Consider the following 89,234-nt stretch of genomic DNA (forward strand, 5'->3'; position numbering starts at 1 on the left):
ATAAATAGATATTTGAATTTACAGCAATAAAACATTAGTAATAAAAAAGAGGCTGATCATGATTTATGATACAGCCTCTTTCTTTTTGAGCACTTCCCCCACGGATCACAAATGGTTTTACTTCCTGTATCCAACCATCTATCCGCCAGTGCTTATTTTAAATTCTCGTCTATTGTTTTCTTCATCCAGTAAGGTGCGCTTGGCGCGTAACCCACCCAATGCAGCGCTACTTTACCTTCTTTATCTAATATCAAATTGGTAGGATATAAAGCTATCCCGTACTCTTTGGCATAAATCCCGCCCTCATTTACTACCTGGTAATTAAAAGGGGTGGTTGCCAAAAATTTCTTGAGATCGCTTTTAAAGTCAAGCGCTACCGCGATGAAAACCACGTTGGGATTGTCCTTATATTTTGCAGATACCTCGTTAAGTTCGGGAATTTCCTGCATACAGGCTGGGCAACCAATAAACCAAAAGTTAAGTACAACCACTTTGCCACGCAGTTCTTTAAGTGATAACTTGTTTCCGTTAATATCGTGAGTAGAAAACAGTTTGATCGGCTCGCCCGTTTTAAAATACTCAGACTCAAAAGGTTTCGACCAGTTACTCATCTTCTCATAAGGATCGGCCGGTGGTGGAGGTGGCGCGGCCGGGTCGTTATCAACGGACTTATCCGTTGGCGCGTTACTTATACCGCGATTAAGGTGCCTGAATAAAGCGCCGCTACCCTGTTTTACCAGTATAAATTTATTATCCATGTGATTAAAATCTTCGGGCACCAATATATACGCTCTTGTACGGGTTAAAGCGCTCCATTGTGTAAAACTCAACACCTTCCCTGTCGAGTCTTTTACCACCGAATTTTGATCAATGGTATACCTGCGGATAGGAGCCCTTTTCACCGTATCCTGGGCGTTGGTAGTTAAGGCAATGCAAAGCAGCAGCAAAACCATAAAAATATTCTTCATCGCATTATACATAGTAGATGCAATAAATATAGCAGTTATTTGGGGATGTAGGAGTAAGGGTCAAGGATTAACGCCCCGCGGACAACTGTTTTTTGATCTTTTGTCCTTGCTCTTTGCTCCATTATCCAATCATCTATTTTTTAATCAAGCTGTAACAAACATATAGGCCTGTTAGTCAAACAGCTGCTTTTATCATACACAATACGCCCATGCCGGTAAAAACCTCGTACAGAGAAAACATTTCCATTGCATTGCAGTCCATAGCCGGTAACAGGTTGCGTACGTTTTTGACGGCGCTCATCATCGCCATCGGCATTATGGCATTAGTCAGTATTTTAACGGCGATTGAGGGCATCCGGCAGTTTACCAATGATGCCTTTGCCGATTTGGGGGCCAACTCCTTCACCATCCAAAACCGGGGCGAGGGACTTAATTTTGGCAATGGTGGGCACCGTAAAGTTTATCCATCCATTACCTATGATCAAGCTGATCGTTTTAAAAAGACCTTCAAACTGCCCGTTATTATCGCTGTTAATTTAGATGTTACCGGTATCGCGGTAGCGAAATTTGGCAGCGAAAAAACCAATCAGAATATTTCTATCTCGGGCTCCAACGAAAACTATTTGCTCACCAGCGGCAAAAAGCTCTCGTTCGGTCGTAATTTTTCAACTTCGGAATTGGAGCATGGCTCAAACGTAGTATTGATTGGCGATGAAATCAAACAAAAACTATTTAAACACTCCGACCCGATTAACCAAAACGTTTTTATAGGTGGTAATAAATATAAAATTGTGGGGGTAATTGCATCGAAAGGTTCAAGTTCATTTGGGGGCGATAAATTTTGTATCATCCCCATCCTGAAAGCCAAACAGATAGATACCAATAAAAACATATCTTATACTGTTACGGTAAAAGTAAAAGGCCCGGGAGCGCTGGATGCCACCATTGGTGAGGCAACATCCCTGTTCAGGAACATTCGCGGATTGAACATTGCCAACGAGGATAATTTTGAAATGTCAAGAAGTGATTCTATCCAGAAAGAATTGGGCGGTCAATTGGCAGGGATTACCGCGGGCGGATTTGCCATCAGTATTATTACACTTATAGGTGCGGCCATCGGCCTCATGAACATTATGCTGGTATCGGTAACCGAGCGTACCCGCGAAATTGGGGTACGTAAGGCCATTGGTGCAACGCCGGCAGTTATCCGAAAGCAGTTTTTAATAGAAGCCATTGTAATTTGCCTTATGGGCGGCGCGGCAGGTATTGTATTAGGTATGGCGGCGGGCAATGTTATCGCTGTACAAATAAGCGGCACCTTTGCTGTGCCATGGGGCTGGCTCATCTTCGCGGTGGTGTTATGTACATTCATCGGCCTGATCTCGGGCTATTACCCCGCAAAAAAAGCGGCCAAGCTTGATCCGGTTGAGGCCCTGCGTTACGAATAACCCACAGAAACACTTATCATAAATAAAATGCCGGCCCATACAGGATCGGCCTTTTTGTTTAATATAATTTCACGAAACCTAATTTCCAAAAGCTTTTTTAATTAGCCGGGCTATTTTAGTTTCATAAAACCGGTAACTCAATTCGGCAAATGCAATTACCATAACGATAATAATAAATGGCGATAGCATTGCCCAGGAACCCAGGTAGTGGCTATACTTATTGATGAGCAAAATCCCGATAACTTCATGGATGAGGTAGATGCTGTATGATATAACCCCGATACGCGTAATGAAGCTATTTTCAAGAATGGACAGGAAATTTCCTTTGTAGATCAACAGCAAAAAGAGGGCTATCATTATTGATCCGGCAAACATCTCCGCATAAAAGATACTTTGAAAATACACCCAGCTATCCCTAAGCAGGCAAAGTATCACCATTGTGGGATAAATTAAAAACCAATAGTTCTGCTTAATATTGATGCCGATGTATAATCTGTAAAAAATTACACCAGCTAAAAACCAGGCGATAAAGAAGGTGATATTAAAGACCTCGTTGCCATATCGCCAGTTGTCAAAAAAGCCAGCCAACCCATGTGCTTTTAAATATCCGGGATAATTGTTCAAAAAATAACCCGGCAGGTATTTAGTAATACTGATAGCAACACCTACCCACAACATATTTCTGAAAAACTTTGCCTTGTTTATAAAGTACAAAGCCGAGGCGATAATATAGAATTGCAGCTCCACCCATAGCGTCCAATAGCTGCCGTTTATCCAGCTGAATTTACTGCCGATAATCAGATTCCATAAAGATGGATTAATAAAGCTAAGGCCAGGGATTAGATTTTGGGCTTGTTTGGCGCCTGCGTAGTAAACAGGATCGTTAATCAACCGGGCTACAATAAAGGTTAACAGCGAGCACAACAACATTGCAGGGAACAGCCGGCTGAAACGGTTGCGGTAAAAGGTCGCAACCGTTGGCGTATGCGCCAATGTATAACTGATCACAAAGCCCGAGATCATGAAAAAGAACTGAACCCCTAAACCGCCGTATTTGAAAATGTGCAGAAAAAAGTCGTGATGCGGGTATTGGGCTATTAGTGGATTGGTGAGATGATACAACAGCACCGATATCACCGCGATGAACCTAAAGCCATCCAATACCTTTATCCGGTGTTTTTCCATGGGGTAGTATGTAACAAGGCTTGTTTACAACACTATATGCAATACTTTAAAAACGTGGAGTTGGTTGCTTTAAAGGCTAAAATAAAAGCTTGCCTTTTTTAATGTCCGAATTTTATCCAGATGAAATATCCAACCCAAAGCACAATATTGGAGTAAACACCGGCCAGTACATCATCCATCATCACACCAGTGCCGCTTGGCAGTGCTTCCATTTTGCGGATGCCAAGTGGCTTTACAATATCAAAAAAACGGAACAACACCAGGCCACCCAACAAAAAGTAAAGATTTTGCGGAAGAAACAGCACCGAGATCAACATGCCGGCAACTTCGTCAATCACCACACGCGAACTATCTTCGCCCCAATCTGGTTCAACTTTGTTGCTTACATAAACACCCCACAGGGTTATAATAACAGTAATAGCAAACAAGTACCATGGGTTTTGCAGGCTTGTATATTTCCATAACAGCCAAATGCCGCCACAGGTAACCATAGCGGCATAAGTACCTCCACCCTTTAAAAAACCAATACCAAAAATGGATGCTATTATTTTGTTGAAGTTCATTTGTTTGGTTAATATGCCTGGATCAACACTTCGGCAGGGATATTCAATATTTGAGTTAATTTCCGGATCATAGATAGGCTTAGTTTCCTTTTTCCTGATAAAATTTCCGATTTTCGGGAGCGGTTTCCCAGTATATTGCTCAACTCGCTTTCTGACAAATTCATCTGGTCCATTCTGAATTTTATAGCCTCTAATGGATTAGGGTGCCCAACCGGATAATGAACTAATTCATGTTCTTTTATAAGAATACTTAGAATTTCCAGTTCATCTGAATTGGCTGATCCCTCAATGATTTTAGTTTGCATAAGCTCATAGACCCGAGCCAGTGCATCATCATATTCCTGTTCTGTTTTAATTGGCTTTAACATAACTTATAGTTTTAGCGTCTATTTTGTCGTATTGTTTATGTGTCCCAAACCAAACAACAAAAATAATTTTTAACCGATATTCAATATCCACAATTAGTCGGTAGCTATTACCGTGAATGTTAAATACAACTCTCTTCTCATTTAAGATGGAGGCATTTCTGTATTGTGCCTTTAATTCATTAGGATTATTCCAACTGGCTAACAAGGCTTCCTCATACCAGCTTAACAATGCTTGTTCTGCCTGATAAAACTCAGAGATATAATCTTTTAAGGTTTTTACCGCAATAACCCTCATTTAATACAAAGATAAAAAATGTTACCATATTGGTAACATTGAAATGAAAAATATATTGTACGGGAACTTAGGACACTCCTATTGTTTATCCAGCACGTCCTCAGCAGCTTCAGCTACTTCCGGTTCAATGGTGTGGCGTTTGGGGAAGTTAAATAACAGGGATGTTAATACCGGGATAATGAAGATAGCAACTGTAAATACCGACGTTGCTATATCCGCGCTTTCGCCGGTCAGGGCTTTTGAAACAGATGCTTCCGGGTAAAAGTGTACATATAATGATGAAGACAATTTAATACCAAGTACACCAATTACAATAAAGGCAACGGTTTCAAGGAAAGTGAACTTTTCCATCAGCTTAACAAAAGCCTGTGCTACAAAACGCATGGCCAAAATGCCAATGAATACACCGATATAAATTAACACCACATGATCTGTAAAAGCCACGGCTGCAAATACATTATCTATAGAAAAGGCAAGGTCCATCAGCTCAACCAGGGCAACGGTAGCCCAAAATACGCCAAACACCCCAACGGTTGATTTATATAGCCAGTTTTTACTTTTATCAACCTCTTCATCGCCGGCTTCGGCATTGGCGGCCTGTATTTTTCCTTTAAAATAATCAAAGCAAAGGTAAAGCAGGTATAAACCGCCGATAGGTTTTAACCACCATATTTTCACCAGCCAGGCAGCCAGGAACAAACAAACCCCACGTAATACGTAGGCACCAATGATACCGTACCGTAATGCTTTTTTGCGTTGATCTTTTGGCAAATCGAGTACCATGGTAGCCAATACAGCCGCGTTATCAACCGAAAGCAGGCTTTCAATAACAATCAGGTTTAAAATGATCAGTAATCCGGCTTTTATATCGTCGCCTAAAATTGTGTGTAAAAAATCCATATTGGGCAGGTGATGTATTTTTATGAGGTTAAATAAACTAAATTAAATCGGTATTGAGCATACTTTTTAAAATATTGGCTTGCACATCAATATTACTGATGTTATCCAGGAAGCTGATGTCCGAAATCTTTTTATAATTATCAGTGAGCAAACTGGTAATTTCGGGCGGCATAAAGGCTTTCATGGCCGCGGCGTTGCCCTCCAGCCTGTCGTTCTTATCCTTCAGTTCGTAAACCAGTTTTTCTTTTTTGGATAGATTGGTCGACATATCTATGCCCGAGATCTTGGCCACGTCAAGGAAAACGAAAAGACTATCAGATGGCGCGTATAGAAAATGCCGGTCGTCATCTAAAAATTTGTAAACCTCAACAACCTGCGCGCCCGACTTCAATCCGCAGTAAAACTCGGTTTTAAAATCGTACTTACAAAGCACCCCCATCAGCTTACGCTGAATTTTGGCATAGTCGTTTTTGTAAATATCAGTTAGGCTATAGGCCGTAAGCTCTTCCATCAAATCGGTACTGATGGTGTAAAAGAAGTCGGCAGCAAAGCGTGAACTAAAGGCATTGATGTTTTTTGAAAGCGGGTTATCATGCGATTCGTCCGATAATACCTGGAATAGCTTGCGTAAAGAAAGATTTACCTTTAATGCTTGTCGCTGTTTTTCAATATTAAAATTGGCCAGGGTATAAGTTGGGTCGTTTAACCGTTCAATCATTTCCCGGTTAATCTGGATCTCATCAAACAGCAAACTCACATTGGTTTCGTTGTTCTTTTTGATCTTGCGGAGCAGGTCGATCAGACTTTGGGTAAACTGCAGGTGAAACAGGTCGAGTTTGTTGATATCCAGTTCGGGGTTGGCTTCAAACAATTTATGGATCACCTGGCTGCGCAGGTAAATTTTATAAATAATTTCGTCACCAAAAAACACAGAAAGCAATTGCAGCTTACTGAGCATTCTATTGGATTGATTTAAAATATTTAACCGGTTTTCGTCCATGTATTTCCTACAAATTTAAGAAAATATGGATGATAAAGGAACTTGGCCGTAGCAGTAACAAATGGCCAACTGTTGTACCTTTATGAAGATGTTAACCACCCTTATCAAATGATGACTTCTATACATTTAACTCCTGCTCGCAACTATACTCATGAAAAAAAGAATAAATAATATTATTGTACTCGGTTCAATTTTATTTTGCGCTGCATGTTCCCGTTTCCCTGTCGAAAATAACTGGAGCCGGGATAAAGAAGGTTGCCTGGGGTTAAGAAATAAAGCATTGGCCGATTCGCTCATCAATCAATACCAACTGATGGGCAAATCTGAAACTATATTTTTAAAAGTTTTTAAATCGCCAAATGATACCGAACATGTTGACGATGATGAAATACTGGTATACTACTGGGGCGGTGTTTGCGAAGGCCATAAATTGGTTACAGATGGCGATAAGTGTTATGCTAAGTTTTATTTTAAGGCGAGTGGCTTAGCGTTCGTTGATTTCACCTGCGAGTAATATAATCTGCTGCATTACCGCAAATTGTTAATAAAGTATAAAAAGCAAAAGGGCTACAATGATCAACATTATAGCCCTTTTTATTTAAACTGGGGTTATTAAACCATGGTCAAATTAAAACTCTTTATATAAACCAAAAATAGCCTGACCTTCTGTTATAGCCTGGTTTTTAACGGTACGGCCAAGTTCCAGGGTACGACCTGTATAAGTAATTTTTGGTCCGGCAGAGTTAACGTAGTTGCCTTTCAGGAATAAACCCCAGCCTGCACCTGTATTTAAGCGTATGCCAACACTGCCACCATAAGCAAACGCAAACTTGTTTGAACTCTGTTGGATGAATTCGCCAGTTTGTTCGCTAACACCTGTAATGTCAACTGCTATTTGTGGTGTTGCGAAGCTTTTGATCGCTCCGGCAGATGCCCTGAAGTCAAAAGTGAAAGCATGCCACACCAACGAGTACTGCGGGCCTAATAAAATGTTTAAACTGCGGTAACGTTTGTTGGCCGTTACTGTAGATCCATCAGCAACATAGGAATCGGTATATCCTTGTGATATTTTAACATCATCATCATAAGTAAGGTTACCCTGGTCCTGGTAAGTTACGGTGTAGCCTAATGCAGCACGTTTAAAAAAGTAATGCGCCCCATCAATTGAGTATACTAACCCCTTTTTTGCAAAACCAGATTTTGGGTTGGCGTAATCGGTTACTTTAAAAGCGCCAAATGGCCTTGACTGGCCTGCCCCTAAACTTATATAGCTTTTTGATTTTTCTGAAGCAATATCTTCATCCTGAACATCCTGCGCTTTGGCGTTAAAGACAATCAGCATAAAAAAGGCTGAAGCCAATAGAGTAAAAATTTGTTTCATGTTGTAATAGTCCTATTAAATAAAATAAGGTTTGCCCGTTACCTTGTTTATTTGGTTTAGCAAACGTGTAAAAAAATGCATTATTATCATTAACCTGCCCGATATTGCAAAATAAGCGGTTAATATATAGCACATGCATACCCAACAGCCGCAACCGGCCGGGATACCGGTTCAAGCCGGTTTTACTTACAGGGCGCTAATATAGCTTGCCCTGCTCAATTATATGGCAGCAAACGGTAAATATTAACAACTTTTAACCTTTATTGCCGCAAATAGCTTGCGGGCATGCCGTTCAAATCCATATCTTTAGTTTCCTGTAATTTAAAGTGAGATGAAAAAAACACCGTGTTTATTTGCATTAGCTGTTTTATTTTGCAGCTACACCTACGCGCAACAAATGACTATTAAAACACTGCCATACCCACAAACTAAAAAGGTTGATACCGTTGATACTTACTTTGGCACCCCGGTGCCCGATCCTTACCGCTGGCTGGAAAACGACCAGGCCCCTGATACCAAAGCATGGGTGAAAGAAGAAAATAAGGTTACGCAAGACTATCTAAAGCAAATCCCCTTCCGTGAGGAGATGCGCAAACGCCTGGAAGTACTTTGGAATTACGAAAAATACAGCGCACCATTTAAAGAGGGCAAATACACTTATTTTTATAAAAACGATGGACTGCAAAGTCAAGCGGTTTTGTACCGACAAATTGGCGATAACGGCACGCCCGAGGTGTTTTTAGATCCCAACAAATTCTCGGCCGATGGTACAACGTCATTACAGGGGATAGATTTTACCAAAAACGGCGAATTGGCGGCTTATCAGATCTCGGAAGGCGGATCTGACTGGCGCAAGGTAATTGTGATAAAAACTGATGATAAAAGTGTTGTGGGCGATACGCTGATAGATGTGAAATTCAGCGGCCTGGCCTGGAAAAGCACGGAAGGTTTTTACTACAGCAGCTATGACAAGCCTAAGGCGGGTAGTAAACTATCCGGGTTAACCCAATACCATAAATTGTACCATCATAAATTAGGTACAGCACAAAGTACAGATCAGTTGATTTTTGGAGGCGACAAAACACCCCGCCGTTACATTGGCGCTTACCTGACAGAAGATGAACGTTTCCTGGTGATCTCGGCAGCTACTTCAACTACGGGGAACGAACTATATATACAGGATTTAAGCAAGCCTGGCAGCCAGATTGTTAATGTTGTTAATAATTTTGATAACCAGCATTCGGTATTGGATAACGTGGGTAGTAAGCTATACATCATCACCAATATTTATTCGCCAAATTTTAAAATTGTTACGGTTGATGCCGTAAACCCAACCATTACCCATTGGAAAGATCTTATCCACGAAACAAAAAATGTGCTTACTGCCAGTACCGGCGGGGGCAAAATTTTTGCTGAGTACCTCAAAGATGCCACCTCGTTTGTGCAGCAATATGACATGAATGGCAAACTGGAGCGTACCATTAGTTTACCATCGGTGGGTACCGCTTCGGGCTTTGGGGCCAAAAAGGAGGAAAAGGAAACTTATTACACCTTTACCAGTTATGTATACCCACCCACTATTTTTAAGCTGAATATAGCCAGCGGCCAATCATCTGTGTATAAAAAATCGGGCGTTAAGTTTGATCCTGAACTTTACGAATCGAAACAGGTGTTTTATAATTCAAAAGATAAAACAAAGATCCCGATGATTATCACCTACAAAAAAGGCACGGTGCTCAATGGCGAAAACCCACTGATGCTTTACGCCTATGGCGGCTTTGGCGTAAGCTTAACCCCGGCTTTCAGCACATCAAATATTATATTGCTGGAGCATGGGGGCATATACGCGGTACCTAATTTGCGTGGCGGCGGCGAGTATGGCGAAACCTGGCACAAAAAGGGCATCAAAATGAAAAAGCAAAACGTGTTTGACGATTTTATAGCCGCTGCCGAATACCTCATAAAAAACAAATACACCTCGAAAGAAAAACTGGCGATATCCGGTGGCTCAAACGGGGGGCTGCTTATTGGCGCCATGCTTACCCAACGGCCAGATCTGTTTAAAGTAGCTTTCCCGGCAGTGGGCGTTATGGATATGTTGCGCTACAATAAATTTACGGCGGGCGCAGGTTGGAGCTATGATTACGGCACAGCCGAAGATTCAAAAGAAATGTTTGAATACCTGTATAAATATTCGCCCTATCACGCGTTAAAACCGCAGGCTTACCCGGCCACCATGGTTACCACTGCCGATCATGACGACCGCGTGGTACCGGCCCATTCATTCAAATTTGGATCACGTTTGCAGGAATATCAAAAAGGCCCGGCGCCGGTACTCATCCGTATTGAAACCAATGCCGGCCACGGCGCAGGGCAATCAACCGCGCAGGTGATAAGCAGCCAGGTTGATAAATGGGCCTTTATGTTTTGGAATTTGGGGGTGAAGTGGTGAGTTGATATTGATGTAATGGACCTTTAAGCAAGAAAAGACTTACGAAATTTTTGAAACCGCGTAAGTTTGGGTATACAACTTTTAATGGGGTTAGTTCAAAAGGCTTATACCAGGTCCGATTGCAGCGCTACCCTAAATCCCCCTTGTTCATCTTTGTTCATATAAAGTGTTACAAAACCAAAGTGGCATGTTGCGTGTAGTTGGTACATGGAATATATTATACTAATTATTGCTGCATTTTTATTAGTGTTGGCTTTGAGTTATAGAAAAAAGCATCAAAAACTTGTGCCAACGGGCCGCATACCCGATGCAATAGCTGCCAACCGTCGCGCGGCTTTATCTTTTGTTTTAGCCATATTTACAATAATATTATTTATCGCTATAAAGCAATATAACTAAGCCCGGTTAACAGACTAATGGTAATGGGCCAAAAGAGAACCCCTTTTTTGGCCCATTTTCAGTTTACAGGGCCTCCTATAGTTTTTTTGTCCTTGCTCTTTTGTCCTTTTATCTTTTATCGCACTTACTATCCCCAGTTGTTAAAAATCTTTTTTTGAATTGTGGGCCTATTCCCTCAACTTCGCAGTCCGAAATTTGATGTATGATATCGCATTCTAAAAAAATAGCTGCAGAGCTTTCCATTGCTGAAAAACAGGTAACCGCTACCATTGCTTTACTTGATGAAGGCGCAACCGTTCCGTTTATTTCCCGTTATCGTAAAGAGGTTACCGGCACGCTTGACGAAGTACAGGTAGCCGAAATCCGCGACCGCTCACAGCAATTACGTGATCTGGATAAACGCCGCGAGGCTATCCTCAAATCGCTAACAGATATGGGCAAACTAACACCCGAACTGGAAAAGCAGATCAACGAAGCCGAAACCATGGTTACGTTAGAGGATATTTACCTGCCATATCGCCCTAAACGCAAAACCCGTGCAACCGCGGCCCGCGAAAAGGGCCTGCAGCCCTTAGCCGACCTGCTGTTGGAGCAACGCAAAGCCGACCTGCAAACCGAAGCCGCTGTTTTTATTGATGCCGAAAAGGGTGTTAGCAGCATTGAGGAAGCGCTTGCCGGCGCAAGGGATATCATTGCCGAAACGATTAGCGAAAACGCTGAAGTACGTACCCGCATTCGTGAGCTTTTTGTAGAGAAGGGCACCTTCCAATCAAAAGTTATTGATGGTAAGGAAGTAGAAGGCATAAAATATAAAGATTACTTTGACTGGACCGAACCTGTAAAATCGGCACCATCGCACCGTATCCTGGCAATGCGCCGGGGCGAAAAAGAAGAAATCCTTTGGCTGGATATTAAACCTGCCGAAGAAGAGGCCATTGCAGCCCTGGAGGATAGCTTTGTTAAAGCCAATAACCCAAGTGCAGATCAGGTTAAGCAAGCTATTGTCGATGGCTATAAACGCTTGCTTAAGCCATCAATGGAAACTGAAGTGCGCCTGCTTACCAAAAAGAAAGCCGATGAGGAAGCCATCCGTGTATTTGCCGAGAATGCCCGCCAGCTTTTGTTGGGTGCGCCACTGGGTCAAAAACGGGTAATGGCTATCGATCCGGGTTTCCGCACAGGCTGTAAGTTAGTTTGTTTAGATGAGCAGGGTAAGCTTTTAGAGAATACGGCCATTTACCCGCACACCGGTGCTGGCCAGGCCCGTGAGGCCGAAAAAACTGTTCAGCATTTGTTTGACCGGTATAAAATTGAAGCCATTGCTATTGGCAACGGCACTGCCGGCCGCGAAACGGAATTGTTTGTGCGTAACCTTAACCTGCCCGGCGTTGCCATTGTAATGGTTAACGAAAGTGGTGCGTCTATCTATTCGGCATCGGATGTGGCGAGAGAGGAGTTCCCGGATAAAGATATTACCGTAAGGGGTGCCGTATCAATCGGTCGCCGGTTGATGGACCCTTTGGCCGAGTTGGTAAAGATTGATCCAAAATCGATAGGGGTTGGCCAGTACCAGCATGATGTAGATCAGAACAAGCTCCAGACTTCGTTGGACGATACCGTAATGAGTTGCGTGAATGCCGTTGGCGTGGAGTTAAATACGGCTTCAAAACAGATCCTGGCCTATGTATCGGGCCTTGGTCCGCAGCTGGCACAAAACATTGTTGAATACCGTGATCAGAACGGCGCGTTTAAACGCCGCGACCAACTTAAAAAAGTGCCCCGCCTTGGCGAAAAAGCTTTTGAGCAGGCAGCAGGTTTCCTAAGGATCCATCATGCCGAAAACCCGCTGGATTCAAGCGCGGTACACCCCGAGCGTTACAGCTTGCTGGAGCAGATTGCGAAGGATATGAAATGTACCGTTAAGGATTTAATGGGCGATGCTGTCATCCGCAGGAGCATCCCGCTGCAAAAATACACCTCAGAATCGGTGGGCTTACCAACCCTGAACGATATCATGGCAGAGCTTGCCAAACCCGGCCGCGACCCGCGCGAGCAGTTTGAGGCCTTTAGCTTTACCGATGGTGTAAATGCCATTGGCGATTTAAAGGTTGGTATGAAGCTGCCTGGCATTGTAACCAACATTACCAATTTTGGTGCCTTTGTTGATATCGGCGTTCACCAGGATGGGCTGGTACACCTTAGCCAGATCACCAACCGATATATTAAAGATCCTAATGAAGTGCTTAAAGTTCACCAAAAGGTAGAAGTTACCGTAACCGAAGTTGATGTTAACCGCAAACGCATCGCCTTATCCATGAAGGAGAACGATAAAAGCGCGCCGCAGGAAAGAAGGCATGACGACAGGCGATCTGCCGGCAACAAACCATCATTCAACAAAAAGCCGGTTGAAGCACCTGAGACAGACATCGCCATAAAACTGGCCGCTTTAAAAAACAAGTTTAAATAGCGGTTGCTTAACGTGTTTGAAACACCCTGTTGTTTGAATTTAGTAGTATATCAAACAACAGGGTGTTGCTTTAAAACAGATGATAGGAACGATTTTGTTTTGATTATTACCGATACACCCCACCAATAGTGTTCCACCGGAACGGGTGGAACGCATGGAACACCCCGAACATCTTTCCGTCTCAATATCAGGTAGTTAACGTTTTTAAAACGTAAACTTCGTGGAACACTTTAATCGCTCATTATCAGATATTTATACAAAAATAGCGATACAAAACTCCACATACGCCCGTTTGCTGACAAAATATTGTCACCACTGTTTAGTACTAAAAAAAGTTTACACTGGGCGCTTGGCTTGCAAATGTTCAATTGTGGCTGAGCATATACTTCATAAGATTTACCTAAATAACGTGAGTTCGATATAAGAAATAGCTGTCGTAAATCAAGGAAAGGATGTCATTTCGATTGAGCAAGGGCGGGATTGAGCGGTTGCGCGAAAGAGAAATCTTATATGACATGCTATGATGGACTGCATAACGCATAAGATTTTTCGCTTCGCTCAAGAGGTAGTTTCTCCTCACCCTCCACTCAGCCATGAGCCGTTCGTCGAAATGACATTTGGGGGTTCTTATATCAAACTCACGTTAAATATTTTTGAAAGAACTTTAAACAGTTTCTAAAAAACAATAAAGAGATGGAGTATTAATTCATCTCCCATTTTCTGATTACTTGCGTATCTTAACCTCATAATTATTTTACCGTGCCCATCAATAAACTCTTTACAAGTTTTGACAAATATCTTCCGCTGGATGCAGAAGAGCGGGAGGAACTGCGCACCAGGGTAACTGAAAGGAAAATCAAACGCCGACAATTCATTTTGCAGGAAAGCGATGTTTGTAAACATTACACCTTTGTGGCCGAGGGTTGTTTTAAAAAGTTTCAGGTTGATGATAAGGGGGTACAACACAACCTGCAGTTTGCAGCCGAAGGCGACTGGATTATGGAAATTGATAGCTTTTATTCGGATAAGCCCAGTCGTGTTTATATAGAGGCCATTGAACCATCTATCATTTTGCAGATAAAGAAGCCCGATCTGTTTTACCTGTTCACACACAACCCCAAGTTCGACCGGAATTTTAGGGTGATTATGGAAAATCGCTTTGTTGAATTGGAAAACCGCATCCTGCAAGCTATCAGTTCTACCGCCGAAGAACGGTATTTATCTTTCATCAACCAATATCCGCACCTGTTTCAACGCCTGCCCAGCACCCAGATAGCCTCTTACCTGGGCATTACACCCGAGTTTTTAAGCAAGGTGCGCAACAATATCGCTAAAAAATAGGCTTAGCCTTAAACTATATTAAGGATATTTCTTAAACTCGTTTATGGGCTGTGGCCCCGCGTAACCGTCACTTTTGTGCTGTTCATTAAAAACATAACACAAAATGGAAGATATCAAAAAACGCAGGGAAAGCTTTGAGCAATTAGGCAAAATTTATCCCAAAGACGCGTCAATAAAAATAGAGCCGGTTTCTATAAACGGCCTAAGCTGCTATTGGTTCACCCCCAATAATGCAATAGCAAACAATATCATCATTTACCTGCACGGCGGCGTATTCGCAGTAGGTTCTATTCGTTCGCATGAGGCTTTGGTAAGCCACATCACCGGGAAGCTCAAAACAAAGGTTTTATTTGTAGAATATGCATTAGCTCCCGAACATCCTTTCCCGGCAGCGCCAAAGGATGTTTTTAATGTTTACAAGGCGTTATTAACTATTTATCCCGGCCACGCCATTAGCCTCATTGGCGATAGCGCGGGCGGCGGCCTCATCGTTTCCTTAGTTGGCGATTTGCTTAAACGACAAATGAAATTGCCGCAGGCCGTTGTAATGATTTCCCCATGGATAAGTTTAAGCTGCGATAACCCATCACATGAAGAAAACAGAACTAAAGACCCTATTTTAACCAGGGAATATGTCAAAAATTCGGCAAAGGATTATATTGGCGACACTCCGCTGGCTATAGCAAGTCCTGAGAACGTGCAGCTTAACGCATTCCCGCCGGTATTGATAGTGGTGGGCACTAATGAAATCCTGTTAGATGATAGCTGCAATTTTTATGAGCAAGTAAAGCTCCTACAGCAAAAGGCTGTGTTGAGCATCTATGAAAACCAAAACCATGTTTGGCCATTGGCCAACGTTCATTCCGAAGCTTCACAAAAAGTGTTAGCAGAGATGGGTGAGTTTTTAAAAGAACTATAATAAACCTTTATGCCGCCGCTACAAAGCAATAGATTCCTGCTTTGCATCGGTGGCATAAAAAATATATCTTCACCTCAAAAAAAGAGGCAATAGATATTATGGGTTCATCTAAAGAAATACTTGAAAAAATGTTCGCCGGCGGCGGTATAACCATTAACGGTACCAATCCCTGGGATATACAAGTACATAACCCTAAATTTTACGATCGTTTTTTAAGCAAGGGGACCATCGGGTTTGGTGAATCGTACATGGAAGGCTGGTGGGATGTTGAAGCTCCCGACGAGCTTTTTTTCAGGATCCTTTACCACCGGGTTGATAAGTTGATCCCTAAAAACTTTGATACCATTAAATATATGCTGAAAGCCCGGTTTATGAACCGGCAAACCAAAAGCAGGGCAAAGGAGGTAGTGAATAAACATTACGATATCCGTGATGATGTTTTTGAAAAAACCTTAGATAAGCGAATGCTGTACTCCTGCGGTTACTGGGAAACTGCCCAAACAATGGATCAGTCGCAGGAGGATAAACTTGATCTGATTTGTCGCAAACTAAAATTAGAACCCGGTATGCGGATGCTCGATCTGGGTTGCGGCTGGGGCGGCCTATCGCAATTTGCCGCCGAAAGATATGGTGTAACCGTTGTTGGCTTAACTATTTCTGAGGAACAGGCCAAAATAGCCCGCAAGGTTACGGCGGGTTTACCTGTAGAAATAAGGGTGCAGGATTACCGCGACCTGCATGATCAGTTTGACAGGATTGCCTGTATGGCTATGATGGAGCATATTGGTTATCGCAATTACCGCACACTGATGGAAACCATAGCCGAAAATTTAACAGATGATGGCATAGCCCTGGTTCATACTATCGGCGGTAACTACAATACCAAAATTACCGACCCCTGGATAGATAAATACATTTTCCCAAATGGAATGTTACCTTCGGCCGCGCAAATTACTACAGCCGCTATGGGCTTGTTTATTTTGGAAGACTGGCAAAACTTTGGCGTTTATTATGACCGTACCTGTATGGAATGGGCAAAAAAATTTGAATCGAACTGGCCGGAGCTAAGCGCCAATTATGACGAAAGTTTTAAACGGATGTGGTTGTTTTACCTTTATGCAAGCGCTGCATCTTTCCGCGCCCGCAAAAACCACCTGTGGCAAATTGTTTACACCAAACCCAAAAAACTTGGTCTTTACAAAGGGATCAGGTAAGCGCTAATATGAAAAAGCCCGGTTGTTAAACTTTACAACCGGGCTTTTTTTGTTAATTTACATCCTTACCGCTCTGCAGTTTAGCTATCATCCTATCCATCGTATCCTGGTTAGGTTTGTCTTTGGCCATAGTACGTGTTTTTTGTGCCAGGGCAAGTGCCTTTTTATAATCGCCAATGGCCGAGTAGGCACGCACCATACCAGCGTTAGTCAAAAATTCAGTTGGGTATTTATCATAGTTGGCTTTAAAAATATCAAAAGCTTCTTTACCTTTTTTATGGGCAGCCAGGCCCCGGGCATAAAAATACAGCTCGTTCATATCGCCGTAAGGGATTGCTTTTTTAATTGCTTCGGTAGCTTCAACACCGCGACCAAGACTGTCTAAAACAGCGGCTTTGGTTGTCCAGGCCTGGAAACTGTGGCTGCCGCCAAAATCGGGGCCTACCGCGTTGTTTGCCCAGTTTAAACCTTCGTCCAAATTGGTTTTGTTTTGCGCGCAGAATAAAGCCGCCTGGTTCCAGCTTTCCCAGGTAAATCCTTTTTCGCCGCGTAGCTCTTTTCTAAACGATGCCAATTGGGTGGCCACCAGGTCTACATCAACCTTAAACGGAATAGCCAGTTTTTCCCACTCCAGGTTTATTACTGCCGAAGAAGGTGCCTGGTTGGTAAATTCATACTTTAGCCATTCTACACTTTGATCTGCTTTAACCGGTTTTACTTTTACACGCAAGGCGTCCTCGGTCTCATCATAAAAGAAGCTGCCCCACGAAGAGTTGTTCTTTGAAAAAATAAGCGTGCTGCTTTCAGGATCATAAGCTATGAACAAAGCATACTTACCGGCCGGCAACGGTTGCCCTTCAATTTTAACATCGGTAGAAAACTCAATAGTGGTGTTTTCATTGGCGCCTGCCCGCCATGGTGCGGCTTTGGAAGTGCCAAAGCCCTGATCTACATACCCAACGGGTACCAGGCCGCCCCAAATGTGGCCATCGCGGCCTTTTACACCAGGTCTGTCGTAATGAATGTTTACATCTGTAATGCCAATCTGCTCGCTGACGCTGGCACGCTTGTTACCGCCATTTGCCGGCGATGTTAACTGAGCCTGGGCGGCGGCGCCCAAAATAGTTTGAAATAACACCAGGGCAAGGCCCATACAAATTTTCTTTTTCATGCAGTAAAGTTTAAATAAAAGCGGATAAGCTTCCTGTAAATGGATTGAATGAATTGGTTTGAATAGCTTAACAGGGTGTCTGTTTGAGAGTTAGACAGCGGGGAAGCCACTTAGTTACAGGCAGGCAGCCGGATATTTTTAAATTAGGGTTTAAACGAGAAGGATTAGCATATTAAAATTTTTTGCTAAAACGATACAGGCCGTCATTGATATCAAATAACGGCCTGTATTTATCCTGTTATAGTACCCTAACTCTTTTTGAAACCCATGATCCTAAAATTGCTGACTAATGCTTTTGCACCATTCTGATATTGCATTGGCCCGCTAATGAAAAAGTTTTTCGCGGTGGTTGGTAAAAATAGCAGGGTATCGGCAATTTTGGTTTTATCTATATATACCGCCATGCGGTCGCCATCAACGTTCATTGATATGTGCATTGGCCGGTTGGCGTAAGCGGTAAGATCAAACCGGGTATTGAGGTTTTTGCTGATGAATGAACTGTAAACTTCAATATCATCATTATTATAATACTTTAGCTGCAGATAGGCACCGGTGCCGCTATTGTAATCTTTTACGCTGTTATCATTAATAAAGCCAGTAGTTATAGGATAAATATCCTTAACTACATCTACAGCGGTAAAAATATCAAACTCAATGGTAAAGTGTTTGGGGTAAAAGATCTGTTTGGTGAATTTATAAGTGGCATTATCGCCAAGAGCAAGCCATTTACCATCCTGCCCATTAATGGCAACAACCGATGCCGATCCATTGGTTTTAAATGTGTGAGTTGATGAGCCTGTTGGTATATTGGCAAAATCTTCTGCCAGCAACAGCGTATCGCCAGGTACAAAATCAAAGCCCTCGTTAATGGTGGCCCGGTTGCTCTTAGTTGTTGTTTGATTTTGGGTTTGAGCTGTGCTTGTTTTTTTATCTAAAGCATCACTGGCTTTTTGAGCAGCTTTGTCTTTGGCCTTTTGTAACAGACCGCCAAATTGGGCATGTGCAGGGTTGGCAGCAGTTATTATCGCAGCGGCAATTAAATTGAATAATAAGGTAGCTTTTTTCATGATAGGTAATAATTATTAACGCAATAAACAAAATTCGCGGTAAACTGTTTGATATTTTTTAAATAATAACATTATCGTAACGTTGGGGGCTAATTGTAACGGGCTTGCCCGCGTACCACCGGCAGGTGTAAAATGTAACTCGTTTAATACATTGTTATCCGATCATATCTAAAACCAAATCGTATTTTTACGGTAATCATTTATCTAAATACTAATTGCTCTGCCATGCTATCTACCTTCAAAAAAACATTTATAACGGGTATTATCCTGTTAACTACCGCGGCTTGCCAGGCGCAAACCGGCGGCGATAGTACCCTTGCACCAGTTGAAACCAATAGCCCTAACAGCCAGTACAAACCGGCCTTTGTTGGCCAAACCCGTATTGCAGGCGTTAAAACCAAAACGCCTTTAGCGGTAACTGTAATCAATACTGAATTGAGCCATCCCTGGGGTTTATGCGTTTTGCCCGATGGCCGTTTCCTGATCTCGGAAAAAGGTGGCACTATGCAGATTTTGAAAGCCGACGGAAAAGCTGATAAAAAGATCACGAATTTGCCGGCAGTAGTAAACCAGGGCCAGGGTGGTTTGCTGGATGTTAACATCGATCCCGCATTTAGTACCAACCGCATCATTTACTGGGATTATGCCGAGCAAACTCCTGAAGGGAACGTTCTTGCTGTAGCCAAAGGCAAACTGGCAGCCGATGAAAGCAAGGTTGACGATATCCAGGTGATCTATAGGGCTACACCGGCTTATAAAGGCGCATTGCAATACGGTTCAAGGATTTTGTTTGATAAACAGGGCAACCTGTTTGTAAGTACCGGGGAGCGTTCTGGTGCCGATATCCGCATGAAAGCCCAGGATTTGGGTGCCGCCATTGGCAAAATTATCCATATCACCAAAGAAGGCAAGCCTGTTGCAGGCGGCCCGTTTGCTAATACAGCCGGAGCCCTGCCCGAAATTTACGCCTATGGTTTCCGCAATCCTGAGGGCATGGCCTGGAACCCCGAAACAGGTGAACTTTGGGAAGATGAATTTGGCCCGCGCGGTGGTGATGAGATCAATATCATTCGCCCCGGGAATAATTACGGATGGCCGGTAGTTACCTACGGTATTGAATACAGCGGGCAGCCTGTGGGCGATGCGATACAACAAAAAGAGGGAGTAACACAACCTATTTATTATTGGGACCCGGTGATATCGCCGGCAGGCATTACTTTTTATACCGGTAACCTGATCCCCGAGTGGAGGGGCAATTTATTTGTTGGAGGATTGAGCGGATCGCACATTGCGCGGCTGGTGATTAAAAACAACAAGGTTGTAGGCGAAGAAAGACTACTTAAAGACAAACGCGAACGCTGGAGAGCATTAAACACCGGCAAAGATGGCGCGCTATACGGCGTTACCGACAACGGCAAAATGTACCGCATTGGCAAGCAATAAGCCTATATTGATATATGGAATCAAAAATATTCTCCTACAAGGTTGAGGGAATCACCCTTGAACCTTCAACCGATACACTAAAAGTAAGCGCTGTATTTGACAGAAAGGAACTTACCGAGAAGCTCAAAGAACTGTTTAAAGCAGATGGCTTTAAAGTAGATGAGCGATCAATCAACTACAAGATAATCGATGATCAGTTGTACATTCAGGGCCTGGCTGTAAAAGAAGAGGTGGCGAAGTCTATTGGCTTTATGACGGGGAAGTAAACGGCGATCAATGCCACAAAAAAAGAGCGATAAGTTAACCCTATCGCTCTTTTCTATTTTAAGTCCTTCGTCTTTTTTCCTAAAAGTCCAAAAGTCAATTAGTCCAACAAATTATATCAGTAACCTAACCGGTTCTTCTAATAATGATTTTAGTGTTTGCAGGAATGCTGCGGCCGTAGCACCATCAACCACACGGTGATCGGCACTTAAAGTAACTTTCATTACGTTACCCGGTACAACCGCGCCATTTTTAACAACCGGAACCGCCTGGATACCGCTTACAGCAAGGATACACGCGTTTGGTGTATTAATAATAGCTGTAAACTCATCAACACCAAACATACCAAGGTTTGATATGGTGAAAGTTGAGCCTTCCATTTCTGCAGGTTGTAATTTTTTAGATTTTGCTTTACCTGCAAATTCTTTTACTTCAACAGAGATGTGGCTTAATGATTTGCCATCGGCAAATTTAATAACCGGTACCAACAGGCCTTCATCAACCGCAACGGCAACACCAATATGAATATGCTCGTTAGTACGGATCTTATCGCCCAGGAATGATGAGTTGATAGCAGGGTGTTGTTTTAAGGCAACAGCACAGGCTTTCAATACAAAATCATTAAATGATATTTTAACCGGGGCAACATCATTGATACGGGTACGGGCGGCAATAGCCTGGTCCATATCGATGCTCATGGTTACATAAAAATGCGGAGCGGTGAACAAGCTTTCGCTTAAGCGGCGGCTAATGGCTTTACGCATTTGAGTAACTGCCCTTTCGGTAAATTTCTCTTCGCCGGTGTAAGTTGGCAATACAACAGGTGCTTTAGCTGCTGGTGCTGATGGAGCAGCGGCTGGCGCGGCTTCAGGAGTGGCTGCCGGTTTAGTACCTGGTTTAAATTCTTCAATATCTTTTTTAATAATGCGGCCGCCTTCTGCGCTGCCTTTAACATCATTAAGGTTGATACCTTTATCTTTTGCAATTTTACGTGCAAGCGGCGATGCTTTAACCCGGCTATCATCAGCAGACGATGAAACAGTTGGAGCAGCATCTGCTGTTTCTGTTTTTGCTTCCGGTGCAGCTTCAGTAGCAGGAGCCGGTGCATCACTATCAGCTTGTAATAAAGGAGTAATATCGGTACCCGCTTTACCCACAATGGCTATAATTCCATTAACAGCAATGGCTTCGCCTTCTTTTACACCAATGTATAATAAAGTGCCGGCTTCGTAACCCACAACTTCCATGGTAGCCTTATCGGTAGCCACATCTGCCAGTGAATCATCAGCTTTTACTGTATCGCCCACTTTAAAGTTCCATTTTTCAATGGTGCCTTCGGTCATGGTATCACTTAACAGCGGCATGCGTATAACCGCGGCAGGTATGCTTGACAGATCAACCTTGGGTGCAGCTGTAGCAGCAGGTTTTTTATCAGCAACAGGTGCCGGTTCGGCAGTTTTTTCTTCTTTCTTTTCAGCAGGCTCGCTACCACTATCGGCCAGCGCGGTTTTGTAATCTTCACCTTCTTTACCAATTACGGCAATAACCGAATCAACCGGAACGGCTGCACCTTCTTCAACACCTATAAATAATAAGGTGCCATCCTGGTACGATTCAAAATCCATGGTAGCTTTATCAGTTTCAACCTCGGCCAATACATCGCCGGATTTTACTTTATCGCCAACTTTTTTATGCCATTTAGCCAATACCCCTTCGGTCATGGTATCGCTCATCTTAGGCATTTTTACTACTTCGGCCATATACTTTTTATATGTGTTATAGAAAATTTAGTATTTATATAGGTAGTGGTAAGTTAGTAAGTGCTGAGTTTTGAGTTTAAAACCTGTTGAAATATTTCAAACTCAAAACTCATTACTTAAAACCCAAAACTAATCTCTAATGTATGGATAATCTTCCTGAACGTAAACGTCGGTATATAGTTCAGAAGCCTCAGGCCATGGCGATTCTTCGGCAAATTGAACCGCTTCATCAACTATAGCTTTAATTTTTGCATCAATCTCTTCAAACCAGGCGTCATCAGCATATTTCTTTTCAACAATGGCCTGTTTGGTCATTTCGATAGGGTCTTTTGCTTTGTAGCTTTCCAATTCTTCTTTGGTACGGTATTTCTGCGGATCAGACATGGAGTGACCTTTGAAACGGTAAGTACGCATTTCTAAAAACGTTGGGCCTTCACCTGCACGTGCACGTGAAATTGCTTCGTCCATAGCAACGTGTACCGCGGCAGGGTCCATACCATCAACGGCAGATGAAGGAATACCATAAGGTAAGCCTAATTTATAAATATCTGTTTGGATAGTGGTACGCTCAACAGAAGTACCCATGGCGTAACCATTGTTTTCGCAAATAAAAATTACAGGTAATTTCCAAAGCGCAGCCATATTAAAGGTTTCGGTAAGTGCACCCTGACGTACGGCACCATCGCCCATGTAAGTGATGTTTACAAACTCGGTACCTTTATATTTTTCGGCAAAAGCAACACCGGCACCCAATGGTACCTGGCCGCCTACTATACCATGACCGCCGTAAAAGTGTTTGCTTTTATCAAACATGTGCATAGAGCCGCCTTTGCCTTTTGAGCAACCGGTAGCTTTACCATACATTTCGGCCATAATAGCATTGGGCGTTACGCCTTTAGCCAGGGCATGAGCGTGATCGCGGTAAGCTGTGATCATGCTGTCTTCCTGTTTCATTACAGACATAGCGCCGGCTAATACAGCCTCCTGCCCAATATACAGGTGGCAAAAGCCCCTGATTTTTTGTTGTCCGTATAGTTGTCCTGTCTTTTCTTCGAACTTGCGCATCAACAGCATTTGTTCGTACCACATCAGGTAAGTGTCCTTTGTTATTTCGATTGAACTCATGTATTTAAACAGTCAATTTCTTGGAGTAAAGCGCAAATCTAATTATATCCTTTAAATTATCGAAACCGCAACCAAATTGTTATGCAGAATTATTTTTTATTTCATATTGCCCCGGTTTGGTGAGCAATAAAAGGCGTGTTCAGCTTGTTTAACCAAACTTTATAAGGCTATTTTGAAGTTTCACAAAAGCGTTTTGCGATGTTTTCTGTGTTTGAACGCACAAAACATGGTTATTGTCCTGATTTTGAGACTCTTTTTTTATATTTTTTTCGAGTCAATGGCAAAATATGGTAACCCTTTATAATGAATAAACGTAACAGGATGCACTATTGATTAATAAGATTGTTTATAGATGATGGTTTTTTATATTTTTTGAAAAAAAAGCGTCATTAATTTGCAATTTTAAAAAATATGGATAGTTTTGTATTCAACGATAGACAAAGTGTCTGATTTAATAAACAATTTGTTGGCCCTAACAACAAACTTAACGCATTAAATGAAGAAATTTGCCCTGGCTATTGCCCTTATGTTCACTGTTTTAGCTTCACAGGCTCAAACAAAAACGGCTCCAAATACAACGGATGATAAAACCGAAGAGCAAGACGGTTTAGCTAAAACATACTTATCCCAAATTATGGGTGTTGCGTTATCAGCAACCTCAAACATGAAACTTTTTCACTTTGTTTATGACTGGATTGGTACCCCATACCATTTTGGCGGCGAATCAAGAAAAGGGATCGATTGCTCGGCATTTACCAAAGAATTATACAGCGAGGTTTTTAATCTGGATATTAAACGTAGCTCACGCGACATTTTCAGCATGGTTAGCCCTGTTGGTAAAGATGATTTAAAAGAAGGCGATTTAGTTTTCTTTAAAATCCATAGCCGCCGTATATCGCATGTAGGTATTTATTTGGGTAATGGTCGCTTTGCCCATGCATCTTCAAGAGGGGTAGCTATCAGCAGCCTGGATGACAATTATTACAGCCGTTATTTTTACAAAGGAGGCCGTATGTTAGCCTCATTTAAAGAAGAACTGATTAATGCCCCGGCTTCTGCAGGTGGCGATGACGAGAACAATAACTAAAGAAATTCAATTAAATATCTAAATTAGTCCCTTCGTAAGTATATGAAGGGATTTTTTTTTGCTGCAAAATTCAGGGCCATTATTTTAACTACAGCTACAATGGCATTGTTGCTGCAAGCCTGCAATAACCCGGAAGTTCATAAGCAACCCATAGTACAGCAAAAGCAGGTGGCGGTAAAGCCTCCATCTGCACCGCCGCCCGCTATCCCGGCAAGGCATGATACTTTGTGCATAGCAGCCGTGGGCGATATCATGCTGGGTACATCATATCCTGATAGTAGCACCCTGCCGCCTGATAGTGCCGTTAATAGCTTTAACGCGGTAAAGCCCCAACTTAAAAATTCCGATGTGATATTTGGCAACCTGGAAGGTACCCTGCTTGACCAGGGCGAGCCGGCACATTATAAGCTACACCAAAAAAGCAAAGCCTTTTTGTTCAGGATGCCTACCAGGTATGCGGGCGTTTTAAAGAATGCCGGCTTCAATGTGCTGAGTCTGGCCAATAACCACATCAGCGATTTTGATGTAAAGGGCCGCAAAAGCACCATGAAAACATTAGATAGCCTGGGTATTAATTATGCGGGCTTGTTGGATAAACCATCCACAGTTTTTGAATTGAATGGCGTTAAATACGGTTTTTGCTCATTTGCGCCTAATGCCAATACGGTACCGTTGCTCGATTTAAAAGGTGCAACACGCATAATCAGCGATTTAAAACAGCGGTGTGACGTGCTCATCGTATCTTACCATGGTGGCGGCGAAGGTGTTAATTTTGAGCATGTGCCTTTCCAGATGGAGTCGTTTATCAGCGAGAAACGCGGCGATGTGCATGCATTTGCCCATAACGCTATTGATGCCGGTGCCGATTTGATTTTTGGTAATGGTCCGCATGTAAACCGCGCCATGGAAATTTATAACGGGCGACTGATAGCTTACAGCCTGGGTAACTTTTGTACCTATCGTTGTGTGAGTGTTGCCGGGGTTTGCGGCCTTGCCCCCTTGCTTAAAGTATATGTAAACAAAAAGGGCCAGTTTCTGCATGGCAGGCTCATCTCCTTCAGGCAGGACCATAATTTAGGTTTGCTGCGCGATACCCTTAACCGTGCGGCCATGAGGATCCGGACATTAACAGATACCGATTTTCCTGGTGGGAATTTGGATATTGATGACGATGGCGAAATCACAGCCACATTGCCCGACTCGCTGGGTCTGGCAAAGGGGCAGCAATAGGAATATAACGTCAGTATTGGAAACTTTTACTCCCCTCCCAACGGACTATTGTGTGTACATCTTTAAACCTACTCTCCCAATAAAAACGATTGTCATTTCGACGAACAAAGGGTGGGATTGTGCGCCGGGGGTGAGGAGAAATCTTGTAAAAGCGGACACCCCACCATGCAAGGCGTCGAAGATTTCTCTTTCGCACCGCGCTCATACCCTACCTTCGCTCTATCGAAATGACATTTTTCTTTTTTTAGAAAGATGTGTACACTCAGTGGCTTCCACGAGGAAGGAATCGCACACCCCGCGCTTTTTTGATCCTTACCCCAATATCTCCTTAATATCTTCGGCAGAAAGCGACTTGATAAAGCTTTCCTCTGTAGTGATCAAAGCCCGGCTCAGGCTTAGTTTGCGCTGCTGTAGGGCAAGGATCTTCTCTTCAACAGAGTCTTTGGTGATGAATTTATAGATGAACACATTTTTGGTTTGGCCGATGCGATGTGTACGGTCAATGGCTTGTTGCTCAACAGCCGGGTTCCACCATGGGTCAAGGATGAACACATAATCGGCTTCGGTAAGGTTGAGACCTACGCCACCCGCCTTTATCGATATCAGGAATACCCTGGTCTTTTTATCTTCCTGGAATTGTTTCACCACGTCGCCACGGTTTTGGGTGCCACCATCAAGATATACATAAGGTATACCCTCAGCATCAAAATACTCGCGGTAAATGGTAAGCTGTTTTACAAACTGCGAAAATATGAGCACCTTATGGCCGCCATCCAGCACGCTGGCAAGGGTATGCACTACGTTTTCAAATTTGCCGCTATCGCCCTCATAATCTTTATCTATCATGATGGGGTGATTAGCTATCTGCCGCAACTTAATTAAGCCCTGTAACACCTGGATCTGCGTTTTGGCAAAGGTGCCATCCTCCAGGCTTTTCAGCAATTCGTTGCGGTATTCTGATTTTACTTTTTCATAAACCGACGACTGCTCTTCGCTCATTTCGCAATACAGCAGCGTTTCGGTTTTTGGCGGCAACTCGGTTGCTACCTGTTCTTTGGTTCGACGTAGCACAAAAGGTTTGATGAGGGCCTGTAGCTTGTGAGCTTTATCCTCGTCCTTTTTCTTTTCTATCGGGCTTACAAATTCGTTTTGAAAAAATTGCTGGCTGCCTAATAAACCCGGGTTAATGAACGACATCTGGGTCCATAGATCGTTTACCGAATTCTCTACCGGCGTACCGCTCAGGATCAATTTAAAACGAGATCGCAATTGCTTAACCGACTGGAACGACTTGGATGATGGGTTTTTGATATTCTGACTTTCATCCAGGATCACGTAATCAAAAAAGTAATCCTTAAACATTTCGATATCAATCCGGCTGATGCCGTAGGTAGTAATCACCACATCGTAATTGGCAAACACCTCTGCAGATCTGTATCTTAATGTGCCGGTATGCACCATGAGTCTTAATTGCGGCGTAAACTTCTTAGCCTCGTTAAGCCAGTTATAAATAAGCGACGTTGGCATAATAACCAGCGAGGTGCTTTTGCCGCCTTCGGCTTCGGTAATTTCTTTATGTTTTTGCAGCAGGGCCAGGGTTTGAATGGTTTTACCCAAGCCCATATCATCGGCCAGGCAGCCGCCAAAATGGTATTGCTTTAAAAAGTGGAACCAATTGTAGCCCGCCTTTTGGTATGGGCGTAAATGACCGGCAAAATTCGCGGGCATTGCTACCTCTTCCAGTTCCTCAAAATTGGTAAGGCGCTGTAGTTTGCGGGTCATGGTTACATTGGCCATTTCGCCTTCGGCAAGGTCGGTTACCAGGCCTATGTGGTGCCTGCGTAATTTTAGATCGTTACCACCATCGGTAAAATGCAGCAGGTTGCCGTATTGCGAAAACCATTTTTCGGGAATCACGGCTATTTCGCCAGATGGCAGCACAAACTCCTTTTTATGGTTGAGGATGTGGTTTTTTAACTGGATAAAAGGCACCTGGTAAGGACCAAACCATACAATGGCATGAATATCAAACCAGTCGTTATTTTCTCTTACTTCCAGATCAATCTTGCTACTACCGAATACATAGCGTTTGCCGCCTTCGGGTTGTTCAATTTCAAAGCCCTGGTCTATCAGTTGATCGTGATGTTGGTTAAGCCATTCAAATATCGAAAATGAATGATCGGCATCTTCATCATGGCTGTTAACCTCCAGGTTTTGAAACAGGCTTGATGTTATCTTGAGGCCCAGTTGTTCTAACTGTGCCATCTTGCCTTTTTCCCAGGTGGTAGATCGTTTAATGCGGTGAAACAGGTAATCATCGCCATTTTTTTCCATCCGCACAGATACATGCCTGCCATCGCCATAAGGAAAAATATAGCCGGCATAGTTAAAATTAAGCTGGATCTGCGAAACGCCACCCTCTACATAAATGGGCTTTAATACCGGGCGGGCATCATACTTTTCAGTGTTGATGGTAAAGCCTTCGGCGTAAACGTTATGTTTTTCTATAAGTGGTGCTACAAACCGCTCAAAGTATGATTGTTCTGACGATTTGGGAATGGCTATATAACGTTTATTTAAAAACGGCACCAGCTTTTTGCCTTCAATTTCTTTATCAAAATAATACAGGGTATCATCCAGCATCATCCAGGCGGGGTGGTTGCAAATGATCTCGGCGTTTTTAAACATGAACTCAATGCGCATGCCCTGATATTTGATGGTCGGGAAATACCTGATCTCGTCGTCGCCCCTGCGGAAATGGAATAGCACCGAGACCGGCTCGGCAGCCATTTGCAGTTTGCGCTCACCGGGGTAGCCTTCCTTGCTCATCTGGTACACCTTTTTACCGGTTTGCGTCAGCAGATTAAGTGCCTCGGCCATGCGTTTTTCCAGTTTTGGGCGAATAACCTCAAAAAGCTGCTCGGTAAATATTTTGGAGAAAAACTCAAACGGGCGGATGGGCTTTTTATAAAACTTTTTGATCACATTGCCCTGCTCCATCTCTTCCAAAACCTTAATCAGTTTCAGGTCGATATCATCCAAACAATGAATAAATTCTTTGGCCGTATTGCTGAATAAACGCTGGTGTGTTAATGAAAATTCGCCATTGGGGTTAAGCTGAACGATATGTGGTTCAATTACATAGCCAAGGTAATCATGCCGGGCAATGGCATAAATGATCTGGCAAGGTTTTGTACTGTCTACTCGTAGCATTAACTTTTGATAAAAAATTAATAGAAGCTACATCAACAAAAAATTCAAACGTAATGAGAATTTAGGGGAATTGAAAGGATTTTTATTTTTTTAATTTTTTTGAGCTGTTGTGTTGCGCAACAAGTGAAACAGCAAAAAGTCACATCTAACTAACAATCAATTGATTAAGAATTGTCATAATTTACAAATCGCAACAAAACCGCAACAGTCAACCAAAAACGTAAAAACCAGTGTGCACAGGTCTTTTAGAATCTTATAACTAAACAAAAACGTTGTCATTTCGAACCCTTGGCGGGTGGGTTCTGCAAGGCAAGGGTGAGAAATCTTATACAACAAGCTACGTTTCCTTATTGCTCGTAGAAGATTTCTCTATCGCGCCCCGCTTGTGCCTCACCCTCGCTCCATCGAAATGACATTTTCTTTAGTTAGAGAGATATGTACACACGGTAATTTAAAGAGATTAGGGCTCCACCTAAATCTCCAAAGCCAGCTGATCACCCGGGCCGGCTTCCTTTTCATTCCGCGGCCTGGGTACCACATCGCCAAAATTAGATAAGGAGATACCCAGCAGCCTCACCTTTGCATCCTCTGTGTTGGTAGCGGCCATGAGTTGTTTTGCTACCCTGCAAATGGTTTCCAGGTCGTTAAATGCGGTAGTGAATGACTGGTTGCGGGTGATCTGCTTAAAATCGTGATATTTTACCTTTAAGGTAAGGGTTCGGCCTTTCAGCTCGTACTTAAGCAGCCGGTTGTATACTGTGATGGCTATCTTATCCAGTTCGGCTTCCATTTCGGGCAGGGTGGTAAGGTCATAAGCAAATGTATCCTCGGCGCCAAGGGATTTTGTTTCGCGGTGGGGCTGTACCTCGCGGTTATCAATACCACGTACTATCTGGTAATAAAACCGGCCCGGCTTACCAAAGTTTTTAATCATTTCAGCCTCTGTTAGCCGCTTCAGGTCGGCACCAGTATGTAAACCCATCTGTTTCATTTTTTGAGCGGTAACCTTGCCTACGCCAAAAAATTTTTCGACGGCCAGCCCCTCCATAAAGCTTTCAATACTGGATGGCCCAATGAATTTTAACCCATCGGGTTTGTTAATGTCAGACGCTATTTTGGCCACAAACTTATTGATGGATACACCTGCCGAAGCAGTAAGGTTAAGTTCGTCTTTTATAGCTTGCTTGATCTGTTTGGCAATATCAATAGCCGAGCCTATGCCCAGCTTATCGTTGGTTACATCAAGGTAAGCCTCATCCAATGAAAGCGGTTCAATAAGATCGGTATAGCGGCTAAAGATCTCCCGGATGTGCTGCGATACCTCCCTGTAGGCGTTAAACCGCGGCCGCACAAACAAGGCATCGGGGCAAAGCTGCAAAGCCCGCTTGGACGACATGGCCGACCGGATGCCAAATTTACGCGCCTCATAACTGGCCGTAGCCACTACCCCGCCCCGTCCCTGTGGCAAGCCACCAACCACTAAAGGTTTACCCCGGTACTCCGGAAAATCGCGCTGCTCAACCGACGCGTAAAATGCATCCATATCAATATGGATAATTTTACGGAATATTGTTGCAGGCTGATCTTGCATAGAGCAAATATAGGGGTTGAACGGGTGAATGACTCGCAAATCATTTTCGCCTCAGGGAAATCGCGTTTAAAGATTTGCGTAGCAAAAGGTAGCTCCTATGGAGCAAAAAAGCATAAATTACTTGTTCTACAAATAGGTAGCCGCTATGCGGCATCGAATATTTAGTAAGACGAAAGAGTGCCGCATAGCGGCTACCTGTTTGTAGAAACAAAAGAACCAGACAAGATGCCGCATAGCGGCTACCTATTATGCACGTTGAAAGATGTTACCTTATGCAAAAATGTTAAAAGCGATTTCCCTGATTTTCGCCTGCATTTTAAAGGAGCAAACCCAGTTAACAATTATCGGGTTACCTTATTGCACTTATCAGTATTAATATCAAATATAAAAGGGGCGATGGCAGAGCGGAGAACGGCAGGGGTGGTATTAGGAGGATTGGCCTTTATTGCGGTAATTTGTTTTTGGGTGTTGCCATACATCATTTTTAAATCAACACATACGCTATCTTTTAAAAATTGCAGTGTTGAGTTTAAATATTACGCTGCTGTGGATACGGCCGACGGTGGATACCGCCTTGCCAAAAGTAAACTGGCGCTATGCCTTTGTAATACTTACACTCATGAAAAAGACAGTACAACAGGTAAACAGATTATGAAACTGCATAAACAATACGGTAATTCTGTTGCGCCTGATAGTACACTGTATGACAGCTATAATAAACTCGATAGCATTGTAAAATATCGTAAAATGGCTTTTGATACGGTGCTGGCATTAGATTAAAGTATTTGCTATTCCTTTTCTTCCTTCAACTTTTCTTTGATGTTTTTAAACAACCGCGGAGCATCAACATCATTATGCTGATACTCCGCGGTGAAATAATCCGTCATCGCTTGTACAAAAAACGAGCTGGCGGCATCATCTGTAGTTAGCTCATCTAACTTTGCAAGCTCACCGGCCGTAGCTTCATTCATCAGCTTTGTGATGGTTAGTTGAATCAGTTTTTCTTGATCCATGAGGCGTTTACAGGGCTTTGGTGTTATCTCTTGGCACCCTGTCAATTAATTTATTATAGGGGTCGATGCCCACTCTTTCGGGCTTGCCTTTTACAGTGATGATAATGGTATGCTCGCCTGCTGTTAATTTATGTTTTTGAAAATAAAGCGGGTTTACCTGGTTATAACCCTCCTTATTCCGGGTATCGGCAGCAAAAATGGCAATGTCTATATAATCATTCATGGTAGCCGGTACATCATCGCCCTTACCATTGATGTAAATTTTGCCGGTGCTCACTTTCAGCGTTACTTTATATTGTCCGTTACCCATCGCAGTGGCTTTGGCATCAATTACGTGGTTATCATAAAAGGTGATCTTTTCCCAGGTATCGGTTAAATAATATTGCAGCGAATCGGGCGTGTGCTTTTTCAAATAACGATACAGATCGTTATTGCCCGGGTAAGGGGGCTCTTTTTTAAACGCGTAGGTATCTTTAAATTCACGCAGGGCGGCGTTCATGTTTTGTTCGCCGATAAGGTCCCTTAAACCATATAACACATTGGCGGCTTTACCCTGGTACTCGTGCCATTCGTTGGCCCTGAGCAAGGTATGTTCGGGTTCGCCGCCCCTGCTGTGAAAATACAGGTATCGCCACATTTCATCCTGTAACACATCGTGAATATTGTTTTTGCCATATTTTTTTTCAACCATTACAAAGGCATCGTACCTGGCCAAACCTTCGGGAATTACAAACGAGCCAATGGTACTATTGGGTGCCACCTGGTAACGCCACCATTGTTGGGCTACCTGTATCATGCCGTTGTAATAGCAAAAATCAAACAAGCCGGGTTTGCCGAAATCGGCATTCCATCCGTCGTTTTCGGTATAGGTACTTAATGTTGACAGTACAGAGGCCTGAGGACCGTAAATCCCGGTTTCGGCTATTCGCATTTCATCAAAAGGATAGTTACCGTAGCTGGCCGAAAGGTATTTAATGCCGTCTTTGATGGCATTGTGATACCTGTGAATATTGGCAGCATGCAAGGGGTTATAAAATATGCTGGCGTTAACCTGCCTGCCACTATCTAACTTAACAACATCATGCAGTAAAGCATACTTTGCACTTAAAATAGCAAATGGCGGGTACATACCCGGGTTGTTTTGTACATAATGAAAATAATTGCGGCCATCCTTTGTCCACTGTCTTTGTAAAGTACCTGTTGAAACAGCAGTTTGGCCGGGCGATGTGCTTACCGTAAGATCGAACTTTTGGATGCTTGCACCTTTACCAATCCTTAAGGTGTTTAAGCCTTCCGGATCGTTTTGTTCAAACACCTCTTCTTTTTTGGGTGGTAAACCATATTGCTTGCGCTCATAAGGGCTGCCCAGTTCATCGTCATCATCGTACCCAATGCCAGGTAGGCCACCTTTAAAAAACGTGCCATTGCGTAACAGATCGGCACTGTACAGGTCATTGCTAAAGCCCTTATAATAAACAGCCGAGCGCAGCTCTACCACAACCGAATCGCCAGGAGCCAGCGGTTTTTCAAATTTATAAAGCCTGAAATCCGAGGTATCCTGTTTAGACCTGAACCAGTTGAATTTGCCCCGCTCATAAATTAGAGGCGTGGTAAACGGGATTGGTTTGCCCTTAGTTTTTAAATCGTACTCGGGCACCCCGTCGGCATCAATCAACAGCTGGCTAATGGTTTTTGGGGTTTTATTAACCAGTGTGAAATAGCCATGTGTGGCCGATTGCTGTTTTTCGGGATATACATCTACATTTAGTTTTATCGAGGTTACGCTTGGCAGCGGAAGATTTTGATATGGCTTGAGTGTACGCTCGTACAATACTGCACGCTCATCGTTCTCTGATTTGGTGAGATAGTTGTTCAGGTAACTTACGTTGTAATAAATAAATGATGAAAGCGACAGAAAGACTATCGCCAAAACAACTGTGATTAGCCGGGTTTTGGTGTTAAACCTGCCAGCTACCAATTGCAACCTCTCTTTTAATGTTGATGATACACCCCGGTAGTAAAAAAGCGCAGCTACAATAACCAGTAACCCCGCGGTTACCAGCCAATAAATATTAAACCAGGCAACAGGAGCGGCCATGTGGCCAATGCCATCCATATCTGAAATGCGGTAACCTGGCGTGTAGGAGTATAGCAGCAGATTATAGTTAAAAATGGAAGTGGTATGCAAAAAGTAAAGGGCCACCCAAATGGTTATACCAATACCATGCGCAGCAAATTTGTTATTCACCACCACGTGAATCACGTAAGAAAAGACCACCATCTCTAAAAACCGGGGCAAAATAAGACCGAAGACAGACAGGATATAAACCGGGAAATTGAATTGCGTAAATCCTTTGGCTATTTGTACGCCCAGGCTCATCACCATTGGGACCAATGATAAACCAAGGCCCAATACCAATAAGCTTAACAGCCTCGATCCGTTTAAAACCCAGTTGGGCGCGGGCAATGAATCATTGATGAAGGCGTAGCGGGTAATACGGTCGCGGTGTACGGTTTCGCCGGTGTAAAAAATGATGATGAAGAAAATGAAGAAGGGGAAAACCTCGTTAAAAATATCCAGCAATTCTACCGTGCGCGGAAAATCGGGAATGTAATAAAAGCTGTTACCCATAGATAACACAAAACCCAGGAATACAAGTCCGCAGCTAATGATGATCCAGAAATAATTATCACGAACGATGTTGAGCAACTCGGTTTTGGTAAGGCTTAAAAGCGTTTTGCGATTATAGCTGCCGGTAAATGAAGTAGCTACTTTAGGGCGCACGGCGTTACGATTTACCAATCCCTCTTTAACCAGGTTTTTATCTCGCTTGCCGCTAAAAAAGTCTTCAAAATTAAAGCGGATATAGGTGTATACCAGTAAAATTAAACCCAGGCCGGGCCATAGGATGCGGTTAAGCAGTAACGGGCCGCCAAACTCAATCAGGTTGGTGTTTTGCATAGCCGCTGTGGCCGCTTGTTTTTGCTGCCTGATACCGTTAAAGGCAAAGGGATCGGCCAGGTTAATCACGTATTGGTTATTGGTGCGCTGTAAAAAAAAGGTAGCTATCAGGTAGCCCAAAAACAGGATGATGCCCCCGCTATAGATCACCTTAATATTGCGGGTGATAGCAACCAGGCCATAAAACAGGGATGAAGTGAAGATAAGATTAGGCACTGCTATCATTAAAAACGGTTGCCAGTAATACATGAAATTGTTGGGACCATAATTGCTGGCATCTTTCCAGTGCATGAGCGGGCCAAGCTTGGTGCCCAAAAATACGCCCGCCATTACCGCGCTGCTAATGATGAGCACAAATAGGAGCGAACTAAAATACCTGCCCCAAAAGTAGCCGGCTTTAGTAATAGGGTAAGTGAGGTAATAATCTTTGGTATTGTGCTCAATATCTTTGTATAAAGGCATCCCCATAATGCCCGATGTTACCAGCATCATAAACATGCTAATCCACCCCATGGCAAAAGCGATAAGCATAGGGCTGTTGATGTGCTCCTTTTCGCCAACCGGGAGTGAACCTGTTGCAAAAGAACCGGTTATAAAAATAAGGGTAGCGAAGAAATAAACATACACCAGGGGTCTCCTGAGGCGATTTTGCGCCTCAAAAGCAAATATTTTCCAAAACATAGCGATAGGGTTTTAAATGGTATTTACATCTACACGGGTAGCAATATTGCTAAAATATACATCTTCCAGGTTGGGCGTAGCAGGAGCGAAACCTTTGCCTGGATCAGTTTCGGCCAGGATACGGATATGGAGCTTGCCCGTTTTTAGCTGGGTAGAGATCACCGAAAAATCATCCTGGTAAAAGCTTAGTTCGGCCTTATCAATGGCCTTGCTAAAAATCCGGCCCTCCATTTCGTTTACGGCTGTATCGGGTTCGCCGGCATATAAAACCTCGCCCTGGCAAATAATGGCAAAGTTGGAGCACAGCGTACTCACATCCTCCACAATATGGGTTGATAGGATAACGATGGTGTTTTCGCCAAGCTGGCTTAACAGGTTATAAAAGCGGTTGCGCTCGGCGGGGTCAAGTCCGGCGGTGGGTTCATCAACAATAATAAGTTTGGGATTGCCAATCAGCGCCTGCGCTATGCCGAAACGCTGTTTCATACCGCCCGAATACGTGCCCAGGTTTTTCCTTTTATCCTTGCCCAGGTTTACGTTATCAAGCAGGGCGGCAACCAGTTCTTTACGTTCGGCATTGTTGCCTACACCTTTTAGCTGCGCAATATGGTCAAGCATACGCTCGGCACTTATTTTAGGATATACACCAAACTCCTGGGGGAGGTAGCCTAATAATTGCCGTACCTCGGTTTTGTTTTTGAGCACATCCAGATCATCTAAAAAGATGCTACCGGCATCGGCCTCCTGCAAGGTGGCAATGGTACGCATCAGTGATGATTTGCCCGCACCGTTAGGGCCCAATAGGCCAAACATGCCGTTATTTAAGGTAAGCGATACATCCTTAAGCGCGTGAACACCGTTGGAGTATGTTTTTGAAAGTGAATTGATCTGTAATTTCATAAGGATTGGAAGGTTAAGCTGTTTATTGTTTTATGGTTTTAATAGCGGCCCCATTCATAATAAGTAAAGCGCTATCTGCCATTTGATAATGCAGATCGGTGATTTTCGCTTCGCTTAAAATGAGCTGACCTTTGTTACGGATATCAAAATTGGTATGCTGAATGTTATTGGTTTTTAAAAGGGTTAGTTTTGATAAACTGTTATCGTTGATACTGGTTACAGCTTTTAAATAACCGAGGCTATTATTGATTAGTATTACCTCACTTCCCCATTGCTGCGTAATAGCAAGGCTATCCTGTTTAAAGCCATCTATTAACACATGGTGCCTTCCCCAGCCATCAATAGCTGTGGTATCGGTATAACTTACTTTATTTAAAGTATAAGTAGCGTTGGCGTGCATGGCTTTAAGGTTGGGGCACGATATAATGATCATATAATCATCGCCGGTATTAAAGCGGGCGTAACCCCAGTTTAAATCAACCTGCAGGGTGTTGCCGGTTTGTTTAAACACCAGGTTGTCTTTAGGCATATTGTTAACCATCACCTTAAAAGGCCCCTGTACCAGTTTTACATTAACGTTTTCTGATGGGTTGATGATCACTTCATTAAAATTGCGGTAAGGCAGGGTGGTAAAGTTAAAGTAGGGGTCTTTGTAATGGCCGGTAAGGTATTCCCTTTTCATGGCTATGGCGTACACGATGTTTGATATAACCAGTGTAAGCAAAATGGCTATCAAAAATTTATTACTGGTTTTCATGGCCTGCATCTTTTTGGAGTTGATTATCTTTTTTAAACTGTTGGTATACCTGTTGCAGGTCATCCAATTCAATATCAAGCAACTGGATGTTCCTGAAAAAATCGGGCAGCTCCTGCTGCATAAAACGTTCTTTACGGATGGCTTTTATTTTGGCGGCGCCATCGGCCGCTACAAAAAGGCCCATACCCCGCTTGTTGATGATCACTTCCTGGTTTTGCAAAAGTTCATAAGCGCGATTAACCGTATTGGGGTTAACTTCAAGCTCAATGGCCAAATCGCGGATGGAGGTGATCTTCTCGCCGGCGGGCCATTTGCCCGTTAATATATTTTCGCTTACCGCTCCGGCAATTTGCAGGTAAATGGGTTCGTTTTCTTTAAAATCCATGTGCTGTAAAATTAAGCCTGCTTTTCTTTTAACCGGTAGTAAGCCGCAATCCAAAACAAAACCGCGATAACCAAATACATCACAAATGCATAACCTTCCCTGTTATTAACCAGGTTGACGACCATGACGTGACCGTTTTCCAGAAAAGCGACGTTTGTTAAAGGCAATGACGAAAAGGTATCTTTATGAAGCAACGCATCCATCAAAAGCTTGTTGCCAAACATTAAGACCGCTACCGCGATAAAAAACAGGAACGCCGTTTTAATAAAGTGGAGCTTTTTAAAACAGATGGCACCAAAAAAAGCAATGCTGTGCAAAAGCGAATAAATGGCCAATGCCACGTATAATAAAGGATATTGCAATGCACCGGGCTTTTGGAAAATGTTGAATAACTCGGGCTTTTGCTGCGCAAAATGCTTCGCGTTTATTAAAAACAGCATTACCAGGTAAAAGCTGCCGGTAACTATTATAAACAAAATGGCAAAAGAGTATAACCAGGCCACCAGGTATTTTTCGAAGTGGCTGGCCGGTAACGATAACCAGGTTATCACTTTTTTACTGCTGCCATATTCGGCAAAAATGGTACTGGTAAATATGGTGCCGGATAGCAAAAGTATCCAGGCATACAGCAGCATCTGGAACATAGGATCGAGCGAGGTATTGATCATGTATATTAAGAAGCTTCCGCCCATCACCATTACACCTACCAACACCACTATCGACATCAGGTACCTGGTGTAATGCTCCTGGCTGTGCTTTATAAAAAGCCTGCCAAACCTGGCCGGACTAAAAAAGTTTGACATATGCTATGATGCTTTTAATAATTCAACTATTTTTTTGTTACCACTAATAATGGCATTGAACAACAGTTCCAGGTCTACCTTGCTAAAGCGGCCCGATGTGTTTTGTAAAATGGCGTTGGTGCCCCGCATATCCTTTTCTTCATATACCGGCTTTAAACCTTCGGTATCGGCATAAAAACCGAAGGTTAATTTTTCTACCACTTCGTCCATAGGCAGGTTAACTACAATTTCTTTTTCGTGCAATACAAGCAGGGTATCAATCAGGCTATCCAGATCGCGCACCTGGTGGGTTGATATCACAATGCAGCGCTCATCGGTAAGTACCGAGGCTATAAGTTTCCTGAACTGCACTTTTGAAGGGATATCCAGCCCGTTTGTAGGCTCATCCATAACCAGTAAACCGGTGTTGGTAGCCAGACCGAAGGCGATCATGGCCTTTTTTTGTTGACCGAATGATTGTTTATCCATCACCGCGTTTTCATCAACATCTAAAGCTTTGAGGTAGATATAAAAATCCGACTTGCTGAATTTGGGATAAAAGCCGGCGGTATTGGCTACATATTGTGCCGGGGTAAATGACGGCACGTAAATATCTTCGGCCAGGAAATAGATCTGCTCCAATACAGAAACCGGTCGGCCTGAAACGCTCAACCCTTTAAGCAAACAGCTCCCTTTTTGCGGATAGGCCAGGCCGGCCATATTTTTTAACAGGGTTGATTTACCTGCCCCGTTTTTGCCAAGCAGTCCGTAAATGTGCCCTTGCTGTAATGCAAGGTTTAAATCCTTAAACAACAGGGCTTGCCTGTTGTAGCCAAAACTCAGATTTTTAATTTCAACCATAAAGAGTAGCGGTGTATTGGTTATCTAATACACAGCAAACCACGGTACTTTTTTTTGTATTTCCTAATGATTTGGAAAAAATATTTTTTTGACAGAGAGAGCAGTCGAAACATTTTTCAGATCGGGCAAAGCGCCATGTGATAATGTGTTAAAGCACTTATAGCAATAAGTGATCTTCTATTTCCAAAAACAAAACATATAATTCCCTACTTTAGAAGTATATGTTACCTCTACTCGTTTCCAAACAAATTCGCCAGGCTGATGCTTTTACCATAGCTAATGAGCCAATTTCATCTATCGACCTGATGGAACGGGCCTCCAAAGCTTTTGTGGGCTGGTTTATTAACCATTTCCCTGATAAACACAGATCGATATCTTTTTACTGCGGCACCGGTAATAACGGTGGCGACGGCCTGGCCATTGCCCATTTACTTAAAGAACATCAATATAAAAACATCAACATAAAAATTGCCCGCTTCAGCGATAAAGCATCTGATGATTTTAACACTAATTTTGCCAGGTTAACGCAAACAAATATTCCGGTAATTGAAATTCAAAAAGGCGTTGACCTGCCCGGGAAAAACGGTGATATCATTATTGATGCACTGTTGGGCAGTGGCCTCAATAAGCCATTAGCCGATGATTATGAGCGACTGGTAAAACACATTAACAAACAAGGCAAGGTCGTTGTAGCTGTGGATGTGCCTACAGGCTTCTTTTCAGAAGGCGAGGTATTGCCAGATGCTGTTGCTATCAAAGCAGACCTGGTGATCACCTTTCAGCAACCCAAGATCAATTTTCTACTACCCGAATCAGCTCCCTATATCGATTGCTGGGAGGCCGTTAACATCGGTATCAATGAAAGTTTTGTGCAATCCTTAAACTCCCCTTACCAGTTTATAGAGGAAAAAGACATCCGCGCCATATTAAAACCCAGGCACCGCTTTAGCAATAAAGGCACCTATGGGCACGCATTGATCATTGCAGGGCAGGCACAAACTATGGGGGCCGCGTTACTAAGCGCCGCGGCTGCCGCGCATGCCGGGGCCGGCTTAACCACAGCCTGCGTTCCGGAAAGCGGCTTAACTGCCCTGAATAGCTACCTGCCAGAAATTATGGCGATAGTGAGGAACGAAAGCAAATTGCCCCAAATTGAATGGGATAAATTTAACGCCATAGCCATTGGTCCTGGCTTGGGTAAAGCAGCAGATGCTGCTAATCTTTTATTGGCACTTATCAAAAACTACAAAAAACCATTAGTAATTGATGCCGATGCACTTAATTTGCTGGCCGCCGATAAAATATTACTACAAAAGCTACCTGCCGGCAGTATTTTAACACCACACATGAAAGAGTTTGACCGCCTGTTTGGCGAGCACAAAAACTGGTGGGCAAGGCTGCAAACAGCCATGCAAAGGGCAAAAGAATATAATATTTACATTGTTTTAAAAAACGATTATACTATTACAGTATCACCAGAAGGGAAAGCTTATTTTAACTCCACAAGTAATGCCGCTATGGCATCAGGGGGGATGGGTGATGTACTTACGGGAATTATTGCCGCACTGCTTGCTCAAAAATATTCGCCATTAGATGCCTGTTTGGCAGGCGTTTATATCCATGGTAAAGCGGGCGATGAATTAGGCTTGCCTAATAGACTCAATGTAATTTTGCCGGGTAAGCTGGCCTCGCACTTACCAGTTACCATGGCAAAATTAATGGCATAAAAAAAGGATGCAAGTATCATACATCCTTTTTTGATTAACTATTAACTGATCTTATAAAGAACTAAATACTCATATGAATGAGTTAGATTTATCACTTACATTTTCAATTTTCACAGGCTCTGTTTAATCTAACTGGTTATAAGACGTGCGAGACATCCTAATAGTTACAAAAAAACGAATAAATGGTTTGGGTTATTGTTAAAAAGCTGTTAAATAATTACAAAAGAGTGCATTTTATTAACAAAAGCCCCCAAATGACACTTATTTTAAACAAAAAGGACGCCTCACATAGTGAAACGTCCCGTCATTTACATGTAAACTTCTTTTTTTAATATTTGCCAATAACCACCATTTGGTCAAGCGTTGGGTTAACGCTGCCGCCTCTTGGCTCTAAAGTCACCGCGAAAGCATCTGCCGAAGCAATTGATTTCATTTCCTTAATGCTGGCAGTAGTGTCACTTGCAGAGTCAAACACACCCAGGTCAACAGGCTTGCCACCTACAAGGGCCCAAAGCTGGTATTGGTGTGCTTTATCATTTTGCGCCATCTTCATATCGGCAATATCTAACACCACTTTTTTCTTACCGGGGCTAAATGCCAGTGTAATGGCCGAGGCCGGATTTTTAGGTGTGCCTTTTAAGCGGATAAGCTTGTATGAGGTATCACGAAAAACGGTAAGCTCCTTATCCATCAGGTTTACCTGGTTGGCAAACTGTTGCTTGCTTTGCTGCAGGGCTATCAACTGGCTATTTGAATCCTGTAATTTATTGTTTAAATTAAAGATAGCTACTGCGCTTGCAATCAATAAGGCCAGGCTGGCAGCAAATGCATATTTATAAAAATTGCTCTCTTTGCGTACAGGCATCGCTACAATAGCATTGCCCTGTTCTTCTTCCTCTTCTTCGTAGGTATCACTCTCGTTATGTGGTGGGGCGGCGGTAAAATTTCTGTCGTCACCAAAATTGGTAAGTAAGCTACCCAGTATTCTGCCTCTTAAATCTTCTGATGGTTCAACCGCGTTTTCTTTTGCATACAGTTCCATTGACAGTTCTATTTCATCCAGTTCGGCTTTTACCTCCGGATGTTTAGAAGCCATCTCCTCAACCTGGCGCTTTTCGTCGGGGGTAACATCCCCCAAAACGTAAAGTTCCAGAATTCCTGTTTCGATATATGCTTTTAAATCTTCCACTTTCAATTAAAATGTTTTCTGAGTTCTTGTATGCCCATTCTCAACCTGGTTTTAATAGTACCCAACGGAATGCCCAATTCTTCGGCGGCTTCCACGTGTGTGTACCCTTTAAAATAAACCAGATCGATGATTGATTTTTGGTCAGGCTTTAATGTCTGAACTAAATCTTTAACACCCATCAACTCAGGCTTGTAAACTGTATTCCTTTGCTCGTCTATGAAAGCTACGTTATTTTCAATCTCCTGGTTTTTGTTTTGGTTCTTAAAATCTTTTGATCTGATCTTGTCTATTGCCAGGTTGCGGGCAATATTAACCATCCAGGTAAATAAACGGCCTTTTTCGGTACTGTAGCTTGAAAAGGAATGCCAGATTTTTACGAAAGTTTCCTGTAAAATATCTTCTGCTATAGCGGTATCTACAACAATGCGGGATATAACACCAAATAAAGAGGACGAATACATGTCATAAAGCGCTTCTATTGCAACTTTTTCATGATTCCTTAGTGAAAGCACTAATTCGTCTTCAGAAAGAGATATTTTGCGTTTTTTGCTCAATTTGGGTTTATTGCTCGATATGGTGAAGATATAAAGGATATATCATATTTCAAACAAGTGTTTTTCGGCGTGGTAAGATGACCGTACTAATGGTCCGCTTTCCACATATTTAAAACCCTTATCAAGGCCAATTTGTTTTAATCGTGCAAACTGATCGGGGTGAATCCAATCGATAACCGGATGGTGATTGCGGGTTGGCTGCAAATACTGGCCCAGCGTAAGGATATGCACACCAACTGCAAGTAAGTCGTCCATAGCTTTTAAAAGGTCTTCTTCTGTTTCGCCCAAACCAAGCATAATACCTGATTTTGTGCGCAAACCGGCTTCAGAAACATGTTTTAAGGCTTCCAAACTGCGGTCGTATTTAGCCTGGATGCGTACCTCTTTGGTTAAGCGGCGTACAGTTTCCAGGTTATGGGATACTACCTCGGGGCGGGTTTCCAGCACGCGGGCCAGGTTATCCCAATTGCCTCTAAAATCGGGCAGCAAAGTTTCTAATGTAGTTTCCGGGCTTTCGCGACGGATGGCATTGATGGTTTCGGCCCAGATGATAGAGCCGCCATCTTTCAAATCATCACGGTCTACCGAGGTGATTACGCAATGTTTTACCTGCATCAGCTTTACCGATGTTGCTACACGGTTTGGCTCATCAACATCAACAGCTAAAGGCCTGCCGGTTGCTACGGCGCAAAACGAGCAGGAGCGGGTACAAATGTTACCCAATATCATAAAAGTAGCTGTGCCGGCACCCCAGCACTCGCCCATGTTGGGGCAATTACCACTTTCGCAAATAGTATGCAGTTTGTGTTCATCAACCAAACCGCGTACGTGAGCATATTCTTTTCCTATAGGAAGCTTTACCCTAAGCCAATCGGGCTTACGTTGTACCTGGCTAACCGCGGGAACTACCGGCAATTCAATCATGTTGCAAATGTAGTTAAAAAGCAAGTAACCAATTATAACGTTGCCCTTAGGTTGTAAGAATTATTACAGAAGAGTGATGGGCCCGGACACGCGGCTGCTTGTTTAAGCGGTGCTTTTTCAACTCAACCCCCATTTTTATTTAATATAATTGTATCTTGGTTTGACCTCAAAACTTTCATCATGAAACTATTTAATAAAGCTTTCTTAGCTGCCTGTGCCATGTGCCTTAGCGCAGCCATTGCTGTTGCACAACCGGCCACCTACCCCGATAACTTACCTAAAGACTATTTAAGCCAAGAGTTTCACGCCGGCAGGCGGCAGGCTCTCCGTAATTTAATGCCGGCCAATTCTGTAGCTGTGATATTTTCATACCCCGAGCGTGTTTTCTCTAAAGATGTAAACTACGTTTATCACCAAAACCCCGACATGTATTATTTTTCGGGCTATAAGGAGGCCGATGCCATGCTGCTGATATTTAAAGAAAACCAAGGCACAGGCGACAGTACCTACAACGAAGTCCTGTTTGTACGCAAGCGCGATGCAGGCCAGGAACAATGGACAGGCAGGCGGCTTGGTGTGGAAGGTGCAAAAACACGCCTTGGCTTTAAACGAGTGTACAACGGCGAGGATTTTGCAAAGTTCCCGCTTGATTTTAAAAAGTTTAGTACGGTGATCTATGATGAAATGCCCGATGCTATTGGTAGCGATGAAGGCCTGGCCCAACTGGTTAAAACCTTTAAAGCCAAAGTTAATGTACCAGAGGTTGATAAAGGCCTGATGGCTGATCTTACACTCATCAGCCAGCGTGCTATGCCGGCTAACCTTACAAGATTGATGGCTTATATTAAGCCACGTTTAGATGGCGATGCCTATAAAAGCAACACGTTGATACAGGAGTTGGTTAATAAACCCGATTCGGCAACGCTGATGGATGTTAAGGCTAAAATAAAATTGGCCTATGGCGCAACGGGCGCTTTTGCAACGTACACCACCGCTTTAAGAGGCATCAAAACGCCCGAAGAGCTGGCATTGATTGGTAAAGCGGTACAGATCTCGTCATTAGCGCATGCCGAAGTAATGCGTGCCATTAAACCTACCAGTGGCGAGCAGGAGCTGGAAGGCATTTTTATGTATATACACAAAAAATATGGTGCCGAAGATGAGGGCTACCCGCCAATTGTTGGAGCAGGTGCCAACGGCTGCATTTTACATTACGAAGAAAACAATGTACCCAAAGTTGATAACCAATTGGTGCTAATGGATGTAGGTACTGAATATCACGGCTACTCGGCCGATGTTACCCGCACAGTACCGGCCACCGGCAAGTTTACTGAAAACCAGAAAGCCATTTACCAGTTGGTTTATGATGCCCAGGAAGAAGTATTTAAACTTTGTAAGCAAGGCGTTAAATATGCATCATTAGAGCAAAAAACGGTGGAAGTATTAACGGCCGGTCTTATTAAATTGGGCATTATTAAAGATGCTAAAGAGTTGCGCACCTATTATCCGCACGGAGTATCGCATCACATGGGCCTTGATGTGCATGATAAAGGCGAATACGGGGGCAATTTGCAGGAAGGTATGGTGATTACGGTTGAACCTGGCATATACATCCCGGCTGGTAGCCCCTGCGATAAAAAATGGTGGAATATAGGCGTGCGGATAGAGGATGATGTGGTGATAGGCAAAGACAAATGCACAAACCTATCGGCCGATGCTCCGCGCAAATGGCAGGACGTTGAAAAAATGGCTGCGGAGAAAAGCATCTTTGACGGGAAGTAATAAGTCAAAAATAAAAATTCAAAATTCAAAAAGGCATGGGTGCATATCCGTGTCTTTTTGTTTTAAGGTTGCTTTTCTACGGATACCTTAATTTAAGGAGAGTTGATTAACACTGCAAATTGTTTCGGCAATTTGTAACCCATCTTGATACTTGATACTAACTACCTGATACTATAAATGATACTAAAAACATCAGCATATAATTAAAATAAATAAGCTATTGCCAGAAATGTTGAAAACTGTAACTTTGCAAACTTAATTTTGTTATAACAATGTCAAAAACCCAGGCGAATACCAAAGTTGCTACGCCAGAAACTAATTTTGGAAAGAGCGGCAGCTTCGTGCGCGAGAATCAAAAAAGCTTAATCTTTATCGGTGGAGCCGTAGTGGCCCTTATCGTAATTTACTTATTATACCTTAAAGTTTACCTTGGTCCGCTTGAAACTAAAGCAGCCAACCAAATGTACAGGGCACAGGATTTTTGGGCACAAAAAGATTGGGATAAAGCAATTAAAGGCGATGCCAGCTACCCGGGTTTTGAAAAGATCATTTCTGATTATGGCAATACTAAAGCAGCAAACCTTGCTTACTTTTATTTAGGTACCGCTTATTTAAACAAAGGCGAATACCGTAAAGCTATTGATGACCTTACCAGCTACCGCGGTGACGATATCATGATTGCTGCCGAGGCCTTTGGTGGCATAGGTGATGCTTATGTTGAATTGAAAGACTACAGCAATGCGGTAACCTATTTTAACAAAGCTGTTGATAAGGCAAAAAACAAATTCCTTTCGCCGCTTTACCTTAAAAAATTAGGCTTGGTTTACGAGGAAACTAAAGACAATAAATCTGCCAGCGAGGCATACAAAAGAATAAAAACCGAATACCCTGAAAGCGCCGAAGCACAAAATATCGATGAGTACATCGCCCGTGCCGAAGCAAAATTATAATTCTTGATTTCGGATGTCGGAATTTCGATTTCGGATTTATTGACTTGCTAAGCCTTTAAATCCGAAATCGATTTTTTGTTTATAGGAGATCCGTTTAATCAAATAGAAAATAATAAATCCGAATTCGAACATCTCAAATCCGAAATACAACGATGGCTTCACAACTTAAAAACCTTTCTGATTTTTCGCATACTACCATACCTTCTGCAGCGCCTTACCGCTTTGGGATAGTTGTTGCCGAGTGGAACGCCGAAATTACCAACGCACTGTACCAGGGTGCTTATAACAGCCTTATTGTTAATGGTGCTTTAGTCGATAATATTGTTAGCTACACCGTACCTGGCAGCTTTGAACTAACATCCGGTGCCGATTTACTTTTAAAAACAGGTAAGCTGGATGCGGTGATTTGCTTAGGCTGTGTAATACAGGGCGAAACCCGCCATTTTGATTTTATTTGTAACGCGGTGGCAAACGGCGTAAGCAATGTTGCCATAAAATACGCAAAACCTGTTATATTTGGTGTATTAACAACTGATAACCAACAACAAGCTATTGACCGTGCAGGTGGCAAACATGGCAATAAAGGCGATGAAGCCGCAATTACTGCCATAAAAATGGCCGCGCTTGCCGAAACTTTAAAGGACTAACCTGCGTTAAAATACCATAGCGTTAAAACAATGAAAAAATTAATTTACATAGCTATTATAGCTTTAGCAGTTGGCAGCATATCATCATGCTCAAACAAATTATGCCCGGCTTACGGATCTTATCCTAAGAGCGGTCGCTAACAGGCAATTGTCATTTTTATTGTCTCTTAAACACTTTAAACAGTTTTTGTGTTATAATTGCTGTGAGAGTCAAGATACAAGAATCAAGATTCAAGACAAAAACTTAATGTAGTAATGGCGAGCTTAAGAACGAGTACAGTTAGAAACTTGAAGAGTGCTTTCATTCTTTTCTTGATTCTTGACTCTTAATTCTTGACTCTTTTTTTAAGATATAATTTTATGAACTGGATAGCGCTGGAGTCGGCAGATCAATTAAACGAGATCAAGAACAACGAGGGATATAGCCTCATTTTTAAACATAGTACACGTTGCTCCATCAGTATGATGGCCAAAAGGCGTTTTGAACTGGATTGGGAAGACCTGCCCAAAGATATGCACCTTTACTTTTTAGACCTGATCAAATACCGTGACTTATCGGGTATGACAGCACAATTGTTCGATGTCCACCACGAATCACCGCAGTTATTGCTGATTAAAGATGGTGAGTGTGTATTAGACCAATCGCACGGCGCAATTTCTGTTGAGGAAGCACTGAGTGTTTTGAGTTAATAATTTAAAAGATATAGTTATAACAAAAAAGGCGCGTTAAGCGCCTTTTTTGTTATAACTATATGCCATTTCGAGTTGTGAAATCCGGGGACTGTGAAAGTGGAAATGACAAAGCAACTTGAACCACAATGTCATGCTGAACTTGTTTCAGCACCCCACTCGCTAAGTAAACATCATGCGGGAAACCTGTCCTGTGGGGTCCTGAAACAAGTTCAGGATGACTTCCATTTTTATAACTTGTCATGTGTAAGAACGAAGCAATCAAACTTTTTTTTGTTGTCATTTCCAACTTCGGGCTACCAGAACAGCCTCCCGTCTATATTAACGCCCGTGCTTTGTCATCCTTCGCAATGGTCTATTCAAACCTTTTTTTACAAGGCCATTCTCCCCGTCCATCTTAACAATAACCTGCTTCTTCAAGGCCTCATCTTTTTCCTGGTATGCCGAAGGCACCCATTCCGGCCTGATCTGTTTTGAGTTTGCCATCATCTTATTATTTATCCACCGTGGCGGCTGTCAATCCCCACCGCATCGTAATTATCGAGCGTTTTTATCAGCTGTTTTTTGATCTGGGTGACCAGTATTCGCGGACCTAATACCCGCATTTTGCCGCCAAAACCCAGCAATTCACGTTCCAGTTCAAAGTTAAGGATCACCCGGATGCTGAAGACTGTCCCGTCTTCCTGTTCTTTTAATATTTTTTGCGTATGGTGCAGTGGTTTGGTAACAACATAAGGGGCATTGGCACTATCTACCCAAAAAATAACTTCGGCACTATGCTGGCCCGGGCTTTTGGTTACGCCTAACACATCATCATAATAAGTAGCCAGGTCTATTTGTGTGTTTTCACGGTATGCATCTTCATGTTGCTCAATAGTTTTGATCCGGTCAAGCGCCAGCGTTAACAATGGCGAATTACGTGCGTGCGATTTACCCAGCACAAACCAACGGTTACGATATTCCTTCAGCAGGTAGCCGCTAAAGCAAAAGGTACTGGCCTCACGGGCTTTGAAGGATTGATAGGTGATGCAGATGACCTTTTTTGCCACAATAGCCTTGCGGATCACCTCTATCCACTCCAGGCCTTTCAGGTTATCATTCTTTTCAAAATCAATAACGGGAATGCTATGGGTTTTCTGGCTGTAAATTTTATCCTCCAGCTTGCTCACCATTTCATTCAGATCGGTAAAATGACCAAAGCCTTTAAACTGTTTCAACAAAGCGGATACCTCACCTAACACCTGCAAATCCTGCTGGTTAAGCGGGCTATTGGTAATACTGTAACCTTTTTCACTATAGGTGTAATACTTTTTATCAACCACCACAATAGGGGCTTCGTAACCCAACTTATTGCTGCGCATCATTTCAATATCGGCCTGTACCGTACGGCGGCTTACGCCGGTATCAATCCCTTCAAATTCATAAAGGGCATCAGAGCAAGCGTCGATCAAATCATCCAATGTCCACTTTTTATAGCGGTTTTGCAGACAGTTATCAATGGTACGGTAGCGGATGAGGGCATTGCGGTTTACGGGCATGGTTTAACGGCTTCTTTTCATTAAATACCTGAAGTTTTCAAAAGTGCCACCATCCTGATCTGTTTCAAATGGGGTTAAATGCACTACTTCCCAGCCGATAGAGGCCATGTAGTTTAAAGCATCAATGATGGTAACAAAATCGCGTACTTTTGCCGTTTCGGTAATTACAGCGTAGTTGGATGGAATAATTTCATCATTCTGATCGCCAAAATCTACGTAAACTTTCTTTTTGCTGCTCAAAAAACGACCTTCTATAATAAGCATACAGTATTGTAAAACCGGTTGATTTTGCAGGGTGGTATTTGGTTCCATTCAGGGTTTAAATTTAATAGCTGAAATTATTAAATTATTTTTTACTGCGCAAATACATTGCGCAGGAGCTTTATTACTTTGTACTGTCGAAAGAGCCCCACCCAACCCTCCCCGGAAGGAAGGGCTTTTAATAATAATCAAACAAAAGAAAAAGTCTCCCCTACCGGGGGAGATTTAGAGGGGCCGAAACAATGGAACATTTAAAAATCAGCAATAAGGACATCACTTCATTAGGTGTTAACGATGTAAAAATATTAGAAAGCTTTAGCCGGGTAGCTAACGGTTTGTTAAAGCACGGTGTAATGGATCGTATCGAGATCCTTGCCAACCTGGAAGCTTTAATTGACGACCCGATGCCCTATGCCATGAAAAAGGGAGGCAAGTTTAAAAACCTGGCCGAAACTATTATCAACCTGCGTAAAGATGGGCACTTTTTAAAGCAGCCGCGCACCAATTTCGCCCTTAAAACCGAGATAGCCGATTTCCCGGTATGGGGCCTGGAGCATATTGAAGTGGGCGCCTTAGCACAGATGAAAACAGCCATCAAGTTGCCGATAGCTGTCGCGGGCGCCCTTATGCCCGATGCCCACCAGGGATACGGTTTGCCAATTGGTGGTGTACTGGCCACAACAGCCAATACCATTATCCCCTTTGCAGTTGGGGTTGATATTGCCTGCCGGATGTGTTTAAGCGTTTTTGATTTGCCTGCCGTAATGATTGATACTGACACAGATAAACTAAAGACCATATTGGGTGAGCATACCCATTTCGGGATAGGCTGTACCAGCAAGGAACATTTTGATAGCTCATTGTTTGATAGCCGCACCTGGGGCGAAACAAAAATGATCCGTAGTTTGAGGGATAAAGCATATGCGCAGTTGGGTACCAGTGGTACCGGAAACCATTTTGTAGAGTGGGGCGAGCTAAGCATTGCCGACGGCGCTTTAGAAGGCATCCCGGCAGGTAATTACCTGGCTCTGTTATCCCACTCCGGCTCGCGTGGTTTTGGCGGAAGCATTGCCGATCATTACGCTAAAATTGCCATGAGCAAAACCAAACTGCCTGCGGAAGCTAAACATTTAGCCTGGCTTGACCTGGATATGGAGGAAGGGCAGGAATACTGGATTGCCATGAACCTGGCCGGTGAATACGCCAGTGCCAACCACCATGAGATCCATAATAAAATAGCCCGCGCGCTTAACATTAAGCCGCTAACCATGATAGAAAACCACCACAACTTTGCCTGGCGCGAACAACTGGCCGATGATACCGAAGTGATGGTACACCGCAAAGGCGCCACCCCTGCCGGCAAAGGTGTATTGGGGATTATTCCAGGCAGCATGAGTACCCCCGGTTTTGTGGTGCGTGGTAAAGGCGACGCGGCCTCCATCAATTCGGCATCACATGGTGCCGGTAGGGCTATGAGCCGGAGCGCGGCTTTTAAGGTATTGGATAGGGCAAAAGTGGCCGCCAATTTGATTGAAAAACGAATCACTTTAACAGGCAGTGATATTGACGAAGCCCCGATGGCCTACAAGGATATCCACACCGTGATGGCCGCCCAAACCGGCCTGGTTGATGTGTTGGCCAAATTTGAGCCAAGAATTGTGAGAATGGCTGACGCTCGTGAAAAGCCGGAGGATTAGCCTCCCCACCCCTGTGAAGAAGAGGCTTTTGTATGTACACATCTCCTAACTAAAAGAAAATGTCATTTCGATAGAGCGAAGGAGGGGAATGAGTAGGGTGCAAAAGAGAAACTATCTCTTGAGCGCAGCGAAAAATCTTGTGCGAGCGATGACCGAAAGTGGTCACTCGTACAAGATTTCTCCTCACCTCCGGCGCGCAATCCCACTCCGGTTCGTTCGAAATGACAACGTTTTTATTTAGTGATATGTAGGGTAATGATTTATCAGGGATATATTTTCATAAACTTTTATATATATTTATCGTACAAGTGGTTTGATAAAACAGGAATTGCACATCAGCTTGTTTTGCTGTCCTAAAATATCAATTACAATAAAATTGCACGTTCATATATGCGTAAAACCTGGGCTTTATACCTGTTGATGTTGATCCCCGTTTTTTGCCTGGGTAATAGCCGCAATTTAAGATTGGATAGCCTGAGGTCGCCGGTGCAAAAATCTATCGCCGAAAACAAAACAGCCGATACCGCTTTTATAAATAATTTAAACAAACTGGCTAATGAATATATAGCACAGTACCCTGATAGCAGCGTCATTTATGCCCGGATGGCCATTAGCAACGCGCAGCAAATAGCCTATCAAAAAGGCACGGCCGATGCGCTTTTGGTTATTGCCACCGTGTACGTTAGCCAGGGTAAATACACCGAAGTCGGCAAAAACCTTGATGAGGCTATTGCTTTGTACACTCCTTTAAATGATCTTGTAGGACTGAGTAACTGCTATAAAATTTATGGCAACCTTTATTATCAATCAAGTAATTATGATAAAGCTTTAAATTTTTTGAATAAAGCACTGGCTATCAAGCAAAAAATTCACGACCGGCAAGGCACCGCGCATACCTATTTAAGCATGGGCAATGTGTATGATAACCTTGGTTACCCTACCACAGCTTTAGATTATTATTTTAAAGCGCTCAATATCAATACGCAACTAAACAACAGCAAAGCCATAGCAGCTAACTACAACAACATCGGGGTTATGTTACAAAACATGGAAATTTACCCCGAAGCGCTTAACTATTACAATAAGGCTTTAAAAACATGGAAGCAAGGGCATTCATTAGGTGGTATTGCAACTGCTTACCAAAATATAGGCGAGGTTTTGATTGCCCAGCACCGATATGATGAAGCCATAAAATACTTAACCGAATCCCAGCAAATAAACCAGAAACAGGATGACAAGGACGGAATCAGTTCTGGATGGAATGACCTTGGCGTTTGCTACCTGTACAAAAAGCTGAATGATAAGGCACTAAGCTATCTGAGCCAGGCACTAAAAATGAGCGTTGATAACCAGTTGGATTATAACCAGGCTGCGTGTTTAACCAGTCTGGCCTTATTTTATAACGACAATAATAACAGTGCAAAGGCCTATGATTATGCTGTACAAGCCAAAACACTTGCCGATAAGATAGGAAGCGTGCTTTTGCGCTCCAACGCCCGGCTGCAACTTATTAAAGCTTTAGGCGGTTTAAGTAAATACAAAGAAGCCTTTTTGGCGCAAGCGGAGTTTGATAAAATGAAAGTTGGGGCAAAAAGGGACGAGAGCCTGCAAAAATTCACCTCTTATAACCTGGAGTATAACTTTGCCGAAAAACAAAAGCAGCAGCAAATTCAGCAACAGGCCAATGCGTTGATCTATCAGCAGCGCAGCCACGGGCAGGTGTTGTTAAACATTATTTTTGGTATTGTTATAGCGGCCATGTTGGTTATAGTGGGCGTATACTACCGCCAAAAACTAAAGCAACTAAAGATCAACGCACAGCTTACCGAAAAAAATGAGGAGGTTATAGCCCAAAAGGCCGATCTGGATGGGCAAACCATAAAATTAAACGAACTTAACAGTTTAAAAGACCGGCTAATATCTGTTTTGGCGCATGACCTGCGGTCGCCTTTAAGTACCTTACGGGGCATGTTTAGCTTGCTGGAAGATGATAGCTTAACCAACGAAGAATTTATGGAGATGCTGCCTACGGCTTTGAAAAAGCTGGAGTACACATCAGATTTTTTAGATACCTTGTTGTTTTGGGTAAACAGCCAGATGGCCAACTTTGGCAACTCGGTGAAAAACTTCCGTATTAATGAATTGATCAATTCAGAGATGCTGAACCATAAAGAACAGGCATCCTTAAAAGGTATCACGCTAATAGAAAATGTGCCCGATGACCTGATGGTGTTTTCTGATCCAAACTCTATTCGTATAGTTACCCGCAATTTGATCACCAATGCCATCAAGTTTTCGCGGGCCGGCGATATTATCGAAGTTTCGGCTGCCGAGCAGGATAAAAAGGTTAGGGTTATTGTAAAAGATACCGGCACCGGCATGTCGCCCAAACAGCGCAGCAAGCTTTTTAAAACCAAGGTGGATAGTAAGGTAGGAACAAAAAGCGAATCGGGTACAGGCATGGGCCTGTTGTTTTGTAAGGACCTGGTTGAAAAATGTAATGGCGAAATTTGGGTAAACAGCATTGAAGGCGTTGGTACTTCCTTCTATTTCACGCTTCCGCTCGCCCAAAATGCGAAAGTTCCGGTTTTGGCATAACAGGTCCTGCGAATGTTAAAGTTCTGTTAAATATGTACGGTTTTACGTTTAGGAACAGCCAAATAAGCAAAAAAACATATTCGCTACAGAATTTAAGCTTATCTTACACCAAAGGGTAAAACATTTAGCAAGTAACATGCTTTTGGTTATATCAATACTTACATAGTTCTTTTTTCGTTTAAATAATAAATTTTCAATTTGTTACCACTTTTTAGGGCGTTCATCACATCGCCGGCTGTTAAAAGCCACAGACTATTGGGGTCTTTAAAAATTTCACGTTTATCACGGCCAAAAGAAAGCATTTTCTTTATTTTCCTGCTGATACCTTTATTTTCTATTGCGCAACAAACCGATAGCTTAAAGACCGCTACAAATAACGCCGATAAAACATTACAATCAGCCACCCAGGTGAGTGGAACTATTAAAGACGCGGTTACCGGCAAACCACTGCCATTTATCAGCGTAAGATTTACAGGAAATGCGGGCGGCACCAGTTCAGACGTACAGGGGCAGTTTAACTTAAGCCGAACTGGCTTATATAGCAAAATTACCTTTTCATATGTGGGTTATCAATCCCTTACAAAAGTTATAAAGCCGGGTCAGGCAAACGAGTTGCACGTTACCCTGCGCACCAGCCAAACGCAGTTAAAAGAGGTTACCGTTACTTCAACAAAAAAAGCAAAGTATCGCAATAAAGGCAATCCGGCTGTGGAGTTGATTCAACAGGTTATTGACCATAAGGCCGAAAACCGGATAGAAAGCTTTGATTATATCCAATATAAACAGTACGAGCGTACCATACTATCGGCCTTTAACCTGGCGAAAAAGTTTACCGACAGCAAGTTTTTTACCAAGTATAAATTCCTGTTAGATACCACCCAAAAGGTTAACGGTAAAACGGAGCCATCGTTACCGTTATTTTTCACAGAGAAGCTGTCTGATATCTACTATCGTAAGGAGCCTTCAAAAAATATCCAGGTACTGAATGCCCGCAAGGATATCAACATTATGAAGTTTATTGATACCGCCGGACTTGATGTTTTTGTAAACAGGCTTTATGGCGATAACATTGATATTTACGAGAACAACATTTTCATTATTAACAGGCAATTTTTAAGCCCTATTTCAGATCATTCGCCCAATTATTATAAGTTTTTTATTACCGATACCATCAAAACCGACAAAGGTAAACTGGTTGAGTTAAGCTTTACCCCACGTGCCAAAGGCGATTTGCTATTTGAGGGAAAGCTACTGGTTACCTTAGATGGGCATTATGCCGTTGAGGGTTGCGAGTTAAATGTAAACAAGCTTATTAACCTTAATTTTATGCGAAGTCTGCAGGTTAAGCTCAATTTTGAGCGACTTACAAACGGGCGCTACATTATTAAAAAGAGCGACGTAAAAGCCGATTTCGGGATTCTTAAAACCAAGGGGATTGGTATAAATGGCGAACGGATTGTATCTTTCTCCAATTACATAATAAATCAGCCACAGGATGCCGGTTTCTATAAAGGCAAAAGTTTCCAGGTAATACAAAATCCAAGGCAGCAGGATACCGGTTATTGGAGCCATAGCCGGCCCGATACGCTTAATGCAGGCATGGCGCAGATCTACGGCAAAATAAATAAGCTGGAAAACATGCACGCTTATAAACGTGATACCTGGCTGGCGGCTACCCTTACCGGGGGGTATGCCAATTTGGGGCCGGTAGAATTAGGGCCCTTAGGTTCGCTTTATTCCTATGATACGCAGGAGGGTTCGCGCTTCCAGATAGGCGGCCGCAGCAAGCCACAATTAAGCGAGAATGTTTATTTTGGCGGATGGGCGGCCTATGGCACGCGTGATAAAGAATTCAAATACAGCCCTAATGTTTACTTCTCCTTCAACAAAACCCCGTATTACCGCTACCCTAATAACTACCTTAAAGTAGGTTATTTATATGATGTAAATGTACCCGGTTACAATTACGCCAATACCAGTGCCCAGGCTGCACTATCGTCATTTCATAGCGGTAAAACGGATTACTGGGTGTATAGCCGCATTTTTTCGGTTGTTTATGTAAACGAGTTTGAAAATCATTTTTCATACACGCTCAGCTTCAAAAACTGGAACCAGCGGGCAGCCGGAACTTTGGTTTACCAGCTAAACGATGCCGCTAACACCAAAGTGGGTGGATTAACCACAAGCGAAGTTGGCTTGAACCTGCGATATGCCCCTCATGAGCAAATTTTACAGGGCACCCAATATCGGCACATTGTAGATAGTAAAAACCCCATTTTTAGCTTACAGATAGATCATGATTTTAAAGGTTTTATGAATGGTGATTATGCCTACACTAATTTTACGGGAAGGATTGATAAGCGCTTTTACCTATCGCAATTAGGTTTTGCCGATGTTACGCTGATGGGCAATTATTTAAGTGGCAAAGTGCCTTTCCCTTTACTCAATATTGCATCGGCAAACCAATCAATCGCTTATGATCCTGATGCATATAACGAGATGCACTACCTGGAGTTTGTGAGCGATCATTACGTGGGCTTTAATATTACCCAAAGTTTTAACGGCTTTTTTCTGAATAAGATCCCGCTGATTAGTCGCCTTAAGTTACGCGAGTTTTTATCATTTAAGGTATTATATGGCGGATTGCGGGCAGAAAATGATCCACTTTATTCACCAAACTTATACGTGTTGCCGGCGGCCGTTAACGGAGCCAATGGCACTTATGCCTTAGGCAATACACCATATGTAGAAGCGGGTGTAGGTATAGGCAACATTTTTAAGCTGTTACGGGTAGACCTGGTTAAAAGGTTTAATTATCTTGACCATCCGGGTACATCGGCCTATAGTATTAAATTTAGTTTAAGGCCGCATTTTTAAGCAAAGAAATCGATTTTTACATCGTGCAAAGATCGCCAGGACGCAAAGTAATATATTTATTTCTCTTGCGTCTTAGCGATCTTTGCGCGAACTTTCTTTCTCTTTTTTAGAACAATGGATGGATTCCTCCTATCCTCTTTTTAATTCAATCACCGTAATTTCTGGCCAAATACCCACCCTGCCTTTAAGGCCCAGGAACCCAAAGCCACGGTTAACGTAAAGGTATTTGCCGCTGTTTTGGTACAGCCCGGCCCACTGCTTGTAAATATACTTGATAGGGCTCCATTTAAAGCCAAACAATTCGATTCCAAACTGGGCACCATGAGTGTGGCCGGATAACGTTAGGTGAATATGTTGATCATGCTCAAGGGTTACCGCGTCCCAGTGAGATGGATCATGTGACATTAAAACTTTGAATGCATCTCCCGGAACTTTAGCCGTAGCTTTTTGCAGATCGCCATATTGATGAAAGCCACCCGTGCCCCAATTTTCTACACCAATGAGCGATATGGATTGGTCGCCTTTTTGAATGGTAACCGCCTCGTCGAGCAGTAATTTAAAACCAATCTCTTTGTGTACTTCTTTCAGCCTAACCAGATTAAACTGTTTGTCACTCTCATGTTCCCAGCGTTTATAATCGCCGTAATCATGGTTGCCCAATACCGAAAATTTGCCCATCGGGGCCGTAAGCCTGGCAAAAGTATCAATCCACGGATCCATTTCTATGGCTTCGTTATTGACCAGGTCACCGGTAAACAGGATCACGTCGCTTTGCTGGTCGTTCACAATAGCAACACCTTTCTCTACCCCATCTTTGCTGGTAAAGCTTCCCGAGTGAATATCAGATAATTGGGTAAGGGTAAAGCCATCAAAGGCCTCGGGCAAATCGGCAAAGGTGAGTGTCTCCTTACGCACCTTGTAATAATGGCGGCCGCCGGTAAGGCCATATAATAAACCAACAAATGGAACCGCCGTCACGGCAACTGCCAGCCAGCTTACCCATTCGCTTCGCGGTGGAAAACCACGGAACAGGCGGGTAACATCTTCCAGCAATAAAACCGGTAAAGCTGCTACCTTGGGAATAAGCGAAAGCAGCACCAATCCCATAAGCCAGGATATAAGCTTAGGCATGTTTCGGGTTGGGCTTCGGCTAAGCATAATTAATATTAAGCCAAGTACCAGGGCCAGGTCATACAGCCAATAGGCCGATAAGATTAGCGGGTTTGTTGTTAGTGTTTTTACCGCCTGATAAAAATAAGGGTCTGCAATAAATATGATAAGCAGTATAAAAGGAACGCGTTTTTTCATGTTGTATACCCATGCAGACGATTGAGCATGAAAAACATTTTAAGGTTGCCGAAGTTTTTTTGTAAAATTGATGAGTAAGCCTTCAATATGCCCTACCTCGTTGAAAAAAACAATCGCCAAAACCTTCTAAATTTATTGCGAAAGCTTGAACCGGCAACACCGCCGCTTTGGGGTAAAATGAAGGCGCAGCAAATGGTAGAGCATTTGATAACCAATGTGCAATACACCAATGGCAGGCTTACATTTACCTGCGGGCTACCACCTGAAGAAGCCAACCGGTCAAAACAGCTAATGGTTTATACCAACGCGCAAATGCCGAGGGGCATTGTATTGGAAGATTTACCCGCAAGCTACGCCTATCCCTGCCTGCAGGCAGCCATTGAACAACTAATGCAGGAGCTTGATACTTTTGATCATCATTTTGAAACACCCGGCATTACCGAAGATCATTTGGGCTTTGGCAGTATGAACTATCACGAATGGCTAATATGGCACAGCAAACATTTCACGCATCATTTTAACCAATTTGGGTTGTTGAAGGGCGAATGAGGCAGTAAAAATCGGTCTTGTAATTCTACAGTTTATTCAAAAATCCAGATTCCCCCTCTCCAAAAGTCCTTGCTCCTCAATCCTAAAAATCCTTTGTCGCTCCAAACAATATGCAACAATTTTGATTTATCCCGTTATAAGAGAACTTTTTTGCTTTATTTTGTTTCTATGTTAAAAACCAGACTTGCCCTGCTTTTCATAGCATCGATAGCCTGCAGCATATCGGCACGCGCCCAGCAAACCGATTCGCTGAAAAAGGACACCATCAAAATTGATACCGCCCAGGTAAACAAGTTCCGCATCGATTCGCGGAAAGACGCGATCCCTACCCGGGTTAGGCAAATCACTATTCAGCGCGAGCAGATACCCGTAACCATGCTTGACTACAAGGTGATTTACTGGAAAAAGACGATTACATTCGGCTTAAACTTCAGTCAATCAGCATTCACCAATAACTATAGCGCCGGTGGTGTAAACTCCGTAGCATTGGGTACAAACTTTATATATCATACCGAATATAACAAAGCACCATTTAGCTATGTATCTGAACTTAACCTTACCTATGGCGTAGCAAAAAATAAAGGACAGGGTAAACGTAAAACCAACGACCGTATTTATTTTGATAATAAACTGGCTTCGCAACTATCCAAGCATTGGTACTTTTTCGGGTCGCTAACCTTCGAATCTCAGTTTGATAAGGGGTTCAACTATAATGACCTGGGCAACGGACAGTTTAGCTCGCAGGAGATCTCCAATTTTATGGCTCCGGGTTACCTAACCGAGTCAATAGGTTTTGAGTATAAGCCAACCGGGTATTTTGATCTGCGTTTGGGTACAGGTACAGCCAGGCAAACATTTGTGCTTGATGATAGTGTCAGAAAAGTTAATGATTACGGCGTAGGCCAAAATCATACCGTAAAAAACGACCTTGCGTTCCAGATCGTGGCGCTATTTGATAAGGATATTGCCAAAAACATCCACCTTAATACACGTTACGCGCTATTTATCCCATATAATCAATCACCTAAATATATTACCCATCGTGTAGATGCGGTATTATCGGCGCGGGTAAACCGTTTAATAAACGTTACCATCAACGGCACTCTATTGTATGACAGGCATACCGCCAGCGCGGCACAGGGTACCGAAGGCATGGCGTTGGGAATGTTATATAGATTCCCGTAACCCGGGAATTGACTATTAGACTTTTGGACAAAAGACCAAGGATTTTCTGCGCAGAATTTCGATATTTTGTATTTAAAAATCAGTCATCATAACGTTCAAGGTCCTTTGTCTGAAAGTCCTTTGTCCGAAAGTCCAAAAACCATACCTTTGTATCCTCAAAATTAGGACAATAATAATGTTTGAAAATCTTTCGGATAAGCTTGACAGGGCCTTTAAGGTACTGAAAGGACAAGGAACTATTACAGAAATAAACGTGGCCGAAACCATGAAGGAAATTAGAAAAGCCCTTCTGGATGCCGACGTAAACTATAAAACCGCCAAAGCATTTACCGATGATGTAAGGCAAAAAGCACTTGGTAATAACGTACTAACCTCTATATCGCCTGGTCAGTTACTTACCAAGCTCATGAGCGATGAACTTACCGAGTTAATGGGTGGCACCACCGCCGAACTTGAACTTAAGGCATCGCCAACTATTATCCTTATTGCTGGCTTGAACGGTGCGGGTAAAACCACCTTTACCGGTAAATTGGCCAACTACTTAAAAACACAAAAAAACAAAAAGCCGTTACTGGTTGCCGATGATATTTACCGCCCTGCGGCTATTGACCAACTGCAGGTATTGGGCGAGCAGATAGGTGTACCGGTTTATGCCAACAGGGATTCAAAAGATCCGGTTGCTATCGCTCTTGAGGGTATAGCTTTAGCTAAGCAAAACGGCCATAACGTAGTTATTATTGATACCGCCGGTCGTTTAGCTATTGATGAAGCCATGATGGTGGAAATTGAAAAAGTAAAAGGCGCCGTAAAGCCACACGAGATTTTATTTGTGGTGGATTCCATGACCGGCCAGGATGCGGTTAATACCGCGAAGGTTTTCAATGATCGCCTTGACTTTACCGGTGTTGTTTTAACCAAATTAGATGGTGATACCCGTGGTGGTGCCGCTTTGTCAATCAAATCTGTAGTTAACAAGCCTATTAAATTTATTGGTACCGGCGAGAAGATGGAAGCGCTTGACGTTTTCCACCCCGATCGTATGGCATCAAGGATCCTGGGTATGGGCGACGTGGTATCCCTGGTTGAACGCGCGCAACAGCAGTTTGACGAAAAGGAGGCTGCCGAGCTACAGAAGAAGATCCGCAAAAACAAGTTCGACTTTAATGACTTTTATAGCCAGATTCAGCAGATCAAAAAAATGGGTAACATGAAAGATCTGATGGGCATGATACCTGGTGTTGGCAAAATGATGAAGGATGTGGAGGTGGATGACAACGCGTTTAAAGCAATTGAAGCCATCATTCAATCAATGACCCCGTTTGAAAAATCAAACCCGGAAACCATCAACCAAAGCAGGCGCAACCGCATTGCCAAAGGATCGGGTACCGATTTGGCCGAAGTAAACCGCCTGATGAAGCAATTTGACGATATGAAAAAGGTGATGAAACAAATGAGCAACCCCGCAGCAATGGCCAGCATGATGCGCAGGATGCCAAAAATGTAGAAGCCCCCTAACCCCCTGAAGGGGGAATATGATAAAGTATATGAAGCTCCCGGTTGTCGCCGGGGCTTTTTTAGTATATCATTTTTATTTTTCCGGGCTACATCCCGCAGAGATTATAAATATACAGCCAGTGTATCACTTCTCCCCACTATCTCCAAAGGCATTTTATTCTCTTTTTTATTAAAATCGATGCAGTTTTGTATAGTATATCATACAGAATCTATTCGCTGTTCAGTCCATTCAGCATAAAAAAAACGGGTGGCATAGGCTTTGTCTGTGTAATGTCATGCTGCCAGCATAAATAAACAATGATCGGGCAGCAGTCTAAAAATTAAACTTAGAGATATTCACCATGAAAAATTTATTGAAACCAGTATTATTTACTGCTGCTTTATTCGCGGCCAAAGCAAGCGTGGCCCAGGTTAATTTAGGTGCTACAACCGCAACTAAAATTGTTACGCAAACGGCATTGCCATCTGTAAATGCGGCAACTGTTGCTCAGAAAGCGGCTGCTCAAACTACCAACATCAGCAACCAGGCAGCAGCACAGGCGCAAAACGTAGCTGCGCATACAGCAGCCCAAACCCAGGCTACTACTAACGCTGCTGCCGTTAATACGCAAACAGCAGCAAACCAGGCTACAACTTTAAACGGAAGTGTTAACCCGGCTGCCAATGTAGCATCAAATACGGCTATTGATGGTTCGTCTGTGGCTACCAAGGTATCTGGCTCCGGTAGTTTAAATGGCTCTGCATCTACAGCTAATACTACTAACGCTGTAAATGGCGGCATATCTGCAACAAAAACCGCGGCTTCAAACGCGTCTGCTGATGTTAGCGCAAAAGCTAACGAGGCTGCGGTAAAAGCATCAGCAGCAAAAACGGCTACTGTTCACGCCGCTAAAGCTACCGGCTCAAAGGCAATTAATGCTGCCAAAAGTGTAAATGTGAGTAGCAAAGAAAGTTTAAGTGGTTCTGGTAGCGCGGCTACAACAGCTAAAAACGCCAACGTTAATTTAAGCAACAGCGGTTCATCAGCAACTACTGTTAAAGCCGGTAAAAGAAGTGCAGCTATCAGTGCATCCGGCAGTGGTTCAACCAAAGTGAACGCCGCTAAACAATAACATTTTATTTTGATAACAAATCAACAAAAGGGCCTTTAAAGGCCCTTTTGTTGATTTGAAACACTACCTATAGTTTAATACTACCCCGATGAATAAACTTAAACTTACCGTGCTGCTTCTAATTATGGGTAGCAGCATACATACCTTTGCACAACTAACAACCACAACCGATACCACAAAAAGGCCACACGTTAAAGAGGTTTTTGTAAATGTAGGCGCGCAATACATATCAAACCTTACGTATGCCGGCCGCCGGGACGAAAGCAGCGTGCCCTTGCTATTACCCAGTGTTACCCTGGTGAGTAAGCATGGTTTTTTTCTGAGCGCCATTGGTTACTTTGACCTTAACGGATCAAAATCAGGTGCCGAAGGTTTAAGCGTTACACCGGGTTATGTATTTGGGTTTGATAGTAAAAAATATTATGGCGGTAACGTATCGGCTACCAAGTTTTTCATTACCGGCAGCAGCCCCATCATCTTATCATCATTTGATGCCACTATAGATGCGCAGCTGTATGCCAACCCGGATAACATTATAAAGTTTACTGTTGGCGGCAGTTATCGCTTTGATAAAAACGATAGACATGATATTATCAATACCGCCGAACTATCTAAAGAAATTTTTGCTTATAAAACCGGCGCTACCAAACTTAATGGCTTAAAATTTACGCCTACCGCTACGCTTTACGCGGGTACGCAGTCGTTTTACCAAACGTATTATACCGAATCGCAGGTTACCCGGTCGGTAGAAACTCCGCAGAAACAAACACCCATCAATATCTTGTTCCCTAATCAGCCTAAACAAACCATTATTACCCAAACAGTAACGCAGGAAAATCAAAAGGAGGTAAGAAGATATCAACTGCTGGCCTTTAGCGGATCGATGCCGGTTACTTATGTGATGAATAAAGTGCAGTTTATTTTTACGCCGTACCTTATTAAACCTTTTAACCAGGTTGATTATGTGAGTAACTCCTCTAAAAACGGTTTGTACTTCTTGTTTTCGATGGGGGCAAGTGTTACGTTTTAAATTTTTTTGAGCACTACCGGTAAAAATGTTAACATATAGTTTAAATACGCGTGTTTTTTATAAACTTCGCATTTAAACTGACCGTTATGCGTTTTTACCCCTCTTTTCATAAATTTTTAAGTGTTTGTCTATTATTTACGGCTATAGTTGCCAAAGCCCAGGTACCGGGGGCGGGCATTGACGTGCAGCACTATACCTTTGCACTACAGTTGAATGATGATAATAACAACATTAAAGGCGAAGCCACCGTTGCGATAAAGTTTTTAAAAGATGCATCGTCGTTTAGCTTAAATCTGGTTAAGAAGAACGCCAAAGGGAATGGGATGATCGTATCAACTATTACCGAAAATGGCAAAAATTTAAAGTTTGAACAAGATAGCGACGTGGTTAAAATATACACCACGGTAAAAGCGCCAAGCCGCCACACTTATGTAGTTACTTACGAAGGTATCCCAGCTGATGGGCTTATTATATCTACCAATAAGTTTGGCCACCGTACGTTTTTCGGCGATAACTGGCCTAACCGGGCGCACAACTGGATTCCTTGTGTTGATTTACCTGCCGATAAAGCCACTGTTGATTTTATAGTAACCGCGCCAGATCATTACCAGGTAGTATCAAACGGGTTAAAGCTGGAAGAAAAAGCGTTGCCTAATCGCCTAAAACTTACCCACTGGCAGGAAAATGTTGCCTTACCAACCAAAGTTATGGTAATAGGCGTAGCCGATTTTGCGGTTGACTATACCGGCGATGTAGCAGGCATCCCTATTTATACCTATGTATTCCCCGAAAATAAAGAGGCGGGGTTTAAAAGCTACGCGATAGCTAAAGAGATCTTACCGTTTTTTATTAAAATGGTTGGTCCGTACAGCTACGAGAAGCTCGCCAATGTGCAATCCAAAACTATTTTTGGTGGGATGGAGAATGCCAGCGCTATTTTTTACTTCGAGGAATCGGTAAGCAGCAAAGGGATTGAGGAGTTGATGGCGCATGAAATAGCCCACCAATGGTTTGGCGATGGCGCAAGCGAGAAAAACTTTGAGCACATATGGTTAAGCGAAGGCTTTGCCACGTATATGACCAACCTGTACCTCGAAAATAAATACGGTGTAGATACCTTGAAAAAGCGTTTAATTGCAGATAGAAAACTGGTGTTAAATTTTGAAAAGGAACGCTTTACGCCTGTAGTTGATACCACGGTTAAAGGCAACTACATGCAATTGCTTAATGGCAACAGCTACCAAAAAGGAGGCTGGGCTTTACATATGCTAAGACGCAAGCTTGGCGATGCCATTTTTTGGAAAGGCGTAAGCAACTACTACAACAAATACAATGGCCGCAATGCCAATACCGATGACCTGCGCCTGGTGATGGAACAAACCAGCGGTGAAAACCTGAAGCCATTTTTTAAACAATGGCTAAAAACTGCCGGCCATCCGGATCTGGCTATCTCATGGCAATTTGATGATGCTAAAGGTGCGGTTAATATCAACATAGATCAAAAGCAAAGCTATGTTTATGATTTTCCGTTAGAGGTTGATATCGACGGGCAATTATACACCGTCAATGTTAAAGGCAAAACCGCTACAGCACAGATCCCGGTAAAGGCTAAACCACAGGCCGTAGTCATAGATCCTAATGTTAATTTACTGGCTACTTTTGAGGTTGTTGCTAAATAACTGAAGTGCAATAAAATAGATTGTAATAAAATGGTTAGGACCCTTGTACTTTTAAATTTTATAATTATCATTGTGTAATACCTACACAATGATAATTATAGGCTTGTTTCTTTAATTTCATGGTTTTGGTATCGTTATTCAGCCCTCGGATAATCATAAACCAATTATAATAAACCAATAGATCATGAAAAAAAGCTCAATTTTTTTGAGGTTATTAGCCCTGTGCCTGTGGCCCATGTTTGGCTACAGCCAAAGTAAAAGCGGCGACGCCATTGTAGCTGGCGACGGTGTTGCGGTAACCAGTACCGATAACGGGCAGGTACGTGGCTACATCCATAACGGCACATTTAACTATAAAGGTATCCCTTATGCCACGGCCAAACGTTTTATGGCGCCAGAAAAGCCGGCGGCCTGGCAGGGTATCCGTCAGTCGCTGGTATATGGCGCGGTTTGCCCAATCGATCCAACAACAACGGTTAATGATCCTATTGAATTTGCCTTTCAGCACAACTGGGGATACATGAGCGAGGACTGCCTGAAGCTAAATGTGTGGACACCGGGTATCAACGATCAAAAGAAACGCCCGGTAATGGTATGGCTGCACGGCGGTGGCTTTTCGGCTGGCTCAGCAATTGAGCTACCCTCTTATGACGGCGAAAATTTGAGCAAAAAAGGCGATGTGGTGGTAGTATCTATTAATCACCGTTTAAACCTGCTGGGCTTTTTAAACCTATCGGCTTATGGCGATAAATACAAGTCATCGGCCAATGTGGGGATGATGGATATTGTATCGGCCCTGCAATGGGTTAAACAAAACATAGCCAACTTTGGCGGCGACCCGGATAATGTGACCATTTTTGGCCAGTCGGGTGGTGGCGGCAAGGTTACCACCTTAATGGCGGCACCATCGGCAAAAGGACTTTTCCAAAAAGCTATTGTACAAAGCGGCAGTTATCAAACTAAATTTATGGATAACGAGGTATCTAAAAAAATTGGCGCGGCTATGCTGGAAGTACTCAACCTGCAACCTTCACAAGTTGATTCTTTGCAAACCATTTCTTACGAACGCTTAAGCGCTGCTGCTAAAAAAGCCCTGCCTAAAGTTGCGGCACAATTAAAAGCCGAGGGTAAACCCATAGCCGGTTTCGGCTTGGGCTGGGAGCCGGTTAACGATGGCGTGTTTTTGCCTTATCAATTAAACGATGCGGCCGCGCTGGAACTATCTAAAAATGTTCCTTTATTGGTAGGGTCTACAAAAACCGAGTTTATGGCATCATTGATCAATCCTGCTATCCGTAATTATAGTTTAGATGATGTTAAAACCGCGCTCAAAAAACGTTATGGCGATAAAACCGATACCTACATGGCCGAAGTTTTAAAGGCATACCCCAATACCGTAAAACCATCCGACTATATGGATATCGACCTGGCAACTTTTCGCCCGGGCGTAATCAGGCAGGCAAACGCCAAAGCCGTTGCCGGTGCGGCCCCGGTTTATATGTACCAGTTTGCATGGGCATCGCCGGTTAATGATGGCATGTACAAATCTGTACACTGCATTGATATTTGTTTTGAGTTTAACAACATTGCCCGGTGCGAGGAAATGACTGGCGGCGGTAAAGAAGCTTATGCCCTGGCTGGCAAAATGAGCCAGGCCTGGGTAAACTTTGCCGGCACAGGTAACCCCAATGCCAAAGGCTTACCAAACTGGCCGGCCTACACGGCAGATAACGGCGCGGCCATGATATTTGACAATCAACCTGTGGTGAAATACCACAACGACGCAGCACTTTTAAAACTGGCCGCCGAGAATAAGTAAATAAAACATGTATTTATACAAGCAAGGCCGCCCTAAAGCGGCCTTGCTTGTAATTTATTACTTTATTGCTCCAATTTAAATTTGGTTTTTATGATTTATTTAAGCCATATTGCATAATAATATTTTGCAAGTGGCGTTATTAACCAAATAACCAATAGAAAAACAGTAATTGTTTTGATTTTTAAACCTTTAAACCCAAGCATCATGAACTCAGCAGCAATGAAATCCATTTATGTAACAGCTTACAGGTGGAGTGCCAAAAATTTCGGACAAGGTGGCTTACCAAAATTCAACTCGCTTTTTGGGGTGAGTTTTCTGCTTATCCTTTTTTTAACCAATATGATGGTGTTTGTGGAGCTATGCTTAAACCAAAAGTGGTTTAATATTAATGAGGTTTCGGCCAGCATCATTCTGCTGGGTGCTACCGGCGCTTTGCTGCTTAACTATTTTATATTGCTTAACAATGGTCGCTTTAAAAAATGGAATATCGCTTTTGAAAAATTGAGCAAAAACAACCAAAAGACCTGGTCATTTGTGCTGATGGCCTACGCGGTGGTTTCCTGCGTATTTTTCCTTTTTGTAAACGGCCTTTAACAGGCTTTAATCCCTAATAAATACCTTATTGTGATTAAGCGCGGGTAAACTAACTATTAAGTTACTTTAAATGTATGCTAATTACATGAATTGTGCGTTATTTTGCAACCGAGCCGGCCTCAACCTGCCGGTTTAATTATTTAGCTTAACCATGATCATGAAAACTATCACAAAATTTAGCTGGCTTATTGCCTTAATTATTTGCATTGGTACAAAAACAGTATCGGCACAAACCAAAGCTGATGTTTTTAACCCTAAAGTACCGGTTACCTGGCTGGGAATTGATTTTTCACAAATGAAATTCCTGGGGATCGAATCGGAATATAAACTTAAAGGCGAAGTTATTAACTCCGATTTTGTTGCCCGGTACATCCCCGCCTGGGCCAACCTGTTCATCACCGAACCCAAAACTTATGATGTAGCCAAATCGATACATCGCGATAGTGTTCATTTTGCATTAAAGGTGACAGAAACAGCCAACAATGCTATTACCAAAAACTTTTTTACCGAAAAGCCATCAGACTTAAACACGCTGAAAGAAAAAGACATCCAGGAGCTTGTTAAAAACTATGATTTTCAAGGGCAAAAGGGCATTGGTATGATGTTTTTTGTTGAAAGCATGAGTAAGGCCGCCAAATCGGCCGGTGCCTGGGTAACCTTTGTAAACATGAATGATAAAACCGTGTTATTTACGGTATACAAAAGCGGCGACAGCCGCGGCTTTGGTTTCCGCAATTATTGGGCACACTCCTGGTACAATATCCTGAAAGATTTCAGGAGTGATTTTAGTAGTTATCAGAATAGCTTTAAGAAAAACTAATTGACAAAGGCGCCCGCGAGGCGCCTTTTTAGCTTCATTATACTTCTCCCAATTAATAAATTCAATTTCCGGGGCATTATACCTGTCTTTGCGTTACAGTAGCCTTATTGTATATCAGCAAATGTTATTAAATAAGCCATTAGCATTTTTAGGATTAAAAAATTATTTATCTTTCGCTTTGATTAAACTTTATCACAGTGTTGGTTAAAACTTTTGGCAGTGCGGTTTATGGGATCCAGGCGATCACGATTACAGTTGAGGTGAATATAGCGCCGGGAACTAAATATTTTATTGTGGGCCTGCCAGATGTAGCCATCAAAGAAAGCTATTTCAGGATCGATTCGGCACTTAAAAATTGCAATTTCAGGATGCCGCGCCAGCAGGTTGTGGTAAACATGGCCCCAGCCGATATCAAAAAAGAAGGATCATCCTATGACCTTACCATCGCCACCGCTGTTTTAGCGGCCTCTGGCCAGTTAGAAACCGCCGACCTGGATAAGTACATCATCATGGGCGAGCTTTCCCTTGACGGCAGCCTACAGCCTATTAAAGGTGCCTTGCCCATTGCCGTACAAGCGCGTAAAGATGGCTTTAAAGGTTTTATCCTCCCTAAACAGAACGCCCGGGAAGCCGCCATTGTAAACGACATTGAAGTTTATGGTGTGGAAAATATCACCGAAGTTGTTGGCTTTTTCAATGGCACTATTAAGCTTGAACCCGTAATAGTAAATACCCGCGAAGAGTTTTACGACAGCCTTTGCAATTACGATAGCGATTTTAGTGATGTGCGAGGACAGGAAAATATTAAACGTGCATTGGAAATTGCAGCGGCCGGTGGTCACAACGTGATATTGATTGGTCCGCCGGGAGCAGGTAAAACTATGCTGGCCCGCAGGCTGCCCTCTATTTTACCGCCGCTGAGTTTACACGAATCATTAGAGACCACCAAAATCCATTCTGTAGCGGGCAAGCTTGCCGCGGCGGATGCTTTGGTTACTATCCGGCCGTTCAGAAGCCCCCACCATACCATTTCAGATGTTGCCCTGGTAGGCGGAGGAAGCAACCCGGCACCGGGCGAAATTTCGCTGGCCCATAACGGCGTATTATTTTTGGATGAATTGCCCGAATTTAAACGCAGTGCATTGGAGGTAATGCGCCAGCCGTTAGAGGAACGCCGGGTTACTATATCAAGGGCCAAGTTTTCGGTCGATTACCCATCAAGCTTTATGTTGGTGGCCAGCATGAACCCCTGCCCCTGCGGTTATTATAACCACCCCGAAAAAGACTGTATCTGCCCGCCGGGCATGGTGCAAAAATACCTGAGCAAGATCTCGGGACCATTATTGGATAGGATTGACCTGCATGTGGAAGTTACCCCGGTTAACTTCAGCGAACTATCTTCAGACAGGCTGGCCGAAAAAAGCGAAAACATCCGCGAACGGGTGATCAAAGCCCGGGAGGTACAGATAGAACGCTTTGGCAACCGGCCCGATCTGCATGCCAATGCCCAGATGAGTCCGCAAATGGTGCGCGAGTTATGTAAAATTGACTCGGCCGGTCAAATCCTGCTCAAAAAAGCCATGGAAAAACTTGGCCTCAGCGCCCGCGCCTATGACCGCATCCTGAAAGTAGCCCGAACCATTGCCGATCTGGCCGGAAGTGAGGATATCAAGTTAGAACACCTTGCCGAAGCGATACATTTCAGGAGCTTGGATAGAGAAGGCTGGGCTGGATAGTTGAGACAGAATCTCAAAACATAGTTGTTCGAGGTCATGGCTCTCGAACAGCCGTTGAACTTCGAACTGTAGGAGAATTTTAGAAACTAGAATAAACTATGAAAATCGATAATAAAACTGCATCCAATACATTTCAAGTCTCCTACTATTTTTCATACAAAGAGTTTTCCAATCAAATCGGACTTCAATGCTGGCCTGGTTATCCGATTTTTATTATCGCGATTTTGCTGGGTTTATTTACCCGATATCAGGATCTTGCTCTTTATTTGGGCATACTGGCTGTTTTTGTAATTGTTTTTTGCGTTGCGGTAACCCGGTTTTATGCCAATGCTATTTTGGAAATTCCCGAAAGGGCATTAATCATCACAAAAAAAGGACAGATCAGATATTTTAATTGGTCTGATATTTCAAATATTGTTTTTATTACTCCCTCACACGGGGCTTCGTACAGAGAGACAGTAATGGCTATTTACAATAAGTATAATGAAATAGACTATATCGTTATAGAAAGCTTGTATTTTAAAATGGCAAATGCCAAAGAAAAAGAAATTGGACATTTAGTAGAAAAATATCTTAAGGGCTATGCGTTTAAAATATACCGGAGCGATTTTTATCGCCCGATTTCACTTAAGAGAAAAGATATTTTTCCAACTATTTACCAGGGTAAAACGATTGAATTTTGAGAAATCTCCCGCCCTCTGTAATTTCAACAGTTTAAAATACCTCTCCCTCTTGACTACTTCTCCTTACTTTTAAACCACACTAAACAGTTTTTTGACAGTGACCGGTCTCAAATCATAGTAGTTCGAGTCGAGACAAACAACCAGTAAACTTCGAATAATGTGAGTGCTGTTTCCCAACATCTAAGGCTTCATTCTAAAATTGTGGAGCTCAATTCTATTGAAGATATTTATTATCGGTTAAATTGTATAAATTGATATCCTTTTCTCACGATAGATCAATTAGAGATTAGATTAGTATAAATAAAACATTATATCCATGAAAGGCATACCCAGCCTTATTACAGCATTATTTGTATTTACAGTCAGCCAAGCCCATGCTCAAATCAGTAGCGATATGCAAGCAATGCATATGATAAAAGATTTTTATACAGCTTATAATTCATTGAATTTAAAATTGGCGGATAAAAGTAAATTGGACGCATTGATAGATAAATATTTTACAATACAGGAAAGTGAAACATTAAAAAGAGGGTATAAAACGGGCCATGATATAATGACAAACGATAGTGGAATTACTAATAGGTCTTTGGAAACTATGGTTATTAATCAGATGGGCGACGAAAAGGCACTTAATATCGAAACAGGAAAATATGAAATAAACAAGGGGCTGAAAGGTGCATACGAAGTCAGTTATGTTCTTAACCCTGTTACACCAAAACTTAATGAAGTTACAACAGAAGCCAATATTTTAATTGACATTCTCGTTGTAAAATATAATGGTGTTATAAAAATTTCACGCGTAACTAATGGACTAACTAATAGCCTACGATACCATAAAAATTAAGAAAATAATTAGCGGTCTCCGAACGCCATGCCATAGCTTCCAAATTACGCGAAACAGTTTTTTCACCGCCAACCATTTTTATATGGTTACATTGTTTTAAATTAGATACATGAAAAAAGTAACCGGAATAGGCGGCATCTTCTTTAAATGTGATGACCCTAAAAAAATGAAAGATTGGTATTCTCAAAATCTGGGGTTACCTGTAAGTGAGTATGGTATCATGTTCAAATGGCGCGACGCCGATGATCCAAGCAAAGAAGGGACAACTGTTTGGAGCCCTTTTAAAAATGATACCAAATATTTTGAGCCATCAAAGAAAGACTTCATGATCAATTACCGTGTTGAAAATATTGAAGCATTGGTGGAGCAGCTAAAAAGCGATGGTGTAACCATACTTGATGAAATAGCCGTTTATGATTATGGCAAGTTTGTTCATATCCTTGACCCCGAAGGTAACAGCATTGAACTTTGGGAGGACGTTGAGTAGTTTAGGTTTTCCTTTGCTACCCGGTTGTAAAATTAAATTTTTGGCACAATCGCCCCCTCAAACTGTCGTTCTTATCCCTACAAAAACACCTGTTTCTGCTTAATTTCATGTAACAATACACTTACCCGAAAATACTCAGCAAATGGAAGCAAAAAGTAATTTAAGAACCTGCCCTAAAGGGCACCAATACTACAAAAGCAGCGACTGCCCAACCTGCCTCATATGTGAAAAAGAAAGAAAGCCCTCTTTCGGCTTTCTTTCTTTGCTTGGTGCGCCAGCCAGGCGGGCATTAGAGAACCATCATATTTTAACCCTTGAGCAGCTGGCCGAACATTCAGAAAAGGAAATTTTAGCCTTTCATGGATTGGGGAAAAGTACCATTCCCATACTAAAAACGGCATTAAAAGAAAAGGGGCTTTCTTTTACAGATTTATAACCGCATCTTCAAATCGCCCTTAACCATGGCCGACGTTACCGGTTGCTCAGAGACAATATGAAACTACCCTAAAAGAACCCTGATTAATTAAACGATTGCCTGAATTCCAAAGGCGATAGCTTGGTTTTAGTTTTGAATAATTTGCTGAACGATTGTGAATGTTCAAAGCCCAGTTCATAGGCAATTTCACTTACCGATAAATTGCCGGTAGATAGTTTTTCCTTTGCTTTTTCTATCAGTTTATCATGAATATGTTGCTGGGTACTTTGCCCGGTTAACGTTTTAAGCAGCTCGCTCAAATAACCGGGCGATAGGTTTAACGCGTCGGCAAGGTGGGCTACCGTAGGCAACCCATGTTTCGCCAGGGCATCGCTGTTAAAATATTCCTCCAGTATTTCTTCTACACGGGCGATGATCTGGTGACTTGAGATTTTACGTGTAATGAACTGGCGCTGATAAAACCTATCGGCATATGCCAGTAATAACTCCAGCTGCGCAATCATAACGGTTTGGCTGAACTTATCAATGTTGGTGTGGTACTCCTGCTCCATATAACGTACAATACCGGTGATAATGGTTTCTTCTTTATCGGATACGTACAGGGCTTCGTTAACAGCGTAGCTAAAGTATTCATACTGTTTGATGGTTTTAGCCAGGGAGGTATTCCACAAAAAATCCGGGTGCACCAGTATCATCCACCCAGAAGCACGATGTGTTGGCTCTTTTTCAAACTCCACACCAAAAACCTGGCCTGGTGCCATAAAAAACATCACCCCCTCGTCAAAATCATAAGACTGCTGCCCATACTTATACCGCACATCAAATCCTCTTTTTAAGGAGATGGAATAAAAATCAAACACCAGGCTAATGGACCCCGTGGTAACCGGCGGCGTTAGCGTTGCCATGTCAATTACGCTGATCAGCGGGTGCTCTGGTTTGGGAAGCCCTGCCACCCGGTGATATTCGGTAATGGTTTTAATCCGATGGGGTTGAACGCTTGTCATATCAATACAAGATAGTAATTACTGTTGATAAACGGCTGTTAATCATTTTGATTGTGCCAGGGCCAGTTCTATAGCCTGCCGGGCTGTCATTAGTGGTCGTGATAAAACAGACCGGATGGGCATCGGGTCGCCAACCGAATCTATGGGAATACAATCAAGGATACCTTTCATTGCTCCCTTAGGCATTTTAATCACACGCTCAATAAGCGGCGCTATTACTTTTAAGGGAGATAGCGGGATATGAAGTTTTGCCGGATGTTTACGCCCGATGACCCCGGCAATAACATCAATCAGTTGGTTATTACTTAGCACATCATCGCTCCCTACATCATAACACCGACCGTACGTTTGCTTATGATCAAGTACCCCAGCCAGGTAATAAGTCAAATCATCAATGGCAATACAGCGATACTTTTGCCGACCGTTCCCCATCAAAATAGCCAGGCGTTTTTTAGCGTTGCTCAGGGCCATATTAAAACCCTGTCCACCTATTCCTATAATCATTCCGGGGCGAATTACGGTTACATCAAGTCCGCTATTCAGCAAAAGTTGTTCAGCCCGCCAACGGCCGCGTACCCATGCGCTTGGCGCATCGGGCGCGGCACCTAAAAAGGTAACATAAACTATCCGGCGTACGCCCTGGCTATGGCAAGCCGTTATAATGTTTTGCAGTCCATTCATCTCCACGTCCATAAAGTTTTGCCCCGCGGTATTGCTGTGTTGAGGGGCAAGGGTGTGGATAGAGATATAAACAGCATCTACCGATTGGAGCGCTTGCTGTATGGACTCCGGGGCCGAAATATCGCCCTGGACCACCTCACAACCGGTTGTTACCAGGTCCTCAACTTTAGCCGGCTTACGGGCAAGGCAACGCACGCCGTAGCCATCGGCCAGTAATTGCCAGGCAAGGGCTTTGCCTACAAAGCCCGACGCCCCTATCACAAGTATTTTTTTCATTGGTGTTTGTTTAAAAATCTTAACCCTTAAAAACCGCCGCAAACTCTTCGGCAAAATCAGCCATTTTTACTTTGCCCATTACTACTGGCTTGTTAAGGTAGTAGTCGGCTTCCAGTTCGCCAGTGTGCACGGCCGCGTACATTTCAACCAAACCGGCTGCAATTTTTGGGGGCATACCCGCGGCTTCCAGGCCCGCCTGCATTTGCTGACTGGGGATAAGGATCCATTTTAAATCGGGCAGGCCTATGGCTTCGCCTAAAATGCGGGCAGTATCGGTGCCTGTAAGTTCGTCACTTGCCACATACCGTGTGTTGTTACCAGTTGGCCGGGCTTCCAGTTCTTCGGCAATGGCGGCAGCAATATCTGAGGGGGCCACCCATATCAATTTATCATCGCCGCCATAGTTTGCGGCAATAAAACCCTGGCTTTTAATCATGGGTATAAAACCAAACAGGTTGTAATAAAAGCCGGCGGGCCGCATAAAGGTAACAGCCACATCGGTAAGCTTATTAAGCGCTAACTCAACCCCGCGGTGTAGCAGGATGAGGCCCGAGTCTTTTTCCATATGCGCGCCAATGCTGCTCAGGTGCACCAACCGCTTTACGCCCGATTGTTTGATAGCCGTGGCAAAATTACCGGCGAGCGAAGCACAGAGGGTAACCAGGTCGAGATCAGAATTAAGGTAATCGGCCGGGGGCAGCATGGTGTATACTGCATCGGCACCGGTAAAAGTACGGGTCAAAAAGTCCGGGTCTTCAATAGTTCCAATGGCGGCGGTAGCGCCTAATGTTTCAATGTCGGTTTGTTTTTCGGGTTTACTGCTAATTACAGTTACATGGTGCCCTTTTTGCACTAATGTGCCGGCAAGTGGCTTGCCGATATGTCCTAATGAACCTGTTAATACAATTTTCATGATGATATTTTTTGTTGGTACAAAGTTGGGCAGAGATAAGAGGGCAGATGTAACCGAATCTGTGCTTGTTGTAGCCTAATCAAGGTTTTGAGAGGGCAATATTGAAGTAACGATACTGTTACAGCCCCAACACCAGGCAATTAACCAAAATGCTTAAATTTGATTATAGCCTTTAACATCATGAGCCAGATCAATAAAGAAGATATCAAACAGGAAGTGTTTGACCTGTATGACGATTACGCGCATAACCGCCTTAACAGGCGCTCTTTTGTAGAAAAACTTTCCATATATGCCGTTGGCGGTTTAACCGTGCCGGCGCTAATGAGTTTCCTGATGCCCGATTATGAAGGCACCCTGCAAACTAAAGCCGATGATCCGCGTTTAAAATCGGGCTATATCACCTACAATTCGCCAAAGGGCGGTGGCAACATTAAGGCACTATTATCTGAACCTATCAATGCCAAAAGTAAACTTGGCGGCATTGTGGTAGTTCATGAAAACCGGGGATTAAACCCTTATATTGAAGACGTAGCCCGACGTGCTGCACTGGCCGGCTTTATTACCATTGCCCCCGATGCGTTAACCCCGCTGGGCGGCTATCCGGGTAACGACGATGCAGGCCGTACCATGCAGGCCAAGCTGGATAAAGTTCAGATGGAGCAGGATTTTATCGATGCTTTTGAATACCTTAAAAACCATAAAGATTGTAACGGCAAAGTAGGCGTTGTAGGCTTTTGCTTTGGCGGCGGTATTGCCAATACCATGGCCGTGCAGGTACCGGATCTGGCGGCAGCCGTACCATTTTATGGTGCCCAGCCCGATGCTGCCGATGTGCCTAAAATTAAAGCCCCGCTTATGCTGCACTATGCCTCGTTGGATACCCGCATCACCGCAGGCTGGCCGACCTACGAAGCCGCCTTAAAAGAAAACCATAAACAATACCAGGCTTTTATTTATGAGGGCGCCAACCATGGTTTCCATAACGACACCACACCCCGTTACGATAAAGCCGCCGCCGAGCTGGCCTGGAAACGTACCATTGATTTTTTTAGCGAACATTTGAAATAGGAAATCATTCGCTGGCTAAAATTTCTTGTGTATAAGATTTACATTAGTGCCTTTATCAACGGCACTAATGATCTCATCAATTAACCCTACTCTGCTAACCACCAAAACCCTCCAGCCCAAAACCATTTTAGTTGAGGAGGGCGCTATAGCACAGGAGCTATTTTTTATCCAAAGCGGTTGCATCAGGGCCTGGTACAATGCCGATGGGCAGGAGGTAACCTTGCAATTTTTTTTTGAGGGCGAATCCGTTACCTCGCTCGAAAGTTTCTTGAATGGCATCCCAGGCACGATCAACATCGAAACTTTAGAAACCTGCACGGTAAGCATTCTTAAAAAAGCCGACTTTTCAAGGCTCATCGAAACAGACCCGGCCATGAAGGATTGGTTTTATACCACCGCCATCCAAAAACTGTTTACCCATACCAACAGGCTGCTTTCCCTGTTAAAAAATAAACCCTTCGACAGGTACAAGCAGCTATTGGCCGAGCAGCCCGACTTGTTTCAGCGTATCCCTCAACATTACATAGCCTCATACCTGGGCATCACATCCGTTTCATTAAGCAGGATCAGGAATCGAAAGACTTCCTTTTCTTAACAATTGTTATCGTTACAAATGCAACCCGTTCCCCAACTTTGTGGCGATAAAAATTTAAACAATGAAAGCACCCATATTTTTAAAAATAGTTACAGCTGTAAACGTTATAGTTGCCACAGGTTTTTCGGTAGCAGGGATAATTAACCCAGCCGCTATATTGCCGGCCAATATTGGTCCCGATAAAGCCATCGCTACTTTTGCTTTATATGCCACTGCACGTACTATTCCATTAGCAGCTATCGCCATTGCTTTAGTGATCGGCAAACGCCGGGACGCGCTTTTTACACTTGCTTTGCTGGCTGGTGTAATTCAACTGTTCGATGGTTTTATCGGCATTTACCAGCACGATGCATCCAAAAGCGCGGGGCCATTTTTGATCGCGGTGGTACAGTTTATCGGGCTTTATTTTGCGATGAAGGGCGGGGAGCAAGTGACAGAAAAATAGCTTGTTTGAATATGCTTCCGGTAGCAGATAATACCCGCAGCATGTCGCCTCACTTATTTACTATCAGCAGCAATCACCGCTTTTAAAGCATCCCCGGTAATTTGGTAAAATGGCTGGCCGGCTAAAAAGGTTATTTGTTTCATCGGCTTAAAGGCCGACATTTTTTTGCCTTTTAACTCTACCTGCGTACGGTAAGCAGCTATAGCGCCTTTGAGCACATTTTGGGCAACGGTTGCAGTTGGCGAATCAACTCCGCCATCTTTCAAATCACTCGCATGGGTGTAGCTATCTACCCCTAATCTGAGTGCTTCGCGCATGCCTATAGCGCCTACGGTTTTCATCATTTCAGGATCAAATTTGGCCCGGTCGCCAAGGCCTATCAGCAGTAGTTTTTGCGGGGCAATAGTGCCATTGGGTACATCAATCAATATGGTCTCAAAGGCGTGGCCGGTAAATTCGCCACTTTTTCTAAGTGTGGTGATGATGCCGTTCAATCCCTGGTCAAGGTGAGCCATGCCGTTTGCTGCCAGGGGTAACGCCGGCGGTGTATAAATATCATTTTCGGTATATTCAAAAACGCAGGCCACCTGTAAAGGCGTTTTTTGTGCCGATGGGCTTTGTACCATGGCCTCAATATTAATTCCATCAATGTTACCCAGCGTAGCATGCGTACCAACTACCGGTAAAGCCGTTGTAACCTGCGCCCGCAAAGCAACAGGTATAAGTGCAAGTAAAATAAATACACTAAGTACGTTCAGTTTTAATGTTTTATAAGGCTGTGATTGCTGGTTTGCGCTCGTTTTCATTTTTATGTTTTTTATATGGTGATCTGTTGTTTGTTTAAAACAAATGTAAGCCGCCACCGCAGGCCCACAAATAACCTACATCAAGAAATGAATGCCCCGGCTCAATTTATTGGGCAATGCCTGCGGCCCGGGCTGTGCACTCATACTGCACAGGCCTTAACCACATTGGCGGGTATCCGTTTCCATCCCTATCGCGAAAAAACACTTTCAAAATAGTATCATCAAATTTGCTAAATCGATTTTTTACTTATATTTGGTCTGTTAACGCCAATTATCAATCATTCATCTAACCAAATATGAAAACCATAAAACTATTAGTTTGCCTGCTGTTTGCATTAACCCTAAAGGCAAACGCCCAGCAAACCGAAGAGCAAAAAAAAGCCGAGGCCTGGGCCAACTTTCAAAAAATGATTGAAGAACGCATCCATAAAGACTGGGCCTGGATAAAACGCTACGAAGCCGATAACGAAAAGATGCCTGCTCCTGCCGCTGGCGAGAAGCGCGTAATTTTTATGGGCAACTCGATAACCGAAGGCTGGATAAATACTGACCCTGACTTTTTTAAGGGTCGCCCCTATATTAACCGCGGCATTGGCGGCCAAACCACACCGCAAATGCTGGTACGTTTTCGCGAGGATGTAATTAACCTGAAACCCGCTGTGGTGGTAATTTTGGCGGGCATTAATGATATTGCCGAAAATACCGGACCGGCAAAACTGGAGGATGTGGCCGGCAATATATTTTCCATGGCCGAACTGGCCAAAGCGGCCAATATCAAAGTGGTGCTGTCATCCGTACTGCCGGCGCTGGCCTTTCCGTGGCACCCCGGCATTGATCCCCGCGACCCGATAAGCAAACTTAACGCCATGCTTAAAGTCTACGCCGAAAAGAACAAGCTTGGCTACATTGATTATTATTCCACCATCGTTGGTCCCGACCGCGGCATGAAGCCCGGCCTCGCTATCGATGGAGTACACCCCAACCTAAGTGGCTACAAAATAATGGAGCCACTTGCCGAAAAGGAGATTGCCCGGGCGCTGAAATAGGTGTGGGCATTTTGAACGGCAGTTAAAAAGAGAAGGCTTACGTGATTGATTCCTACAGTACTATTGAGTCCATCACACCGATGGTTCCACATCGGCCGCAACAACCTTTTTCTTCTTTACTCTTTTGCCTTTGGCCAGTTCATTTTGCTCTTTTTCGTCATCGCCAAGGATAATGCCCCAGGGTTTCAGACTTTCTACCCGGTCGAAAATGATTTTTAGTACGGCTATGCTGGGGATGGATAGGAACATGCCGGGAATGCCCCAAATCATTTCGCCCATTACCACGCCAAGCACAGTAATAAGCGCGTTGATTTTTACTTTGGAGCCAACAACCACCGGTAGTAATATATTACTGTCAATCAAATGCGTAACCACCAGCGTCACCATTACCCATATTACTTTGGTACTATCCGGCGATGAGCCCAGCGTAACTACCGCGCTTACTACCAGGGCGCTGAAAATGCCCACGTAAGGGATAATATTAAACAAACCCGTAATCAGCCCCAGCAAAATGGCGTACTGCACGCCCATAAAACTAAAGGCCACGCTAACGCCTGTTGCTATAATGCTCATTTCAATAAGTAAACCGATAATGTATTTGCGAATAATGCGCTGTACCTGCTCTATCACCTCATGCACGGTGGTTTTATTTTCGGGCAGAAAAACCGACACCAGGAATTTCATGATGAGCCGACGGTACAACAAAAAGAAAAAGGTATAAATAAAGGTAAATACCAAAAACAGCAGGATAGACGATAAGGACAGCACTGTGGCTCCCACCACTTCAGGATCTGGCGACAGTACCTTACTGGCAGCCGAGTTAACCACCCGAAGCTGTTTGCCGCGTGTTACATGGAAAGTATCCTGCACCCAGCCCCTAAACTCCCACATCGACTGGCTGATCTGCGCCTGGAACTTTGGCCAGTCTTTAGCCAGGTCGGCAATTTGCGAGCCGATGACAAAGATCAGTAAGCCAATCATCGATAGCAGCAACACCACTGCCGTCATGGAGGCGGCGCTGCGGGGTAAACGTAGCCGTCTCTCTAAAAAGGACGCCACCGGCAACAGCAAAATAGAGAACAGGCACGAAAATATCAGGGGCGACAGGATCTCTTTGGCAATAATCACCAGGTAACCAATGGCAAACAGGCTGAACAACACGCAGGCCAGTTTAATATAAAACGGAAGTTTAGTAAAGGTTTTCAGGTCCATAATTACAGCGTGTTTACGTGGGTCGTTGGTGTAAAGTTATAAAATAACAGGAGTAGAAATCATATTGAATAATGAATTTCCAATGTACAACACCGCCGGAATCATTACACAAGCCCCCCAAACATCTGCGCTAAATGAGGCTGTCTTAATTCTTGACGCTAACCTCTTGATTCTCCCCCCGCACCAGCGCCAGCACAACTTCATAAGCTGTTTTTTTCTCGCGGCGTGCTATCAGCCAGGCGATGAAGCTTAAGGTGAAGATGTCGTTATTTTCTGCCTGATCAAGCAGGTTTAAAACCGCGTTGTGGTACGCTGCTTCAAAAACTGCATCGGGTTTTTGCAGGTATTTTTCAACCAGTTTCAGGAACAATAGTACCCGCTCTTCCGAAGTTTTCAACAGGTACTTTTTATAGCGCCGCCTGAAGCTGTTTAACCGCGACATGGCCAGATCAATGTTAGCAAACTGCGCGTACACCAAAATTTCCATCAGGTTTTTGCGGATGGTCCACAACATGCCCATTTGTTTTTCATACCAGGCATCGGTGCGGGTTAGCAAGGTGAGCTGTTTCAAACTTCGCTGGTCATTGCACAGGGCTAAAAACATGGCCAGGCAGATCCGTAAATCTTCTATATCTTCCGGTTTGCTCCGGCTGTTTGTTTTGGCGAGCGATTGCTGCAAAATCGCGATAGCATCATCAGCAAAGCCTGTAAAAAACAGGTTGAGGGCCAGTAGTAACTGGTAGCGTAAATAGAATAGCGTGTAATACCTGCTATCCGTTTCCATTAAATCCATCATTTGTTTTAACCAGGATGTACTCCTTGCAAAATCCATTCGCCGCAGATGAAAGTTGGCCAAAAAATACAGGATAGAGATATGGTAAAAAAGGTACGACTGCTTTTTATGCACCTGGCCTTGCATAAATTGATTAGTACGCTCAATATAGCGCTCTATCAATCCATAATTCTGCTGTATGGCCGCGTATTCATTGGCGATGAAAAGGATCTGGTAGATGGATTTATAGGTCATGAGGTCCTGTGCAAGGATTTTGTATTTCCTTATCGTGGTGACCGCCAGGTTGCTCAAATTCACTATCTTCCCTTGCAGGTGAATAGCCTGTAGTTCCTGCCTTAAAAAAGCATAGGCCATGTTAAGCTTAGCCTCGCGCTGCATGTGCAACTGGTTTTGCATAAAACGCGCGGTGAGGGCATCAAGGTCTTCGGCTCCCGGCACATGGGCATACTGCAGTTTCAACAGCAAAAGCTCATTCAATAAATTAAACTGCTCCAAATGCTCAGCCAGCTTTTCGGCCTTATCCAAACATTTAAAGGCTACTTTAAATACCTCATTCTCTAACAAAAAACGCCCTACCACCACCAGGCGCAGGGCATCGTAGGTTTCGGCATGGCTGCTCTCAAAAGTTTTTTTCGATAAAAATAACAGCAAATTATCCTGCAGCCTTTTGCGCAAAGCATGATAGGCATCCTTGTTTTTTTCGGGTTTGTATAGTTTGTTTATGCCAGCTATATCGTCAGTTTCTATCAAATCAAGTAAAGCAAGGTTTTTGACATCCTCCCTTTTGTTTTTGCGCTGTAAAAACTGCCTGAAGCGTATTTTGTCGGCACTATTGAGCAGGTTAACCAATTCCGAAAGTGAATCCATATAGCTGTATTAATGCTTATAAAGATAGATAAATTGTAAATTTATATCGTCAGTAATTTGCAAATACTGGTTTTTACGGCCCGGTTTTACGCCCCACATTTGCTTCCATATTAACAAACAAAATAAAACAAACATGGAACCGCTACAAAACAAAACAGACGAAAATTTGGCCATTGGAAAATATGGCGACCGGATTAAAAGAAACCCATTTAAACCTACTGCCGCCTTTATAGGTGCCTCCTGGTTTGCCTTATTAACAGGAGTGACAGGCTACTGCATAGGCTTATGGAACGCCACCATGCAGCTGAACGAAAAAGGCTATTATTTCACCATTTTATTATTCGGCTTATTCGCCGTAATCTCGGTACAAAAAAGCGTGAGGGACAAAGCCGAAGGACTTGCCGTTACCGACCTATACTACGGCATCAGCTGGTTTGCCACCATAGCGGCAATGGTTTTATTAACTGTTGGCCTGTGGAATGCCGACCTGGCCCGAAGCGAAAAAGGCTTTTACGCCATGGCATTTTGCCTCAGCATGTTTTCGGCCATTGCCGTACAAAAAAACACCCGCGACGCCAAACTGATAGACGACAAAGAACTGTAACGTAGCGGTTACCACCCCGCAGCGACTTGCCCGGCAAGCCTGCGGGGTTTATTGGTGAACTTAAACCTGCAACCACAAAATCTTACTACTTGATACTTACTACTTACTACTAAAGAGGGCAATACCTGCGGCCCGGGCTATACGTTCATACGCCTGCAGGCATTACGCGCGAGGGCCGGTACCCACTTCTATCCCTATTGCGGAGGAGGGCCAAATCACCCCATTTTAGCGCAGGTCTTGTGCTAAAGGGGTGTTTAATTAAGGCTGGAATAATTTCTATTGTTTGGCTGGCTAAATTCTTTATATTCGGCTGATCTTATCACTGATGTAATGGATAAAATTAATTGGAGTAACTCTACAGGTGACGACTTTACGCTTTTTTGCAATGCCCTGCTCAGTTTTGAGTTAGGTAAAAGCTATCAGCCATTCTCCGCAGCAGGAAAGGACGGTGGGATCGACGGGGCTTTTGATGGTGCTTATTCCGGAAAAACAGGAAAATGGCGGTTTCAATACAAATTCAGGTCTGGGCCTCGTGCTCAAAGTTTCAGCGGTTTAAAAAGCACGGTAAAAACTGAACTGACGTCTCTAAATGACGAAGCTGTTTATGTTTTATTGACCAATGTCGAATTACTGCCACAAGAAACGGTAGAGCTGCAACAAATCCTTCAGACCGAAGTCACGATTTTGGGTAAAACGTGCGAATGTATGGTTTGGGATGGTGCAAAGCTTTTCAGTTTATACTTGCAATACCCGCTTTTGCAACTATGGATGCAGGATGGCTTCCAGACCGCACAGTTGCAAGATTATCATACGGCATTTAAAAAGGAGCTATCAAAAGCCGGCTTCCTGCCAGGAACGTTAGCCAACACATTTTTTGCAAGGGTAAACGATTTAAAAGGATTGGGTGATTTTCTGCTTAATGATACGCCCATGGCTCTGGTAACCGGTGAGGCTGGTATCGGAAAAACTAGGCTTGTTTTAGAGTTTTTTAGCAACCAGGTAGATCCCGATCCGCAATGGACACCTTTAGTTTTGTTGAACAGGAATGTTGACTTTGATAAAGTACGCCGGGCATTGGCGGGAGCAGGTAATTATGTGGTTTTGATTGATGATGCACATAGTTATGTGCCTGAAATCATTGCGGATATTCAGCGCATCAGTTCAACCGCATCGAATAAGATCAAGCTGATCTTGACCGCACGTAACCTGGAGGCTTTCCGCTCGTTGAGTTTATTAAAGGAATACGAAAAAGCTAATATACTTCACCTTAATCTAAGCGAACTCTCCAGACCTGAAACGGCGCAAATGTTCGATCATTATGTAGACAACCACCAGCATTACAGAAATTTTATACCGCAATTGGTCGAGATCTCTTATGGTAAGCCTATTCTGATCATTGCTATCCTCAACGCTATAAACGATGGTATTCCAATAGCCCGGATTCGCGAGGCGGACTTTGTCCGTGATTACGTAACCAACTACTTCAACAGCTACTACAACGCGGTGGTGATGCTGACGGGCTGGTCAAAATTGCAGGCAAAGCGTTTTTTACAGCAGGTAGTTTTGATCGAGCCGTTCAACTACGGTGATACGAACATTGTTCAAAAGCTGACCGACATACAGGGCTTACAGGCGAATGATGGCGTTGCGGCTTTAAAGCTTTTAATGGAAAATGATTTGGTGGACGGGCGCTATCTTCAAAGTATCAAGCCTGATTATTATAGCGATATTTTGCTGTCGGACATAGACCGTGTTGAAGTGGCCGGTTACATTAGCGAGTTTATTCAGTTTCTTGACAATATTGTCGTTAATCTGAGCAGTGTTGATGAGAGCAACCGGACGCAGCATAATTTATTAAATGATATTCTGACAGATTATGTATCCTTTATAAAGGATACCGACCAGATAGCAATTGTTGATCGTGTGCTTGGCACCATCCTAAACATCGCCGGCTACCAGCCCAGAATCGCTGAAAAAGCGGTAGAATTCTATCTGGATGCGCTGAAGAATGAGCAGCATGTGATTTATCAGGAATGGCAGGAACTAAATGCTCGTCCCGGCTATTCGACATTTACGGCATTAAGCAAGGTCATTGAGTTGCTGTCCTACCTGTCCGGCTTACCCGAATATTATGATTTTAGCTTTCGGAAATCGATGCACTTTTTTTTGCTAACTGGAGATGCCAAGGTTGTCGGACTCTTTGCTTTTAGCAGAAAGGATGTGATCGAACAGTTCAAGTTTCCGCGCCAGCTTTTTTTCCTACAAGAGTTGAGCAGAAAGCTGAAAAAACTTACTCCTCAGGAGATTAATTTCGGTCTGCAAGTGATGAAGTCATGGCTGAATTTGGAGTTTATGGTGACTGGCTCCAGCGCCGTTAACCGCTTCGAACTTAACATTACGACCTATTACTTGCCAGCCAGTGCACCGATCAAAAAGCTGCGTAAGCAAATTGCAGAATTGCTGGTCAAAATATATAGAGACCCGGCTATGAATGGTCACCGGCTGGAGACGTTAAAGGACTTACTGGATATCCCGCGGAGTATCTTCGCGACTAGCAAAAACCCCAAACCTTACCAAAATAACGAGGAAATTAAGATCGTGTTAAATTTTCTGGAGCGGGAAGCTGCACAATTCGATCTGAAAGAAAAGAAAGAAATCGAAGAAAAATTGTTTTGGTTTCGGCGTTGGGGCATCCCTGCGGAATTTCATCAGCAGTTGGATACCATTAAGCTCAAACTACAGCCAAAGAATTTGACCGAACAGCTTTCTCAGGTGTTTTCAAAAGCCGAGGTCAGCTTTAGCGATATTAATATGGTGGAAACTAAAATAACCACCGCCTGCGATAACCTCGTCAATCAGTTCGATGCAGCAACAATGGCTGACAGCATCATTGAATTTCTTGAATCCGAGCAATACCCTCCTGTATATTTCTTTGCTTTTCTAAACAGGTTGATCGAGCATTATCCAGAATATGCAAAAATATTGTACAGGCGCATGGATGAAACCGCACCTAAATTGTTTGCAGGTTATGGCGCGGATATTTTGGGTGGTGCCTATTATGTTTTCAAAGACCATAATTTTTATTGGCAGGAAGTTGCAGCGCTTCAAAAAGCAGATACTGCGGAAACTGACAATATGCTGTTATCGGTTTATGGCCGCAGGGTTCCGGGGAATACGCAGATAGGCCCGGAGGATGTGTCGGTTATCCTGAAAGTGTTTCATAAAAAACGAAAAGAAAACAATTTCAACCTGGCTAGTAGTATCCAGAGCCTTATCGCAGCGAAATATGATAAAGTATTGGATATTTGCATCGGTTTTTTAAAACGGGCTCATCAAAAAGAGGCTGAAATGTTTTTTATATGGTTATCCGACAATAAGGTCGCAACCTATGATTTGCTATCGGAACTCGTTATCAATCATACCACCAGGTTCTATTTGACCTACGAGTTCGAACGTTGCTTGAATAAGGTTTTACGGACCTCCGGGCAGGATGTTGTCTTTGATTATTTATGCGTTCGTTATGAGTATAAAAAAGCCATCGTGATCAATCAGAAAACACTCTCTGGTTACGAGTTTGTACCTGATGGTGATCACTCTCATCTTTTTGATGGCATTCCGGAACAGAAAGCGGCGATGTTCATTAAGGCAATGGAATGGTATCTTACTGTAGATAGCGAGGGCGGGCACCTGTTTTATGCCAAAAACATGCTAGAATATCTTAAGCCGGCTAAGGCAATCGATCAGGAAAGTTTAGTTTGGTACCAAGAAAAGATCGAACAGCTTGATGATCAAGCCACCGGGCTAGACCGGATCATAGACTCACTGAGCATTTTTCATGTAAAAGACGACGGTCTTTTAGATCTGGTCATCAGCGGCTTTACAGCGGCCCATGACTTACACGAAACACATCAAGACTATTATAAGATAATCAGACAGGAGAGTTATTCAGCAGTAACTATGATGGGGGTGAAATCAGGCGCAGTAGGTGAGCCCTTCCAAGTGGATGTTGACCTTCAAAATCTCCTTAAGTTTAAGATCGGCAGCCTGCCGGAATATTTACCCGCTACAGTATTTTTAAAAGAAGTATTAAAATCTGTTGAAGCAGATATTGACCGTTCATCAGGCAGAGACAATTTAAGATGGTAACAAACCTAAACCTAACCTCATTTGCCGTTCCACGAAACGCGCTTATCGCAATTGTAAATCGAAAAGCTGCCATGTCGAAAACCACAGCGCTCAACGAACAGTTCGATGCCAAATTCAAGGTAGACGTCGCGGTACTGACCGAAATTATGACCTGTGTTGAGGCAAAATTTCATAAGTGTGAAATGATATACAATGCTTACTTTGAGTACATTGATCATGCTGTGTTAGCTGGCAACGCGGCAAGTTTGCCGGTGCAGATGAATTGTACGTTTACCGATGGCACAGCTTCTTTTCAGGAGATCATTACTTGCGATGATAAAGCATTTTACCGCGACCTGATCGATACAAATTTTCAAACATTCATTCTCATGGTGGCCTCCATTTACGAGAACTTAGTTCATGTAACAGAAATCATCTCTAAAAAAGTTATCGTTTACATGAAGAAAAAGCCACCTATAAGCGCTCCGTTACATGATTTTCTCGAACATTTAAAATTGCTGGTAAACCTTGGGTACCGAAAAACAAATGAGTTGGATACCTGCCTCACTACCTTCGCGCCGTATTTCCAAACCTACTTATTAACGACCAACAGGTTGCGTAATAGTTTTATTCATGGCTACGCGAGAAATTTAGCCAGTGATGGCTTCAATTACAGAATTACAAACTTTGACCCTGCCGCATTCACGGCGGGGTCACCACAATTAAATATTGATCTCTTTTCAAAGAATATTTTGGACAATACGCGGGACTTTATTGCGGCGTTATATCCTGCTTTGGAAAAGACGATCCGGCATCATACTAAAAGAGTGCCGGTATGATCTGATTTACTAATGCCTCCCCGTTATCTGTTGTTTCCTCCAGCTATCCGAATGTCTCCGGGCTAATATGATTGTAGTTTATAACTGCCATAACCTTATTTACACCGAAAAACCATTTTAAATGATACCTTACCCCCGATTATGAATTACAAATTTGAAAAAGCCACAATCGACCAGCTCGACGAGATTTGGGAGATTTTGGAGGGCGCGATTAGCAGGCGGAAACAGGATGGCAGCGATCAATGGCAGGATGGCTATCCTAACCCGGCGGTAATTAAAGACGATATTGAGCAGGGTTATGGCTATGTGATAGTTAACGACAAAGATATTATTGCCTATTGCGCCATTATGGTGAACGATGAACCGGCGTACGCCGATATTAAAGGCCAATGGCTAACCAACGGCGACTTTGTGGTTTACCACCGGGTAGCGGTATCTGAAAAATACCTGGGCCAGGGATTCTCTAAAATACTGTTGAACTTTATTGACGCCTATGCCCTGGAAAAAAACATTTTCAGCATAAAAGTAGATACCAACTTTGACAATGCGCCCATGCTGGCGCTTTTCCAAAAAGCCGGCTACCAATATTGTGGCGAGGTGTTTTTTCGGGGTAGCCCGCGTAAGGCATTTGAAAAATTGTTGCAGGTGGTTGGTTAGATTGGCTGGTTAAAAACAATATGAATCGTTATTGCGGGAGGTAAAATCCGGGAATTGTGAAGGTGGGAATGACAATATAAAGCTATGTCATTGCGAGGAACGAAGCAATCGCGAACTGTGCAGATCCGCTCTGTAGAGCATGCGATTGCTTCGTTCCTCGCAATGACATGCTGGCCTTGTCATGCTGAACTTGTTTCAGCACCCCACTCGCTAAGTGTACTTCATGCGGGTAACCTGTCCTGAGGGGGCCCGAAACAAGTTCGGGATGACTTCCGTTTTTACAACTTGTACGTCTGGGAATTTACCCGTGTTCCCTTATATTTGCCGCCTATCTACAACATACTACCATGGAATACTCAAAAACTTACGTTGCCAAAGCCGAGCACATAGATGTGCAGGAAATTATGGATGGGCTGTATTACCCGTTTTATATGGAATACTGCCGCCACGACTACATCAGGGAAATATTGGGTTTCGATTTTGAAACCGAGGCCAAAAACGGCATTTATATGGTGCTATCCAACTACAGCATCAGCTTTTTACGGTCGTTAAAAAAGGGGGACGAGTTTACGGTTACCTGTACTTTATATAAAGATAAGACCGGTGCGCCTAAACTGCACTTTAAGCAGTCGATCATTTTAAATAACAAGGTAATGACCAAAGCCACCTTTACCGGCACCTGCGTACCCGCAGCAGGCGGCCGCCCATACCTGCCGGCATCGGTATTGGAGAAGATTGCGGATGCGCCGGTGTTGGAGGATTAAGCGGGCGTTTTCCTCTAACGTTATGAGGCTGTATCATAAATCATGATCAGCCTCTTTTTTATTACTAATGTTTTATTGCTGTAAATTCAAATATCTATTTATTGTTTAATTTGTTT

The 89,234-nt window shown here is 43.2% G+C and carries 77 protein-coding genes; 43 read left to right on the forward strand and 34 right to left on the reverse strand.

Annotated elements, in window-relative coordinates:
- Nucleotides 1-152 precede the first annotated feature (152 nt).
- Nucleotides 153-968 carry a peroxiredoxin family protein gene (locus FHS10_RS24315; protein WP_259096112.1) on the reverse strand — a complete coding sequence of 272 codons (816 nt, stop codon included), beginning with the start codon at nt 966-968 and terminating at the stop codon, nt 153-155.
- A 209-nt stretch (nt 969-1,177) separates the two neighbouring features.
- On the opposite strand from FHS10_RS24315, the gene FHS10_RS24320 reads away from it, so the two are divergent.
- On the forward strand, nt 1,178-2,416 hold the full coding sequence (locus FHS10_RS24320) for an ABC transporter permease (RefSeq protein WP_259096115.1): 1,239 nt from the start codon (nt 1,178-1,180) through the stop codon (nt 2,414-2,416).
- A gap of 78 nt (nt 2,417-2,494) precedes the next feature.
- On the opposite strand, the gene FHS10_RS24325 is transcribed toward FHS10_RS24320, so the two are convergent.
- The 6 genes from FHS10_RS24325 to FHS10_RS24350 all read right to left on the reverse strand — a co-directional run bounded on the left by FHS10_RS24325 (nt 2,495) and on the right by FHS10_RS24350 (nt 6,685).
- A complete protein-coding gene (locus FHS10_RS24325; protein ID WP_259096117.1) occupies nt 2,495-3,601 on the reverse strand; it encodes an acyltransferase family protein in 1,107 nt (368 codons plus the stop codon).
- A 98-nt stretch (nt 3,602-3,699) separates the two neighbouring features.
- Nucleotides 3,700-4,164 carry a phosphatidylglycerophosphatase A family protein gene (locus FHS10_RS24330; protein ID WP_259096119.1) on the reverse strand — a complete coding sequence of 155 codons (465 nt, stop codon included), beginning with the start codon at nt 4,162-4,164 and terminating at the stop codon, nt 3,700-3,702.
- A gap of 8 nt (nt 4,165-4,172) precedes the next feature.
- Nucleotides 4,173-4,532, reverse strand: coding sequence for a helix-turn-helix domain-containing protein (locus tag FHS10_RS24335; protein ID WP_259096121.1), 360 nt, complete (start codon nt 4,530-4,532; stop codon nt 4,173-4,175).
- Nucleotides 4,516-4,827, reverse strand: a complete 312-nt coding sequence (locus FHS10_RS24340; protein WP_259096123.1) for a type II toxin-antitoxin system HigB family toxin — start codon at nt 4,825-4,827, stop codon at nt 4,516-4,518. The genes FHS10_RS24335 and FHS10_RS24340 overlap by 17 nt, the downstream gene beginning before the upstream one ends.
- Nucleotides 4,828-4,905: 78 nt before the next feature.
- Complete coding sequence (locus tag FHS10_RS24345) at nt 4,906-5,727, reverse strand: MeeY/MeeF family manganese export membrane protein (protein WP_259096126.1); 822 nt, start codon at nt 5,725-5,727, stop codon at nt 4,906-4,908.
- A gap of 37 nt (nt 5,728-5,764) precedes the next feature.
- Nucleotides 5,765-6,685 carry a hypothetical protein gene (locus FHS10_RS24350; protein WP_259096128.1) on the reverse strand — a complete coding sequence of 307 codons (921 nt, stop codon included), beginning with the start codon at nt 6,683-6,685 and terminating at the stop codon, nt 5,765-5,767.
- 193 nt (nt 6,686-6,878) lie between these two features.
- Here FHS10_RS24350 and FHS10_RS24355 point away from each other — a divergent pair, with 193 nt between their 5' ends.
- Nucleotides 6,879-7,241 (forward strand): hypothetical protein, encoded by a 363-nt coding sequence (locus FHS10_RS24355; RefSeq protein ID WP_259096130.1) that lies wholly within the window; start codon nt 6,879-6,881, stop codon nt 7,239-7,241.
- A gap of 114 nt (nt 7,242-7,355) precedes the next feature.
- Here FHS10_RS24355 and FHS10_RS24360 read toward each other — a convergent pair whose 3' ends face one another.
- On the reverse strand, nt 7,356-8,108 hold the full coding sequence (locus FHS10_RS24360) for a hypothetical protein (protein WP_259096132.1): 753 nt from the start codon (nt 8,106-8,108) through the stop codon (nt 7,356-7,358).
- Nucleotides 8,109-8,439: 331 nt separating this feature from the next.
- Between FHS10_RS24360 and FHS10_RS24365 the strand changes: the two genes are divergently transcribed.
- The 5 genes from FHS10_RS24365 (at nt 8,440) to cfa (ending at nt 16,900) form a co-directional block, all read left to right on the forward strand.
- Nucleotides 8,440-10,560, forward strand: coding sequence for a prolyl oligopeptidase family serine peptidase (locus FHS10_RS24365; protein ID WP_259096134.1), 2,121 nt, complete (start codon nt 8,440-8,442; stop codon nt 10,558-10,560).
- A gap of 601 nt (nt 10,561-11,161) precedes the next feature.
- Entirely contained in the window at nt 11,162-13,426 is a 2,265-nt protein-coding gene (locus FHS10_RS24370) for a Tex family protein (RefSeq protein WP_259096136.1), read from the forward strand.
- 759 nt (nt 13,427-14,185) lie between these two features.
- Nucleotides 14,186-14,767 carry a Crp/Fnr family transcriptional regulator gene (locus FHS10_RS24375; protein ID WP_259096137.1) on the forward strand — a complete coding sequence of 194 codons (582 nt, stop codon included), beginning with the start codon at nt 14,186-14,188 and terminating at the stop codon, nt 14,765-14,767.
- Nucleotides 14,768-14,870: 103 nt separating this feature from the next.
- On the forward strand, nt 14,871-15,686 hold the full coding sequence (locus FHS10_RS24380; protein ID WP_259096138.1) for an alpha/beta hydrolase fold domain-containing protein: 816 nt from the start codon (nt 14,871-14,873) through the stop codon (nt 15,684-15,686).
- Nucleotides 15,687-15,784: 98 nt separating this feature from the next.
- A complete protein-coding gene (gene cfa / locus FHS10_RS24385) occupies nt 15,785-16,900 on the forward strand; it encodes a cyclopropane fatty acyl phospholipid synthase (protein ID WP_259096140.1) in 1,116 nt (371 codons plus the stop codon).
- Between the two features lie 52 nt (nt 16,901-16,952).
- Here cfa and FHS10_RS24390 read toward each other — a convergent pair whose 3' ends face one another.
- Complete coding sequence (locus FHS10_RS24390) at nt 16,953-18,071, reverse strand: DUF2911 domain-containing protein (protein WP_259096142.1); 1,119 nt, start codon at nt 18,069-18,071, stop codon at nt 16,953-16,955.
- A 248-nt stretch (nt 18,072-18,319) separates the two neighbouring features.
- Nucleotides 18,320-19,138, reverse strand: coding sequence for a hypothetical protein (locus tag FHS10_RS24395; RefSeq protein ID WP_259096144.1), 819 nt, complete (start codon nt 19,136-19,138; stop codon nt 18,320-18,322).
- A 225-nt stretch (nt 19,139-19,363) separates the two neighbouring features.
- Between FHS10_RS24395 and FHS10_RS24400 the strand changes: the two genes are divergently transcribed.
- Both FHS10_RS24400 and FHS10_RS24405 read left to right on the forward strand, forming a co-directional pair.
- On the forward strand, nt 19,364-20,581 hold the full coding sequence (locus FHS10_RS24400; protein WP_259096147.1) for a PQQ-dependent sugar dehydrogenase: 1,218 nt from the start codon (nt 19,364-19,366) through the stop codon (nt 20,579-20,581).
- A gap of 14 nt (nt 20,582-20,595) precedes the next feature.
- Nucleotides 20,596-20,847, forward strand: a complete 252-nt coding sequence (locus FHS10_RS24405; RefSeq protein WP_259096149.1) for a hypothetical protein — start codon at nt 20,596-20,598, stop codon at nt 20,845-20,847.
- A gap of 111 nt (nt 20,848-20,958) precedes the next feature.
- On the opposite strand, the gene FHS10_RS24410 is transcribed toward FHS10_RS24405, so the two are convergent.
- On the reverse strand, nt 20,959-22,605 hold the full coding sequence (locus FHS10_RS24410) for a dihydrolipoamide acetyltransferase family protein (RefSeq protein WP_259096151.1): 1,647 nt from the start codon (nt 22,603-22,605) through the stop codon (nt 20,959-20,961).
- Nucleotides 22,606-22,734: 129 nt separating this feature from the next.
- Entirely contained in the window at nt 22,735-23,730 is a 996-nt protein-coding gene (pdhA, locus tag FHS10_RS24415; RefSeq protein ID WP_259096153.1) for a pyruvate dehydrogenase (acetyl-transferring) E1 component subunit alpha, read from the reverse strand.
- A 496-nt stretch (nt 23,731-24,226) separates the two neighbouring features.
- On the opposite strand from pdhA, the gene FHS10_RS24420 reads away from it, so the two are divergent.
- The gene (locus tag FHS10_RS24420; RefSeq protein WP_259096156.1) at nt 24,227-24,817 is read left to right on the forward strand and encodes a C40 family peptidase; all 591 of its coding nucleotides are present in this window, start codon (nt 24,227-24,229) and stop codon (nt 24,815-24,817) included.
- Between the two features lie 42 nt (nt 24,818-24,859).
- Nucleotides 24,860-26,047: a CapA family protein gene (locus FHS10_RS24425; protein WP_259096158.1), complete on the forward strand. Its 1,188-nt coding sequence runs from the start codon at nt 24,860-24,862 to the stop codon at nt 26,045-26,047.
- A gap of 312 nt (nt 26,048-26,359) precedes the next feature.
- Here the strand turns inward: FHS10_RS24425 and FHS10_RS24430 are convergent, their stop codons facing one another.
- Nucleotides 26,360-29,260, reverse strand: coding sequence for a DEAD/DEAH box helicase (locus FHS10_RS24430; RefSeq protein ID WP_259096160.1), 2,901 nt, complete (start codon nt 29,258-29,260; stop codon nt 26,360-26,362).
- 472 nt (nt 29,261-29,732) lie between these two features.
- Entirely contained in the window at nt 29,733-30,851 is a 1,119-nt protein-coding gene (dinB, locus tag FHS10_RS24435; protein WP_259096162.1) for a DNA polymerase IV, read from the reverse strand.
- 396 nt (nt 30,852-31,247) lie between these two features.
- On the opposite strand from dinB, the gene FHS10_RS24440 reads away from it, so the two are divergent.
- On the forward strand, nt 31,248-31,631 hold the full coding sequence (locus tag FHS10_RS24440) for a hypothetical protein (RefSeq protein ID WP_259096165.1): 384 nt from the start codon (nt 31,248-31,250) through the stop codon (nt 31,629-31,631).
- A gap of 8 nt (nt 31,632-31,639) precedes the next feature.
- Here the strand turns inward: FHS10_RS24440 and FHS10_RS24445 are convergent, their stop codons facing one another.
- Genes FHS10_RS24445 through FHS10_RS24475 form a run of 7 tightly spaced genes read right to left on the reverse strand, consistent with a single transcriptional unit; the run spans nt 31,640 to nt 39,192 of the window.
- Nucleotides 31,640-31,864: a hypothetical protein gene (locus tag FHS10_RS24445; protein WP_259096167.1), complete on the reverse strand. Its 225-nt coding sequence runs from the start codon at nt 31,862-31,864 to the stop codon at nt 31,640-31,642.
- Between the two features lie 7 nt (nt 31,865-31,871).
- Nucleotides 31,872-35,507, reverse strand: a complete 3,636-nt coding sequence (locus FHS10_RS24450) for an ABC transporter permease/M1 family aminopeptidase (protein WP_259096169.1) — start codon at nt 35,505-35,507, stop codon at nt 31,872-31,874.
- 12 nt (nt 35,508-35,519) lie between these two features.
- Nucleotides 35,520-36,407, reverse strand: coding sequence for an ABC transporter ATP-binding protein (locus FHS10_RS24455; RefSeq protein WP_259096171.1), 888 nt, complete (start codon nt 36,405-36,407; stop codon nt 35,520-35,522).
- A 22-nt stretch (nt 36,408-36,429) separates the two neighbouring features.
- Complete coding sequence (locus tag FHS10_RS24460) at nt 36,430-37,164, reverse strand: hypothetical protein (RefSeq protein ID WP_259096172.1); 735 nt, start codon at nt 37,162-37,164, stop codon at nt 36,430-36,432.
- Entirely contained in the window at nt 37,151-37,549 is a 399-nt protein-coding gene (locus FHS10_RS24465) for a GntR family transcriptional regulator (RefSeq protein WP_259096174.1), read from the reverse strand. Before FHS10_RS24465 ends, FHS10_RS24460 begins: the two co-directional genes overlap by 14 nt.
- 11 nt (nt 37,550-37,560) lie before the next feature.
- Nucleotides 37,561-38,352: a hypothetical protein gene (locus FHS10_RS24470; RefSeq protein ID WP_259096176.1), complete on the reverse strand. Its 792-nt coding sequence runs from the start codon at nt 38,350-38,352 to the stop codon at nt 37,561-37,563.
- 3 nt (nt 38,353-38,355) lie between these two features.
- Nucleotides 38,356-39,192, reverse strand: a complete 837-nt coding sequence (locus tag FHS10_RS24475) for an ABC transporter ATP-binding protein (protein WP_259096178.1) — start codon at nt 39,190-39,192, stop codon at nt 38,356-38,358.
- 221 nt (nt 39,193-39,413) lie between these two features.
- Here FHS10_RS24475 and FHS10_RS24480 point away from each other — a divergent pair, with 221 nt between their 5' ends.
- The gene (locus FHS10_RS24480) at nt 39,414-40,919 is read left to right on the forward strand and encodes an NAD(P)H-hydrate dehydratase (protein ID WP_259096180.1); all 1,506 of its coding nucleotides are present in this window, start codon (nt 39,414-39,416) and stop codon (nt 40,917-40,919) included.
- Nucleotides 40,920-41,247: 328 nt separating this feature from the next.
- Here FHS10_RS24480 and FHS10_RS24485 read toward each other — a convergent pair whose 3' ends face one another.
- Genes FHS10_RS24485 through lipA form a run of 3 tightly spaced genes read right to left on the reverse strand, consistent with a single transcriptional unit; the run spans nt 41,248 to nt 43,586 of the window.
- Entirely contained in the window at nt 41,248-42,108 is an 861-nt protein-coding gene (locus FHS10_RS24485) for an anti-sigma factor (protein WP_259096182.1), read from the reverse strand.
- A 2-nt stretch (nt 42,109-42,110) separates the two neighbouring features.
- Entirely contained in the window at nt 42,111-42,662 is a 552-nt protein-coding gene (locus FHS10_RS24490) for an RNA polymerase sigma factor (RefSeq protein ID WP_259096184.1), read from the reverse strand.
- A 42-nt stretch (nt 42,663-42,704) separates the two neighbouring features.
- Nucleotides 42,705-43,586, reverse strand: coding sequence for a lipoyl synthase (gene lipA / locus FHS10_RS24495; protein ID WP_259096185.1), 882 nt, complete (start codon nt 43,584-43,586; stop codon nt 42,705-42,707).
- Nucleotides 43,587-43,766: 180 nt separating this feature from the next.
- Between lipA and FHS10_RS24500 the strand changes: the two genes are divergently transcribed.
- From FHS10_RS24500 to ytxJ, 4 genes are all read left to right on the forward strand, one after another.
- Complete coding sequence (locus FHS10_RS24500) at nt 43,767-45,368, forward strand: aminopeptidase P family protein (protein ID WP_259096187.1); 1,602 nt, start codon at nt 43,767-43,769, stop codon at nt 45,366-45,368.
- Between the two features lie 272 nt (nt 45,369-45,640).
- Nucleotides 45,641-46,318 carry a tetratricopeptide repeat protein gene (locus tag FHS10_RS24505; RefSeq protein WP_259096189.1) on the forward strand — a complete coding sequence of 226 codons (678 nt, stop codon included), beginning with the start codon at nt 45,641-45,643 and terminating at the stop codon, nt 46,316-46,318.
- Nucleotides 46,319-46,470: 152 nt separating this feature from the next.
- Nucleotides 46,471-46,965, forward strand: coding sequence for a 6,7-dimethyl-8-ribityllumazine synthase (gene ribH, locus FHS10_RS24510; protein ID WP_259096192.1), 495 nt, complete (start codon nt 46,471-46,473; stop codon nt 46,963-46,965).
- Between the two features lie 360 nt (nt 46,966-47,325).
- The gene (gene ytxJ / locus FHS10_RS24515) at nt 47,326-47,655 is read left to right on the forward strand and encodes a bacillithiol system redox-active protein YtxJ (RefSeq protein WP_259096193.1); all 330 of its coding nucleotides are present in this window, start codon (nt 47,326-47,328) and stop codon (nt 47,653-47,655) included.
- Nucleotides 47,656-47,976: 321 nt separating this feature from the next.
- Here ytxJ and FHS10_RS24520 read toward each other — a convergent pair whose 3' ends face one another.
- The 3 genes from FHS10_RS24520 to FHS10_RS24530 are packed head-to-tail and all read right to left on the reverse strand — an operon-like array spanning nt 47,977 to nt 49,505.
- Complete coding sequence (locus tag FHS10_RS24520) at nt 47,977-48,141, reverse strand: hypothetical protein (protein ID WP_259096195.1); 165 nt, start codon at nt 48,139-48,141, stop codon at nt 47,977-47,979.
- A gap of 11 nt (nt 48,142-48,152) precedes the next feature.
- The gene (locus tag FHS10_RS24525) at nt 48,153-49,193 is read right to left on the reverse strand and encodes a helix-turn-helix transcriptional regulator (protein WP_259096197.1); all 1,041 of its coding nucleotides are present in this window, start codon (nt 49,191-49,193) and stop codon (nt 48,153-48,155) included.
- A gap of 3 nt (nt 49,194-49,196) precedes the next feature.
- The gene (locus tag FHS10_RS24530; RefSeq protein ID WP_259096199.1) at nt 49,197-49,505 is read right to left on the reverse strand and encodes a hypothetical protein; all 309 of its coding nucleotides are present in this window, start codon (nt 49,503-49,505) and stop codon (nt 49,197-49,199) included.
- Between the two features lie 191 nt (nt 49,506-49,696).
- Between FHS10_RS24530 and FHS10_RS24535 the strand changes: the two genes are divergently transcribed.
- The 3 genes from FHS10_RS24535 (at nt 49,697) to FHS10_RS24545 (ending at nt 56,626) form a co-directional block, all read left to right on the forward strand.
- Entirely contained in the window at nt 49,697-51,151 is a 1,455-nt protein-coding gene (locus tag FHS10_RS24535; protein ID WP_259096201.1) for an RtcB family protein, read from the forward strand.
- A 390-nt stretch (nt 51,152-51,541) separates the two neighbouring features.
- Nucleotides 51,542-53,749 carry a tetratricopeptide repeat-containing sensor histidine kinase gene (locus FHS10_RS24540; protein ID WP_259096204.1) on the forward strand — a complete coding sequence of 736 codons (2,208 nt, stop codon included), beginning with the start codon at nt 51,542-51,544 and terminating at the stop codon, nt 53,747-53,749.
- A gap of 198 nt (nt 53,750-53,947) precedes the next feature.
- The gene (locus tag FHS10_RS24545) at nt 53,948-56,626 is read left to right on the forward strand and encodes a DUF5686 and carboxypeptidase-like regulatory domain-containing protein (RefSeq protein ID WP_259096208.1); all 2,679 of its coding nucleotides are present in this window, start codon (nt 53,948-53,950) and stop codon (nt 56,624-56,626) included.
- 129 nt (nt 56,627-56,755) lie between these two features.
- Here the strand turns inward: FHS10_RS24545 and FHS10_RS24550 are convergent, their stop codons facing one another.
- A complete protein-coding gene (locus tag FHS10_RS24550) occupies nt 56,756-57,934 on the reverse strand; it encodes a metallophosphoesterase (RefSeq protein WP_259096210.1) in 1,179 nt (392 codons plus the stop codon).
- Between the two features lie 135 nt (nt 57,935-58,069).
- Here FHS10_RS24550 and FHS10_RS24555 point away from each other — a divergent pair, with 135 nt between their 5' ends.
- The 14 genes from FHS10_RS24555 (at nt 58,070) to FHS10_RS24620 (ending at nt 72,423) form a co-directional block, all read left to right on the forward strand.
- Nucleotides 58,070-58,483, forward strand: coding sequence for a DUF1569 domain-containing protein (locus FHS10_RS24555; RefSeq protein WP_259096212.1), 414 nt, complete (start codon nt 58,070-58,072; stop codon nt 58,481-58,483).
- Nucleotides 58,484-58,651: 168 nt separating this feature from the next.
- On the forward strand, nt 58,652-59,668 hold the full coding sequence (locus tag FHS10_RS24560) for a DUF3078 domain-containing protein (protein WP_259096215.1): 1,017 nt from the start codon (nt 58,652-58,654) through the stop codon (nt 59,666-59,668).
- 175 nt (nt 59,669-59,843) lie between these two features.
- Entirely contained in the window at nt 59,844-61,172 is a 1,329-nt protein-coding gene (gene ffh, locus FHS10_RS24565) for a signal recognition particle protein (protein ID WP_259096218.1), read from the forward strand.
- Nucleotides 61,173-61,524: 352 nt separating this feature from the next.
- On the forward strand, nt 61,525-62,295 hold the full coding sequence (locus tag FHS10_RS24570) for a hypothetical protein (protein WP_259096221.1): 771 nt from the start codon (nt 61,525-61,527) through the stop codon (nt 62,293-62,295).
- A gap of 88 nt (nt 62,296-62,383) precedes the next feature.
- Nucleotides 62,384-63,325 (forward strand): hypothetical protein, encoded by a 942-nt coding sequence (locus FHS10_RS24575; RefSeq protein ID WP_259096223.1) that lies wholly within the window; start codon nt 62,384-62,386, stop codon nt 63,323-63,325.
- Nucleotides 63,326-63,411: 86 nt separating this feature from the next.
- A complete protein-coding gene (locus tag FHS10_RS24580) occupies nt 63,412-65,004 on the forward strand; it encodes a M1 family metallopeptidase (RefSeq protein WP_259096226.1) in 1,593 nt (530 codons plus the stop codon).
- A 184-nt stretch (nt 65,005-65,188) separates the two neighbouring features.
- Entirely contained in the window at nt 65,189-66,823 is a 1,635-nt protein-coding gene (locus tag FHS10_RS24585; protein ID WP_259096228.1) for a carboxylesterase/lipase family protein, read from the forward strand.
- A 204-nt stretch (nt 66,824-67,027) separates the two neighbouring features.
- Entirely contained in the window at nt 67,028-67,417 is a 390-nt protein-coding gene (locus FHS10_RS24590; protein WP_259096231.1) for a hypothetical protein, read from the forward strand.
- 157 nt (nt 67,418-67,574) lie between these two features.
- A complete protein-coding gene (locus FHS10_RS24595) occupies nt 67,575-68,237 on the forward strand; it encodes a hypothetical protein (RefSeq protein WP_259096234.1) in 663 nt (220 codons plus the stop codon).
- Between the two features lie 197 nt (nt 68,238-68,434).
- Nucleotides 68,435-69,973: a YifB family Mg chelatase-like AAA ATPase gene (locus FHS10_RS24600; protein ID WP_259096235.1), complete on the forward strand. Its 1,539-nt coding sequence runs from the start codon at nt 68,435-68,437 to the stop codon at nt 69,971-69,973.
- Nucleotides 69,974-70,071: 98 nt separating this feature from the next.
- Nucleotides 70,072-70,656 carry a hypothetical protein gene (locus FHS10_RS24605; protein WP_259096236.1) on the forward strand — a complete coding sequence of 195 codons (585 nt, stop codon included), beginning with the start codon at nt 70,072-70,074 and terminating at the stop codon, nt 70,654-70,656.
- 316 nt (nt 70,657-70,972) lie between these two features.
- The gene (locus FHS10_RS24610; RefSeq protein ID WP_259096239.1) at nt 70,973-71,500 is read left to right on the forward strand and encodes a hypothetical protein; all 528 of its coding nucleotides are present in this window, start codon (nt 70,973-70,975) and stop codon (nt 71,498-71,500) included.
- A gap of 109 nt (nt 71,501-71,609) precedes the next feature.
- Nucleotides 71,610-71,987 (forward strand): VOC family protein, encoded by a 378-nt coding sequence (locus tag FHS10_RS24615; RefSeq protein WP_259096241.1) that lies wholly within the window; start codon nt 71,610-71,612, stop codon nt 71,985-71,987.
- A 142-nt stretch (nt 71,988-72,129) separates the two neighbouring features.
- A complete protein-coding gene (locus FHS10_RS24620) occupies nt 72,130-72,423 on the forward strand; it encodes an RNA polymerase alpha subunit C-terminal domain-containing protein (protein WP_259096244.1) in 294 nt (97 codons plus the stop codon).
- An 83-nt stretch (nt 72,424-72,506) separates the two neighbouring features.
- Here FHS10_RS24620 and FHS10_RS24625 read toward each other — a convergent pair whose 3' ends face one another.
- Genes FHS10_RS24625 through FHS10_RS24635 form a run of 3 tightly spaced genes read right to left on the reverse strand, consistent with a single transcriptional unit; the run spans nt 72,507 to nt 75,297 of the window.
- A complete protein-coding gene (locus tag FHS10_RS24625) occupies nt 72,507-73,427 on the reverse strand; it encodes a helix-turn-helix domain-containing protein (protein WP_259096246.1) in 921 nt (306 codons plus the stop codon).
- Between the two features lie 42 nt (nt 73,428-73,469).
- Nucleotides 73,470-74,384: an SDR family oxidoreductase gene (locus tag FHS10_RS24630; RefSeq protein ID WP_259096249.1), complete on the reverse strand. Its 915-nt coding sequence runs from the start codon at nt 74,382-74,384 to the stop codon at nt 73,470-73,472.
- Between the two features lie 19 nt (nt 74,385-74,403).
- Nucleotides 74,404-75,297 carry an NAD(P)H-binding protein gene (locus FHS10_RS24635; RefSeq protein ID WP_259096250.1) on the reverse strand — a complete coding sequence of 298 codons (894 nt, stop codon included), beginning with the start codon at nt 75,295-75,297 and terminating at the stop codon, nt 74,404-74,406.
- Between the two features lie 180 nt (nt 75,298-75,477).
- Here FHS10_RS24635 and FHS10_RS24640 point away from each other — a divergent pair, with 180 nt between their 5' ends.
- From FHS10_RS24640 to FHS10_RS24650, 3 genes are all read left to right on the forward strand, one after another.
- Nucleotides 75,478-76,365, forward strand: a complete 888-nt coding sequence (locus tag FHS10_RS24640; RefSeq protein ID WP_259096253.1) for a dienelactone hydrolase family protein — start codon at nt 75,478-75,480, stop codon at nt 76,363-76,365.
- A 67-nt stretch (nt 76,366-76,432) separates the two neighbouring features.
- Nucleotides 76,433-76,960, forward strand: coding sequence for a Crp/Fnr family transcriptional regulator (locus tag FHS10_RS24645; protein WP_259096256.1), 528 nt, complete (start codon nt 76,433-76,435; stop codon nt 76,958-76,960).
- Nucleotides 76,961-77,021: 61 nt separating this feature from the next.
- A complete protein-coding gene (locus FHS10_RS24650) occupies nt 77,022-77,405 on the forward strand; it encodes a hypothetical protein (protein ID WP_259096258.1) in 384 nt (127 codons plus the stop codon).
- A 53-nt stretch (nt 77,406-77,458) separates the two neighbouring features.
- Here FHS10_RS24650 and FHS10_RS24655 read toward each other — a convergent pair whose 3' ends face one another.
- Entirely contained in the window at nt 77,459-78,211 is a 753-nt protein-coding gene (locus FHS10_RS24655) for a M17 family peptidase N-terminal domain-containing protein (protein ID WP_259096260.1), read from the reverse strand.
- 296 nt (nt 78,212-78,507) lie between these two features.
- On the opposite strand from FHS10_RS24655, the gene FHS10_RS24660 reads away from it, so the two are divergent.
- Entirely contained in the window at nt 78,508-79,257 is a 750-nt protein-coding gene (locus tag FHS10_RS24660) for an SGNH/GDSL hydrolase family protein (protein WP_259096262.1), read from the forward strand.
- Nucleotides 79,258-79,329: 72 nt separating this feature from the next.
- Here FHS10_RS24660 and FHS10_RS24665 read toward each other — a convergent pair whose 3' ends face one another.
- Complete coding sequence (locus FHS10_RS24665; RefSeq protein WP_259096264.1) at nt 79,330-80,469, reverse strand: AI-2E family transporter; 1,140 nt, start codon at nt 80,467-80,469, stop codon at nt 79,330-79,332.
- Between the two features lie 145 nt (nt 80,470-80,614).
- Complete coding sequence (locus FHS10_RS24670) at nt 80,615-82,129, reverse strand: hypothetical protein (protein ID WP_259096265.1); 1,515 nt, start codon at nt 82,127-82,129, stop codon at nt 80,615-80,617.
- A 133-nt stretch (nt 82,130-82,262) separates the two neighbouring features.
- Between FHS10_RS24670 and yiaA the strand changes: the two genes are divergently transcribed.
- The 5 genes from yiaA to FHS10_RS24695 all read left to right on the forward strand — a co-directional run bounded on the left by yiaA (nt 82,263) and on the right by FHS10_RS24695 (nt 89,118).
- Nucleotides 82,263-82,733: an inner membrane protein YiaA gene (yiaA, locus tag FHS10_RS24675; protein ID WP_259096267.1), complete on the forward strand. Its 471-nt coding sequence runs from the start codon at nt 82,263-82,265 to the stop codon at nt 82,731-82,733.
- 330 nt (nt 82,734-83,063) lie between these two features.
- The gene (locus FHS10_RS24680; RefSeq protein ID WP_259096269.1) at nt 83,064-86,879 is read left to right on the forward strand and encodes an ATP-binding protein; all 3,816 of its coding nucleotides are present in this window, start codon (nt 83,064-83,066) and stop codon (nt 86,877-86,879) included.
- A 71-nt stretch (nt 86,880-86,950) separates the two neighbouring features.
- Nucleotides 86,951-87,697 carry a hypothetical protein gene (locus FHS10_RS24685; protein ID WP_259096271.1) on the forward strand — a complete coding sequence of 249 codons (747 nt, stop codon included), beginning with the start codon at nt 86,951-86,953 and terminating at the stop codon, nt 87,695-87,697.
- 141 nt (nt 87,698-87,838) lie between these two features.
- Nucleotides 87,839-88,354, forward strand: a complete 516-nt coding sequence (locus FHS10_RS24690) for a GNAT family N-acetyltransferase (protein ID WP_259096273.1) — start codon at nt 87,839-87,841, stop codon at nt 88,352-88,354.
- A gap of 347 nt (nt 88,355-88,701) precedes the next feature.
- Nucleotides 88,702-89,118 (forward strand): acyl-CoA thioesterase, encoded by a 417-nt coding sequence (locus tag FHS10_RS24695; RefSeq protein WP_259096276.1) that lies wholly within the window; start codon nt 88,702-88,704, stop codon nt 89,116-89,118.
- The last annotated feature ends 116 nt before the right edge of the window (nt 89,119-89,234 follow it).

The organism is Mucilaginibacter dorajii (assembly GCF_024808255.1).
GTDB classification, from domain to species: Bacteria; Bacteroidota; Bacteroidia; order Sphingobacteriales; family Sphingobacteriaceae; genus Mucilaginibacter; species Mucilaginibacter dorajii.

Bases quoted from the DNA above. Each gene is read 5' to 3' on its own strand.
- FHS10_RS24420 (WP_259096156.1), top strand. From the start codon at position 24,227: ATGAAGAAATTTGCCCTGGCTATTGCCCTTATGTTCACTGTTTTAGCT.
- FHS10_RS24520 (WP_259096195.1), bottom strand. From the start codon at position 48,141: ATGGCAAACTCAAAACAGATCAGGCCGGAATGGGTGCCTTCGGCATAC.
- pdhA (WP_259096153.1), bottom strand. From the start codon at position 23,730: ATGAGTTCAATCGAAATAACAAAGGACACTTACCTGATGTGGTACGAA.
- FHS10_RS24625 (WP_259096246.1), bottom strand. From the start codon at position 73,427: ATGACAAGCGTTCAACCCCATCGGATTAAAACCATTACCGAATATCAC.
- FHS10_RS24550 (WP_259096210.1), bottom strand. From the start codon at position 57,934: ATGAAAAAACGCGTTCCTTTTATACTGCTTATCATATTTATTGCAGAC.
- FHS10_RS24560 (WP_259096215.1), top strand. From the start codon at position 58,652: ATGTTAAAAACCAGACTTGCCCTGCTTTTCATAGCATCGATAGCCTGC.
- ffh (WP_259096218.1), top strand. From the start codon at position 59,844: ATGTTTGAAAATCTTTCGGATAAGCTTGACAGGGCCTTTAAGGTACTG.
- FHS10_RS24585 (WP_259096228.1), top strand. From the start codon at position 65,189: ATGAAAAAAAGCTCAATTTTTTTGAGGTTATTAGCCCTGTGCCTGTGG.
- FHS10_RS24540 (WP_259096204.1), top strand. From the start codon at position 51,542: ATGCGTAAAACCTGGGCTTTATACCTGTTGATGTTGATCCCCGTTTTT.
- FHS10_RS24655 (WP_259096260.1), bottom strand. From the start codon at position 78,211: ATGAAAACGAGCGCAAACCAGCAATCACAGCCTTATAAAACATTAAAA.
- FHS10_RS24605 (WP_259096236.1), top strand. From the start codon at position 70,072: ATGAAAATCGATAATAAAACTGCATCCAATACATTTCAAGTCTCCTAC.
- FHS10_RS24530 (WP_259096199.1), bottom strand. From the start codon at position 49,505: ATGGAACCAAATACCACCCTGCAAAATCAACCGGTTTTACAATACTGT.
- FHS10_RS24620 (WP_259096244.1), top strand. From the start codon at position 72,130: ATGGAAGCAAAAAGTAATTTAAGAACCTGCCCTAAAGGGCACCAATAC.
- FHS10_RS24365 (WP_259096134.1), top strand. From the start codon at position 8,440: ATGAAAAAAACACCGTGTTTATTTGCATTAGCTGTTTTATTTTGCAGC.
- FHS10_RS24575 (WP_259096223.1), top strand. From the start codon at position 62,384: ATGAATAAACTTAAACTTACCGTGCTGCTTCTAATTATGGGTAGCAGC.
- FHS10_RS24690 (WP_259096273.1), top strand. From the start codon at position 87,839: ATGAATTACAAATTTGAAAAAGCCACAATCGACCAGCTCGACGAGATT.
- dinB (WP_259096162.1), bottom strand. From the start codon at position 30,851: ATGCAAGATCAGCCTGCAACAATATTCCGTAAAATTATCCATATTGAT.
- FHS10_RS24680 (WP_259096269.1), top strand. From the start codon at position 83,064: ATGGATAAAATTAATTGGAGTAACTCTACAGGTGACGACTTTACGCTT.
- FHS10_RS24670 (WP_259096265.1), bottom strand. From the start codon at position 82,129: ATGGATTCACTTTCGGAATTGGTTAACCTGCTCAATAGTGCCGACAAA.
- FHS10_RS24505 (WP_259096189.1), top strand. From the start codon at position 45,641: ATGTCAAAAACCCAGGCGAATACCAAAGTTGCTACGCCAGAAACTAAT.
- ribH (WP_259096192.1), top strand. From the start codon at position 46,471: ATGGCTTCACAACTTAAAAACCTTTCTGATTTTTCGCATACTACCATA.
- FHS10_RS24525 (WP_259096197.1), bottom strand. From the start codon at position 49,193: ATGCCCGTAAACCGCAATGCCCTCATCCGCTACCGTACCATTGATAAC.
- FHS10_RS24340 (WP_259096123.1), bottom strand. From the start codon at position 4,827: ATGAGGGTTATTGCGGTAAAAACCTTAAAAGATTATATCTCTGAGTTT.
- FHS10_RS24335 (WP_259096121.1), bottom strand. From the start codon at position 4,532: ATGTTAAAGCCAATTAAAACAGAACAGGAATATGATGATGCACTGGCT.
- FHS10_RS24590 (WP_259096231.1), top strand. From the start codon at position 67,028: ATGAACTCAGCAGCAATGAAATCCATTTATGTAACAGCTTACAGGTGG.
- FHS10_RS24370 (WP_259096136.1), top strand. From the start codon at position 11,162: ATGATATCGCATTCTAAAAAAATAGCTGCAGAGCTTTCCATTGCTGAA.
- cfa (WP_259096140.1), top strand. From the start codon at position 15,785: ATGGGTTCATCTAAAGAAATACTTGAAAAAATGTTCGCCGGCGGCGGT.
- FHS10_RS24595 (WP_259096234.1), top strand. From the start codon at position 67,575: ATGAAAACTATCACAAAATTTAGCTGGCTTATTGCCTTAATTATTTGC.
- FHS10_RS24695 (WP_259096276.1), top strand. From the start codon at position 88,702: ATGGAATACTCAAAAACTTACGTTGCCAAAGCCGAGCACATAGATGTG.
- FHS10_RS24615 (WP_259096241.1), top strand. From the start codon at position 71,610: ATGAAAAAAGTAACCGGAATAGGCGGCATCTTCTTTAAATGTGATGAC.
- FHS10_RS24425 (WP_259096158.1), top strand. From the start codon at position 24,860: ATGAAGGGATTTTTTTTTGCTGCAAAATTCAGGGCCATTATTTTAACT.
- FHS10_RS24380 (WP_259096138.1), top strand. From the start codon at position 14,871: ATGGAAGATATCAAAAAACGCAGGGAAAGCTTTGAGCAATTAGGCAAA.
- FHS10_RS24440 (WP_259096165.1), top strand. From the start codon at position 31,248: ATGGCAGAGCGGAGAACGGCAGGGGTGGTATTAGGAGGATTGGCCTTT.
- FHS10_RS24405 (WP_259096149.1), top strand. From the start codon at position 20,596: ATGGAATCAAAAATATTCTCCTACAAGGTTGAGGGAATCACCCTTGAA.
- FHS10_RS24645 (WP_259096256.1), top strand. From the start codon at position 76,433: ATGATCTCATCAATTAACCCTACTCTGCTAACCACCAAAACCCTCCAG.
- FHS10_RS24580 (WP_259096226.1), top strand. From the start codon at position 63,412: ATGCGTTTTTACCCCTCTTTTCATAAATTTTTAAGTGTTTGTCTATTA.
- FHS10_RS24465 (WP_259096174.1), bottom strand. From the start codon at position 37,549: ATGGATTTTAAAGAAAACGAACCCATTTACCTGCAAATTGCCGGAGCG.
- FHS10_RS24355 (WP_259096130.1), top strand. From the start codon at position 6,879: ATGAAAAAAAGAATAAATAATATTATTGTACTCGGTTCAATTTTATTT.
- FHS10_RS24395 (WP_259096144.1), bottom strand. From the start codon at position 19,138: ATGAAAAAAGCTACCTTATTATTCAATTTAATTGCCGCTGCGATAATA.
- FHS10_RS24430 (WP_259096160.1), bottom strand. From the start codon at position 29,260: ATGCTACGAGTAGACAGTACAAAACCTTGCCAGATCATTTATGCCATT.
- FHS10_RS24350 (WP_259096128.1), bottom strand. From the start codon at position 6,685: ATGCTCAGTAAGCTGCAATTGCTTTCTGTGTTTTTTGGTGACGAAATT.
- FHS10_RS24685 (WP_259096271.1), top strand. From the start codon at position 86,951: ATGTCGAAAACCACAGCGCTCAACGAACAGTTCGATGCCAAATTCAAG.
- FHS10_RS24450 (WP_259096169.1), bottom strand. From the start codon at position 35,507: ATGTTTTGGAAAATATTTGCTTTTGAGGCGCAAAATCGCCTCAGGAGA.
- FHS10_RS24410 (WP_259096151.1), bottom strand. From the start codon at position 22,605: ATGGCCGAAGTAGTAAAAATGCCTAAGATGAGCGATACCATGACCGAA.
- FHS10_RS24455 (WP_259096171.1), bottom strand. From the start codon at position 36,407: ATGAAATTACAGATCAATTCACTTTCAAAAACATACTCCAACGGTGTT.
- FHS10_RS24640 (WP_259096253.1), top strand. From the start codon at position 75,478: ATGAGCCAGATCAATAAAGAAGATATCAAACAGGAAGTGTTTGACCTG.
- FHS10_RS24445 (WP_259096167.1), bottom strand. From the start codon at position 31,864: ATGGATCAAGAAAAACTGATTCAACTAACCATCACAAAGCTGATGAAT.
- lipA (WP_259096185.1), bottom strand. From the start codon at position 43,586: ATGATTGAATTGCCGGTAGTTCCCGCGGTTAGCCAGGTACAACGTAAG.
- FHS10_RS24460 (WP_259096172.1), bottom strand. From the start codon at position 37,164: ATGAAAACCAGTAATAAATTTTTGATAGCCATTTTGCTTACACTGGTT.
- FHS10_RS24660 (WP_259096262.1), top strand. From the start codon at position 78,508: ATGAAAACCATAAAACTATTAGTTTGCCTGCTGTTTGCATTAACCCTA.
- FHS10_RS24475 (WP_259096178.1), bottom strand. From the start codon at position 39,192: ATGGTTGAAATTAAAAATCTGAGTTTTGGCTACAACAGGCAAGCCCTG.
- FHS10_RS24325 (WP_259096117.1), bottom strand. From the start codon at position 3,601: ATGGAAAAACACCGGATAAAGGTATTGGATGGCTTTAGGTTCATCGCG.
- FHS10_RS24360 (WP_259096132.1), bottom strand. From the start codon at position 8,108: ATGAAACAAATTTTTACTCTATTGGCTTCAGCCTTTTTTATGCTGATT.
- FHS10_RS24480 (WP_259096180.1), top strand. From the start codon at position 39,414: ATGTTACCTCTACTCGTTTCCAAACAAATTCGCCAGGCTGATGCTTTT.
- FHS10_RS24470 (WP_259096176.1), bottom strand. From the start codon at position 38,352: ATGTCAAACTTTTTTAGTCCGGCCAGGTTTGGCAGGCTTTTTATAAAG.
- FHS10_RS24400 (WP_259096147.1), top strand. From the start codon at position 19,364: ATGCTATCTACCTTCAAAAAAACATTTATAACGGGTATTATCCTGTTA.
- yiaA (WP_259096267.1), top strand. From the start codon at position 82,263: ATGGAACCGCTACAAAACAAAACAGACGAAAATTTGGCCATTGGAAAA.
- FHS10_RS24535 (WP_259096201.1), top strand. From the start codon at position 49,697: ATGGAACATTTAAAAATCAGCAATAAGGACATCACTTCATTAGGTGTT.
- FHS10_RS24650 (WP_259096258.1), top strand. From the start codon at position 77,022: ATGAAAGCACCCATATTTTTAAAAATAGTTACAGCTGTAAACGTTATA.
- ytxJ (WP_259096193.1), top strand. From the start codon at position 47,326: ATGAACTGGATAGCGCTGGAGTCGGCAGATCAATTAAACGAGATCAAG.
- FHS10_RS24315 (WP_259096112.1), bottom strand. From the start codon at position 968: ATGAAGAATATTTTTATGGTTTTGCTGCTGCTTTGCATTGCCTTAACT.
- FHS10_RS24570 (WP_259096221.1), top strand. From the start codon at position 61,525: ATGAAAAATTTATTGAAACCAGTATTATTTACTGCTGCTTTATTCGCG.
- FHS10_RS24630 (WP_259096249.1), bottom strand. From the start codon at position 74,384: ATGAAAAAAATACTTGTGATAGGGGCGTCGGGCTTTGTAGGCAAAGCC.
- FHS10_RS24330 (WP_259096119.1), bottom strand. From the start codon at position 4,164: ATGAACTTCAACAAAATAATAGCATCCATTTTTGGTATTGGTTTTTTA.
- FHS10_RS24345 (WP_259096126.1), bottom strand. From the start codon at position 5,727: ATGGATTTTTTACACACAATTTTAGGCGACGATATAAAAGCCGGATTA.
- FHS10_RS24500 (WP_259096187.1), top strand. From the start codon at position 43,767: ATGAAACTATTTAATAAAGCTTTCTTAGCTGCCTGTGCCATGTGCCTT.
- FHS10_RS24635 (WP_259096250.1), bottom strand. From the start codon at position 75,297: ATGAAAATTGTATTAACAGGTTCATTAGGACATATCGGCAAGCCACTT.
- FHS10_RS24390 (WP_259096142.1), bottom strand. From the start codon at position 18,071: ATGAAAAAGAAAATTTGTATGGGCCTTGCCCTGGTGTTATTTCAAACT.
- FHS10_RS24665 (WP_259096264.1), bottom strand. From the start codon at position 80,469: ATGGACCTGAAAACCTTTACTAAACTTCCGTTTTATATTAAACTGGCC.
- FHS10_RS24320 (WP_259096115.1), top strand. From the start codon at position 1,178: ATGCCGGTAAAAACCTCGTACAGAGAAAACATTTCCATTGCATTGCAG.
- FHS10_RS24610 (WP_259096239.1), top strand. From the start codon at position 70,973: ATGAAAGGCATACCCAGCCTTATTACAGCATTATTTGTATTTACAGTC.